We start from the raw sequence: 114,499 nt of genomic DNA, 5'->3' as shown, positions 1-114,499 counted from the left end.
CGTAGCACCAAGAGCGATGAACTTGCGCTGGTCATCTTCAACATAGATCCGGTCACCGCCACGCATGGCGATATTGAGACGAGGTTCCTTCAAAAGCCGCTCAAACGGCACACCGAAGGTTTTGCCATCCCGTACCAAACGTACCTGCGGCGAATTCAGTTCCGGGCTTGGCCCACCTGCCTGCGAGAACAGGTCAAGGATCTTAAAATTGCGATCCGGTAATGGGTAAAGGCCGGGTGCCGCGATACCAGAAGCAACATTCGCGGTGTTTGACCGCCCCGGTTCGACCGCCAACTGCACTTGGGCCGAAGGCACGGTGCGCACAAGCTCTTCCTCGATCCGGGCACGCGCTGTTGCAGGCGACATGCCCGCAATGCGCAGCTCGCCAATATAGGGCACAAAGATGCGACCATCCGAACTTACCGAGGTAGGTTGCAAAGGTGTGACGCCCGTGGCCCCAAAGATGGAATTCTCTTCAGCGTCCCAGATTGTCAGCTGTACAATATCGCCCGTCGCGATCTGCAGTGACGCTGGCTGTTCGCGCGCAACAAGCCACGGCTGCGTTTCTTCGCCCGTCACCGGCCAGCCCTGCAAAACCGGCAATGTGTCGCGGTTCACCTCATAGACGGCAAAGTCATAAACGGGTGCTTCGCCCTCTTCGGCGGTATTTGCATTGGACGCAGCCAATACCTCGGACTGAAATCCAGCACCGCGTGGCAATCCACAACTGGCAAGCGCAAAACACGCGACAGCGGCAGCAAATCTTTGAACGAGCAAACGTGATTCCTTTCGAGCAGCCCTGACAACCTACACTGCGAAATCACAAGGCAACAGCACGCACCGCTCAAAAGTCGATAGCAAGGCCCTTTTTCTCCCAATCGCCATAGCGCACAGGCTCTGGTCCATCCCGGCCACCTAACTCGATCGGCAAGTCCTTGCCGTTAGCCGCCTTGCGGCGTTCTTCGGCCTCGGCCAATGCGCGTTGGGCGGCAGGCGGCAGCTCTTTGGGCTGATCGGTCACGGGTGGCATCTCCTTGTCGGCATCATATGATTGATATACGCCGCCCCCACAGCGCTTCAAGTGAGACATCCATGAACCAAACAGGTCTGCCTGCCCGCCGCACCGCCCATCATCTGCTGATGCAGATCACCGGCGAAGGTCGTTTGATGGCAGAACTGATTGCCGGTGGCGCGTTGGCCCGGCTTGAAAACGATGACCGCGCGCGCGCCCAGCGCCTTGCGACTGCGGCCTTGCGTGGGCTGGATCGGGCTGATCGGATGTTGAAACCTTATCTGAAAAAGACCCCGCCTGATCACGTGATGAACGCGCTGCGCTTGGGCGTGATCGAGTTGTGCAGCGGTGAGGCAGCACATGGCGTGGTCAACGCTTATGTTGAAATCGTCGCCCGCAACAAGCGCACGCAATCCATGAAAGGTCTGACCAACGCCGTACTCCGCAAGATCGCGGCTGAGGGTCCCGAGGGTTGGGTAAAACGCGCCATACCGCTGACGCCGGGATGGTTGCGGCAGCCTTTAGTCGCAGCGTGGGGACGCGACGCGGTGGCGGACATGGAAGCTGCGCATTTCGCAGGCGCGCCTCTGGATTTGTCTGTGAAGGGTGATGCCGCTGTGATTGCAGAAACACTTGGCGGGCAAGTTCTGCCCACCGGCTCAGTGCGGTTAGCGATCGCGGGCCAAGTCTCCGCCTTGCCCGGCTATACGCAAGGGGATTGGTGGGTACAAGACGCTGCGGCTGCACTCCCGGTGAAGCTGTTGGGTGATGTGAAAGGCCTGAAAGTACTTGATCTTTGCGCGGCTCCGGGTGGCAAAGCCATGCAGTTGGCGGCCCTAGGTGCAGAGGTGACCGCCGTCGATATCTCGGACAAGCGCATGGAACGGGTCGGCGAAAACCTGACGCGCGTTGGGCTGAAAGCGACCTGCGTAGTCAGTGACGCCTTCGCGTTTGAGGAAGGCGGTTTCGAGGCCGTCCTGCTGGACGCACCGTGTTCGGCCACTGGCACAATCCGGCGACACCCTGACCTGCCCTACGCCAAAGACGGGTCAGAATTTGGCGCATTGATCGACCAGCAAGAGGCGATGATTGATCACGCACTGACCTTGCTCAAACCCGGCGGGCGGCTGGTCTTTTGCACATGCTCTCTCTTGCCCGACGAAGGCGAGGTGCAGGCCGAAGAGGCGCTTGCGCGGCACCCTGGCCTGACCATCGACGCAGAAGCCCTGAACATCGCCGGGATCGACCCCGCATGGATCACGCCTGAGGGCGGGTTGCGCCTGCGTCCCGACTATTGGGCGGATTTTGGCGGCATGGATGGGTTCTACATGGCGGTCCTGCGAAAGCCTGCGTGACTTAAGGGCAACCTTTTCCTATGGTCCGCTGAAAGCACCAAAAGGCGTGCAAACCGAGGCCGCAGGATTTGTCCCAAGCAAACACATGGCAACACCGCCGCTTGCGTTTCATGCACCGGGTTCACGCTCGTCGGGCGGGGCGTGCAAAGGTGGCGACCGCCTTTGTGTCCGCCCCTGAACCACGCACGATTGGCGTTGTGGAAAGGGGGCAGCAGCTGACCACCGGCGCTTTCCTGTTTTCAGGTCTGCTGGTTGAAGGGCGCAATTATTCAATCTGGGATATTGCCGAGAAACATCCCAAAGTCGCCGACGAAGTGCATGGCTGCGGATGGTTGGATGATCTGGCGGCCCTTGGTGACGAAAAGGCCCGCAACTGCGCGCAAACCTGGGTGTTTGAGTGGATTGATCGCTACGGCAACGGCAGCCACGCAGGCTGGACACCGGGGGTCACCGGGCGCCGCCTGATCCGCTGGATCAACCATGGTATGTTTCTGCTGCGCGGACAGGATCGGAGCACGGCCTATTATTTTCACCAAAGCCTTGCCCGTCAAACGCTGTTTTTGTCCCGGCGTTGGCCTATCACGGCACCGGGTCTGCGCCGGTTTGAAGCATTGGCTGGCATCATTTACGCGGGCCTGTCGCTTAAAGACATGGCGCATCATGTCCCCACAGCCGTCACAGCGCTAGAGCAGGATTGTGAGACCCAGATTGACCAAAGCGGCGCAATTGCGACTCGCAATCCACAAGAGCTTTTGGAGATTCTAAGCCTTCTGAATTGGACGGTGAAATCTCTTGCTGACGCTGGTCATGCGACCCCTCCCGCACTTGAAAGCGCGATCAAGCGTATTGTTCCGACCTTAAGGGCGCTGCGCCATGCCGACGGCGGGCTGGCGCGCTTTCATGGCGGCGGGCGTGGCCTTGACGGGCGATTGGACGCCGCATTGGCGGCATCCGGGGTCAAGGACATGCCGGGAACTGTCACCCATATGGGCTTTGCTCGTCTGGTCGCAGGCAGGTCAACGCTAATTGTCGATGCGGCGGCACCCCCAACCGGTCATCATTCGGCCGATGCCCACGCCAGCACGCTGGGACTTGAACTGACCTCTGGACGCAGGCCAATCATCGTGAATTGCGGTTCTGGCGCGCGGTTCGGCGAAGACTGGCGACGCGCCAGCCGCGCCACACCAAGCCATTCGACGATGATGATTGAAGGGGTGTCTTCCTCTCATCTGGCGCGGACCAAAAGGATCATCGGCGGCCCGGACCTGCTGACCGAAGTGCCAACGCGGGTGCAATGCAACATGACCGCGACCAGTACGGGGCGCGCGTTGGAGTTGTCGCAGAACGGTTATCAACCCTCGCACGGTTTGACACATGCGCGCATTCTGCTGCTGTCAATCGATGGGCGCACTTTGGAGGGTGAGGACCTTTTGACGACGCTGACCCCTGACGATGAAACGATCTGCGATCAGGCATTGGCCATCGCCGGCATCCCCTACGTCATCCGCTTCCACCTGCACCCGGATGTCGCGGCCAGCCTTGCCGCCGATGCGAAGTCGGTCGTACTGACCCTGAAATCCGGCGAGGTCTGGTTGTTTCAGCATGACAGCGCGGCCAACCTGAGCCTGACCGCATCAGTTTATCTGCAAAACGGACAGTTAAAGCCGATTGCAGCACAACAGGTGGTTTTATCCGGGCGCGCAATGGCCTATGCGACGCGTGTCCGCTGGTCTCTGGCCAAATCGCACGACACGCCCACCGCCGTGCGCGATCTGGCACAGGCCGACCCAACGGACACGATTGACTAGCCTTGGGGACCCTTGATGACTGACCTTGCACCACTGCGCCGCGCGCTGCTTTCTGTATCTGACAAAACCGGGTTGATTGACCTTGGCAAGGCGCTTGCCGCACGGGGCGTTGAGTTGTTGTCCACCGGAGGATCGGCCAAAGCACTCCGCGAAGCCGGGCTTGAGGTGCGTGATGTCGCGGATGTCACAGGCTTCCCCGAGATGATGGATGGACGTGTGAAAACGCTGCACCCCGTCGTGCACGGTGGCCTGCTGGCGCGTCGCGATCTGGAAGGGCACCGAGATGCGATGGTCGAGCATAACATCGGCCCTATCGACCTGTTGGTGGTGAACCTTTACCCGTTTGAAGAGACCGTCGCCAAGGGCGCGGATTTCGACACCTGCATAGAGAACATCGACATTGGCGGCCCTGCGATGATCCGCTCTGCGGCGAAGAACCATGCGTTCGTGAATGTCGTGACAGATGTGGAAGACTATGACGCCTTGCTCGCTGAACTTGATGCCAACGATGGTCAGACCACTTTGGCCCTGCGCCAACGCCTTGCCCAAACCGCTTACGCGCGCACGGCTGCTTATGACACCGCCGTCAGCACTTGGATGGCAGGTGCGATTAATGCGGACACACCGCGCCGCCGGTCCTTTACCGGAACCTACAAACAGACCATGCGCTACGGCGAAAACAGTCACCAGTCGGCTGCGTTCTACACCGATGGCACTGGGCGCCCCGGCGTTGCAACGGCGGTCGTCCATCAAGGCAAAGAACTGTCTTACAACAACATCAACGACACAGACGCAGCCTTTGAACTGGTCGCCGAATTCGACCCTGCTGACAGCCCCGCCGTTGCGATCATCAAACACGCCAACCCTTGTGGCGTGGCACGGGGTGGCACTTTGCTTGAAGCCTACCAAAACGCTTTTGACTGCGACCGCACAAGCGCGTTTGGTGGGATTGTCGCGCTGAACCAACCGCTTGATGAAGACACAGCAAAGGCGATTGTGGAAATCTTCACCGAAGTCGTTATCGCCCCCGGCGCATCTGATGCGGCGAAGGCTGTCTTTGCAGCGAAAAAGAACCTGCGCTTGCTGACGACCGATGGTCTGCCCGATGTGAAAGCCCCAATCACAACCTATCGCCAAGTGGCAGGGGGCATGTTGGTGCAGGACAAGGACACTGGCTTTGTTGGCATGGATGACCTGAAGGTTGTGACGAAAGTTGCCCCGACCGACGCGCAAATGTCAGACCTGCTGTTCGCATGGAAAGTCGCCAAACATGTCAAATCCAACGCGATCGTCTACGTCAAAGACAAAGCGACCGTCGGCGTCGGCGCAGGCCAGATGTCGCGCCTTGATAGTGCTTTGATTGCCGCCAAAAAGGCAGAGCGCATGGCCGAGGCGATGGGCCTGCCCGAACCACTCACCAAAGGCTCTGCCGTGGCGTCTGACGCGTTCTTCCCCTTTGCGGACGGCCTCATGGAAGCCGCCGCCGCTGGTGCAACCTGTGTCATCCAACCCGGTGGTTCCATGCGCGATGACGAAGTGATTGCCGCGGCTGATGAGGCCGGGATCGCCATGGTCTTTACCGGCATGCGCCACTTCCGGCACTAGGAGACCTGCAATGCGGCTGATGTTTTTGACGGCACTTTGGATTTTTCTGCTTGATCAAGTGATCAAGTTTCATGTGCTGTTCAACGTCTTTGGGATGACATGGGCGCAGGTCACCGTGCCCTCGGGCCAGTTGCCATCCGCGCAAACGGTCGAGGTTTATCCGCCTTTCCTTGTGCTGCGCATGGCGTGGAACCGCGGTGTGAACTTTGGGCTTTTTGCCGACTACGATATGCGCTGGGTTCTGATTGGGGTGGCGTTTGCGATCACCGCTGCTGTGATCTGGTGGCTGAACCGCACGGGTGGGACCAAGTGGGTCTATATCTCTGGCGGCCTGCTGATCGGCGGGGCAATGGGCAATGTCATTGATCGCTTCTTTTATGGCGCCGTTGCAGATTTTATCAATATGTCATGCTGCGGGATCAATAATCCCTACGCTTTCAACGTCGCGGACATCTGCATTTTCGTTGGTGCTATCGGTTTGGCCTTTCTTGCGGATGACGGCAAGAAAGCGGCGTGACCTTGCCCATGCCATAAGCTAAACAAAAGCGAACCGACCCCGAGGGATTTCTTATGCGCGCGCTTTCATTCTCTGTTCTGGCATTGGTCCTTGTGTCGGCTTGTGGCAACACGGACCGCCCCTTGCGCGATCTGCGCTCGGCAGGCGGCGGCCCGGACGAATTTGCCGTGATCCCACTGGAACCGCTTGAAATTCCACAGACGCGCACTCTGCCGACCCCTACGCCGGGTGGGGCAAATCGGACTGATCCGACACCCAATGCGAATGCGATCAACGCGTTGGGTGGATCAGCGGCAGCCCAAGTGGCCGGTAGCGTACCGACGGGCGACGCTGCCCTTTTAGCATATAGCGCACGGTACGGCGTTGATCCGAACATTCGCAGCACCTTGGCGGCCGAGGATGCAGCACTTCTTGAACGCGCGCGTCGCTCAAACCTGTTCAATCCACTTGGGCGCGACCGCTATTTTCCTGCCTATGCAGGTCAGGCGCTGAATGCGCCCGCAGAGCTGGAACGAATGCGCGCCCTTGGCGTTGCCGTACCCAACCCTGTCAGCGCGCAACCGCAACCGCGCCGACAGGTGGAGCCAGAGCAATCTGCAGCTGAGACCGAAGATGAACAACCACGGCTCTTGCAACGCGCACTTGATGATTTTATCGAACGGGTCTGGGATCCCGTAGAGCGATCCGATGGTGTGCCACAAAATTGTGTGTTCAAGACAGTCCCGCCAGACAATCAGCTGCGGCGGGTTTGCACGCCGATTACGGATGAAGACCAATAAACCGCACCTCACATCCGCGTATGGCACCTTGAACAAACGCCTATCTGGCGTAGGTATCCGGACAACAACTTAAAAAAGGGTGCCCATGACACGTTTGTTCGCAGGCTTGGTCCTGATGATGACGGCATTTGCCGCGCAGGCCGAAAACGTTACGACCTATGAACTCGACAACGGAATGGAGGTGGTCGTCATCGAAGACAACCGCGCGCCGGTTGTCGTCCATATGCTGTGGTACAAGGTGGGATCCGCAGACGAACCCGTCGGGGCATCTGGCGTCGCGCATTTTCTGGAGCATTTGCTGTTCAAAGCCACGGACGTTTTGGAATCGGGCGAGTTTTCTTCCATCGTCGCGGCCAACGGTGGCAGCGATAATGCCTTCACCAGCTATGACTATACCGCATATTTTCAGCGGGTTGCATCCGATCGGCTTGAACTGATGATGCAAATGGAAAGCAGCCGCATGAACAACCTGCGGATCACCGCAGACGACGTCGAAACAGAGCGCCAGGTGATCCTTGAAGAGCGTAACCAGCGCACCGAAAACAGCCCCAATGCTTTGGCCCGCGAACAGTTCCGCGCCGCGTTGTTCCAAAATCACCGCTACGGTGTGCCGGTCATCGGCTGGAAACACGAGATGGAGCAGCTTGATCTGCAAGACGCGCTGGACTTCTACGACCTTTATTATTCCCCCAACAACGCCATCTTGGTTGTGGCAGGCGACGTAAAGCCCGATGAGGTACTGGCCTTGGCTAAAACCTACTACGGTGTGATCCCCGCAGAAGAGCAACTGCCAGTGCGCGAACGCCCGCAGGAACCACCGCAGCGTGCCGAGCGTCGGATCACCTATGTCGATCCGCGCGTTAGCCAGCCGTATCTGGTGCGGTCTTACCTCGCGCCCGAACGTGACCCCGGCGCGCAAACCGAAGCGGCAGCACTTGTCTATTTGGCTGAACTTCTGGGCGGATCGCCCTTCACATCAGCACTGGGTCAAGCCCTGCAATTCGATACGCAAACCGCGATCTACACCAATGCATCCTACAGCGGATCATGGCTTGATGATGCGACCTTTACGTTCGCCGTTGTTCCGTCTGATGGCGTCAGCCTATCCGAGGCAGAAACAGCAATGGACGAGGTAATCAGCGCTTTCATGGAAGGCGAGATTGATCCAGAACGCATGGAAAGCATCCGCACTCAACTGCGGGCGTCCGAAATTTACGCGCTGGATAATGTGCAGGGGTTGGCGCAACGCTATGGCGCGGCACTCACACAAAGCCTGACAGTTGCGGATGTGCAAGCCTGGCCAGATGTCCTGCAAGCCGTCACTGCAGAAGACATCAAGGCGGTTGCGGCCAAAGTCTTTAACAAGGATCAGGCCGTCACCGGTTGGGTGGTCGCCAGCGAAGAGGAGGCACGCTAATGTTCCGTTTCATCATCGCCTTGTGCCTGACACTTGCTGCCACGACAGCGGTGGCAGAGACCGATATTAAGGAAGTGACCTCGCCCGGTGGGATCAATGCCTGGGTGGTCGAAGAACCGTCGATCCCTTTCGTGGCGCTTGAAATCCGCTTTCGCGGTGGCGCATCGCTCGACCTGCCCGGCAAACGGGGGGCGACAAACCTGATGACTGGTCTGCTTGAAGAAGGCTCTGGTGATATGTCAGCGCAAGCGTTTCAGTCCAGACTTGAAGACCTTGCCGCTAGTTTCAGCTTTCGGGCGTCGGACGATTCAATTGCCATATCAGCGCGCTTCCTGACCGAGAACAAGGAAGAGGCCGTCGCCCTTTTGCGGCAGGCTCTTGTCTCGCCGCGGTTTGACCAGACAGCTCTGGACCGGGTCCGCGCGCAGGTCATCTCGGGCATCGCCAGTGATGAGAAAAGCCCAAACGCGATTGCGAATGCTGCATTTTCCGCTGCGGCCTTTGGCGATCACCCTTATGGATCAGCCCTTGAAGGAACTGCGGACAGCGTCGCGGCATTGACAAGGGACGACATGATTACAGCGCATCGCAATGCGCTAACGCGCGACCGTCTTTTCGTATCAGCAGTTGGGGATACGACAGCGGAAACCATTGGCACGCTGCTTGATGACTTGCTGGGTGATCTGCCTGCGGAGGGTCCGACGCTGCCTGACGATGTGGCCTTTGGTCTTGCTGGCGGGATCACCGTTATCGATTATGACACACCGCAGTCTGTGGCGCTTTTTGGCCACAGCGGCCTGAAGCGTGATGATGAAGACTTCTTCGCCGCCTTCGTGATGAACCGTATTTTGGGGGCCGGTGGTTTTGAATCCCGGCTTATGACCGAAGTGCGCGAAAAGCGCGGGCTGACCTACGGCATTCGGTCATTTTTGGTGCCGAAATTCCACGCCGAAATGATGTTGGGATCCGTCGCATCATCGAATGAAACCATCGCAGAGGCGATTGAGGTTATCCGCAATGAATGGACGCGAATGGCCCAAGATGGGGTTACGCCCGAAGAGCTTGAAGTGGCCAAAACCTATCTGACGGGAGAATATCCGCTGCGTTTTGACGGCAACGCCGAGATTGCCAAGATCATGGCGGGCATGCAGATGATCGGGCTATCGCCTGACTACGTAGTGAACCGCAACGATTTCATCAATGAAGTGACGTTGGATGATGTGAACCGGGTTGCCGCTGAACTTCTGCAACCCGAAAACCTGCACTTTGTCGTCGTGGGTCAACCCGAAGGGCTGGAGTAGAGGCGAACAATTTTCCAGAAAATTGTTCTGACAGCAGGAAATTCTAGAATTTCCTGCGCTGTTTTCGCCCTCGTAGAATCGGCGCGGGTCATGCTACAATTTGTGCTATGGCCACTGCAGACCCCCAGATACAGCCACGCCCGGTGATCCGGCAGCTGGATGACGCCGCAATCAACCGGATTGCAGCGGGTGAGGTGCTGGAACGACCGGCCTCTGCTGTGAAAGAGCTGGTGGAAAACAGCATCGACGCCGGCGCTACCCGGATCGAGGTGGTCATCGCCGATGGCGGCAAGACCCTGATCCGTGTCACAGATGATGGCTGCGGTATGACGCCATCGGATTTGCCGATGGCGATGTCGCGCCATGCGACGTCCAAGATTGACGGTTCGGACCTGCTGAATATCCGCTCTTTCGGGTTTCGAGGTGAGGCTTTGCCCTCGCTGGGTGCCACGGGCCGCCTGACGATCACGTCGCGCGCAAACGGGGCTGAGGCTGCGATGATCGCCGTTGCAGGCGGCAAGGCGAAGGGGGTGAAACCAGCCGCGCTATCGTCCGGCACGGTCATCGAACTGCGCGACCTGTTCTATGCCACACCGGCCCGTCTGAAATTTCTCCGCACGGACAGGGCCGAGGCGCAAGCCGTGACTGATGTCGTCAAACGTTTGTCCATGGCCGAGCCGTTCGTGACCTTCATCCTGCGCGATACATCAAAAGGCGACAGCCGCACGGTGTTTCGCGCCGACGCAGAAACCGGCGATCTGTTTGATGCTTTGCACGGGCGGCTGCGCACCGTGCTGGGCAAAGACTTTGCCGAAAACGCACTGCGCATTGATACCTTGCGCGACGGATTTCACCTGACGGGCTATGCCGCTTTGCCGACGTATTCGCGGGGTGCTGCTGTGGCACAATATCTGTTCGTGAATGGGCGACCTGTGCGGGACAAGATGCTGTTGGGGGCCTTGCGCGCCGCCTATATGGATGTGCTGTCGCGCGACAGGCACCCGGTTGCAGCCCTTTTTGTGGACTGCGATCCAACGCTGGTGGACGTCAACGTCCACCCTGCCAAATCAGAGGTCCGTTTCCGCGATCCGGGCACCGTGCGTGGGTTGATCGTTTCAGGCCTGCGACACGCATTGGCAGATGCCGGGCATCGCGCTTCAACCACGGTCGCCAACGCCACTTTGGGCGCGATCACGCCCGAGCAGACAACACCCCGCGTTTATCAAATGGACCGGCCCAGTTTCAGCGCCCGCTCAATGACATTCCAAGCGCAAGCACCCGGTTTTGGCGAAGCACCATCGGCCCGGATCGACCCGGTTGTCGAGGATGAGCCCGATGATCTGCCACTCGGTGCGGCGCGGGCGCAGGTGCATGAGAATTACATCATCGCGCAGACCGAAAAAGGCATCGTGATCGTCGATCAACACGCCGCCCATGAAAGGCTCGTTTACGAAAAGCTCAAAGCGCAGATGGCCGAAAACGGCGTCGCAGCGCAGGCCTTGCTGATCCCCGAGGTCGTTGAGCTGTCGGACAACGAAGCAGCCCAACTGCTTGAAATTGCCGATGATCTGTCACGATTGGGGCTAACGATCGAACCCTTCGGCGGGGGCGCAGTTGCTGTGCGCGAAACACCCGCCATCTTGGGTGAGGTCAATGCCGCTGCCATGATCCGAGATATCCTCGATGAACTCACCGACCAAGGCGACAGCGCCTCGGTCCAAGCGCGGATTGAGGCGATCCTTAGCCGCGTGGCTTGTCACGGCTCCATCCGCTCTGGTCGCCGCATGCAGGCGGCTGAGATGAACGCGCTGTTGCGCGAGATGGAAGCAACGCCATTGTCAGGGCAATGCAACCACGGGCGACCCACCTATGTCGAACTCAAACTCGCCGATATTGAACGGCTGTTCGGACGCACATGATCCAGATTGGCGAAAACATATACGACCTCAACGACCCAATGGTGATCGCCACGGTCGCTGGTGGTGTCGTCGCCCTGCTGGTGCTGATCCTATTGATGATGAGCGTCCGACGCGCTGGCAAATCAACCGAGGCGGTGCAGTTTGTGGCGTCTCAAGTGGGCCGTTTGTCACAAGACGTGCAATCGCTTGGGCAAGGACAGCAACAGCTTGCCGGTAACATCCGCACGGTCAGCGATGCCCAAGCGACGGCGCAGGTACAAGTCGTGCAAACCATGGAAGCGCGGCTGGCCGAGGTTCAGGCACAAATGGCGGAACGTCTTTCCGACAATGCCATCAAATCAGCGCGTTCACTGGCCGAGATGCAAGAGCGCATGAAAGACACGCTGTCGGGATCGTCCGAGAAAACAACCAAAAGCCTGACTGAACTACAGGAACGGCTTGCGACCATCGACAAGGCACAGACAAATATCGAAAAGCTGTCAGGCGACGTGCTGTCGTTGCAGGATATCCTATCCAACAAACAACGACGTGGCATGTTTGGTGAAATCCAACTGACGGATATCGTCTCCAAGGCCCTGCCAGCAGACAGCTATGCGTTGCAGCATACCCTTTCGAACAGCAAACGCGCCGACTGTCTGGTGCATCTGCCAAATCCGCCCGGTCCGATCGTCATTGATGCGAAATTCCCGTTTGAATCCTACGAAGCACTGGCCGCCGCTGACACGCAAGAATTGCAGAAAACCGCGTTGCGCGATCTGGGCAACGCGGTGCGCAAACATATCAAGGACATTTCGGAGAAATACATCATTGAAGGCGAAACCGCTGACGGGGCGATCATGTTTTTGCCATCCGAGGCCGTTTATGCCGAACTACACGCCCGTCTGCCCGAAGTTGTGCGTGCTGGTTTCGACGCGCGCGTCTGGATCGTGTCGCCCACAACCTGCATGGCGACGCTGAACACAATGCGCGCGATCTTAAAGGATGCGCGGATGCGCGAGCAAACAGGCGAAATTCGCAAGGCGCTGCGGATGCTGCACCGTGATGTGGAGATCATTGGCGAAAAGGCGGGCAAGCTGGAAACCCATCTGCGGCAGGCAGGTGAAGATGTGTCCGGTGTGCTGACTGCTGCCACGCGGGCTGGTAAGCGGGCGGACCGGTTGGATAACTTTGATTTTGAAGAACTGGCGCCCGAGCCGGAACAGAATGTTGTGCCGCTCGCATCGCCAAAGAGCTGAAGTAAGAAAGAAGTATCATGGGTGCATGGGACGTTGGCCAATTTGGCAATGACACAGCCTTGGATTTTGCCACAGAAGTCAAAACCTTCGCCGATGTGCGCGCGGTCATTGATGATGACAGCATGTTTGCCCCTGATCTGGATGCGGATGATGCCTGCATCGCCCTGGCAGCCTGTGAAATACTGGCAGCGACGACTGGCCGTGCGGCTGAGGACTTGCCAGAGATCGTGACGTTGAGCGCTGATGATGTCACGCCCGCACTCCTGCAAACCGCTATGGGGCTGGTCACCCACATTCGTAGCAATTCAGAACTCGCCGAACTTTGGCAGGATTCCGGGGAGAACGACGCATGGCAAGCCTCGCTTGATGCGTTGTACGCGCGGCTTGACGAGACCAAGCCGTTTGAAGCGCCCGCAAAGAAACCCAAAAAGGAAAAACTGCCAGAGGATTTCATCGGGCATTGCTACATCTGCTACGGGGTAGTCACGGAACGTGACGGCCTATTGTTCGCATATGACGATCCAGAAGGCGGAACTTGTGAAAACTACCCGCATCGCAAGTGCATGGAAGACAAAATCGCGGAACCGGGTCCATATTGGAACGATGATGGATCACCCACGGAAGTCATGCGCAAAGAGTTGATGCGCGGTTTGGGCTACGACGTTTAACCAAAAATGCCCCGGCTTTCACCGAGGCATTTTAAGTGGGCTTGAGGTAATCCGTTTATATTCCGATAAACTTCTGCGCAATCCGGGGCACGAGGCCATTGAACAGCAAAGGTGCGTCTGTCGCCGCAAGACAAATGCAATCCACACCTTTTTCTGCGACGGGCGTGTGGTGCAAATCTTCGTTCGCAACCTCAACGTCACCAGCGCCAAACCGATCTTCTTCGTCGGTGAACGCGCCTTGCAGTACCAATGTCAGCTCAGTCCCACGGTGCCCGTGATCCGGAACAGCCGTTCCGGCGGGGATACGCAGCAAGCGGACACTCGCGTCCTTGGATGTTTTCAAAACAAGCTGGCTCACGCCGCCACCAACTTTGCGCCATTTAAGGCTGTCCAAGTCGCCATTTACGTAATCCTGTAGCGGGCCGGGGAATACCGTGTCTTTCGCGCGGGCAGGCATTGGTTTTTCTGCCGGCAAGCCGCCATCAATCATGGCGAGTGTCGCAGCAAGCGCGTCTTCGGCGACATCCACTGGTTCGCTGTCCAGCATGACCTCGCCGCCGACGGCGTCATACTCGGCTAAGGCAGCACGGCAGCTGTCACACATCGAAATGTGGGTCGCAACAACCAGATTGAAGGCTTCCGGCAAGGTGCCAGCGGCGTAACCCATCAACAGTGGCTCGGTCAGGTGGTGTTTGATCTGTTTCATATCGTTCATCATTTCATTGCGTGGCGCAGCCTATCCAGCGCCAACCTAATTCGTGATTTGATCGTACCCAGTGGCAATCCCGTCTCTGCGGCAATTTGACTATGGGTCAGTTCGCCAAAGTAGGCGCGCTCGATCAGTTTTCTTTGTTCGGCGGGCAATGTGGCCAAGGCCTGCCCGAGTTGTTCGGTTTCTTGTTGTAGACCCATCGCCTCAACCTGATCAGGTTCAGCTTCTGGGCCCCATGGCAGATCTTCTGGTTCAGGTCTGCGCTGTTTGCGCAGAATGTCGATCTTGCGATTTCGGGCGATTGTGAAAATCCATGTGGAGACACTCGCCTTTGTCGGATCGAACATATGGGCCTTGTTCCAAAGGGTCGCCATGACCTCCTGTGTGCATTCTTCTGCCAGATCCGGGCTGGCCCCCGATTTCATCAAAAACGACTTCACCCGCGGGGCGAAGTACCCAAAAAGCTCGGCAAAGGCTTTGCGGTCCTTATTGTCCCGCACGGCATAGACCTGAACGACCCAAGCCATACGTTTTGCTGTTGCTTCGGGGGTCACCTTCGTATTCCTCGTTTTGCGCACCGGCTGCGCCTTGTGATCACCATAAGTGACAGGTGGCGGCAGCGCATCCGCTTTTCTGAGGGCGTTAGGTTCCGTCAACATATATCTATTACGCCCCTCATCTTAGATTGGATCACACGCGGGATGCTTTTTGTTGTGATCCATGTAAGTAATGGACGCGTAACAAGAATAACAAACGATCAAGAGACACTGGAGCCCCCCTAAAATGCCATTCGAAACCGGGACAGCCGCGCCCAGAAAAATTGCGGTAATTGGTGCGGGGATTTCTGGTATGGGGGCGGCGCATGCGTTGGCCAACGACCATCGTGTCGTGTTGTTCGAGGCAGAGAGCCGTCTGGGTGGTCATGCACGCACACGCATGGCTGGCAAAAATCAAGATCAAGCCGTTGATACCGGATTTATCGTTTTCAACTATGCCAACTACCCTCACCTGACCAAGCTCTTCGCCGATCTTGATGTGCCCGTCACCAAAAGTAACATGAGCTTTGGTGCATCGTTCAGCGGTGGCCGCATGGAGTATGGTCTTGCCAGCATGAACGCGCTTTTTGCCCAACGCAGCAATATCGCCAGCCCCAGGTTCCTGCGCATGGTGCGCGATATCCTCAAGTTCAACGCCAAGGGTCTTGAGGCCAGCCGCGATGAGAGCATGACCATCGGAGAGTTGTTGAAAGAGCTGAAGCTCAGTGACTACTTTCGCGATCACTATCTGCTGCCCTTCTCTGGGGCGATCTGGTCTACACCGAAAGAGAAAATCCTCGATTTTCCTGCCTATGCGATGATGCGGTTTTTCGACAATCATGCCCTATTGGGGGCGACGGGTCAGCATCAGTGGTACACTGTTGATGGCGGGTCGCGCGAATATGTTACGCGGCTTGGCGCTGATATGATGAAGTGCGGTGTCGATATCCGGCTTGGCACCCCGATTGATGCGGTGCGCCGGACTGCTGCGGGTGCAGACATCAAAACACACGGCGCAGATTGGGAAGCGTTTGACGAGGTAATCTTTGCAACCCATTCCGACGACACGCTGCGTATGCTGTCGGACGCGACCGCGGTTGAGAAATCCGTGCTGGGCGCCGTACGCTATCAGCCCAACAAGATCGTGCTGCATTCTGACATCTCTATCATGCCCAAACGGCGTCAGGTCTGGTCATCGTGGATCTATTCCGAGGATGCGCAGAAGACCGACAAAGAAATCAACCTGACGTATTGGATGAACTCCCTGCAGCCCTGGCTGAAAAGCGAAGAGATGATGGTTACGCTGAACAGCAACCGCCCGATCCGCGAAGACCTGATCTGGGACGAGGTTACTTTGCGCCATCCGGTTTATGATCTTGCCGCCATTGCCGCGCAAGAGGCTGCGGTTGCGATGAACGGCTCAAACCGTACTTGGTTCTGTGGTGCCTGGATGAAAAACGGCTTTCACGAAGATGGGCTTTCAAGCGGTTTGGACGTTGTAAATGCGCTGAACGCCGTTGAACGCCTGGATATCGCGGCAGAGTGACCTCCGGCGTTCATCATATCGCAGCAGAAACCTATCATGGGCGGCGGGGGGCGACGAAGAACGCCTTTCGCTATTCCATCGACTATGTGCTGACAGACGCCGAGGCGAAGGTGCAAACCCCTGCTCTGTTTTCGCGGAACGGCGCAAACATGATGTCATTGCAAGACAGCGATCATGGCGGCGCACCAAAGCACGGCACAGGGGCCGTTTGGGTTCACGAGGTGCTTGCCGCTTACGACGTGACCGATGCGAAGCGGATTGAATTGCTCGCCCAGCCGCGTGTTTTGGGCCATGTCTTCAATCCTGTCTCATTCTGGCTGTGCTACAACGCAAATGACGCGCTAACGACTGTGATTGCCGAAGTGACGAATACCTTTGGCGACCGTCATTCATATTTATGCCGTCACGACGATGGGCGCGCGATCACCAAAGACGAAACGCTGTCAGCACAAAAGCTGATGCATGTATCGCCCTTCCAGCCCATTAAAGGCGGCTACACCTTCCGCTTTGATATTCAGCCTGACAGCATCGGCATCTGGATCGACTATTCGCGCGGCAACGGCGGGCTGATTGCCACGCTGACCGGCCCACGCAAGCCGATCACCAACGCATCCATCATCAAGGCGACGCTTCGCCGACCCTTCGGATCTCGGCGCGTTTTGACGCTGATCCATTGGCAGGCAATCAAGCTGTGGTGGAAAGGGGCGACCTTCCGGTCGCAACCCGAACCGCCGGCAGATGAGGTCAGCAGATGAAAGCCCTGTCAGAGCGGCTGCCCGCATACTCGGTCTTTGCGGCCGTGTTGGCAGGGGCTGGCCTGCCGATCTATATTTATGCACCCAAATACTACGCCGACACCTTTGGTGTAAGCCTTGCGGCACTCGGCGCCCTACTTTTTGCAATGCGCCTGTTCGATATGATCCAAGACCCGATCTTGGGTTGGATCAGTGAGCGGCTGACCTCATCCAAAAAGCTGGTCATCACGCTTACCGCCGTCATCATGGCGCTGTCGATGATCGGATTGTTCGCTATAGCACCTCCCATCGACCCACTGTGGTGGTTCGGGATCACGGTCACCGGGCTCTTCACGGCCTTCAGCTTTCTGTCGATCAACTTCTACGCGCAGGGTGTCAGCAAAGCAGGCCAAGACCCGCAAGGGCATGTGCGTCTGGCGGCCTGGCGGGAAAGCGGGGCACTGCTGGGCGTGTGCATCGCCGCGGTCATCCCGACCGTTTTGATCGGTGTCGTCGCCAGCCCTTTCGCCGCCTTTGCCTATGGGTTCGCTGCGCTGACCCTGATTGCAGCGTTCTTCATGTGGCCTGAATGGAAAGAGCGGGCCAGCCAAGAGCCATCGCAAATCGGCGAAATCATCCGCGACAATACCGCGCGCAAATTGCTTATTCTCGCCTTGGTTAACGCAACGCCACTGGCCGTGTCCTCCACACTTTTCCTGTTCTATGTCGAAAGCAAACTGGGCGCTGTCGGCTGGGAAGGTCCACTTTTGGTCCTGTTTTTCTTGGCCGCAGCGATATCATCGCCCATCTGGTCAGCCCTTGCGCGGCGCTATGGCCCTAAGCCCGTTTTGATCGCTGCCATGATCCTCGCGGTCGCCTCATTTGCCTACACCCTCACTTTATCGCCCGGCGATGTGATCCCTTTTGCAGTTATCTGCGTATTAAGTGGAGCGACCATCGGCGCAGACCTGACTTTGCTGCCTGCGATGTTTGCGAAACGTATGGCCGCCATCTCGCCCAATGGCGGACAAGGGTTTGGCCTTTGGAATTTGGTGAACAAGTTTACGCTTGCCTTCGCCGCGGTGGTTTTGCTGCCGTTACTGGAACGATCAGGCTTTACGGCTGGGGCAACCGATTTGCCCGCCGAAGCCATCACCATGCTGACGGTGCTTTACGCACTTGTGCCGTCGCTTTTGAAACTTTTGGCTATCGGCTTGCTGATCGCCACGAAACTTGAGGACTAAACGATGTCGTTTGTCACTTACATCATGATCGGCGCGGTACTTATGGCCGTCGCAGTATTTCTCAAGGAACGCTATGTGTCCTTCTGGGCGCAAAAGTCTGATGACTACGCTGATGGGCCAATCTTTGACATCCGCGAGCGGTTCAACGGGCCGATCGAATGCGAAGGCGTCATCTATGGCCCCACCGGCAAAGTGTCCTCGCGCTTCGTGGCGGACTTTGAAGCGTCGTGGAACGGTAACGTCGGCACGATGAAGGAAGTGTTCCACTATGACAGCGGTCAGGTGCAGCACCGTGAATGGACACTGACACTGGGCAACGACGGCAAGATCAAAGCCGAAGCACCTGATGTTGTGGGCGCCGGCACAGGGCAGCAGTCAGGCTCAGCAGTTTTGCTGAACTACCGCATCAAGCTGACCGAAGAAGCGGGCGGGCATGCACTTGATGTCACCGATTGGATGTATCTGATGTCTAACGGGAATATCATGAACCGCAGCCAGTTCCGCAAATTCGGGATCAAAGTGGCCGAGCTGGTCGCAACCATGCGCCCCAAAGACAAGGCCTACGCAGGAGAATAACCCGTGAAAAACTGGCAAGGAAAACGCTACTGGCTTGTTGGCGCAAGCGAGGGGTTGGGGCGTGAAGTGGCGTTCTGCCTATCGCGCGCGGGGGCCGAGGTGATTGTCTCTGCCAGATCAGAAGATCGGTTGAAGGCGCTGGTCGAGGAACTGCCCGGTAAGGCATCCTACATCACAGTCGACGTCGCTGACCGCGCCGCGGTTGAAGCGGCTGCCGCCGAAGCGGGCGAAATCGACGGTGTTATCTATTTGGCTGGCGTCTATTGGCCCATGAAAGCGCAAGAGTGGGATAACGAAAAAGCGGATATGATGGGCGAGGTGAACTTCCTTGGCGCATCACGAGTCGTTGGATCGGTGATCAAGAACATGGTTTCCAAGAATGCCGGACATATCGTGCTCGTCGGGTCATTGTCCGGTTTTCGGGGCTTGCCCGGTGCCATTGGCTACTGCTCATCCAAGGCGGGCATGATGTCACTGGCGGAATCCATGCAGGCCGATCTGCGCACCTCGCCCATCGAAGTGCAATTGATCAACCCGGGTTTCATCAAAACCCGGCTGACTGAAAAGAACGACTTCAACATGCCGTTCATCATGTCACCTGAGGACGCCGCGAAAGAAGTGTTTGATCACATGAACACTGACACCTTCAAGAAGAGCTTTCCCATGGTATTCTCTTGGGTATTCCGGCTTTCGCAGTTCATGCCAGACTGGATGTATTATCGTCTTTTCGGGGCGAAGTAGGTGGCATACGCCTGTTGATGGATGACGGCTTTGAGCCCAAAGTGACGAATGCTGCGCGTTGCGTGAATGTCGGCTCTTCTGAGGGCAGGACTAATTGGCCGAAGCCCGATACTCGTTTGCGAGTATTCCCATAATGATGTCATCGTACCAGACATCACCGATAAGAGCGCTTTCGCGCTCTCGTCCCTCCTCGACAAAACCGCAAGAACGATAGCACCGTATCGCCCGCTCATTGAATGCTAGAACCCGTAGATCGACCCGATGTAATCCAATTGCTCCGAAAGCATGCGACAAGACTAGCTTGATCATCTCACGCCCCAAACCCTTTCCTAGCTGTGAATCGTCATAGAGCCCCGTTGCCAAGCGCGCTCGACGGTCATGCAAATCAAGACCATCGAGACGCGCCTCTCCCAGCAAACGGCCACCTACTTCGACTGCCCAACAAAGAGGGTGTTCAATGTTCCGCTCTACCCATGAACGCGCATCACTCTCTTCGTAAGCGGGAAGGCCGTCTGGGTTACCTCCAAAGCTGCGCACTATCTCCGGGGAGCGTCCAAGTGCAAATCGCCCGGCAACATCCGAATGATGGAAGGGACGAAGGAGAACGCGAAGGCCGCTAAGCTCGGGAATATCTTGGTTCATACCGAAAAATGACATTCTTGCAGCTACAAGGCAATTCAAGACGAGACTTTGCGCAGCCGCCGCGAATTGGCGCTTCGTCCGCACTGCGGACCTCGCCGTTCCTCGCGACTTGCAGGCCCAAAAACGTGACAAAACCCCGTTCTATTTTGCCGTGGGTTTTTGTCCAATCTAAGAGATTAATCCGGCGTGATGCAGGGGAGGACAGCACAAACGACCGTTTTCGCCGCATGGGTTCCTGAAGGGAGACCACAGGCTGCGCCTTTCGCACCTCAAAGGTTACTGCTGCGAGCTATCTTCGTAGCAGAAGAACGCGATCTTGTTGCCATCGGGATCACGAAGGTAAGCCGCATAGAAAGTCTCGTGATATTGGGGGCGAAAGGAAGGACCGCCTTCGTCGGACCCGCCTTTGCTCATGGCGATCTCGTAGAGACGGTCGATCTTGGATTTGCCCTCGATCCGAAACGCGGTCATTACACCGTTGCCTACGGTCGCGGGCTCCTCGTTGAAGGGGTATCCGGTAAAAAACCTGGGCGCGGTCTGGTCCTGTTTGTCACCCCATGAAGCGACCTGATCGTCACTCCACGCCTTGTCGATCCCCATCTCCTCGAAAAGAGGGTCGTAGAAGCGAATTGCTCTCTCAAGGTCGCGCGTACCCACCATTGTATAACCAATCAAGACGTCATCCTTTCCTCACGGACCTTCCGATAATGCCGCGCCGCTTTGGCCCGGTTGCCGCAGGTCTCCATAAGACACCACGTTCGGCGACTATTTTTAGTCTCGTCGACAAACATCCAGCCACAGTTTTCGCCGGGACAGGTCTTGATCCTGCCAAGCTCACGAGGGTCGGCAATGATTGAGAAGGTCGACATGATGGCCAGCCCTGACAGCGATGGCCGGGCGATCCCCCCGTTTGCGGTCCAAGCGTCCATCTCACGTTGAAGCTTCAACAGGTGTGGCCGATCTTCAGATCGCAAGAACTGCCTGAGGTTGGCACGAAGGACTCGGAAGGACTCGGCCGTGGCCGGTAACCCAATATCCGGCAGTCCAAAGGCTTGCAGCCAAACATCCAAGTCTTCGAGGCTCTCGATCTTTTCATGCACAACCTGGCCGTCTTCCGACCAGTCCGCTGTGTTGACCAGATCGAGTGCCAAACGTCCGCCAACGAGCCTCACTGGATAATCATTCGCATAAGACATGCCAAATCCTAACCTGAGTACTGGTTGACTATCAAGAGTGCCCATGCCTAACCTAAGAAATGGTTATAGAAGATGCAGAAGATTCAGCACCCACTTACAAAGGTGTCGTCCTTACCCTGGCAGGCATACGGCTCGGAGGGCGAAGACTCCTCCCTTTCGCACTCTTCACGGTTCCCTTCGGTATCGCTTTCGGCGTTGCAGCCATCGAAAGCGGCTTGTCCAGCTTTCAAGCCATTCTGATGAGCCTGGCGACTTTCTCCGGGGCCGCACAGTTTGCGACACTCGACTTCTGGACGGAACCCCTCGCCTTTGGGTCCCTGGCAATGGTTGTGCTGGCGTTAAACGCCCGCCACACCATCATGGGGGCCGCTCTCGCTCCATGGATCAATCAGCTTCCTCTAAGCCGTCGCGCTCTGGTCCTAGGCTATCTAAGTGATCCCAACTTTGCCGACAGCCAGCCTGCCTTCCAAAACGGTGAGCGAGACATCGGGATACTGCTTGGAGGAGGATTGGTCCTCTGGGCTTGCTGGGTTGCAGGGACGGCCATTGGCGCTTTGGGCGGTGCCGAGCTCGGCGACCCTACCACCTTTGGTATCGATGTCGTCATGCCATGCTTCTTTGCGGCAGTGATTGCAGGTCAACCCAGGCAGGTGGAAATGATCGCGCCAATTCTTGTGGCAAGCGCTGTCGCCGTCCCAATGCTTGACGTCCTTCCGACCGGCTGGAACGTCGTCTTAGCCGCGCTGGTCGGTGGCATGGTCGGGACCCTTTACCATGCCAAGTGAGCTCTCAGCCGTCGCGGCAATAATCATGATCGCAGCGATAACCTTTGCGAGCCGCATCGCGGGCCCGCTTTTGATGACCAACATCATCATTTCGCCGCGTATCGAACGGTTTCTGAACGCCCTTTCAGTGTCCGTGATCGCCGCGCTTGTGGCATCAATCGTCGCGCAGAACGGGCTCCGCGAAGGGGCAGCTGTGGGGCTCGCTGCTTTCATCATGCTCGGTTCGAAGAGTGCCGTCTGGGCTATGGTCAGTGGCATGGCTCTTGCAGCGGCGTGGGCTCTGTTTTTTCACTGAACCAGGCGTTCGTTGATCCGTAAAAAGAGGGCATCAAGCCTTCGGGGCGAAACCAAACGTACGCTGAGGCAATAGCGTATCGCAAGGTGTTGCACAAACCAGCGGTTGCGCGCGACTGGAGCTGGCCAGAAGCCGTCCTGAAACTTGCCGCCTCTAGCGGATACTTCTGGCCGGGCGAATTGCACGACCCAATGCCGCGTTAATTGGTGCCTGTAGAACGGTTGCAACTCCCCCTAGAAGAACAACTGTCAACGCCACGGCAGGTATCTGCATGAATAGTTCCTTTGGTTTTTTAAAGTGTTGGATGTTCATCGCTGCAAACCGCATTGGGTCAATCGCTGAAATCCACCTGTCTTTGACGCCGCCTATCAACAGTAAGCCTCAAAACATCGGGCCGAGCATAGTGGCCCGCTTGATCAAGGTTCTGCCGTTCACCGCGTACGATTGCAGCGTCTATCGTGGCGACGATCAAAGCCTCTTCATTCAAGACAGGATCTATGAGAAAAGTGCCGTCTGGTGCGACTATAGTGGAACCACCGTTGGAAATGATATTATCGCCATCAGCCAGAATGAGATCGAGGTCGGGCGTGTCTTTGGGAAAATCTTGCGCACGCATCAACCCGGAGCAGGCGATAACGTAGCTTCTGCTTTCTTTTGCGATAAACACGGGCAGGTCTTGTGTGTTGTGTAAACCGCCTGGCCAGACAGAAACGTGCAGACTTTCACCTTGTGCGTACAAGGCCGAACGCGCGAGAGGGAGCCAGTTTTCGTAACAGTTGAGGCCTCCGACCCGAAAGGGCCCAAGGTCATGGACAACTAATCCATGCCCGTCACCTTGCGCCCATGCCAACCGTTCTTCGTATGTTGGATGTAGCTTACGATGAACTGATTGAACCGATCCGTTGGCGTCAATGTAGACCAGAGAGCAGTACAGGCTGTGACTGCCCCGATCCGGTGCGCGCTCCATAATTCCCAGATAGACCGAAATCTTGTGTTTTCTTGCAAGCTTGGCAACGCCCTCCAAATCACCCCGTTCTATGACAACGCCTTGATCCAGATAGCGGCTATAGTGATGTTTCTGGCGTTGGTCATTAAAGCGTGCGCCATCAGTTCGCTCGATCCAGAAGGGATACCCTGAGACCAATGCCTCGCCGAATGTTACAAGCTGACAACCTTCGGAAGCGGCTTGTTCAACCGCAATCTCGACCTTGCCAAGTGTTGCGTGGCGGTTCAACCAAATTGGTGCAACCTGTGCTATGCCAACCGTCAGGCTGTCACGGGCACTGACGTTCTCGGGTTGAGGCGTGCGTAAGTTCTTCATTTTTTGACTTCGTATCCTTTGATCGGTGGATGTTGGTAACTTGCAAAATCAGTCAGCAGGTCTGCCACATCAGCGGAATGAAACAGCATTTCTCTATGCGTTTTTGATAGGAAGCCAGCGCGCACCATTTGATCAAACATCGTCAAAAGCGGATCAAAGTAGCCATTCAAGTTGAGCAGCCCAATGGGTTTTTGATGATATCCAATCTGTGCCCAAGTCCATTGCTCAAAAAACTCTTCTAGCGTTCCACTGCCACCTGGAAGGGTCAAAAATGCATCGGATCGCTCCGCCATCACGGCTTTGCGTTCATGCATATCCTCTACAATAATGAGTTCTGTCAGTGCATGGTGAGCGATTTCCCGTTCAACTAGCGCACGCGGCATAACCCCAATAACATTTCCCCCAGCGTCTAAGCATCCATCCGCAACGGCACCCATTAAACCAACTTGCCCGCCTCCATACACGATCTGGCGACTGGCCTTTGCCAGTGATTGTCCAACATCGAAAGCCTCAGAACTATAGTCATAGTGCTGGCCCGAAGCTGATCCGCAGAACACCGCAATATGTCTGTGCCGAATTCCCATTATTTGTCATCTTTCATCGCTATGGATTGAAACTTGATCTTTGCGCCAATCCGACCAGCGTTGCGTTAGGCGCGCATATCGGCGTTGTTCTTCTCAACAAAGTTAGGAGATCGCGCGAGTTTCTTTCACAAACACCGCGGATGCGACCATCAACAACCCGAACGAAACAGCTGCAAGCACGGCCCAGCCGAACCCGGCGATGATTGCACCCGCTGCAAACGCACACAATGTTGACACCAGCGCGATCAGTGTATCGTTCGCGCCTTGCACCAACGCCTTTTCATCTTCCTTCACAGAATTTGCGAGCATCGTCGTCGCACTGATGAAACCAAAGTTCCATCCAATGCCCAATAGAACAAGCGATCCATAAAAGTGAAAAGACGTAAGACCACTTAGCGCCGCAATCGAAGACACAATCAGCAGTGCCAGTCCAATGAGAGCAATCGGATGCACATCAAATCTTTTGATCAAGAACCCGGTAAAGAAACTCGGAGCAAACATCGCCACAACGTGCCAACGGATCACGTCACCTGCCACGGTTTCGCTAAAGCCGCATCCGATCATAGCGAGCGGCGTAGGCACCATTAAGAACACCATGATGCCCTGAGAGACGGCCCCAAGCCCAACCGCAAGGCGGACGGGTTTACGTTTCAGTATCGACAGGGATGCAAACCGTTGCTTGAGACTTTGTGGAGTACCGTTCGTCGGGGCTGGTAGCTTCGTTAAAAGGAGTGGGATCAGGCCGATGATGGAAAGACCTGCGAGTGCTGCATACGCGCCCGCTAAGGGAATTGGCGCAAGCGCATCTTTCGCCGTGATGAATACCTGTGGACCGACAAAGGCTGCAATCAAGCCTGACGTTAGCATCAAAGAGATTGCAACAGGCTGCCATTCCGCGCTCACAGTCTCAGCAGCCGCGAACCTAAAATACTGGTAGCATGCAAGTGCTGCACCTAGAGCAAGATGTGCGATGCACAGAAGAATAAAACTGCCAATATGTAATGCCCAAACCCCAAGAAAAGCACCTACGACAGCACAGACAACGCCTGTAGCAAATCCAGTTTTTCGCCCACGTCTGCCCATCAATAGCGAAAACGGTGCGGCGGCCAGTAGCCCAGCGAGTGTTTGAAGTGACGCCGGTAGCGTTGCCAGTGCAGTTGAGGGGGCCAGCATCAAACCCGCCAGACCGCCCATAATTATCAGCATCGGCATAGCGGACCCAAGGATTGTGTTCGCCACAATCAAGCCCAAATAGTTGCCGTTCCGATATATGAACGAAGTGTACATAAAATATCCCAATTTGATTGTGCTAGGGACTTGGTAAACCACTTCGTATCTGTCTAATATGTCAATATGGCATCAAATATAGACAAAGCACATAAACCCCGCTCCATAGATGTCCTGCTCTTTGATGACGTCAATCTACTGGATATCTCTGGTCCGGTGCAGGCTTTCGATACCGCTATGGTGAACGGTAAAAAGCGATACCACATTCGGTATGTTTCCATTGATGGGCGTCCCGTCAGGGCCGGGTGCGGGTTACGTCTGGTGCCGGACGCGGCGCTGTCATCAGAAACATATGGCGACGATCTTTTGATACCGGGTGGCGCAGGTGTTAATGTGCTGATCCCTAATAAGGTTGTTTGTGAAGTCATTGCGAACCACCTCGACCGCAAGCCCAAGGGACGTGTCATCTCGATCTGTTCCGGCGCACTACTGCTTGCTGCGGCAGGTGTGTTGGATGGGCGGGCGGCAACAACGCATTGGTCACGATTAACGGATACCCAGAAGTATGACCGCGTGTTGTGGGATCTTGATCAGATATCCACAGCACAAGATCGTGTATTCACGTCAGCAGGTGTTACGACAGGAATCGACCTTGCCCTCTCCATCATTCGCACAGACTGCGGTGCGACTGTTGCGCTGGCAGTCGCACGAGAGTTGGTCGTACAATTGCGGCGAACAGGCGGGCAAAGCCAATACGCCATTCATCTGGCAGGCCAATTCACGAAAGACGATGCGCTAACGCAATTGATCGAGAAAGTCGTCGCCGAACCACATTTAGATTGGTCACTGGATGCATTGGCTCAAGCCGCAGGTATGAACCCCCGCACGTTATCGCGTCACTTCAAACGCGACTTGCATGAAAATCCTGCACAATTCGTGGAGCGAATACGCATTGATCATGCGCGAGGACTAATGTCTGAAAAACTACCCCTGAAGCAAGTTGCGCAGCTCAGCGGTTTTGGCGACCTCCAACGCATGCGCCGCGCCTTTCAGCGAAGGTTTGGCATCCATGTGAGTGACTATATTAACTCATTTGTGACGTAATATTTTGCCGAAAGCCGCCCTTTGCGCATCCGCAGCGAATTGGCGCTTTGTCCCGCAAACACACCATTGCTGCATCACCTCACCTAAGCTACCCTTACCCCATGAAACAAGTCCCCAAACCCACAACTGATGATGCTCTCATTCAGGAATTCCTGAACAAAGGCGGCAAGGTCAGTGTTGGCAAGACCAAACCCCCAGCGGCTGAGTTGGGCCTGTCCAACAATCAGTGGAACAATAAGCTAACCAAGGAAGAGAAAGCCGCGCGCGACAAGAAGTGACGCCCGCTTAATCCAACTTGCTTGCGCCAGATCAAGGCCGCATGTGCTACGATCCTTCATGGTCAAACCAAAGGAGGACGCAATATGCTCCCTATTTCAGCAGATAAAATCGCCGAGGTGATTATCCTCGCACGTGAACTTGACCGGGCCGAGAATGAGTTTGATGGCTTTGTCGATCAGCTTGCTGACGACGAAAAAGCCGGGCTTGTAGCCGTATTCTGGGTTGGGCGCGGCAGCTTTGAGCCAGAGGACTTTGCCGAGGCGCTTGAGACTGCAACGCGAGAGGCAACCGTGCCGACCGCCGAATATCTCAAAGGTTCCCCGCATTTGTCGGATCATCTTGAAGCCGGGATGGCAGCACTGGGCAGTGACCCGTCTGTGGCAGAGGACGATCTTTATCGGCCAGCCTAAGTCGCCCGGTCAAACCAGCCCTTTGCACGCCCCCAAACGCCTGCATTGATGGCATCCAGCGTCATCAGATGCGGCAGCAGTTGTTCGGCAAAATCTTCGCTGCTCTCGGCAGGTAACATCGACGGTAAGTTATCAATGGCGGTCACATCCAGCACCGGCTGATCATGGACCCGCAAAGCAGGTTCGTCCCAGGTCGTTGTGCGGTCATATACTTTGACAGGTGAAAAGTCGCTATCGGGGTCGCAGGCAATATCCCCAATCACTGACAGGGTCCTTGGCGCTACCTTTGCACCAGCGGGCACAAAAACCGGCGTGCCGGGGCGCGCAAGGATGCAGTTAAGAAAGATGTCATGGGCCAGCACCTGCGGGAAAGGCCCACCCGATGCGGTCTCGGCCAGATCCCATTTGGTTGTGGCCACGCCCATCGCCTGACAAAGGTCCGCAGCACCGGTTCCGACCCGGCCCAAAGCACCAATGATCAGCGCGGTCGGGCGTTCCGTCCCAAGGGCCATCAACGCCTCTTGCAGCTCCATCAGCAAATGGTTGGCACTGGCATAGGCTTTCACGGGTGCGGCAACCGCGCCATTCTGCTGCGCCAGCCAGCACATTAACGCTACTGCCGCCCCGGCATAACCCGCCCAATACCCAAAGGCGGCAACGCGGCGGCCCGCATCATCAGTCAGATATTCCAGATCATAAAGCGTGCCACCTCCGGCCTGAAACCGATCCAACAGGATTTTGCCTGATGGCTGCCCCTTATAGGCATGTCCGAACATGATATGGCGATGCCGCAACGGGCTGCCATCTTCGGGCAGTTCTTTCAGACCAAAGATGATTGCATTGTCAGGCGCATCCACCCACGAAAACTCAGGCGCGATTGCGCAACCAACTGCGGCATAGTCCGCAATGGATAGAATACGCTGGGTACTTTCCTCGACGGTCACCTGATATCCTGCGGCAATCAGCTTGGCCGCACCCTGCGGCGTGACACCGACACGTTCTTCATGTGATCGGCTTTCAGAACGGACCCAGAGATGGGTCATCACAGCATCCCTTTTTCATAAACCGCCTGCACCGATCGACGCGTGTTCATCTGGTGCTGGAATGCCGCAAGGCCAGGGTAATGCGAAATGTCGACGCCATCACCGGGCAACCAGGTCAGCACAACATAGAGATAGGCATCCGACAAAACCTCCAATGTTCCGACATTGAACGGCATAGATGGCAGTTCACTTTCTAGATGAGCGGAACAATCTGCGATCCGCTCGGGCACCTTGCGTTTCATGTCCGCGAAAGAGCTTTCCTCATCCGCCCAGCGCTCACCGCGGATACCGTGGGCATGGTGCGGATGCATGGTTCCATTCAGATAAGACATCAACTCGCGCATCTTTGCAGCTGCATATGCATCATCAGGCACCAGTTCAGGTGCGACGTATTCCAGAATCGCAGGGGTTTCGGTGATGATGCCATCAGGTGTTTCCAGCGCAGGCACCCGGCCTTTGGGATTGATCTGCCGATAGTCATATTTGGTTTGCTCAAAGCTTCCAAAATCGACGCGGACAGCCTCATACGGCATCCCCCTCTCTTCCAGAACAATCGCGACAGCAACAGAAATCGTGCGCGGCGCATAATGCAGTTTCAGCATGGGGTCAGTCCTTTAGTAGTGTGTTTGCGCATACATTCGGTCGTCCTGATCCAAATGCGGCACTGCGTTAAAGCTGGCAAGGATCGGCCCTTGCGGGATCACACGCACCCGGTGGAGCGAGCTGTTCATGATCGGCAATAACACATGCGCCATGCGGGTCGGGTCAAGGTTCAGCAAATGGCGAATGATCATCCCGATAACGCCGCCCGAGGTGACGCATAAAACACGCGACCCCGGCTTGGCGGCTTCCTGTAGTACAGAGGTGACGCGGTCTTCAAAAGACGCGAAGGTTTCGACGCCCATGATCTCGGCTTTGTGCCAGGCTTCCATGACCTGCGGAACGTGGGCTGCAAATTGGTCGGGGCCCGGGAACGGCACGCCATGCACGTCTTCCAGCGCCTGACCCAGATTGAAGTAATCCATCTCATTCAGGCGGGCATCAATCTGCGGGCCATCATAGCCAATACCAGCGGCGGTCTCTTTGTGGCGGCGCAAACTGCCCGAGATAACCTTGTCAAACGGTCCTTCGCGATCACGCAGGTAATCCCCAAGCCATCTGGCCTGCTGGTGCCCCAGATCCGACAGTCGATCATAGCTTTCTTCATCGGTCGCACCTGAATTGGCCTGCCCGTGCCGGACTAAAATGATTTCACCCATCAAGTTCCTCCTGAGCCAACAGAGTTACGAGGTGTGAAACGGCTTTGCAACGTTCCCAGCCCATGACTTGGTCGGCCTTTTGCATTTTGCCGCATGACACCCTCTTGTGCACGAATTCTTAGCGTGGGATTGTCATCATCAAGAGCAGCAAATTGCATGAACAGGGTCCTGATTTGTCCACGACAACGCTTTTGAGTGATGTTTTCGGCTTTGATGCTTTCCGGCCGGGGCAACAAGAGATCGTGGAAGCCGTCATCGCCGGTGAAAACGCGCTGGCAATCATGCCGACCGGCGGTGGTAAGTCGCTTTGTTTTCAGCTTCCTGCCTTGGTGCGAAATGGTGTGACTGTCGTCATTTCGCCCCTCATCGCCTTGATGCGCGATCAGGTGCGTGGGCTGCGTGAAGCGGGGGTCGAGGCTGGTGCGCTGACATCAGGCAACACACCTGAGGAAACCGATGCCGTCTGGGAAGCGCTGGAGGCCGGCACCCTCAAGCTGCTTTATATGGCGCCGGAACGGCTCGCCTCGGGTGGAACTATCAACATGCTGCGCCGGGCTGGCGTCAGTTTGATCGCGGTGGATGAGGCCCATTGCGTCAGCCAATGGGGCCATGATTTCCGCCCGGATTACTTGCGGATTGGTGAACTCAAGCGCACGCTGGATGTTCCTCTTGCCGCCTTCACTGCAACCGCCGACGCCGAAACCCGCGAAGAGATCGTGCAAAAGCTGTTTGGTGGCCAGCAACCAGCGACCTTCCTACGCGGCTTTGACCGCCCCAACATTCATCTGGCCTTTGCCGTCAAAGACGGGCCACGAAATCAGATCCTGAACTTCGCCGTCGCCCGCAAGGGGCAGTCGGGCATCGTCTATTGCGGGACCCGCGCCAAAACCGAAACACTCTCCAAAGCACTGTCGGATGCTGGCCACAACACGTGCCACTACCACGGCGGGATGGAAGCCGAGGACCGGCGCATCGTGGAACGGCGTTTTCAGCAGGAAGACGGGCTGATCGTCTGTGCAACCGTCGCCTTTGGCATGGGTATCGACAAACCTGATATCCGCTGGGTCGCGCATGCCGATCTGCCCAAGTCGATTGAGGCGTATTATCAGGAAATCGGACGCGCCGGCCGGGATGGCGCGCCTGCCGAAACGTTGACGCTTTTTGGCCCCGATGACATCCGCTATCGCCGTCAGCAGATTGATGAGGGGCTTGCCCCACCCGAACGGCGTGCGGCGGATCACGGGCGGTTGAATGCGCTATTGGGTCTGGCTGAGGCCCTGCGTTGCAGGCGACAGAATTTGCTGGAGTATTTTGGCGAAACCCCCGGCCCCTGCGGGCACTGCGATTTGTGCGACAAACCGGCCGAGGTGTTTGATGGGACGACGGCTGTGCGCATGGCCCTTTCTGCCGCACTACGCACGGAAGAGTGGTTCGGTGCGGGTCATCTGATCGACATCTTGTTGGGCAACGCAACCGACAAAATCCAGCAACGCGGCCATGACAGTCTACCAACCTACGGGGTTGGCAAGGACTATGACAAACGCCAATGGCAGGCGATTTTCCGGCAGATGATGGGGCATGACCTGCTGCGCCCTGATCGCGAACGGCACGGCGCGCTGCGGATGACCGAACATGCACGGCCCATTCTGCGGGGTGAGGCGACCATTGAGTTGCGCAAAGATACGATCAAGGCCGCACGCGGGTCCGGCCCGAAGGTCCGCATGCTGGTCAGCGAAGAAGATGCACCGCTGCTGTCCGCGCTGAAGGCCAAGCGGCGTTATCTGGCTGAACAGGCCAATGCGCCTGCCTATATCATTTTCAATGACCGCACGCTGATTGAGATGGCCGAAAAGCGGCCCATGACCTTGGATGAAATGGCGCATATTGGCGGGGTCGGGGCCAAGAAACTGGAAAACTACGGGCGCGATTTTCTGGAGGTCATCGCCGGGGCCGTCGAAGAGGTGCATCCAATGCGCCGCAAGCTGGCAGGACGCGATGAGGGTGCGGTTTATGACCGGCTGATGCAGGTGCAGGCGTCACTTAATCGCGGCCCGCATGGCGCTGACAAACCGATGAGCTGCTCAGCGTCTTTGCTGGCGAAAGTGGCCCAGTTACGCAGCACAGACATGGATCACCTGACGCGTGTTATTGGTGACAAATATGCGGAACGATTTGGCGAGGCGTTCTTGGAGGTGCTGGAGAACACGTCATAGGGCGGATCTCAATCAATCCGCCCCTTGCTCAACAATCTGGAATTTATTGAACGACAATCTGTGCGGTCATGTTCGGGTGAACCGAGCAGAAGTAATCAAATGTGCCGGCGGCAGAGAACGTCAGTTTGCTTTGGTCACCACGTCCCAGATTCCCGGTATCGAATGCGCCGTTGTTGGCGGTGGCCGTATGGGGCGCGCCATCCTCGTTCACGAATGTCACGCTGTCGCCTGCTGCGATGGTCAGGACGGCGGGTTCGAACGCGAACCCCTTGATCGTGACAACGTGATCGGCGGCGTTGGCCACAGTTGCGGAAACAAGAAGTGCGCCTGCGATAAGAAGTGATTTAATAGTCATGTCGAAGTCCTTTGATAGATGCGCCAATACTGCGCTGATTGCTAAAACATGTGCGTCGATCGCATGTCTCGATGGGTTTACGTTCCACCGATCAGATTTATTCCCGTCTTTCTGAAATTATTTGCGCAGAGGCGGAAAGTATCTGGCCAGACTGGCATGCTTTGTCCGTTTTTGACAGGTACGTATATCACCTGCCCGTGCTTGACCCTTGATCTGTACAGGATTAGCAGCCCGGTAAGCAACAAAGGGTCTGACATGGCACGCAAACGCAAGGGTCGCGATATTTCGGGGTGGCTGGTGGTGGATAAACCTACGGGCATTACCTCGACCTCGGTGGTCAACAAGGTCCGTTGGGCGATGGAGGCCAAGAAGGCGGGACATGCAGGCACGCTGGACCCGGAGGCGACCGGCGTTCTGGCTGTTGCGCTGGGTGAGGCAACCAAGACCGTGCCGTACATCACTGATGCGTTGAAGGCCTATGTTTTCACAATCCGTTTGGGTCAGGCCACCAACACCGATGACGCCGAAGGCGAAGTAATCGCGACGTCTGATCTGCGCCCTGATGATAAGGCGATTAAAGCGGCTTTGGGTCCTTTCATCGGTGACGTCATGCAGGTCCCGCCGCAGTTTTCAGCCGTGAAGGTGGATGGCGAACGTGCGTACAAGAAAGCCCGCGATGGTGAGGAAATGGAACTTGCTGCCCGGCCGTTGTGGGTGGAAGAGCTGTTGCTGATCGACCGCCCCGACGCTGACCATGTTGTCCTTGAAATGACCTGTGGCAAGGGCGGCTATGTCCGCTCCATCGCGCGCGACTTGGGGGATGCTTTGGGCTGTAAAGCCCACGTCAAATCCCTGCGCCGCATATGGTCGGGGCCGTTTCAGGCCACGGACGGTGTGACACTTGAGCAAGTGGATGCGATGGCCAAGACACCTGACCTGGACGCATACCTGCAACCACTCGAAGTTGGGCTTGCCGACCTGCCAGAGGTCCGCTGCCTTGCCGAAAGCGTTGCCAAACTGCGCAACGGCAACCCGGCCTCGGTGATTGCAACGGATGTGGAGTACGGTGAGGAAGTGTGGGCCTCTTATGAAGGCAAAGCCATCGCCGTCGGGACCTATCGCGGCGGTGAATTGCAGCCGTCACGCGTTTTCGTGGTCTAGGTGATCACGCGCACGCATATCAAAGACGACGCGCCGTCCACCGCGACTTACTCAGACTGCGAGCGCTATCGTTATGCCTTGACCCGAACATGGAATGAGGGTGGCAAGCGCGTGCTTTTTGTGATGCTGAACCCGTCCAAGGCGACCGAGGTGCAAAACGACCCCACAGTCGAACGCTGCGAACGGCGGGCGCGGGCGTTGGGGTTTGGTGCGTTTCGAGTGACGAATATCTTTGCGTGGCGGGACACCGATCCGTTCCAAATGCGCAAGGCAGCAGAGCCCATTGGGCCAGACAACGACGCAACACTGTGCGATGGCGCCGCTTGGGCGGATCAGATCATCGCTGCCTGGGGCACACATGGCGCCCATCTGGGGCGTGGCCCTGCGGTTGAGGGGTTGTTGCGCGACACAGGCAAACCACTCTTCAGTTTAGGGATCAGCAAGCATGGTCATCCAAAACATCCGCTATACATCAGTTACAGCCAACAACCGATCCGGTGGGACGGGCGTTAACCATTTGCGCAGTTTGCGGGCCACGCAGCGCTGCACGCATGCTATCAACGAAGTACGGGGTCAGGGGTGACTCGGTTACTTACAGGTATGGCTTATGCTCGCTATCTTTGGATTGATGGGGGTCGCTTTGACGGCTTTTGTGATCTCGGAATCTGATGAAGAGGCCGTGACCGAACCGGATGTACCGGAAGAGGATGATGACCCCAGCGTGGACATCACCCCGGTCGACGAACTGTTTGATCCCAGTGACGAAGACACCGTGATCTTTTCAGGCGATCTTGATGATCTGGTTCTGACTGGCGCTGGAGATGACTATCTGGATGGCGAAGACGGGAACGACCACCTCGCCTCTGGTGCCGGGGACGACATATTGCACGGTGGGCGCGGCGATGATGTGCTGGATGCCGGGGCCGGGGATGATCTGCTGAATGGACATGTGGGCGATGATATCCTGAGCGGGGGCGACGGGGATGACGCGCTGAACGGTGGTGGCGGCAATGACATCCTGATGGGCAACGCTGGTGACGATGCCTTGCTTGGATCACTTGGCGATGATGTGCTGGTTGGCGGCAGCGGCGCGGATACGCTGCATGGCGGTTCCGGGAATGACATCCTGTATGACCGGGACGACGATGACGCCGACTATATCAACGGCGGCGCGGGCGATGACATATTGATGGGCGGGGCTGGCGATAACCTGCACGGTGGCACCGGAGCGGACACTTTTGCGGTGCTGGCGGACAATGATCTGATTGTTGAAGACTACGACGCTGATGAGGACGTGATCGAGCTTACTTATGAAGGTGAGCCCCCCACCTTGACCACCGTCGATAGCGTAGACGGGTTGGTCCTGCTGGCGGATGATACCATCGTCGCGACCTTCCCTGATCTGGACGATCTGGACGTGACCCGCATCACGTTGATCGCGGCGTAACAAAACCCTTTCCTTTTATACAGAATCCTCCTATTGCGACGCATCTGCGCAGGGTTTGCCCTGCACGGACCCTCCACGGGCCTTTCTGGACGACATCCCGGATCGCGCCATCAACCCTTTAGATAAGGAGACCCCGATGTCGATTACTGCTGAAGAAAAAACACGGATCATGAAGGAATTTGCAACCAAAGAGGGCGACACCGGCTCCCCCGAGGTGCAAGTCGCGATCCTGTCCAGCCGCATCGCGACACTGACAGAGCACTTCAAGACCCACAAAAAAGACAACCACGGTCGCCGTGGCCTGCTGAAAATGGTAGCTCTGCGTCGTAAGCTTTTGGATTACACCAAAGGCAAAGACGAAGCACGTTACCAAGACCTGATCAAGCGTCTGGGTCTGCGTCGCTAAGCACGAACGCTTTCGGAATGACAAAACGCCCACCGAATGGTGGGCGTTTTCATTTTTGCGGCAAGATTTGCGTGGCATTGCCTTAGGGTCAGGACCCTAGAACGAAACGGCTGCGCCCAACACTAGACCATCAAAACCGAATGAGCCGTCGGAGCTATCTTCGATACCAATCCATTCCTGTGCTTCATAGCCGATTTTCAATGTTGTTGCCGTCGCGCCAACCGCGAATGTGTGCTCGTAACCAAAGCCAATAGCCATCTGCGACAGATTTGATTGCGGATCATCATTCCCGTTATCGTCCAAGTCGCCAAACAGGGCTGCAGTCTCAAAGCTACCGTAAACCCCACCATTTCGGAACACAGCTTGCGTCGCTTTCACGCCGAAGACAGCACCAATACCCTCAAAGCTGTGCTCATTGGTGATACCGGCATCAGCAAAATTCAGGTCATCAAATTCAAGGCTTCGGACGCCAGCGGAAAGTTCAAGATCAAGGCCGGGCGTCACCTCAAATTCGCGGAAACCTATCAGATCAATTTGTTGCACCTGAATTTCCGTAGGGTTGCCGGCTTGTCCTTCATCATAGTCCACATCCATGTCCCAGTACTGCAACCGCACACCTGCGCCATTGGCGAATGTATATCCGGCTTTTGCACGTACGGATGTTTCCGCGCCAAGGTTATCATCATCTCCGAACCCATCACTCACTGACGGGGTGAGGCTCAAGGCATCGACCTCTAAGCTGAATTCTTGCGCGCTCGCAAAGGATGCTGTGGCGGCTAATACAAGTGCCGTCAGTGTTGTTGATGTAAATGTTGTCATTGGAATACTCTCTTTTTATTTGTTGTGCTGTCAGGGTCTTCACAACGGTTACGCACCCGTGCCGCGGTTTATTCTGTGGTTTTCGGAAAATTTCTTTGGGTCGTGCCGAGTGACCAGTTATTTTCTGCAAAACAGTTACGCTACCGGTCCAGTAATGGCTGCGTGCAAGGCGCTGGAGCCAATCTCTTGCGTGTCGTAGAAACGTCCAAAAGAAAGCAGTTGCCACTTGCAATTTCATGATGCCAAGCTTGAAATGATAAAGAAGACGGCAGTGCACCTGATTTTCTGAACCCTGATAGGATTACTCTGATGAAACTTCTTGCTCTCCTCGCCACGTCCACAATCGCTGCAACATCTGTTTTGGCCGAAGACACCCGGCAACTTGATGCCCATGAGCACGGCGTCGGACAGTTAAATATCGCCTTTGACGGCCAACAGATCGCGCTGGAATTTCACGCGCCCGGCGCTGATATCGTGGGTTTTGAATATGCAGCGGAAAGTGCGCAGGATCGCGCGGCGGTCGATACTGCCGTTGCGACATTGGCCAGACCATTGGATTTGTTCGCTCTACCGGATGCCGCGGGCTGTAGCGTTGTTCAGGCCGCAGCAGCATTGGAGAGCGAAGATGGGCATGATGATCACGACCATGAAGAACATGCACATGACGACCACAACCATGCCGAGCACGCACATGATGATCACGCCGACGAAGCGGGTCATACAGAGTTTCATGCCGAATATCTGCTGACCTGCGCCGATCCTTCTGCGGTTACCAAGATTACATTTGCCTACTTCGACACTTTTCCAAACGCGTTGGAGGTTGAAGTGCAGGTGATCTCGGACGTGGGTGCCACATCGTTTGAGGTGGAACGCGACGCGCCCACACTTGATCTGCGCGGTATGTTCTAGGCTCTTGTCTGACCCCGCCTCAATCCTGCGACTTGAAGACGTCCGATACCGCTGGCCGGGTCGGGCATCATTTGGGCTGAACGTCCCCGCTCTTCACTTGGCAGCTTCCGAAACGGTGTTGTTGCTGGGCGAAAGCGGGTCGGGCAAGTCAACGCTGCTGTCCCTGATCTGCGGCACGATTACCGCTGATGCGGGGCGCGTGGTGGTTGCGGGCACGGATATCGCATCGCTTTCGGCTGGCCACCGTGATCGGTTCCGGGCCGAACAGATTGGTTTGATTTTTCAGCAGTTCAATCTGCTGCCCTTCGCCAGCGTATGCGACAATATCCTGCTGCCTTTGAAATTTGCACCCCAACGGCGCAAGCGGGTGTCAGATCTAAACGCTGAGGCTGCACGGCTTTGTCGCGATCTGGGGCTGCCTGACGGTATGATGACGGTGAAGGCAGGCGCGCTCAGTGTTGGGCAGCAACAGCGGGTCGCCGCCGCACGTGCGTTGATCGGCACGCCACCGTTGATCATCGCAGACGAGCCGACGTCGTCTTTGGATGCAGCGACACAAGCGACGTTTCTCGAACTGTTGTTCGCCCAGTCCCGCACCCATGACACAGCACTGTTGATGGTCAGCCACGACGCGCGCCTGTCCAATCAGTTTGACCGCGTCATCCAGATGGATGAGATCGCCCAAACTGAACGCGCCGCCGCATGATCCTGCGTCTTGCCATTGGATCACTGCTTGCGCGGGCTTTGACAGTCGGGATGACCATCCTTGCAATTGCTTTGTCCGTCGCGCTTTTTCTGGGTGTTGAGAAGGTCCGCACCGGCGCCAAGGCAAGCTTTGCCGACACGATATCAGGCACCGACCTGATCGTTGGGGCGCGTTCGGGATCAGTGCAATTGCTGCTTTATTCGGTCTTTCGGATCGGGAATGCCACCAACAATCTGACGTGGGAAAGCTATCAGGATATCGCCGTCCGCGCGGAGGTCGATTGGATCGTGCCGATTTCGCTTGGCGACAGCCACCGCCAATTCCGTGTCATGGGCACGACGACCGCGTTCTTTGACCGCTACAAGTATCGGTCAGGCCAGTTGCTTGCCGTGCGGGGCGGGGCGATCATGGACGACCTTTTTGACGCGGTTGTCGGGGCGGATGTCGCCGCAACCCTTGGCTACAGTGTTGGTGATCCAATCGTGGTCGCGCATGGTCTGGCGTCCTTCACCGAACACGAAGATCAGCCGTTCCGCATTTCCGGCATTCTTGAAAAGACAGGCACGCCTGTTGATCGCACGGTCATTGTCAGCCTTGAAGCGATCGAGGCGATCCATGTCGATTGGCAAAGCGGCGCACAGATACCCGGTCAATCCACCTCGCCTGACGTCATTCGGCAAATGGACCTACAGCCGCAAGCCATCACCGCAGCGTTGATCGGTGTCAAAAGCCGCCTTCAGGTGTTTGGTTTGCAGCGCGCCATCAACGAATATCCGCAAGAACCTCTGCTTGCGATCCTGCCGGGGGTGGCGCTGCAAGAACTGTGGCAAATCGTCGGTATCGCAGAAACGGCCTTGATCGGGGTATCAGCGATGGTGGTGGTAACCGCATTGATCGGGATGATGGCCACGATCTTTTCCAGCCTCAATGAACGCCGCCGAGAGATGGCGATTTTCAGGGCGATGGGCGCGCGGCCAAGGGTGATCTTGGGGTTGCTGGTGCTGGAGGCGATTTTGATGGCTGCACTCGGCGCGGTCTTGGGGCTGGCATTGCTTTATGTCGGGCTGTTCGTCGGACAGCCACTGATTGACAGCGCTTTCGGGCTTTGGCTGCCGATTGAACCTCTGACATTGCGCGAAGCATGGGTCCTGCTTGGCGTGGTCGCCGCTGGCGCAATTGTGAGCATGGTGCCTGCATGGCGTGCCTACCGCATGTCACTTGCGGATGGTATGATGGTGCGAATTTAGGATGAAAGGGCAGCGGTTTTGTACCTATCACGTCGCCAATTGATCATGGCAGGTTTGGCCAGCGCGGCCTTGCCGCAGGCTGCTTTCGCCAACACGGCGACAGAAATCACGTGGGATGATCTGATCCCGCCCGGCGTGCCCTATTCAGAGATTATTGGCGAAGGCGAAATGGATTGGCACAATGATATCTGGCGGCCTATTTTCGATGCCAATGCAACAAAGCTGAACCCAGCGCTTGATGGTGCCTACATCAAGATGCCGGGCTTTATCATTCCCATAGAGCTGTCCACGGATGGCGTGACCAGCTTTGTATTGGTCCCCTATGTCGGGGCGTGTCTGCACACGCCACCGCCGCCGCCAAACCAGCTTGTCTTCGTGACGACCCGAACCCCTTGGCCCAGCCAAGACCTGTGGGAGGCCGTATGGGTAACCGGCCAGATGCAGCATGAAATCCAGACAACGGATGTGGCAGAAACGGGCTATACTCTGAATGCAGAGCAGATGGAGGTGTATGTATGGTGAAGACGCAGTTGAACCGGCGGCTTGTCTTGGCAAGCCTGGCGGCATCGGGACTGATACCGCAACTGGCATGGGCCGAGGAATACGTTGACATCAAGTGGAAAGACCTGCTGCCAGAAGGGCAAGTTGCGATCCCGCCCGTGCTGCAAGGCATCATTGACCACGGCCAAGCACCTTTGGTCAGCCAACAGCCCCAAATGAACGGTGTGCGCACTGATTGGAACGGCCAGATTGTCCGCTTGCCCGGATTTATCGTGCCGATTGATTATTCAGGAACGGGCGTTACTGCCTTTATCCTCGTGCCGTTTGTGGGGGCCTGCGTGCATGTCCCACCACCACCCGCGAACCAGCTAGTATTCGTCACCACGGGTGAACCCTATGAGAGCTCGGGCCTGTTTGAACCGGTGAACGTTATCGGCATGTTCGGCGTTTCGTCCCTGTCGACAGAACTGGCAGACATCGCCTATGCGCTATCGGCTGACCGGATCGAACCGTATAGGTCCTAGCGCATCCCCGATGACCAATGCCAAGCCAGCGATCAATCTGACTGTTTCCGGCCAGTTTATCGCCGACTGGCTGGCCGCATTGCGACCCTTGTGCACGGAGGCGCAGTTTCAATCACTTTTGAAACGCTCTGATCTGGCGACGGACCAGCGCCACGCCCATGGTCGAGTAACGCTGGATCAAATCGTCGGCCTCTATCAACTGGCCGCCGTGGAAACCGGTGATGAGATGATGGGCCTTTGGAGCCGCCCGATCAGGCCACGCGCCTTGCAACATCTGCTGACCTCCGTGCGCGAGGCGACCTCGCTTCCTTCGGCCCTTTATCGGTTTTCGACGTTCTGGAACCTCTTGCTGGATGAGTATCAATTCGACCTGATGGAAACCGATGCGGCTTTGGTGCTTCGTCTGAAACCACAGGGCGACGTCGCCGTGCAGCGGTTTGGGCACATGCTGATCCTCAAGCTGGCCCATGGTTTGATATCCTGGCTTGCCCGGCATGAAGTGCCCATAAAAGGGGTGGCATTTGCCTTCCCGCGTCCGGCTTTTGGGGAAGATTATGCCGTCATCTTCCCCACCCTTGTGCAGTTCGATAGCCCCGAGACGTCCATCGCTTTTGATCCCGGCGCATTGGGCATCGTTGAGGCGCGCAGCACCGCAGATCTTGACCTCTTTCTAGAGAACGCGCCGCGCGACTGGATTTTCACCAGTTCGCGCGAACACACGCAGTCTTTGCGGGTGCGCAAGCATCTGAGCCAAGCAGGGTGGGACCGGGCAAACCTGACCCGGACCGCGAAAGCCATGCACATGACGCCGCGCACTTTGATCCGCAGACTTGAGGCTGACGGCACATCGTTTCAGGCGATCAAGGATGCCCTGCGCCGCGACATTGCGATCCGCGATCTGCAGGCGGGACGCAAAAGCGTTGAGGCCATCGCCCATGATGTTGGGTTTTCGTCAGCGGCGAATTTCCATCGGGCCTTTCAAAGATGGACCGGCAATACGCCAAGCTCTTATCGGCGCAAACAAGCGCCCGACATGTGATTTTGTCACTTTCGGACAATAACCTGTCATCGCATGAGATCGCACCTGATGTCTCTGATGGGTACATTTACCCCATAATTTTGATCTCAACCTGATTTTCATGCGCAATGCATTTTTGCCGTCGGTCGGTCGCCGATGGCACAATACGACAGTGCGCGCCTTCGAAAGGACCTATCCTATGTCTGACAAGCTTGCCAAAATCCTCGCCGCTGCCCACGACCATGCGACAACTGTCATCGCGCCCAATGTCGATGCTTGGAACACTACAAGGAAATGGCCGCGCGATGCGTCTGACAAGGCTGGTGCTGTGGGTCTAACCGGTCTCTATGCCCCCGAAAACTGGGGCGGTCAGGGCCTGCCACTGGCCGAGGGTATTCAGGTGTACGAACAACTCGGGCTTGGCGACGGCGCTTACGCGTTCGCCTTGTCCATGCATAACATCTGTACGTTTGCGGGTTGTGGCTATGGCACCGAAGCGTTCAAGGAAAAATGGGCGCATGATCTGACCTCGGGGCGCAAACTGGCGAATTTTGCTCTGACTGAACCGCAGTCAGGGTCCGATCCAATGCAGATGTACACGCGCGCCACGATGAACGATGACGGCACATGGACGATCAGCGGATCAAAGGCCTGGGTCAGCCTTGCCGGTGAAGCAGATGTCTATTTCACTGTCGTCAAGACAAGCGATGCGCCCGGCCACAAAGACATGGCAATGATCGCCATTCCCGCCGATGCGCCGGGCATCAGCTTTGGCCCACTTTATGAAACACCGTCCTACAACTTCCTGCCTATGTCAGAGATGTATCTCGATAATGTGGTCGTCAGCGAAGACAACATCATCTTGCCCGTTGGCCAAGGCCTGCAAGGCTCGCTCATGGCGATTGATATTGCCCGCGTGTCCATTGCGTCTGGCTGCTGCGGCCTGATGCAATCCGCACTTGATACAGCACTTTCCTATGCCAAGAACCGTAAGATGTTTGGCGGCAAGAACCTTGATCTGGATGGCATCCAATGGATGCTGGGTGAGGTCGCGACCGATCTGGAAGCGTCCAAACTGCTCTATCGCAAGGCCGCAGAGGCGCTTGGCACGCCTGAGGGTCCGTTGATGGCCGCCCATGCGAAGCGTTTCGTGCCGGACGCGGCTGTGAAGGCGGCTAACACCTGCACACAGGTCTTGGGCGGCATGGGCCTGTTGCAGCCTTACGGCTTAGACCGTTTGTCCCGCCTCGCACAGATGCTGCGGATCGTTGACGGCACAACCGAAATCAGCCGGGTCGTGATCGGACGTGCGTTGCAAAAACGCGCAGCGGCGCTGCCGGATTTGCCAGTGCCACAAGGTTTTGGTGAAGCGGATGCGAAGGCCGCCCCATTCGCGGCACAGTGAATGGCCCACTGGACCTATGACGCTTCAGTGATGGGTTGAAACCGGCCCTTCGCTGCCAAGCGCCATGCTACAAACCCTTTCCAAGACTGAACATCAAACAGCTTAGCCCAACGACCCCTTCCCAAACACCGCAAAACCCGCTAAGCCCCGCAAATCTTGAAGAAGCAGGCGCCCGCATTCCAGCGCCATAGCAAGATACCGGAATGAGGGGGAATACGCCCCCTACGCAAAAAAGGCCGCAAATCGGCCAACTAGGAAAACATCATGTTTAATGAAGTGAAGAAATCAATTCAGTGGGGCGAAGAAACGCTGACACTGGAAACGGGCAAGGTTGCCCGCCAGGCCGATGGCTCTGTCATCGCGACATTGGGTGAAACCAGCGTTATGGCGAACGTGACATATGCACGTAAGCAAAAGCCGGGGCAGGACTTTTTCCCGCTGACCGTCCACTACCAAGAGAAATACTATGCCGCCGGTAAAGTGCCAGGCGGCTTTTTCAAGCGCGAAGCGCGTCCAACCGAAAAAGAGACGCTGACATCCCGCCTGATCGACCGTCCTATTCGCCCATTGTTCGTCCCCGGCTTCAAAAACGAAGTTCTGGTGATGTGTACTGTGCTGTCTCACGACATGGTCAACGACCCCGACATGGTCGCGATGATCGCGGCTTCTGCCGCGCTGACCATCTCTGGTGCGCCGTTCCGTGGCCCGATTGCTGCGTGTCGCGTTGGCTTTGAGGATGGCGAATACATCCTGAACCCGGAAATCGACGACATGCACAACCTGCGCATGAACCCAGAGCAGCGTTTGGACCTTGTTGTTGCCGGCACCAAAGACGCCGTGATGATGGTTGAATCCGAGGCTTATGAGCTGACAGAAGAAGAAATGCTGGGTGCGGTGACGTTTGCACACGAGTCCATCCAGCCTGTCATCGACCTGATCATTGATCTGGCCGAAGATTGCGCGAAAGAGCCGTTTGACTTCCAGCCAGAGGATTATTCAGAATTGTCCGCTGCCGTGAAGGCCGCTGGCGAAGATCAGATGCGTGCTGCTTATGCGATCACAGACAAGCAGGAACGCACTGCTGCTGTAACTGCGGCGAAAGCTGCGATTGTTGAAGCCTTGACCGAAGAGCAGCAAGAAGACGGCAACCTTGGTTCCGCCCTGAAAGGTCTGGAATCAGCCGTGCTGCGTGGCGACGTTGTGAAGAACGGCAAGCGTATCGATGGTCGTGCCCTCGACACCATCCGCCCGATCGTGTCCGAGACTGGCATCTTGCCACGAACACACGGGTCTGCCTTGTTCACACGTGGTGAAACCCAAGGTCTTGTTGTCACAACACTCGGCACTGGCGACGACGAACAGATGATCGACGCGCTGACTGGCATGTATAAATCCAACTTCATGCTGCACTACAACTTCCCACCATACTCTGTTGGTGAAGTTGGTCGTGTGGGTGGCCCGGGCCGTCGTGAAATTGGTCACGGTAAGCTGGCATGGCGCGCGTTGCAGGCGGTTCTGCCTGCGGCGACTGATTTCCCATATACCATCCGTCTGGTATCAGAGATCACGGAATCAAACGGTTCGTCCTCTATGGCGTCTGTTTGTGGTGGCTCTTTGTCCATGATGGACGCAGGTGTTCCCTTGAAAGCGCCGGTTGCTGGTGTGGCCATGGGTCTGGTCATGGAAGACGATGGCGACTACGCTATTCTGTCCGACATTCTGGGTGACGAAGACCACCTTGGCGACATGGACTTTAAGGTTGCTGGTACCGAAAACGGCATCACATCCTTGCAGATGGACATCAAGATCGCAGGCATCACGCCAGAGATCATGTCAAAAGCGCTCGCTCAGGCGAAAGCTGGCCGTCTGCACATTCTTGGCGAGATGAGCAAAGCTCTGACCGGCGCGCAGGAATTTTCTGTGCACGCACCAAAGATCGAAACCATGCAGATCCCAACCGACAAGATCCGTGAAGTGATCGGATCCGGCGGTAAGGTCATCCGCGAGATCGTGGAAGTATCTGGTGCCAAGGTTGATATCAATGACGAAGGTATCATCAAGCTGGCGTCCAACGATGCCGAGGCCATCAAGAAAGCCTACGACATGATCCACTCGATCGTGGCCGAGCCCGAAGAAGGTGTGATCTACAAAGGTACAGTCGTGAAGCTCGTCGACTTTGGCGCCTTCGTGAACTTCTTTGGCAAGCGCGACGGTCTGGTGCACGTCTCCCAGATCGAAAACAAGCGTCTGAACCATCCTTCCGATGTTCTGAAAGAAGGTCAGGAAGTTTGGGTCAAGCTGCTGGGCTTTGATGATCGCGGTAAAGTCCGTCTGGCCATGAAGATGGTTGATCAGGAAACCGGCGAAGAGATCAAGAAAGAGGACGCGGCAGAATAATCTATCCGATTAGCCGCATTCTTGAATGTTATCTGATAACACCCGGTCAATCGATCGGGTGTTATTGGTTAACAACTCAAAATTGTAGAAGAAATGCCTTATTCTGGACCAACTGCATCAGGCATAGGTTCACGGATTGGCAAGCAACATTTTGAACCACCGCTTTGCCACAAATCGGAAAATTTTAAGAAAGAAAGCACATGATCCCTAAGACACTTCTGGCTGCCGCAGCCCTCACAACAATTGGTGCTATGGCGACAGCACAAGAAGCCGGCGACGTAACCGTTGGCACCGGCCTTTCCACATTTGGTCTGAACCTTGAAGGTGCCTATCAGATTGATCCCCAATGGCGCGCACGTGGCGCATTGATGGGTGGCATCAGCGCCAGCTATGACGAAACTGAAGATGGCGACACAGCCGAAGGCGATTTTGACCTTGGTGGTCTGGCCCTGCTGGCAGACTATTATCCGACGCAAAGCGGCTGGCGCGTGTCCGGCGGGTTGTTCCTGTCAAACACTGAGCTGAGCGCGAGCGGCACATCTGCAGGCCAAGACGCTGAACTCAGCGCTGAGTTTGCAAACCAAGTCGCACCGATGGTGACAACAGGTTACGACTGGCGCTTTGGCGATGGGTGGTCCTTCAACTCAGAAGTTGGTGTTGTCTTCACTGGCGGCATTGATCTGGAAGTGAACGCAACCGGCTCTGGCAACCAGGCCATCATTGATGCCGACCCAGATGTCCAGGATGCGATCAGCGATGCAGAGGACGTAGTTGCGCTGCCATATCTTTCGTTCGGTGTTTCGTACACATTCTAAAGATAGCACCAATTAAAAATCAGAAGGCCGCCTGCATTCACAGGCGGCCTTTTGTCATTAGTCTTTCAGTTTTGTCGTGCGCAGGTAAGGCAACACCTTGGTGAAATCACCAAACTTTGCCTTCGCGTCCTCATCGCTTACTGTCGCCGGAATGATAACGTCGTCACCCACATTCCAGTTCGCAGGTGTCGCAACACCACGGCCAGTGGATGTCTGCAACCCATCCAGCGCACGCAGGACTTCGGCAAAGTTGCGTCCAACAGTCATAGGGTAGGTCATCGACAGTTTCAGTTGCTTGTCGGGCCCGATAATAAAGACTGACCGCACAGTAGCACTGTCCGCAGGTGTGCGCCCATCAGGCAGATAAGCTTCGGCAGGCAGCATGTCGAAGGCCTTGGAAACTTCCAGCCCCGCATCCGCAATGATCGGGAACCCGGCAGGCGCACCGCCAACCGTCTCGATATCGCCTTTCCATTTCTTGTGGTCCTCAACCCCGTCAACACTGACGCCAATGACCTTAGTGCCGCGCTTGGCCCATTCGTCAGCCAGTTGCGCAACAGCGCCAAATTCAGTGGTGCACACAGGCGTGAAATCCTTGGGGTGCGAAAACAGGATAGCCCAGCTATCGCCAATCCAGTCATGCAGTGAAAAAGTGCCCTGATCGGTTTCGACCGTCAAATCAGGGATCGTATCGTTGATGCGCAGGCCCATTTTGGTGCTCCTTAACGTGTGAATTCAATTCTCAATATAGGTATGATGACAGACCAACACCACATCCGCTTGCGGAAGATCAAATGCGATGCCACATAATACCCAAAGCATGGGAGAGCCGCGATGATTGAGAGCCGCAATTTCTATATCAACGGAACATGGGTACCGCCTGTAAAGGCGAACGATTATCACGTGATTGATCCTTCGACCGAGGACCCCTGCGCGGTCATTTCCTTGGGTGATCAGGCGGATACGGACGCTGCGGTTGCGGCGGCGAAGGCTGCGTTTCCTGCGTGGGCCGCGACTGATCCTGAAACGCGCGCGGGCTATGTGCGTGGCATCCTTGAGCAGTACGAAGCGCGGGTCGAGGAAATGGCCGAAGCGATCAGTATGGAAATGGGTGCGCCCATTGATATGGCCCGCAGCAGTCAGGCCCCATGTTTGCCATGGCATCTGAATAATTCGCTGAAAGCTATGGAACACATGGAGTGGATCAGGCCCCTTGGCCCTCACGCCCCTAACGATCGCATCGCGATGGAGCCCATTGGCGTTGTTGGTCTGATCACGCCATGGAATTGGCCGATGAACCAAGTGACGCTCAAGGTCATTCCCGCTTTGCTTGCTGGATGCACAATGGTGCTGAAACCTTCTGAGGAATCGCCGCTTTCATCGCTGCTGTTCGCCGAGTTTGTCCATGACGCAGGCATCCCTGCCGGTGTCTTCAACCTTGTGAACGGTGACGGTGCTGGTGTCGGCAGCCAGCTGTCGCGCCATGAAGACGTTGCGATGATCAGCTTCACGGGATCAACCCGCGCTGGTAAGGCAATTTCTGTTGCTGCTGCCGAAACGCTCAAGCGTGTGACGCTGGAACTGGGCGGCAAGGGTGCCAATGTGATCTTTGCGGATGCCGACGAAAAAGCGGTCAAGCGCGGCGTGATCCATTGCATGAATAACTCGGGTCAATCCTGTAACGCACCGACACGGATGTTGGTGGAACGGTCGATCTATGATCAGACGGTCGAAGCAGCGGCCGAGATTGCCAGCAAGATCAGCGTTGGCCCCGCCTCTGAACCCGGTCGCCATATTGGCCCCGTGGTGAATAAAACGCAGTGGACCAAAATTCAGGACATGATCGAGGTCGGCATCAACGAAGGTGCGCGTCTGGTCGCCGGTGGTCCCGGCCTGCCAGAGGGGGTGAACCGTGGGTACTATGTGCGTCCGACGGTCTTTGCTGACGTGAGCAATGATATGCGGATCGCACAGGAAGAGATTTTCGGCCCCGTTCTTTCGATCATCCCATTCGAGGATGAAGCAGACGCGGTGAAGATCGCCAATGACACACCCTACGGCCTGACCAACTACGTCCAAAGCGAAGATGGTGCCAAACGCAACCGCATGGCCCGCGCGCTGCGCTCTGGCATGGTTGAGATGAATGGTCAGGGTCGCGGTGCTGGATCGCCCTTTGGTGGCGTCAAGATGTCAGGCCGCGCCCGCGAAGGCGGCGTTTGGGGGATTGAGGAGTTTCTTGAAGTGAAGGCCATCTCTGGGTGGGCTGCCGAATAACGTCATGTGCATGAGCGCACCAAATAGGTGCGTCTATTGGCCTTTCGTGCAGAAGCTGTGTCGCTATCTATCCCTGCAAAGGAATAGGAGAGAGATATGATCACCCAGATCAAAGGACTACACCACGTCACCTCGCTGGCCAGTGATGCCCGCGAAAACAATGCCTTCTTCACAAACGTACTCGGCCTGCGCCGGGTGAAGAAGACGGTGAACTTCGACGCACCCGACGTTTATCACCTGTACTATGGCGACGAGGCCGGGTCGCCCGGCACAGTCATGACCTACTTTCCCTTCCCCAATGCGGGGCGCGGTGGAAAAGGTGTGGGCGAAGTTGGGCGAACTGCGTTCAGCATCCCGACCGGGTCCTCAAAGGCATGGCTGGACAGGTTCGCGACATTCGAAGTCGGCGGCGTTGCCCAGGACACCCGCTTTGGCGAAAAACGTGTGCTGTTTGATGGCCCCGATGGCGATCAGTTCGCGCTTGTTGAGCGCGATGACAACCGCGCCGCCTGGACCCGCAATGGCGTGAGCGAAGCGATGGGTATCCGTGGCTTCCACTCTGCCGATATGCGCTTGAAGGATGCGGGCGTCAGTGGCGAGTTGTTGCAATTCATGGGCTACGAAAAGCTGGACACCCAAGACAACGTGACCCGTTTCATCGTGCCCGGCGGCAATGACGCCAACACGATTGATATCGAAGAGTTGCCCAATGCGGGCCATGCGTCGCAAGGGGCAGGATCGGTGCATCACATCGCGTTTGCCGTGGAAAACCGCGCGCGTCAGTTGGAAGTACGCGAGGCGTTGTTGGACACGGGCTATCAGGTGACCCCGGTCATCGACCGCGATTATTTCTATGCGATCTATTTCCGCACGCCCGGCGGTGTGCTGTTTGAGGTCGCCACGAATGAGCCCGGTTTTGACCGTGATGAAGACACGGCACATCTGGGTGAAGCCCTGAAGCTGCCCAGCCAGCACGAGCATTTGCGTGCCCGTCTGGAAAGCTTATTGCAGCCGCTGGGTGACTGACATGGCCTATGTTGCGAAACGCACGAAGGGAACAGCGGGTGCACCGCTGTTCCTGACCTTTCATGGCACCGGCGGGAATGAGGACCAATTTCACGGCTTTGCCGAACAACTGATCCCGGGTGCCCATGTGACATCGCCGCGCGGCGATGTATCAGAGCATGGCGCGCTGCGTTATTTCCGCCGTACAGGCGAAGGCGTCTATGACATGGATGATCTTGCGCAGCGGACGACGGCGATGGCCGCGTTCATAGAGGCTGAGAAAGACTCAGTCATGCCGTCACAGACGGTTGGTTTGGGTTATTCTAACGGGGCAAACATTCTGGCAGCAGTTGCGCTTGAACGCCCCGCACTGGTGGATGACCTGATCCTTATGCACCCGCTGATCCCTTGGTCGCCCGACCCGCAACCCGGTTTAGCGGGGCGGCGCATCCTGATCACCGCAGGCGAGCGTGATCCGATTTGTCCTGCGCCGATGACGCAGTCCTTCGCTGACTATCTGTCAGCGCAGGGGGCAAAGGTTTCGGTGCATTGGCATCCGGGCGGACATGAAATTGCGCAGTCCGAAGTCGAAGCCATTACGCAGTTTACCACTGCTTAGAACGGACACTTTGCAGTGATGCGCATCCCTTGCCCACCGTCAGGGTGGCGGAACTGCAAGGTCTCGGAATGCAGCATGAGGCGCGGGTGATCTCGTGCCTCACCTGTCGCATAAAACGGATCGCCCAAGATCGGATGCCCCAGCGCCAGCATATGCACCCGCAACTGATGCGACCGGCCAGTGCGCGGCATCAGCCGCACCCGGCTCTCGCCGTCCTTCACGCGCATGACCCGCCAATCAGTTACGGCCTGTTTGCCGTTCTCATGATCGACAATCTGCAAGGGTCGGTTCGGCCAATCCACAATCAACGGCAGATCGACGGTACCGGTCTTTTCAGCCATCTCGCCCCACACGCGGGCAACATAGGTTTTTCTGGTCTGGCGTTTCTCAAACTGCAAACCAAGGTGGCGTTGGGCATGCGGGGTCAGGGCAAAGATCATCACGCCGGATGTGTCGCGATCAAGACGATGCACTAACAGCGCCATCGGAAAAACGGCTTGTACCCGCGCCAACAAACAATCCGCCAAATGCGGGCCTTTGCCGGGAACCGATAAAAGGCCGCTTGGTTTCTCAACCAGCAGAACCTGATGATCGTCATGCAGGATTGTCAGCGGGTCTTGTGGAGGATCGTAGTCGTCGCTCACCCGTAGACACGCTCGCCAAAGATGGCGGAACCAACGCGGATGTGGGTGGCACCCAAAGCAATCGCACTTTCAAAGTCACTGCTCATCCCCATCGAGAGCCCCGACAGGTCATTGCGGGCCGCGATCTTGGCCAGCAAGGCGAAGTGCAAGGATGGCTCTTCATCCACCGGCGGGATACACATCAATCCCTTGAGTGGCAGATCAAGCGCACGGACTTGCGCCACAAAATCATCCGCCTCGGCAGGCAGGACGCCTGACTTCTGCGGCTCTTCCCCGGTGTTCACCTGTATATAAAGATCGGGGCACTGCCCTAAATCTTGTGCGTGCCGCGCAATGGTTGTGGCAAGTTTAGGGCGGTCAATCGTGTGGATCGCCTGCGCAAGCTGCATGGCCTGCTTGACCTTGTTGGATTGCAACGGACCAATCAGGTGCAATTCAATCCCATCATAGCGTTCGCGAAAATCGGGCCACTTTCCTGCGGCCTCTTGGACCTTGTTTTCACCAAAAATGCGGTGACCTTCCGCAAGCACCGCATCAACACGGGCGTTTGGTTGTACTTTGGAAACTGCAATCAGCTTCACATCTTTTGCATTTCGACCCGCAGCATCACAAGCGGCAGCGATACGGGCCTGAATTTCGGCGAGGGGCATGGCAGGCTCCGGAAAATAAGGATCACGATAAGTTTCGAGGTGAAATAGTGCGATTTTGACCGGATGTCATGGCCGAAAAAATTGTGTGTCATTGATGCACCATTCAGGCCAAAGACAAGTTTTAAACCCCTATTTCACTTGAGTGTTCACGTTGAAGGGCGCAGGTAATCGCCAATGCTAGGAAAACTGGCATTCTTGGGAATGCAAAAACACGAGGGAAAATATCCATGAAAAGCATCCTTCTTACAACAACAGCTATCGTCGCATTTGCCGGCGCTGCTGCTGCTGATGGACACTCAGGTATCAGCTTTGCTGGTAACGCTGAGCTTGGCTTCAACGACGACAGCGACTTTGGTGAAGACGGCTTCTATTGGGACGCTGACATTGACGTAACAATGTCCGCCGCTCTGGACAACGGCCTGACAGCAACTGCTGCTTTCGAAATCGACGTATTGGACGACGCAAACGAAGGCGCTTTCACAGCCGACGAGTACGTCTTGTCTTTGGAAAGCGACACAGCTGGCCTGTTCTTTGGCGACACAGCATTTGCTGCTGAAACACGCTGGCAGTCAGCCGGTGACATGGAATCTGACGGCTTCTCCGAAGCTGACGGCGAAAACGTCATCCGCGGCGACGTATCTCTGGGCGGCTTTGATGCTTCTGTGTCTTACAACGTCACACACGCTGCAGGCACAGACGCCGATAACGGTGGCTTTGTAAACGGCGATATCGACGACGCTCTTGGTCTTGATGACCTGGAAAACGATGAATTCGTAGATCAGCTCTCCGTTGGTGTTGCAGGCGACGTCGGCATGTTCTCAATGTCGGTCGCATATCAGGAAGAGTCAGTATCTGTTGACGCAGCAGCCGCTGCCGCTGCAGCAATCGCAGCACTGCCTGATCCAACCGATGCTGACGCAGTTGATGCGCTGGTTGATACTCTTGTTTCAGGCGGTGTCTATGCACCAAGTGTTGCAAACGGCGATTTCTCAAATGATGAAATCTTCGGTATCTCTGCTGGCGTAAGCGTTGCAGGCGCTGACATCACTCTGGCATATGCTTCCAATGAATCCGCTGACACATCGTCAACTGGTATTCAGGTTGCTTACCCAATTGGTCCAGTTACAGCGACTGTGTACTACGTCTCTGAAGATGACGACACCGACGAAGACAACTTCGGCGCGACACTTGCTTACTCTGACGGCCCAATCGCAGTCACACTTGACTACGACAACGACCAAGGCCTTGAGAAAGTTAACCTCGACGGTTCTTTTGATGTTGGTAACGGCCTGACAGTTGTTGCTGGTGCACAGAACGAAAACGAAGGTGACGACACTGACTACTACGTCGGTGGTACATTCGATCTGGGTGGTGGTGCTGAATTCCTCGCTGTTTATGCAAACGACGAAGATGGCGACCAGGAAGACGAAATTGGTGATCCAGAGTACCTGCCAGGTACAACTCTTGAGATCTCATTCTCCTTCTAATTGAAGTAGAACGATCCAAAATTGTCAGAGCGGCCCCATCTTGGGGTCGCTCTTTCTTTTTGTGTGATGATAACCGCTTGTGACCCTGCCCCCCCTTCGCTACATATTTCGCCAATGTAGTTCACCCGACCAAAGGGGAAATGGTTTGACTGTCCTATCCAGTATTTGGCGCAAAACGCTCGCGATCATCGCCCTTGGCGCACTCGTGGCCTGTGGCAGTGGGACACCCCCAACGCCCCGCGGTGCCGAAAACGTTGCCGTGAACCGCTACCTCTGGGCGGCATCACTGGACGTGCTCAGCTTTCTGCCCGTGCAATCCGCCGACCCATTCACCGGTGTGATCACAACCGGTTTCGGCACCCCACCCGGCAGTGGCCGCGCCTACCGTGCCACCGTGCAGGTGACAGACCCTGCGATGGATGCCCGCTCGCTGAACCTCAGCTTGCTGACCCGCAACGGCCCTGTCGCCGTTGAAACCCAGCGCGCGGTTGAGGATGCGATCCTTGCGCGGGCCCGCCAGTTACGGATTGCTGACGGCGCCCTATAGCCATCGGCCCTCAGCCCGATTATGAATAGCGCCGGGCCCATTGCCCGGCGTTTTGCTTTTTTGAAAGACCAATAAGATGACCACCTACTCCCCCGCCACGATCGAGGCGAAATGGCAGGATGCCTGGGCCACCGCCCAGACCTTTAAGGCTGAGCGCAGCGCCGATAAGCCTAAGTATTACGTGCTGGAAATGTTCCCCTATCCATCGGGCCGCATCCACATGGGCCACGTGCGCAACTACACCATGGGCGATGTGATTGCCCGGTATAAGCTGGCAACCGGTCATAACATTCTGCACCCGATGGGCTGGGACGCCTTTGGGATGCCTGCCGAAAATGCGGCGATGGCCACAGGCATCCATCCCAAGGATTACACCTACGGCAATATCACCGACATGAAGGCTCAGATGAAGCCGCTGGGCCTGTCGATTGACTGGTCGCGCGAGTTTGCGACTTGCGATCCCGAATACTACGGCCAGCAGCAGGCGTTGTTCATTGATTTCCTGTCCAAGGGTTTGATTTACCGTAAGAAAGCCGTGGTTAACTGGGACCCGGTCGATATGACCGTGCTGGCCAATGAACAGGTGATCGACGGCAAAGGCTGGCGCTCTGGTGCCGAGGTTGAACGCCGCGAACTGGTGCAATGGTTCTTCAAGATCAGTGACTATTCCGAAGAATTGCTGGAGGCGTTGGACACGCTGGATAACTGGCCTGCCAAGGTGAAACTGATGCAGGCAAACTGGATCGGCAAGTCGCGTGGCATTGAAATTCCTTTCCATCGGACGGACGGCGAAGCACCAATAGTCTGCTATTCGACCCGTCCCGACACCATGCGTGGCGCGAGCTTCCTTGCCATTTCAGCAGAACACCCGGTGTCTCGTGCGCTTGCTGACACTGACGAAAACCTTGCTGCCTTCATTGCGGAAACCCGCAAGATGGACACAACCGAAGCGGCTATGGAAAAGGCGGAAAAGAAAGGGATTGATACCGGCATCACCGTGCGTCACCCGGTTTATCCGGATATGGAACTGCCTGTCTGGGTCGGCAACTTCGTGTTGATGGACTACGGGACCGGAGCGGTCTTTGGCTGCCCGGCCCACGACCAGCGCGATCTGGATTTTGCACGCAAATATGACCTGCCCGTCAGGAATGCCTTCCATATGCCCGATGATCCGGTTGAGGTCGAAAACACGGCACTTGTCCCGGCAAAGTCTGAAGCCGTCGTATACATCGACCATTTTGCCGGCATTGAAAAAGCCACCAGCCAAGAGGGTATCGACACCACAATTGACTACTTTGAAGCCAATAACTTGGGCAAAGGTGTCACCAAATTCCGCCTGCGTGATTGGGGCCTGAGCCGCCAGCGCTATTGGGGTTGCCCGATCCCGGTTGTCCATTGCGATGACTGCGGTGTGGTGCCTGAAAAGAAGGAAAACCTGCCGGTCGAATTGCCATATGACGTCACTTTTGACGTGCCCGGCAACCCGCTGGACCGCCATCCGACGTGGCGCGACTGCGCCTGCCCGTCTTGTGGGAAACCTGCGCAGCGCGAAACTGACACGATGGACACCTTCGTGGACTCCTCGTGGTATTTCGCACGCTTCACCGCACCGGATGCAGAAACGCCGACCAACATCGAAGATGCCGCATATTGGATGAATGTTGACCAGTACATCGGCGGGATTGAACATGCGATCTTGCACCTACTGTACAGCCGCTTTTTTGCCCGTGCGATGAACATGACAGGGCATCTGCCCCAAGGCACGTCAGAGCCTTTTGACGCGCTGTTCACGCAAGGCATGGTCACACACGAGATCTATGTGACGCGGGATGAAAAGGACCGTCCGGTCTATCATCTGCCCGAGGACATCGAATGGACGGAAAGTGGCGCGCGCTTGGGTGCGACGGGACAGGACGTTGATGTGATCCCATCCGCAAAGATGTCGAAGTCCAAAAAGAACGTCGTCGATCCAGATAACATCTTGGCAAAATACGGCGCCGACACCGCCCGCTGGTTTGTGCTGTCCGACAGCCCACCTGAGCGGGATGTGGAGTGGACCGCCTCTGGCGCGGAAGCAACCTTTAAGCACCTGAACCGTGTACACCGCGTGGCGACCGATATCGCCGCGATGGATGAGGGCACCGGTGCGGGTGATGAAGACCTGCTGCGCGCCATGCACAAAGCGATCCATGACGTGACCATGGGGGTTGAAACCTTTGGATTTAACGCAGCCATTGCAAAGCTTTACGCGTTCACCAATGTGCTGGCCAAGTCCAAGGCTGGCGGTGCTGCTAAGCGTCAGGCGGCAAAGGTATTGGCGCAACTGATGTCGCCCATGACCCCGCATTTGTCCGAAGAAATCTGGTCGATGCTGGGCGGTGAGGGCTTGATCGCAAACGCGCCTTGGCCGGTTGCAGATGAGGCCATGCTTGTCGAAGACACGGTCACCATGCCCATCCAGATCAACGGCAAACGCCGCGCTGAAATCCAGGTCGCGGCCGATGCCTCAAAGGAAGCGGTGCAAGAGATCGCGCTGGCGCTGGAGGTCGTGCAGACCGCCCTTGCCGGGGCTGCGCCGAAGAAACTGATCGTTGTGCCGGGGCGGATTGTGAACATTGTCGTCTAACCCGATCACCCGCCGCGCCACACTGATCAGCTTGCTTGGGTTGATGGGCTGCGGCTTTGCTCCGATCTATGGGGCGGGTAACGGCCTGCGCGACCGGGTCCGCATTGAGGCCGACGACAGTGTGGCCGGCTTCAAGCTTCAGGAACGGCTTGAGGCGCGTCTGGGGCGCAGCAGTGCACCGCAGTACGTGCTGAAGACCACGGTACGGTCCAGCGAACGTGCGGCTGCGATTACGGCAGATGGCGACACGTCGCGGCTGAATATCATTGGCACGGCCACCTGGTCGCTTGTGGACATCGCGCGCGACGAAACCATTGAGAGCGGCGCAGTAGATGCATTTACCAGCTACTCCGCCACCGGTTCTACAATCGCCACCCAGGCAACCCGCGATGATGCCGAAGCACGCCTGTCGGTTATCCTTGCTGATATGATCGTCAGCCGCGTGCTGGTTATCACCGCCGAGTTGCCCCAATGAAGCTGACGGGTGGTGCAGCGCAAAACTATTTTCGCAAACCGGATTCTGGCCATACCGCCCTGCTGATCTTTGGGGCTGATCCCATGCGCGTCGCTGACAAGCGCCAGCAGGTGATCCATGCACTTGTTGGTCCGCAGGGCGAGGAAGAGATGCGCCTGACCCGTCTCAGCGCCGCTGACCTGCGCAAGGACCCGGCCCTGCTGGATGACGCGATCAAGGCGCAAGGGTTCTTTCCCGGCCATCGCGTCGCCTTTGTGGAGGACGCGACCGACGGGCTGTCCAAACTGATCGCTGCCGCTTTGGCAGATTGGCAGGCGGGTGATGCACAGGTCGTGATCACTGCGGGCCAGCTGACGGCCAAATCAGCGCTGCGCAAGGTCGTCGAAGGACATCGTAATGCGGTCGCGATTGGCCTTTACGATGATCCACCCACGATGGCCGATGTCGAACAAGCGCTCAAAGATGCAGGCATCCGGCAGCCCGATCGTGACGTGATGGACACGTTGATGTCCTTGGCCAATGCACTTGAACCCGGTGATTTCCGGCAGACCATCGAAAAGGTCAGCCTTTACAAACGCGGCGATAACAGCCCGCTGAGCATTGATGACGTCATGGCCAATGCGCCGCAGTCGGCTGAGGTGGATGTTGACGATGTGCTGGAGGTCGTGGCGACCGGTCAGGCCGACCGTCTGGGGCCGCTCTTGCGGAACCTGTATGCGCAAGGCGTGGCACCCGTGACGCTGTGTATCGGTGCGATGCGCCATTTCCGCCGTCTGCATGTTGTCGCCTCTGACCCCGGTGGGCCGGCGGCAGGGGTAGGACGGCTGCGTCCACCGGTGTTTGGGCCACGTCGCGACAAAATCGTGCGCCAAGCCAGCGGATGGGGACGGGACCGGTTAGAGCGGGCTTTGACTGCGCTGACGGACGTTGATCTACAACTACGCTCGGCCAATACCGCGCCGCAAAATGCGCTCATGGAACGCACATTGATCCGCCTGGCAATGATGGCGCGACGCTAAAACGAAAAAAGGCAGGCCAAAGCCTGCCTTTCAATCAAAGCAAAAGCTTTGATTAGCTTTCGTTGACAGCCGCAGCGATCAACAGTGCAGCAAGCACACCGAGGATCACATATGTTGGGCTGACAGAAGAAGCTGCTGGTGCTGGTGCTGGATCAACCATCACAACAGGGGCTTCCATGACTTCGTCGCTCATACCGCCAGCTGTGGCGGCAACGCCAGAAACTGCGATAGCAGCTGCGGCAGCAAGTGTTGTTGTAAAGCGCATATTAAATACTCCATTCATGCACGGGGCGGGAAGGCCAAAGCGTGACCTGTCCACATCAATACATTGAATCAGGCATTGGACGCGAATTCTAGGCATATTTTTAAGGGCGATTCTTCGCCGAGTGCATTTCAGTTTGTCGCGCAGCCACCAAGGCCACATCAATGAGACGCCAAATAGTCAATGAATCTTGAGGATTCTGTGCATTTGATCCGATAATTTTTCAATGATCCGGGCAGTTTGCGTGATTTATCCAGCAAACACGAATCGTAAGATCACTTCAAAACGATGCTGCGGTGCAACACTTTATGACTAAATTAAGGCAAATAGAATCGCCAACGGAGTGCGGATCGCGCGTAAGAATGGCCATATCTGCATTTCTCGGATGAGAGTCGCCCAAATCACCCCGCTCCAATTCCCATCTCTTTAGGCGAATTTGAGCGACCCATGTTTCTCGTTTTATTGCAATGACACGCCTCAGCCACCCGCATGTAACGCCGCCGCGCGACCTGCTGCGCGCCCTGTGGCCAAGCAAGCGGTAATCAAATAACCGCCCGTTGGTGCCTCCCAATCCAGCATCTCGCCTGCGCAAAATGTCCCTGGCCGGTCCTTCAGCATCAGATCACCCGTCAACGCATCAAACCGCACACCACCCGCCGTCGAAATCGCCTCATCCATCGGTCTGGGTCCGGCGTGTTGAATGGGAAGTGCTTTGATCATTGGCGCGAGGTCATCTGGGAACGGTCGCCCAAATTCGGACAGCAGTGCCATTTGGACCGGGTTGAACCGCAGGACCTTGCGTAGGTGGTTTGTCATACTCGCCTTGCCACGCGGTTTACCCAGCGCATTGCGCAGTTTTTCCAACGACCAGTCTGGCAACAAATCAACGTAGAGCGCCGCACCCTCACGCATCGCCCGCGACACCGTATAGACACCGCCACCTTCAATCCCGCGCTGCGATATTACCAACTCGCCGCGCGTTGTTGTATCGCCCGCAGTCAATGCGACTGATTTAAGCGGCGATCCCATATGGGGTGCCATATGCGCCGACCAGTTGACGACGAACCCCATGTTGGCAGGCGCGAAGGGTGCAACATGATCGGCCAAATGCCTGGCCCACTGCCCGTTTGCACCAAGCCGAGCCCAACTGGCACCGCCCAGCGCAAGGACGGTGACCTTGGGGCGCAATGAAACCGGACCAGTCGGGGTGCTGAACGCCAGTGCATCATCCTGCCAACCATCCCAGTGCCAACGGGTTTGCAGGGCCATGCCCAGACTGTCCAGGCGCACCAACCATGCTCGCAGTAAAGGCGACGCTTTCATGGCTTTGGGAAACACCCGCCCGGTAGAACCCGTGAACAAAGGTTGGCCCAGCCCTTCGGCCCACGCCATCACATCGTCCGGGCGGAAGGCGTCAAGCGCAGTCGCCAAAGCTTGCGGCACTTGCTTGCCGTAGGCCACCAAGAAAGCCGCTTTTGGCTCTGCCTTGGTGATGTTCAGACCTGACTTGCCCGCCATCAGGAACTTGCGCCCCACCGACGGCATCGCGTCGGCGACCAAAACCGAAAGGCCCGCTTTGCCCAGCTCTTCGGCGGCCATCAAACCAGCAGGACCCGCACCGATGACAACTGCATCGGTCACGTCGGCATGGGCCCTTTCATTTCGATCACGCGGTGTGGGTATGGAATTTCGATGTCATTCTCTTTCAACGCGTTCCAGATCAGAAACAGCACATCGGAGGCATATTTGTTCTTGCCGTCATCAATGCCTTCGACCCAAAACTCGACGCCAAAGTCAACGCCGCTGTCACCGAAGCCCCGTAGCTCGCAATCTGGGCCCTCAGGTTCTTGCAGCACGCCGGGGTGTTTGGCGACCGCTGCCTCGATGATGGCGGGCACAAGATTGATGTCAGTATCGTAACTGACAGAAAACGCCACTTCCAACCGGTTCGCAGACCCGGAGTCAGAGTAATTGACCACCCGTGTCGTGATGAAGTCTTCGTTCGGCACCACAATCCAGCGCCCATCGAAGGTTTCAAGGATTGTCGCACGCGCCGTCATCTTGATGATCGTGCCCGCCTCGCCACCATCCAGTTCCACATAATCCCCGACAGTCGCTTGCCCTTCGACCATGAGGATCACACCAGAGATGAAGTTGGATGCAATCTTTTGCAGTCCAAAACCAAGGCCCACACCAACTGCACCCCCAATGATCGCAAGCGAACTGAGGCTAATGCCCATGACGTTCATCAGCACAAGGAACGCGATGCCAAAGATCAAAAACTCGGATGACTTGATCGCCAGCTGCCGGATGGCGGGGCGCATCGGTTGTTGTTCGATGTAGGATGATGACTGCGAATTGGACCATTGGCCCAGCCAGAACAGGATACTGCCCGCAACAACGCCCCGCACGATGGCCAGTGCGGAAAAGCTGATATTGCCAAGGTTCACCTGTGCCGCATCCAGGGCTGTTACCACTTCATCCAAAAAGCCCACGGCATAGAGCGCTGCGGCCGGGACCAGCACATATTTGGCCAGTGTCCGCAGGAACGGATCGGTAATGATGTGTTTGGCAAGCGCGCGCGCAGCAAGGAAAAGGAAGACCCGTTTGCCAAAGGCGATGACAGCGCCCGACCCGAACAGGGATCGCGTCACCACCTCGCCGATCGCCGTGAAACCATAGGCCAAGAGCGGCAACAACAAAGGCAGGAAAATCAGGATGAATCGCCGGGACTTGGCGATGATCGACTGATTTTCAGGGTCCGGTGTGAGCAGGCCTTTGATGCGCGGTGCGGCGATCCGATTGACCAAACGCGCCAACAGATAGGCCCCGATCAACAGCGCGAACTGCGACCAAGCGGCAGGCGACAAGAGCCATTCTTGCGCAAGGACCAAAGCCTGATCAAACGCATCACGCGCCTGATCCATCAATGTCGTCGGTTCCATTACAGCCTAGCCCCCTGCCGTTTAATTTGTTGTGCCGTGCGTCAGCCCAAGAAACAAGCCTAGGTCGTCAGACGCTTGATACCCGCGATATGACCCGGCTCAGCGACAAGCACGTCGGTGCCAAGGGCATGTGCGGCTTTAATCAACGCTTCAGCCTCAACAATCTCGTCCAACAAACCCCATTCCAGTGCACGCGCGGCCTCTACCTTTTGCCCGGCCATCAGGATAAGTTTCGCGCGCGCAGGTCCGACCAATGCCACCAAACGCGGTGGATCAGAGGGCTGGGGCAGGAAACCAAGCTTCATCACAGGGTAGAAGAATTTCGCCTTGGGCACGGCGATCCGCAGATCACAGGCGAGCACCATGCCAAACGCTCCACCCGCAACGGTGCCGTTTAAGGCGGCGATACTCAGCCCCGGCAAGGCGGCGATGCCCGCCGATAGCCTTTCCCACACTGGATCAGTCGCAAGCCCGGCACGTGCTGCATCCAGATCAGCACCGGCGCTGAAAACGCCGCCAGTCCCTGTCAGGATAAACAGCTTGGCCGCCTGTGCCGCCTCGGCAATATCGGCCAGTTCGGCCAGCATTGCTTTTGTCAGCGCACCCGCCTTGTCAGGTCGGTCGATGGTGACGGTCCAGATATCCCCATCCTTGTCGCAACGGATCATGTAAGGCCGACCTGTTTGCGAATGTCATCATCACGCAGGCTGACATCATCACCCAAAAACGGATCCGCCTCAGGTGTGCACATCCATAAAAGTGCCTTTGCGGGCCACTCAGGCGGGATGTGATCTGACCAGTCCAACTGGCTGACCGGGTTGATGCCCGACGCCTTAATCTCGCGCTGCATTTGCGTGGCGACTGTGCCGGGGGACAGGCCCATGATGCGCAGACCCTTGTCGCGGGATTCCTTATCGGCCGCCCGCGTCAGCATATAAACGCCTGCTTTTGAGCTGCAATACGCCGTCCACCCCTCGACCGGGCCATGCGCGGCACCTGATGAGATATTGATAATCGTCCCGTGCCCTTGCGCAATCATACCCGGCATGGCTGCATGTAGCCCATGCATCACCCCCTTGAGGTTGATATCAATGGTGCGCGCCCATGCCTCTGGATCGGTGTCTTGCAGGTGACCAATGGGGTCCACGATGCCTGCGTTGTTGATCAACACATCCAATCCGCCAAAGGTCTGTGCCGTCGCAGATACGGCCATGGCCACATCAGAGTATCGCGACACATCGCAAGGGATAGCCAGCGCCTTTTCCCCGATTTTCCCTGCAATTTCAGCAATTTCATCGGTACTACGCGCCACAAGGGCCACATTGGCTCCGGCTTCGGCAAATACATAGGCCGCAGCTTCGCCAATCCCCCGGCTTGCCCCTGTGATCAGTACGGTTTTCCCGACCATGTCGATGTTTTTCACACCTGCTCCCTTTCAGTCTGTGTTTGGGATAGCTACTTAGTGAATCGATAGTAGCGCCCTTTGGTTCTATAGTAGAAAGCCAAAGACCGTTCTGAAAGAGAGATAACGAAAGGGATCATTGATGACCAATTTAACTGGAATGCGCAGCGCTGTTTGCCTCGCCGCGTTGATTGCTGGCAGTGCAGCACAGGCGGATGTCACCGCAGCGCAGGTCTGGGAGGACTGGAAATCGCAGATGGCCCTTTACGGGGAAGACGGCATTTCCATCGGCGCAGAGGAAACTTCCAGCGGCACTGTGACCGTCCGCGATCTGGCAGTGAACTATGCTGACGATGACGTCGCATTCGAAATGAACATCGGCGATATCATTTTCAATGAACAATCCGACGGCACAGTGCGCGTCACGATGGCGGACAGCTATCCGTTTGTGATCACTGCCGAAGATGGCACCGTCATTAATATCGAGGTCAGTCAGACCAATGTCGATATGATCGTCAGCGGCGATCCTGATGCAATGAATTACGATGTAACCGCTGATCAGTATAAGATCGCCTTCGTTGACGCTGTAAATGGCGATGTCACGTTTGGCGGTGATGCTACACTCACCGCGAACAATGTCACGGCAAGCTCTACCAGCACGATCGGCGAAACGCGCGAAACGTCATATAGCGCGACAGTTGATGTTATTGATATGCTGGTTGACTTCCAAATACCGGGGTCTGGTGGCGAATACGTCGCTGCGGCAGCCAAATACAACGACCTGTCGGTGCAGGGTGAGGTATCCATGCCGGTTGACGTCGAACAGATTGCGCCCGGACAGTTGGTTGCTGCGGGTATGACGACTGCCGGCGGCTATATCATTGAAAGCTCTGACTTCGTGGTGGACGTGAATGCCGAGGATAATCAATTCGCCGCGTCCGGCAGCACCGGACAAGCAACATTCACCGTCGCAATGAGCGACGCAGCAGTAGCCTATGACACCGCGGTCGATGATCTGGACCTTTCAATGCAAAGCTCTGAGCTTCCGCTCCCTATTGATATCAACATGGCAAGATATGGTCTTAGTTTTGAAGTCCCGATTGCGGAAACAGAAGAACCAGCCCCGATGGGCATCAGTTTTGACCTGATTGATCTGACAATGAGCGATGGTCTGTGGAACCTCTTTGATCCGGGAAGCATTCTGCCCCGTAATCCGGCAACCATCCAACTATCGTTGCAAGGCACAGTAAGGGCGATGCTTAATGTGATGGATCCGGAAGATCAGATGGCTATGGCTATGGGTGGTGGCGCGCCTTTTGAGCCTGAAACGCTGGTGCTTGAAACTCTCAACATCGACGCAGCCGGCGCATTGGTAACAGGTGAAGGTGCATTTACATTCGACAACACGGACATGCAAAGCTTTGCCCCATTGCCCCGTCCGGAAGGCGAAGCAAAGGTTGAGATTACAGGCTTTAACACCTTGCTCGACAACCTTGTCGCCATGGGCGTTGTGCCTGAACAGGACGTGATGGGCGCACGGATGATGATGGGTATGTTTGCCCGTTCGACCGGCGAGGACAGCATGGAAACCGCCGTTGAAATCCTGCCCAACGGTCAGGTTAACGTGAACGGCAACCGCGTTCGCTAATCATAGATGATCCAGATTGGGCGCGGGTGCTGGCATCCGCGCCTTTTTCTTTTGGGGCAACCATAACCTTGCGGGTCATGGCCCAGCGCACTAGGTCTTTGGCCAGCACAAGGATAGAAAATGACCAAATCGCTCTCCGACCTTTCCGACCAGATTTTGCAATCCGCCAAGCGGGCCGGTGCGGATGCCGCTGATGCGATTGCGGTGGATGGCACATCGCTGTCGATTACCGTGCGTGAAGGTGCTTTGGAACAAGCGGAACGCTCTGAAGGGATCGACATTGGATTGCGGGTCTTTGTGGGCCAGCGGCAGGCCTGTGTGTCATCCTCCGACGCCAAGCCGGATACCCTGACCCAGATGGCGGAACGCGCCGTGGCGATGGCCAGGGAAGCCCCCGAAGACCCCTATGCGGGCCTTGCTGATCCGTCACAATTGGCAACTGATATCGCGACGGAAGCGTTGCAGCTTTATGATCCCAGTGCAGAACCTGATCCTGCCGCCCTTCAAGATGACGCGACCCGCGCGGAAGCTGCCGCTTTGCGCAACGCGGGTGTCAGCCAAGTCCAATCCGCCTCAGCCGGGTATGGCCGTAGGCAAATCCACCTTGCCGCCAGCAATGGTTTCTCTGCTGGATATGCCCGCAGTGACCGCGGCCTTTCATGTGTCGCGATCAGTGGGACCGGAACGGACATGGAACGCGACTATGACTATGACAGCCGCGTGTTTCAGGCAGACCTGCGCGACGCCGAAGAGATCGGGCGTATCGCCGCAGAACGCGCGGTGGAGCGTGCAGGAGCCAAGAAGCCGCAGACCGGCACTTTCCCGGTGCTGTTCGATGAGCGCATCGCAAGTTCACTGATCGGTAGCCTCCTGCAAGCCACCAACGGTATGATGATCGCACGCGGATCAAGTTGGCTGCGCAATGCGGTGGGCGAACAGGTCTTGCCGAACGGGTTGTCGGTGATCGAAGACCCGCATCGTCCGCGCGTGACCGGATCGCGACTGTTTGATGCCGAAGGTCTGGCCACATCCAAACGCGCGATTGTTGACGATGGGGTTCTGACCGGTTGGACGCTAGACCTTGCCACCGGACGCAAGCTGGGAATGGAAAGCACCGCGAATGCGGCGCGTGGTACTGGCAGCCCGCCTTCTCCAAGCTTGACGAATGTCGCGCTGACCCAAGGTGACAAATCGCGCGATGATCTGATCAAGGACATGGGCACCGGCCTGCTGGTGACATCCATGATCGGCTCAACCATCAACCCGAACACCGGTGACTATTCCCGTGGGGCCGCAGGGTTCTGGGTTGAAAATGGTGAGATCACCTATCCGGTGAACGAATGCACTGTTGCAGGCAACTTGCGCGATATGCTGATGACGATTGTGCCCGCCAATGACGCGCGCATGCATCTGTCGCGGGTGGTGCCATCGCTGCTGGTCGAAGGGCTGACCGTTGCAGGCGACTGATCTGGCGCTGCTGGTCGACGCAGCACGCCACGCTGGCGACATCGCAAAGCACTATTTTCGGCAAGACCCCGATATCACCGAAAAGCCAGACGGTGCAGGGCCCGTCACTGCCGCAGACCTTGCCGTGAATGCGATGCTGGAAAGCAATCTGCAATCGGCACGGCCCGACTATGGCTGGCTGTCTGAGGAAACCGAAGATAACGCCGCGCGCCTCAGCACCACCCGTCAATTCATCATTGACCCCATCGACGGCACACGCGCCTTTATTGAGGGCAGTAAAGACTGGGCGCATTCGCTTGCGATTGTTGAAAACGGGCAGCCCGTCGCCGCCGCTGTCTATCTGCCTATGCGCGATATGATGTTTGCCGCCAGTGCAGGTGGCGGCGCAACATTGAACGGAGATCCAATCCACACGACCGATGCGGCGTTGGACGGGGCGACCATTCTGGGCGCAAAACCCAACTTTGACGGACGTTTCTGGAAACAGGGCGTCCTGCCTCCGATCAAGCGCAAGTTCCGCTCGTCGCTGGCCTATCGCATGTGCCTTGTGGCGCAGGGCGCATATGATGGCATGATCACGTTCTGGCCCAGTTGGGAATGGGACATTGCGGCGGGCGCGTTGATTATCACCGAGGCCAGCGGCACAGTGACGGATCAACATGGGGATAACTTGCGCTTCAACAATGCCCATCCTCAGGTGCCCGGTGTGCTGGCTGCGGGCCAGCCTTTGCACGCTGACTTGCTGGCGCGGCTTGAGCCGCAGCAACCAAACCCCTAGACTGCGCGCAACAGTCGTTTTCACAAAGGTTTTCCCATGACACAGCGCCTACACCTCGTCTTTGGCGGCGAACTTGTTGATCCAAGCAAGAACGCATTCAAAGACGTCGATGCCATCGACATCGTCGGCATGTTTCCCAACTACGAGGCCGCCTACAACGCGTGGAAAGGGGCGGCCCAGCGCACGGTTGATAACGCGCATATGCGGTACTTCATTGCCCATATTCACCGCTTGCGCGACGAAGAAACCGAAGCGTCACCAACCGAAGAGCTTGATCACTAAGGCAACCACCGAGGACCAAAAGAATGGCAAGATCCCTCGCTATTGCTGCCTATCTGGCCGGGCTGGGATCACCCGACCGCCCCAGAGACCCGACAGAACAGCCGCCGCGCCCGGAAGGGACAATCATCTGGGCCCGATGCAGCCACCCCGATCAGTTGATGGCCGTCGAAACGCTGGCCCGAAAGCTGGCTGAAGACGGCGATCCATTGCACATCATCGCAACGATGCTGGACTGGAACCCGGTTTATGCCAAACGTGCTTTGCCGGAACCGATGGGCAAGCAGAACATTCAGAATTTCATCGCTCACTGGCAACCTGCGATGTGTGTCTGGATGAAAGGCGACCTTGACCCCATTCTACTGACCGAGATGCGCGCAGCCGGTATCGTCGCCATGCTTGTCGATGCCACGGCAGAGGGGCTTGATGATATTGCAGGCACATGGGTGCCCGGTGCGATGCGGTCATTGCTGTCACAGTTTGAGGCCGTACTTGCGCTGGACCAGCATGCCGCAGCTGGCCTGATCCGCGCAGGTACTCCGGAAGACACGGTTTTGGTCACCGGCCCGATGGAAGATGCGGCCCCGACCCTGCCCTGCGACGAAACCGACAGGAGCGAAGTGGCGGCCGCTATTGGCACCCGCCCGGTCTGGCTGGCGGCAGCCGCACAACTCGATGAGAGTGACCACCTTGCCAAAGCGCATCAATTTGCCAGCAGACGCGCGCACCGGCTGCTGCTGATCATCGTGCCAAGGCATCCTGTCATGGCCATCCCGATGGCTGACAACATGCGGCGTCATGGGTTCAATGTGGCGATGCAATCCAAACAACCGAACCCGTCGGACATTACCCAAGTCTACATCGCCGACACAGAGGATGAACTGGGGCTTTGGTATCGCATCGCTCCGATCACCTATCTGGGCGGCACGTTGGATGGTGGCGGTTGCCGTGACCCGTTTGAGGCTGCGGCATTGGGGTCGGCGGTGCTTTATGGCCCGCAAGTATCCCCGTTTCAGCGGCACGCGGCCCGGCTCAATGCCGCTGATGCATCGCGGCTCATCCGGTCTGCGGCTGATCTGGGGCCCACTGTGGAAAGCCTTTTGGCCACCGATAAGACAGCTCAGCTTGCCCATGCCGCTTGGGATGTCACGTCGCGCGGGGCGACGGTGACGAATAGGATCGCCGCTTTTATTCAACTGCGTCTGGAAGAGATGGTGCAATAGATGCGCGCGCCGTCTTTCTGGTTCACGCCACCTGATCGACCGGCATGGGCCGCGCGATTGCTGGCACCATTGGCGGCAATATATGGTGCCGCAACCCGCCGCAGGGTCGCAAAACCTGCCAAGATCACCGCCAATGTGCCCGTTATTTGCGTTGGCAACATCAACGCAGGCGGCACCGGAAAGACACCCACAACGATTGCGCTGATTGAGCGCTTGATCACGCGCGGACGCGCGCCGCATGTTGTCTCGCGCGGGTATGGCGGCAGCCTTGAAGGGCCCATTCGTGTCGATGAGCGTACGCACAAAGCCGATCAGACCGGGGACGAGCCGCTATTGCTCGCAGCATTTGCGCCGACTTGGGTTGCCAAGGACCGTTCCGCTGGTGTGCGGGCCGCGCAAGAGGCCGGTGCAGATGTGATCCTGCTGGACGATGGGTTTCAAAATCCGGATGTCACCAAGGACCTTTCAATTGTTGTGGTGGATGCCCTGCGCGGCTTTGGCAACGGGCGCGTCATTCCGGCAGGTCCGTTGCGCGAAACCGTTGCGGCAGGGTTGAACCGGGCTGATCTGCTCCTCTCAATTGGTCCGCCGCGCGATCAGGATCGGTTCAGCGGACAATGGACGTCGGTTATTCCGCACCTTGTTGGACATCTGGCCCCTCTGCCCACGGGGATGCCGTGGCGCGACCTCAAGCTTTTGGCCTTTGCGGGGATTGGGCATCCGGAAAAGTTCTTTGTCACGCTGCGCGATATGGGGGCCAATTTGGTCCGGACCGAGGCGCTGGGCGATCACCAGCCGCTGACTGACGCCCTGATGAAACGGCTTGAGATCGAGGCCGAGGCGCGCAAGGCGCAATTGGTCACAACCGAAAAGGACGCGGTGCGCCTGCCCGACAGCTTTCGTATGAAGGTGCTGACATTACCAGTGCGATTGCAGTTGGTCGATTGGGGGCCTGTTGACGCAGCCTTTGATCGGCTGGGGCTTTAGTCCAGCAGGTCCTGATCGGCACCCAGCTTAGGTGATGCTGTTTTCGGGCTGACGTCAGCATCAGAAAACGTGATGGGCAAACGGACCGAGGGGATACCATCCAGGTCAACACGCATACCGCGGTGGATCACTTGGGGGTCGGCAAATGCCTCTTGCATGTCATTGATCGGACCGGCCGGCACGCCACCCGCTTCGCAAGCAGCAAGCAGGTCTATCTTTGACCATTCAAGCGTCTTTGCTGTCAAAAGTGCTGCCAGCTTGTCGCGGTTCGATAGCCGGGCGGCATTGGTTGCATAGTCGGGGTGGTCCGCCAGTTCCGGCACGCCCAGCAACGCGCAAAAATGACGATACTGGCCATCATTGCCGCTGGCGACGATGATGTGACCATCGGCGCAGCCAAAGACCTGATACGGCACGATATTGGGGTGCGCATTGCCCATGCGTATCGGTGCATTGCCGGTCGCCAGATAATTCATGCCCTGATTGGTCATCACCGCAGTCGCCACATCCAACAGGGCCATATCAATATGCTGACCTTTGCCAGTTGTGTGGCGCTGATTGACCGCCGCAAGAATACCGGTGCAGGCATAGATCCCGGTAAAGATATCGGTGACGGCCACACCCACCTTCTGCGGCTGACCATCAGGGTCCCCTGTCACGGACATCAGGCCGGACATCCCTTGGATGATATAGTCATAACCGGCGCGTTTGGCGTAGGGGCCGTCCTGTCCAAAACCCGTGATTGAGCAATAGATCAAACGCGAGTTGAGCGCAGCAAGGCTGTCATAATCCAACCCGTATTTTGCCAAGCCGCCAACTTTGAAATTCTCAATCAGGATATCCGCGTCAGCAACCAAATGCTTGACCTGCGCTTGGCCTTCGGGCGTGCGAAAGTCGATAACCACCGATTTCTTGCCCCGATTGCAGCAATGAAAATAGGCGGCACTTTCTTCGCCATCATGATCCACAAAGGGCGGACCCCATTGGCGGGTATCATCGCCTTGCGGGCTTTCGATCTTGATCACCTCGGCCCCAAGATCAGCAAGTGTCTGACCGGCAAGCGGGCCCGCAAGGACCCGCGCCAATTCCACAACTTTCAGGCCCGCAAGAGGCTGCATCGCATATGCTTTCAGTTCACGCGCAGGCCGACTTAGCCCAGCTTCCCATCCAGAATTTCAGCGAATTCATCATAGGTCATATTTGAATGCTGGCGACCATCAATCATGAATGTCGGGGTTGAGCTGATGCCATCACGTTCCGCATTCTCTTGATACCAAGTGAACAGGGCCTCAGCTTTTGGTCCGTCGCTGAGACATGCATCAAGCGTTTCATTATCCAACCCGGCTGTTTTGGCCAAGGTCCGCAGGTCTTCGATAATGCCAGCCGGATCGCCCGAGGCCAGCCATGCGCGTTGCTCAGAGTAAAGCAGCTCAGAGAAGGCAAAGAAGAACTCAGAATCATCGTTGCAACGCGCGATCATCGACGCCCACAGGCCCGGACGATCAAAATAGACTTCGCGATACACGAACTTGATCCGCCCAGTGTCGATATAGTTCGCCTTCAGCGCCTGATACTGGTTGGCATGAAAAGTCGCGCAATGCGGACAGGTGAAAGACGCGTACTCGATCACTTCGACAGCGGCATTTGGATCGCCTTGCACCATTTCAATAACTTCAGGCAGTTCGCCATCTGCGCTTTGCGCCATAGCCGCGCCGGGCAAAAGTCCTGATTGTGGATCAGGCCGTGTGAGTGTCCAACCGGCACCCAAAGCCACCAAAGCGCCGCCACCTGCGGTCAAAAGAGTTCTACGTTTCATATCTACCTCTGATTAGAGTTTTGTTTTGTTAGGACGTTCGCGCCCAGCGCCGTCAGCGCCGCGCGGAGTTTTTCGTTTTCCACGTTCTTAGATAGGTCATATGCCACAGATTGCATCGCTGCATCCGGTGTTTTCTGAACTTTGGGGGCGGGTGTAAAGGCCACGCGCCCATCCGCAAAACCCGTTGGTGCCGTCTGCGTGACCCGCACGCGTGAAATCGCGCGATACCCGTAACAGGCATTCACTTTTTCGCGTATTTGTTCTTTTTGCATCTCTAGCATCGGGGCCTGCGCGCCGGTCGTCAGCACCGTCAGCGTGGCCCCCATCCCGCCTTTGCCGTAGCTGACGTTCACAGGCGTTGCGATTTTTGCCGTCGCTTCACCAACGACCTCGGCCCAATGCGTCAATAGCCGTGTCACCGCAAAACCGCGATCTTCGCTGGCTTTGCGAATGTTGCTTTGCATCAACGTCGCCGCGCGGGAAAATCCGCGCGTGGTGCTGGTGTGGCGTGGCCGTTTCATATCTAAGCCCTACTCTAAGATGATGAATGCGCCAAGTCTGTGTCGCAGGATGAAACGGGTAATAAACATTGCGTGACCTCAGTTCAGAGCTTTTGGCATGGTATGACGTGCACGCGCGCGAGATGCCGTGGCGGGTGTCGCCCGCTGATCGAAAAGCGGGCGTTTTGCCAGACCCCTACGCCGTCTGGATGTCCGAGGTGATGTTGCAGCAAACGACTGTTGCGGCCGTGCGCGACTACCATCGCAAATTTCTGGAAATTTGGCCGACCGTCATTGATCTGGCTGCCGCAGAGGATGCTGATGTCATGGCTGCATGGGCGGGTCTGGGGTATTATGCCCGCGCCCGCAACTTGCTGAAATGCGCACGCGCTGTGGTCGCCGACTATGGCGGGGCTTTCCCTGATACATATGAGGCATTGCTCAAGCTTCCGGGCATAGGACCTTATACTGCTGCCGCAATTTCGGCCATCGCCTTTGACCGCCCGGAAACGGTGGTGGATGGAAACGTAGAGCGCGTCATGGCGCGTTTGTATGATATCCACGAACCATTGCCCGGATCGAAGGCCGCACTGACGCAAAAGGCGCAGGCACTGACCCCGCAAGAACGCCCCGGGGATTATGCGCAAGCCGTGATGGACCTTGGGGCGACAATCTGCACTCCGCGCAGCCCGGCCTGCGGCATCTGCCCATGGCGCGACCCGTGTGCAGCCCGCGTCGCGGGAACGGCGGCGGAATTGCCAAAAAAGACACCAAAGAAGAAAACGCCGACGCGATTTGGCATCGTCTATGTCGCGCGTCGACCTGATGGTGCGTGGCTGCTGGAAACCCGCCCTGAAAAAGGCTTGCTTGGCGGCATGCTCGGCTGGCCCGGATCAGACTGGTGCGATCAGCCAGAGGAAAACCCACCGTTTGAGGCTGATTGGCAGCCTCTGGATGCCGAAGCGCGCCACACATTCACGCATTTTCATCTGCGGCTGAGAATCATGACCGTCCATGCCGAAAGCGACACACAGCCTTTGCGCGGACAGTTCCTGTCCCCACAGGACTTCAGCCCCACGGCACTGCCAACCGCGATGCGTAAGGTCTTTGATCTGGCGCATGTGACGTTACGCGATATTTGATAAATGCGAGATACTCAGTAGGCTGAGGCCAAACCAAAACGCGAGAGCTCACGATGACCGCAGTCCCCGGCACACCCAAATTCGCCCGTCTCAGCACCGCATTGCCATTCTGGCTGTCGCTGGGTCTGGTGCCCTTGGCGATCATTGCCGCTATGTACGGGGGATGGACCATCGCGCTTTTGCCATTGTCTACATGGTATCTGTTTACCGGGCTGGACTATGTCGTTGGGCAGAACACGCAAAACCCCGACCTTGAAACGCCAGAGGATCAACTTTTCTGGTATCAGTTGATCACCTTGCTTTGGACACCAGTCCAGTTGTTCACGATCTTCGGGATTATGCTCTATGTCGTGCAGACTGATCATCTGAGCGGGGTTGAAGAATGGCTCTTGTTCGCCGCCCTTGGCATTCTGTCCGGCACCATCGGGATCACCTATTCCCATGAACTGATGCACCAAAAGCCCAAGCTGGAACGCTGGATGGCGGATATCCTGCTGGCGTCGGTCTTGTATTCACACTTTCGGTCCGAGCATCTGCTGGTCCATCACCGTTACATCGGGACGCCGCGCGACCCTGTGACCGCGCGCTATGGTGAAAGCTTTTACCGCTTCTTCCCGCGTGTGCTTTACCAATCGTTGGTTTCATCCTTCAAAGCCGAAAAAGGGATGCTCGCCCGCAAATCCCTGCCGTGGTTCCATCGGTCCAACCCGTTCTGGCTCTATCTTGGATTACAGGCTGGTTTCGTCCTGCTGGCGTGGATCATCGGCGGCGGCTGGGGTGTATTCCTGTTCACGGTGCAAGCGTTTTGGGCGATCTTCCAGCTTGAGTTGGTCGACTACGTCGAACACTACGGTCTGACACGCAAGCACCTTGGTGATGGCAAATACGAACACGTCCTGCCACGGCATTCATGGAACGCGACGCAACAGGCGTCGAACTGGTTGCTGATCAATCTGCAGCGACACTCAGACCACCACTACAAACCAAACCGGCGGTTTCCACTGTTGCAGACTTATGATGACGATGAGGCCCCGCAACTTCCCTTTGGCTATCCTCTTATGACGATGATGGCCTTGGTGCCGATACTGTGGCGCAAGACGATGAACCCGCGGGTCAAGGCTTGGCGCAAGCAGTATTATCCCGAGATAAAGGATTGGGAGCCTTACAAGCGGGCAACAAATCCGATGCCACGTTAGGGCACCATCCACCGCGATTTCACGAAACTGTGCTGTGCCATTGTGGCCTTTGTCTTATCTCCAGCTATGTAAAAGCGTTAATGATAACGCCATTGGAGGACGAACAATGACACATTTTTCACGACGCAAGCTTCTCACCGCAGGGGCAGCGCTGCCGATGGCCGGACTTGCCGCCGGTGCCGCGCAGGCTGAAGCGCCCATGAAAGGGCCAAGCATGGCCAACCATCGCCGCTTTGCGATCGGCGATTTTGAAGTCACGACAATTCTTGGCGGGACAGCGCCCCGCGAGAACCCACAAGGCATCTTTGGCATGAACGTGTCTGAGGCTGAGTTCGCCGAGGTCAGTCAGCAAAACTTTCTTTCGACAGAAAGCTCTAACTTTTTCTTCACACCAACACTGATCAATACCGGTGCTGAACTGGTACTGTTTGACACTGGCCTGAATGCTGAGGCGACCACCGCCGCAATCGAAAGCGCAGGCTACACAGCCGATCAGGTCGATATCGTTGTGTTGACCCATATGCATGGCGACCACATCGGTGGCCTGATGAGCAATGGTACGGCGACCTTTGCCAACGCCCGCTACGTGACCGGGCAGGTCGAATATGATCACTGGGCGGCCGCTGGCAATGAAGGCTTTGACGCCAACGTGCGCCCGATGGCCGATATGATGACCTTCCTTGGCGATGGTGATGATGTTGTTTCCGGGATCACAGGGATGGCTGCGTTTGGCCACACACCCGGCCACATGGTCTACCGCATCGAAAGCGCAGGCAGCGGGCTTGTCATTTTTGCCGATCTGGCAAACCACCCGGTATGGTCATTGGCACGCCCCGATTGGGAAGTACGCTTTGACGCGGATAAAGAGGCCGCAGCAGCCAGCCGCCGCAATGTGCTTGGTATGATCGCTGCTGACCGTGTGCCTGCAATCGGCTATCACATGCCCTTCCCTGCGGTGGGCTATGTCGATACGGGCACAGATGGGGCAGAATTCCGCTGGGTGCCTGAGGCCGGGCAATTGGTAGGTTAGGCCGCCAAAGAAAAAACCCCCGCCATTACATTGGATGGCGGGGAACGTTTAACGCAGCTGGGATTTGAAAGCAGCTTTGTGGAACCAAGTTGCCATTACCCCCCATCTGCACCATTCTCGACTTCACGGAGGAGTTCTGAGATTTCCGCCAGTTCTTCTGAGGCTAAAACCGCCTGTGACAGATCATTCTCAAGCTCCATCAGAGCGTGATAGTCCCCTCGGTTCATAATCTTGCGTGAATTTAACGCCTTTTTGGCCATTTCTCGGAGAAGACCCGCTTCGGCATAGAAATCAAACCCTACCTCTCTTGGGAAGTGTTCAAGAAACTGCTTCGCATCAGTGACACATGCTTCATTGCCAGAATTCATCATATGGAACAGGTCGCTAGCTGTATGAGAGTACTACTGTCGAACCTCTCTGATTATCGCTGCACTGCCGCTGCCTTTTGTTTCGTCAAAGACCTGAAGGAAGAAGGAACTCGGCATGACGACCTGATTTAGGTCATCTTCGGTGACTAAACCTTTATCGCGTTCTATGCATGAAATCTTCCATGAGCGATAGCACTCCAAACCCTCCAGAAGTCGGACTAACTCGCGTCTGGCAGCATCTCTGTTGCTTCCTGAAGCCATGCACCACAAGTATTTAAATTTGCGCAAAGTGACAAACACAAACGCGCTCAATCAGGGTCCAAACCTGCCCTCCACGAAAAAACCCCGCCATCACTAGGGATGGCGGGGGAAAAGTTAGTGCTTACGGGCCCTTCCACCATTGAAAGGGCTTGCCGCAGGCACCGGCGGTATCAACTTTGGTGAAGCCGTCATTTGATCTTTAAGGGAACCCATGTTTCGCTGCCTCTTGTCAGGCTTCGCCTGCCTGCGAACGCGACAATGGATGCATATCCTTTTCTGTAAGATCAAACGCCGTTAATGCTTCGCCATCTCTGAGCGGATCTGCTGGCGTAGCAGATCAATGGGCACCTTTTGCCCGTCGCGTTTAAACTGCCAATAGGTCCAGCCGTTACAGCTTGGCGCACCTTCCAGATGCGCCCCGACCTGATGGATTGATCCTTTGATGTCGTCACCGATCAACGTGCCATCCGCACGGACCTTTGCTTTGTGCCGGCCATTCATGCTCCACAATTCCTCACCGGGGCGCAGCATGCCGCGCTCGATCAGGACACCGAACGCAACGCGTGGTTCAGCGCGTTTGGAAGTGGACACCTACAGCGCTTCGTTGTCGAACTTGCGGGTGTTCTTGATGCGCTTTTCGGCCACCTTGCGGTACGCCTCTTCACGCTCAATCCCGTTGAAATCGCGGCCCAGCATCTTTGCAACTGCGCCGGTTGTTTACCGGCAACTCCATGGCTCCGACAATTTGACTGTCCGAAAATTAAAGAACTTTCGAATGAAAGGATGATGCAATCGCGCATCGATGTCTGCTTGCAAGTCAGTGCTACTGACGTCTTCATATGTTTGACCATTCATCGTAAAGCTAACGCGAAGATCCGGATTGTCTGCAAGTCTTGCCAGCAAATCATAGTATACTACTCCAACTTCTGGTTTATCATTTGGCAGCATCACTTCTGTAGTTCCCTCTGCTGTGATACTCGCCACATCATCAAGATATCCGAAGAGACTGGGTGGTTCCGAAAAGACAATGTGATTGCTAACACCACCTTCAATCCTAAGGTTAGCAAACATATTGACAGCTTGCGCGGTCTTTAGCCCGGCGTAGGGCATCGCCCCATTCGCGAAGTAAAGGACTGTGATAAACGCACCAATCAGGTAAGCTACTTTACTATGAACTAATGTGCGATCTCCATCGATCGCACGGCCATGTCGGAAGATAAGAAAGCAAACAACAAAGACGGCCGGCAAGAAACACAAACTTGCCAAATCATAACGCCTTAGAAGCATACAAAAGACGCCAACGACCAAAAGAATTAGAAGCGCGAGCTTGTTGGTCCACTGCCCAGCACGCTCTTCCAACCAGGCCATGTCCTTGGTCATATTGATATTGTCGAGCTGTTGTCGACTGAGGAACAGCATATGCAACGAAATCGCCAATGTCGTGAAACCGATATAGGCTGAATAGCTACTTAAGGCCAGCAAAGTGTGGAAAAGGATTCCACCGATCATACCAATGTGGCGGGTCTTGGGATTCAGTAGCGCCAGAACTAACAAACCTTCGGCAACAAAGGTGCCGTAGATCGCTGCGTAGTCGATGTAAACCGACTGCACCCAACTAATGGGAGGCAGCATCTTGTCCCAAAGAGCTATTGCACAGCTGTATTCAGGGTCAAGGAAGCCGGTGTTGAGCTTATGAAAAATGCCAAAGAAATACATCACCAACAGAGCGCCGCGCCCTGCCAAAGTAAAATTGGCAAAGATATCACCTACCGGTCTGCTTGCGATCATTGCGTAAAGAAAAGACAGCCAATACCCAATCAACATCATAGTCCTGAGCATTGTGTGGTTTGATTGCGAGGGGGCTTGCAGGACTGTGCTGATAGTACTGAACAGGACGAGTACAAACAAAAGTCTGGCTGAGCTCGGCCGAGACAGCAACAAAAGCGCTGCGATGAATATTGCGATGATATCCGGGCCGCCGGGCCATCGTCCGGGTTCTAACAAGAAGATAATAACGTGGAAAACAGAGAAGAGTGCAAAGATCAAACCAAAGATCTTTTGCCGTTCTTCGGCTCTGCCATCCGCATCGTTGATCGTGCGTCGCCCCATTAGGAATAACGTGAACCAGCGGCCACTGCGTAAGAACGGATAGATGAACGCAGACAGCCAGCGGACGCTAAAGATCGCTCTGTTCAGACGATTGAACCAACCTGATGATGTAGAAAGTGTCGCCAATAGATGTGTCGCCTCAGCGCCACCAACACGCTTGCCGTCGATGTCGACGACCATGCCTTGGTCAAGGTCATAGCCTTCTTGCGTCAGCTCCTCACGCATGGCGACGTGCTCACGCAGGTTGATCAGGTCCACTTGCCCGACTGCTTCACGCAAATGGACCAAGCCCACGTAGCTGGTACAAAACGGGCATTCGCCGTCATAGTAAATTTTGGCTGCCATGCTCTGCAGTGCCTCATGTCACGTCTTTGGTGCGTTAAGCTCTAGTCTTTAATCTGAATTTGCCGAGAGAATATGACGATTTTAGGGATGATCTGCCCGATTTCGACACAACGATAAAAAACCCCGCCATCACATATGGATGGCGGGGGAAAAGTTAGTGCTCGCGGACCTTTCCACCATTGAAAAGGCTTGCCGTGAGCACCGGCGGTATCAACTTTGGTGAAACTTAGTGCTTCGCCATCTCGGAGCGGATCTGCTGGCGCAGCAGATCAATGGGCACCTTTTGCCCGTCGCGTTTAAACTGCCAATAGGTCCAGCCGTTACAGCTTGGCGCACCTTCCAGATGCGCCCCGACCTGATGGATTGATCCTTTGATGTCGTCACCGATCAACGTGCCATCCGCACGGACCTTGGCTTTGTGACGACCGTTCATGCTCCACAATTCTTCGCCGGGGCGCAGCATGCCGCGCTCTACCAGCACACCGAACGCAACGCGGGGTTCGGCACGTTTGGAGGTAGAGACCTCCAACGCCTCTTTGTCGAACTTGCGGGTGTTCTTGATGCGCTTTTCGGCCACCTTGCGGTAGGCTTCTTCGCGCTCGATCCCGATGAAATCGCGGCCCAGCATTTTTGCAACCGCGCCCGTGGTGCCAGTCCCGAAGAAGGGGTCAAGGACCACATCGCCGGGGTTCGTGGTGGCAACCAGGACGCGGTGCAAGAGGGATTGCGGTTTTTGAGTGGGGTGGGCTTTGTCTCCGGCTTCATTCTTCAGCCGCTCGTGTCCGGTGCAGATGGGCAGAACCCAGTCCGACCGCATCTGAACACCCTCGTTGAGGGCCTTGAGCGCTTCGTAATTGAAGGTGTATTTGCTGGCCTCTTCTTTCGAAGCCCAGATTAGCGTTTCATGGGCATTGGTCAGACGCTTGCCCCGAAAATTCGGCATCGGGTTCGATTTGCGCCACACGACATCGTTGAGGATCCAGAACCCCTGGTTCTGCAACTCAGCACCCATGCGGAAAACGTTGTGATAGCTGCCAATGACCCAGATCGCGCCATTTGGTTTCAGTAGACGGCGGGCGGCAGCCAACCATTCGCGGGTGAACTTGTCATAGACTTTGAAGCTGTCGAACTGGTCCCATGCGTCATCAACCGCATCAACCTTGGAATTGTCGGGGCGGTGCAGATCACCCTTCAGTTGCAGGTTATAGGGCGGATCAGCAAAGATCAGGTCGACAGAACCCGCAGGCAGGCTGTTCATCACTTCGATGCAGTCGCCGTCCACAATAGTGTTCAGGGGAAGCGCTTGCGCCTCCTGTGCTTTCGTCTTGGTCTTCATAACTTGCCTCTAAGCCCCGGCGGGTGTCCCGCTCTGTTGGTTGAGCCCAATGTGAGTCAGAGGCGATTCCAAGTCAAAAACATTATTGATTCAATCGCTTAGGTTTTCATCTTGATACAAGATGTTGTGTATCGGCTTGAACGACCGCCTATGATGTTCAGTGACTCCGAACTGCTCAAGCCCCAATTTATGTTGGGCTGTAGGATAACCTGCGTTCTTATCCCAGCCGTAGTGGGGGTGCTGTTGCGCCAATGTCACCATGTGTCTGTCACGCCACACCTTCGCCACGATAGAGGCCGCAGCGATGCTCAGACTGCGACCGTCACCCTTGATAAGCGTCTCTGACGAAACGGCCAAATCACGCGGGATCATGTTGCCGTCGATCAAAGCGTGATCCACCACTTGCGACAGGCCCGCAATCGCCCGCACCATCGCGATGTGTGACGCGCGCAGGATGTTATGTGCGTCAATCTCGGCAACGGTCGCTTCGGCGATGGATACATCTGCTGCTATCAGCAACGCGTCATAAAGCGCGTCGCGCCGCTTGGCCGTCAGTTTCTTGCTGTCGTTCAGCCCGTCGGGGATGTTCGCGGGATCAAGGATCACGGCAGCAGCCACAACCGGCCCCGCCAGCGGCCCGCGCCCGACCTCATCAACACCTGCGATATGCCTAAAGCCACGCTTTTGCGCGGCCTTCTCAAAACTGAAATCGGGTTTGGTCATAAGATCAGTCACCAGATGCGACGGGCAACTTCAAGGAAAAAGGGGCAGAGAGCCATGTCCAACCTCTCTGCCCCGTGATGGGCGCTTGGTCCGTTACGCATTACTCTGCGCACTCGTTATCAGACCAAGCCCCCAAGGTGGCGCGGTGACCGGGGCAGGAAACCGCGCTTTGGTACAGCGTCTTAGTGACGCCGATCTGTACGGAAGCCCTGCTCGCGCAGGCACAGCGGATCAAAGCCACGGCGTGGGCCATCATTGGTATAGATGCGGACGGCACAGCGATCAGGCAGACTGTTCACGTGGCGATAGTTGCGTTCCAGGCAGCGTTTGCCGAACATCCGTTGATTGCCAAAACGCGTCTCGACCGTGCGCAAGCAACCATGAGGCAGCGCGCGATGACGGTCGCGGTTACTGGAATGCTGACGGTTCAGATCAGACCAGTCGTTATTACGATTGATTCCGTTCCAGTCATGGCGATCATGCACAGGTGTGCTGCGGTCGCGGTTCCGATCACGGTTTTCCTCAATGGCGGCGCCGATGACAGCGACGGCGGCCAGGCCGATCAACAGCTTGCCAACATCTTCGCGGTTCATCCCCTGGGCCTGTGCAGGTACTGCGGCGGCGAGGGTCAGTGAAAGTGCGGTTATCCCGGCAATCAATGGTTTCAACATGTGTTCGTCCTTTCGGTATCGGTGCCTTCGTGGTGGCGATGAACCGAAAATGGGGCAGACCCTGCTTGCCAAACAATAACGGGGGATGGTTATGCGATTGCCATCGCGATAACATAAGGCGTTATTGAATATCAGGACGGCTTTGGATCAGGATGAGCATATGAAACAACTTTCTTTCTCATTCATGGCTCTGATGTTGAGCGCGACCGTCGCACAAGCGGCATGCTATGCCGACTATAAGGCAAAGCAAGACGACCCGCTGCGGCTTCACTATGGGGTTGCAGAGGTCCGCGGCGACTGTTCTGTCGGTTCAGCCGAAGGACAACTGCGCGACCGGTTGGCTGGTAACGGGTGGCAGCTATTGAATGTGCTTGGCGTCTTTGATGACGCGGGCCTTGATGAAAGAAAGGACAGCGCAGGTGACTTCTTCCTCCGCTACTGAGGCACGTGAAATCGGGAACCGGATTGTCGTCGCTGGGATTGCGGCGATCGTTCTGATTTTGGCGATTGCGGCCGTTTTGTTGTTTATCAATCTGCCTGATGCCAACGCATTCAACATGCGGGTTGAACGGTTGTTTGTGGAAAATGACAATCTTACCAGCAATGCCGAGATCAAACTGCTTGAAATCCTCGCGGGGTCCGGCACCGCGTTTTCCGACACGCTTGCATCTTACCGTTTTGTTATCTTCGTGCTGCTGATCTTTGCCACGGCCCTTTTGGTCGCCGCTGTCGCCTTCCTTGTCATGCTGATCGCGCTTAACCGCCGTATGGGCCGGATTGAGCGTCAGGGGATTGAAGTGAACTCGCTAACCATCAGTCGCGATCAAAAGGCAGTTTATCTCAACGACTTTGAATTCAAGCTGACGGATGCGGCGATTGAAACGCTGTCTGTTCTGGCCGAGGCCCGGATGGATGATGAAGTCATGACAGGTGCCGAAATCGAAGGGGTCATCTCGGGCCGCAATGCCGCCGACTGTGATGAGGCAGCTGGCGCTACCCGAATCAAGCGATTGCGTGATACACTCGGAAATCAGATGATGAGTGAACTTTTGGTCAAGAATATCGCCCGAAAGGGCTATGTACTGGCGATTGATAAAGACGTCATACGCATGATCTAGTTGAATTTGCTGGTAAATTTTGATTGCGTCAGCTTTTGCACAAACAAGTGCAACCCAGAATTAGTGTGGCTGGGATTAGTTAACTATATGTCCCATTTGTCAGCATTTGCCCTCAGTTTGGAAAAAATTTGCCTAACTTTGCGCACATTTGCCACGCCTTATAGCCGCTAGGAATTATTTTTTGAGGCAGCGCAGATGCTTTTGAATTTCTCAAAGCGCGCAGTAATCTCGCAGGAGTGGATAAATGACGAAAAAGTGGAATAGCACGGCGTTAGGCATGCTGACACTGGTAGGGAGCTTGTCGCTTTCGAACTTTGCATTCGCGCAAGAGGTCACGCTGACATCAAGCGACGGCACAGTGAACATGACTGGCGACTTTGTAGATTTTCGCGATAACGCATATATTATTGCAACCGCGCTAGGCGAACTTCGCGTCTCCGCAAGCCGGGTAAACTGCGAAGGTGCTGCATGTCCCGAACTTGGTGGTGGCGAAGTTGACATCACGATTGCAGGGTCAGACACCGTCGGTCTGGGTCTGATGCCACTTCTACTGGAAGGCTATGCAGGTTCAATCGACGCAGCCGCCGATCTTGTGAACACCGGCAATGGCGACGACATCGTTGCAGAACTGATCGGTGATCAGGGCTTTGGTGAAGATCTTGCCTCGATCCTGGTCACATCGTCAGGTTCATCCGACGGTTTTGCAAAACTACTGGAGCGCCAGACAGATATTAGCATGTCATCGCGCCGTATCCAGCCAGCCGAAGCGCGTGCATTGCGCAACGACGGTGCCGGCAACATGGTGAACCCGGCCCAAGAACACATTATTGCGGTCGACAGCCTTGTGCTGGTGACAAACCCTGCAAACCCAATCGACTCTTTGACAACCCAGCAGGTCCAGCAGATCTATAACGGCCAAATCACGAACTGGTCACAAGTGGGTGGTCCTGACCTTGCAATCACCGTGGTAAGCCGTCCCGAAGGCTCTGGTACACGCGATGTCTTTGAAGACCGTATCTTTGGGGATGCCAACACATCTGACGCGCCTGGAACTATTGTGGCAGAATCTAACGGCGACGTTTCGCAGATCGTTAACCAAACAGAAGGCGCTGTCGGCTACGTCGGTTATGCTTTCCAACGTGGTGCAAATGCGCTGAGCATTGTCAACGAATGCGGAATCTCAATGCAGCCCAATGCGTTCTCGGCACGTACAGAAGAATATGCGCTTCAGCGTCGCCTTTATCTTTACACACGTGAAGACACCGCAAGTGATAAAACACGTGATTTCGTCACGTATGCTACATCTGACGAAGCAGACAGCCTGATTGGTAAGGCGGGCTTTATCGGTTTTGCTGTTGACCGTCGCGAGCAACCGCTCGACGGTGACCGTGCACGTGCTCTTCTGAACCAAGACGTCGACGCTTATGAGGGTGGCTTCATGCGTCAGATGCTGGCCCAGATGGCTGACTTTGATCGCCTGTCGACAACATTCCGCTTTCGTACGGGTTCTGCCCAGTTGGATGAACGTGGTCTGATCGACAAACAGCGTCTGATTGAATATCTTGAAACCCAGCCAGCGGGAACAGAGTTGTTGATGGTGGGCTTTACCGATGACGTCGGCCAATTCGATGGCAACCTGGCCTTGTCACAGCAACGTGCAGCGCAAGTTGCAAATGAGCTGCGCAATTCAGGTGGAGACCGTGTAGCAGACATTACGGTTTCCTCAGTCGGCTTCGGTGAGATCGCACCTTCTGGTTGCAACACCAGCGACGAAGGTCGCCGCATCAACCGCCGCGTTGAAGTTTGGATCAAGTCACCTGCGTAACTTGATCGTCTAACGCTAATGTGCCCGCCGTTCGTATTTCAGGCGGGCACAGCCCAACACCAGGGACGGGCGTGCAAACGGTTCGACGGTATTGAGAATATCCGAACGCGTTTGTGCTATGCCATCCTATTGTATTCAATATCTGAGTATTAGTAGCACCTGTTGCAGGTAATCCATTGATAAAAATAGGACATCGCAATGTCGCAATATACAGTCACGACACCCAAGACGCGCACCGCCACAAGACTTGTCGCCACCACATGCACCGCTCTGCTGGCGCTGGGCACAGCGGTCGGTGCGAACGTCACCTCTGCCGCTGCCGATGAACAATTTGTAGACTCGGCGCTTTATGACGGTGGTAAGGCCCGGGTTAACCGATCCGCCGAACTGCGCACGCTGGCTGAGGCCAATGCATCTGCAAGTTGTCGTTTAGACGCCGACATTGGCCCGGACACAGCAAAATCTGATTTGTTATTGGCCCGTGACAACTTTGATGCGATCATCGCCGGGCTTCGGAACGGCGATCCCGCATTGGGTATGCCAACGCCTGAAACGCGCGCACGCACGCTACGGCAAATCAGTGCCACCGCAGATATCTGGATGCCGATGGAAGACGCGGCAAACCGGATGTTGAACGGGACCGGCTCTGCACAAGACGCCGCTTTGATCAACCAATCCTACAGCGACCTTTCTGAGCAAACGACAGTCCTAGCTGCTGAAGTGTCTGGACAATACTCCAACCCAATTGAGCTGCTGCAAAGCGATGCGACAGTGTTGAACTTTGCCGTGCGCCAACGCGAACTGGCATTCCGGATGACACGCGCCTTATGCGAATTGGCGACTGGCACAGGAGATGACGAAACATTCGAAGAGTTGAAGGGCAGTGTTGAGCTGTTTGAGCTGTCTTTGGTCGCGTTACGGGATGGGTTTCCTGAAGTGGGAATTCAGCCACCACCAAATGACGCCGTCAAAAATAGCCTGATACAGACTTATGACGTCTGGCAGTCAGGTCAGAGCATCTTTGACGACACACTGGCAGGGCAGACCCCGGATGCAGAAGATGTGATCGCATCAGTTGCTTTGGCCAAAGACCTTTCGGTTGAAATGCAAAACGCAATCACACTTTACCTGATCGCGACACCAGGTCAGGAAGGTGTCTACCGTGTCCCGCTTGAGGCCTATGCCGACAGCGAACTGTCGACATGGCTCGACAATCCTGAACTGATCGCAGCCATTAAAGCGCAAAATGCACGTCACGCCGGCCTGTCAGAGGACGAAGTGATCGCCCTTGATCAGCAGTGGCGGGCAGAGGCCGGAGACGGCGGTGGCCCTCTGATATCAGAGCTTCTGGAGCACCCTGTTTCCGCATGGTTGCGCGGGCAGCAGAACGCCACGGCCGGCTTTGTCACCGAAGTGTTTATCATGGATGACAAGGGCCTGAATGTCGCGCAAAGCGTCGAAACATCTGACTACTGGCAAGGCGATGAGGCCAAATGGCAAGAGACCTATCTTGTCGGTCCAGATGCATTGCACATCAGCGAAGTCGAATTTGATGACAGCACAGGCTTTTACCAATCACAGGCATCCATATCCATCAAAGACCCCGCAACGGGCGAAGTGATTGGCGCTGTCACATTTGGTGTGAACGTTCAAAACTTGATGTAATCGAGCAGAAACAAGAAAGGCGCCTGTCTTTGGCACAGGCGCCTTTTTCATGTCTTGGAGCCTATCAGCGACGCAGTGTATCGCCCGCAGCCAATGTCGGATCAAGCGCTACAATAGGGCCGTCAGGCACAGCATCGCCCGCATTCAGCGCCGCAATAATCTGTGCAGCTTTCACACCAATATCACGCCGACATGCATCCATCGTTGCCAATTGGCGCGGCAGACCATCAAGCAGTTCAACGCCATTGAACCCAGCCAGACCAACCTTGCCCGGCACGTCAATGCCCTGCTCAAGTAAATAAAGCAGACCACCGGCTCCAATCATGTCGTTTGAGTAGTAAAGAAAATCCAGATCAGGGGTGCGTTCCAACATCTTCGCGGTCATTTCGCGGCCTTTGGCAAGGGCGGATCCACCCGAATAGAATTCCTGATCCGCAATCTCGATCCCGGCTTTGGCAAGAGTACGGGTAAACCCTTCGAACCGCTTGCGGGCGCGGTGATCCAAAGGCATCTTGGTGCCCATAAACCCGATACGCTTGTAACCAGCCGCGATAATCTCTTCCGCCATTTTGCGCCCCGCGCGGCGATGCGAAATCCCGACGCAGTGGTCAATCGGCTCACCATCGGTATCCATAATCTCAACCACCGGAATGCCGGCCTGCTGCAACATCGCCTGTGAAGCTTCGGAATGCTCTAAGCCTGCAATGATCACCCCAGATGGGCGCCATGACAGCATCTCAAACAGGACCTTCTCTTCTTTCTCAGGCAAGTAATCCGTCACGCCAACAACCGGCTGCAATCCGGTGTCCTCCAGCGTCTCAGAAATCCCCGAAAGCACCTCGGGAAACACCATATTCCCCAACGATGGAATGATGACCGCGACCAGATTGACCCGTTGCGACGCCAAAGCACCCGCGATTTTATTTGGCACATAGCCCAGGCGTTTCGCCGCATCTTGGACCTTTTGGCGGGTCGCCGCACTGACATCGCCTTTGTTACGCAACACGCGGCTGACAGTCATTTCGCTGACCCCGGATGCCTCAGAGACATCACGCAGGGTCAAAGGGCGCTTGGGTGTATTGGTCAAAGGAAGGGTCCCGTCCGTCGTTTTCTTATTGTTAGCGGGGCTTTGCCACAAAAGCCAGTTCCGCATGACCGTTGACCGCAAAGGCAAACACAGGCATTCCGTCTTGGCAAACGGCCCCGTGGCTCAACTGGATAGAGCAGCCCCCTCCTAAGGGGCAGGTTATTGGTTCGAATCCAATCGGGGTCACCAAACTTCGCTTGTTGAGCGTCGCTGTTAGAAGGCGCTACCTGTGCCTGTTATGTACCGACCCATGTAATTCTATGCCGCAGCTGAAAGCCCATCGCGTTGCAGCAAGGGTTGCTCGAAGACTTGCAGCTTTCTCAGCGCTGGCAGGAACCGATTGTGCCGCTCGACCACGCCAAGTGCGGCCATTCCCATGCAGAACTTTGAACACTGCTTGGTGGGATGCATCTGCTGACCGCGCAGAATACTATCCGCCAAGCCGTTGCCCCGTGCCGATTTCGTTTCAAGAATGAAGTGGTCGGGTGCGGCGTGACGTTCCAGCGCTTTCGTGCGGAAGCTAAGATTGGTGTCAATCGTCATGCGTTCGCCACCATCCTTGGCGACAAGCGTGATCCGTGCGTAGCGCATCTTTAGCACAGGCTGCAAATTGCGACCAAGGGGTGTGCCGTACATTTCAGTGTGACAATCATCAATAAATGCCAATGCTTCGGGCGATAGACCAGCAGAGGTTTGATCCAGCTTGAGCCGTTTCTTCACTGTGACATTCCGCAGGTCCTTAAGCTTGACCTCAAGGTAACTGAATCCAGCGTCGACATAGTTTCGCACCCGTACTTTGCAGCGTTTGCGCCGGCCCTGATGATGGTCAAAGTAGGATTGTGCAGCCGCATCGTCATGATACTCGGTCGCGTAGATGAACGACTTTTTGCCGTCGATCTCAAGAACATCGAAATGATCGGCAAAGGCATTGAACGCAGGAAGAAGGCGATCCGCAGGTACAATGTATTTGTTATCCAGCCGCTCCAGCATTGCCGCTTTTGCGTTCAGGCCCTCTAATGTGATCGTGTCAAATGTCGACAGGCTTTGAGCGATACGATGGTCCATGATGCTTACCTCAGCTTGCGTGATTATTTGCGATAGAAGACGTTGATCTGCGCCATGTCGGTGATGTAGTTCAGCGCGATAATCTGATAGGTCATGACCTCAACACCCAGCCTTTCGGACAGGTCTGTGCGCATCTTTGCGGGGTCGGACAGGGCGTCGGGGTCGATCTTATCGAGAGTGATCTTGATGCCATCGACAGACTTCAGAATGCGCGGATGGTCGAAAACATAGGCTCCGATCAAAACAAACCCGACAACGACGATCACAAACGGCATTGTGGTGCCTTGCACGGAACAAACCACTGCGATGGCGATAGAACCAAAGAAGTAGGTGATCTCGATTTTACTGATCTGTTCTGAGCGTAGAGTGAAAAGGGCAAGGATCGCGAACAGGCCGAAACCGGCGGCCAGCGAAAACTCAACCGAGCCAAGGATCGTCAGAACCCCGAAAGCAAAAATGTTGAAGAGCGACGCTGCGGTGACAAGTTCCTTGTCGCGATACCGACTATAGAAAAGGCCAAAAATCAGGCACGTCATCGCGATGACGTTCAGTAAGAAACGTTCAATTACTCCGCTTGTAAAAAGATCTTCCAGCATTGCTCCATCCATTCCAATCTTCGCTGCCACGATGGCCAGCATTTGATGAAAGGGATGGCAGGAAGAAATGGCAGCGGCCTGCATGGCCGGTGAAGGGCGCGTAACACTTTTATGAACAAAAGATGACAGTTTGACTTGCGCGCGACATGCACGCCCCGGATCACGCCCTCACTATATCTCTGGATCAGCCTTGTTGTATCAGCGGTGCCCCGATCTGCGCCGCGCCATCAGCCTTGGGTCATGCAGAACCTTCGCGTTCATCTGATGTTCATTTCTATGACAGGACAGCTGTCATCTATGACCGCTAGTTTCACCCTTCGAACAAAAAGATTTTAGACCGTTTATCAATTGCCCAAAGTAAGGAGGGAGTAGATTGCAGAACTGGTTCCTCCCTTCTGTTCCGATAAAGGCTGGGTCGCGCAAGCCGGTCTTTCGGTTTGCAATCGTGAGTGCATTTTTGTGTTGTGTGCTGTCGCCAGCCGCTGCCCAAACAGCCAGTTTTCGGTCTGTGGATACAAACTCTGACAATGTGCTGAGCTTTGATGAGCTGTTTGAGGCGTTTGGCCGAGACGGAGCTTTTCAAATACTGGAGCAGTCCGACCACAACAATGATGGTCGCGTGACAATTCATGAGTTGCGCCAAAATCCAGAACAAGCCCGTAACTCTGACGACGATGGAGATGATCGGGACGATAGTAATGATCGCGACGATGATGACGATGACGATGACGATGACGATGACGATGACGATGACGATGACGATGACGATGACTGAGGTGCCTTTGCGGCAATGGCAATCACGAAAAGCAGATACTTATGCGTTCATGTGACATTCATTCATCCGTCCAAAAGACGTTCATCAGTCTGCCGGAAAACAGTCAGGTGCAGCTGTCAAAAGGGGGTCATCACAATTGTCTGAACCAGGAGTAGACCAATGACCACGATGACCCCGCTGAGCGCCACACTTTGCACAACTGCCAAGTGGGCCTTTACAACCCGTCGCGTTGATCGTTGCGATGTCCGCGATCTATCTACAAACTATGATGCCGCAAAAGCCGGTGACCTGATCCTGTGCCAAATCGCCGAGATCGGACAACATAAGAAAATTCAACTCGCCGAGCGCCGTGCCTCAGAAAGCTACCCCGGCGACTTGGTCGTTCTATGCATTGGCGACCGATATGCCCCTGACCAGTTCCTCGCCAGCGCTGTGATTGACGATGATCTGATCGACCTCGTCGCAGGCGGCGGTATAGCGGGTCGCATTGATGCATCGCATGTCCGCATTTCCGAGCCGACCCGACTGAAGCCAATCGGCCTTTTGGTCGGTGAACATGGCAAGATCATGAACATAGCAGATTATGTTTTGCCGCAGCTTCCCGCAAATGACCACGTGACCGTGATCGGGGTCTTTGGGGCCTCTATGAATTCGGGCAAAACGACAGCGGCCTCCAGTCTTGCGCACGGGCTGATCCGCGCCGGTTATTCAGTTGCAGGCGTCAAGGCGACAGGCACCGGTGCATTTGGTGACTTTAACAGCTTTGAAGATGGCGGCGCGCCGGCACTGGATTTCACCGACGTCGGTATGCCGACAACATACCGGATGCCGATGGAGCAGATCGAGGCAGGCTTTGACACGCTTGTGGCAACAGCCGCCGTACGAGGCGCCGAAATTGTCGTGGTCGAAATTGCTGACGGGGTGTTCCAGCAGGAAACCCGCGCGATCCTCAGGTCATCAACCATCCGCGACCGGCTGGACGGCATCCTTTTTGCAGCACCAGATGCGCTCAGCGCTTTGGGCGGCAAGTTGGTGCTTGAGCAGGTCGGTCTGTCACCCTTCGCGATCTCTGGCATGGTCAGCTGCTCGCCGCTTGCGGCAGCCGAAGCTGCCGAAGCGACCGATTTGCCAATCGTATCGCGCGAAGACCTTCGATCCCCTGACACCATCATGCAGCATGTTGCACCGCTGATGCGTCGGGAAACCAACGACGTAGCCGCATGAGTACTTCCCCAACTCTGGCTACAAGGGACCGCGTCATTGACGCGGTCCTCGTCGTGTCGTGTGGCATCGCGCAGGCAGCAGCTCTTGCTGTCTGTGCGTTTGCCACACGAGATGCGTTCGCGGCACTGCATACTGGCGGCGGGCTTGCGATACACACGATGCTTGCACTGGCAGCGGCAGGCATTGTCGCCGCGATCTGCTTGCTGCTATCGCGACGGCGCGCTGAAAGCCTTGGACAAAGCTATGCAATAGCCTTGCGCCATGCGTTATATAAGCAGATTGCAAGGCTGCCAAAATCGCGCCACGATGAACGTCGTGTCGGGGCATTGTCTTTGCGATTTGTCGGTGATCTGTCCGCTGCCCGGTTATGGTTCGGGCGTGGTTTGCCAGACGTGCTGTCTGCGTCAGTGGTCCTGCCCGCTGCTGTTGCGATCCTGTTTGCCCTTGATCCTACCCTTGCGACCGCAGGCCTGATACCACTAGGCGCTGCCCTTGTGGTCATGGTGCTGGCCGCCTGGCATTTGGAGCGTCGTCACCGCAAATTGCGCCACCGCCGCGCCAGTATCGCGATTGCAATGATCGAACGTATCGCCATCGCCCCCGATCTTGATCTGATGGGCCGGACGAGCCGGGAATTGCGCGCATTGGACGGACAAGGCGCGTCGCTCCGTGATGATGCCGTCGCCCGCCGGGGCCGGACCGCAGGGCTTCAAGCGATTTTGCAAATTGGGGTAGCGCTCTCGGGTCTGACAATGCTGTGGCTGGCCAGCCGTAATGGCATTGCACCGGCCACGGTCGCTGCGAGCCTGTCTGTTTTGGCGCTTATCGCCATGCCGATGCAGGACCTTGGGTCTGCATGGGACAAGTATTGCGCATGGCGTGTTGCGCGCGAAAAGGCCCAACGGCTTTTGAACGAACCGGTCATGAGGCGGCGGTCGCGGTCAAAGGCTGGACCCGTTTCGGTGACGCTCACCGGGATGTATCGAGGCAAGCCAGTAAAGGTCGACGCAAACCGTGGTGAAGTCACCAAACTGACCGGCGCTTCAAGCCACACGCTTGCCCGACTTATCGCGGGGCTTGATGCAAGCAACAGCGTCGATGTCCGCTTTGATGGCCAGGCACAGCGACCAAGGATCGCCCATATCGGTGACGATCATCTGGGTCTGCAAGGCAGTTTACGGCGGTCTGCAACCTTGATGAGCCGGAAACGCCCAACTGACAAACGCATCGCCCAGACCTTGACCGCATTCGGTCTTGAAACACTGCTAAGCGCACCACAGGGCCTGGACCAACGGATGTCAGAGAACGGCAAAGGCCTGACGGCCGCTCAATCGCTGCGGCTTGAGCTTGCACGTGTCGTGTTAGGCAAATGCGATGTGATCGTGATTGCATCGTCGCGCTGGTCGGCAGAGCCTGATCAAAACAGCTTAATCGAAACCCTGCGCGGGATGACTCCGGCAACAATCATCATAGCGCAAACGGCAGTTTCCTCTACTATTGCACTAGACAACGAAAAGGCTCTCTAACATGCGTTCTACAACCCTTTTTGGCATCTATGCGGTGGTTATTGTTGGCTTGATCGGCGGCTTTGCCGGGATGACCCTTTATAGTCTCGACAAAGCACGCTGGTGGGATGCCCGGACGCAACTGGCACAAGAATCCTTCAGCCTCCACCAGCGATTGGAATCGAACCTGTATCGTCTGTTCAAGCAGCGCGGCGATGCCTTGCTGATCGGTGACCGTGATGGGGGGGCATTGGAAAGCGAATTACGTGACGCGATCGCACAGAACCTTGCCGATATTCGCAATGTCATCGGTCGCGAAATCCTGATGGTCGGTGAAGAAGAAATTGAAGAGCTCGAACTGCTTGATACAATCGAAGCTGACATCAGGTTTGTCGATGACGCCATCGCGACATTGACGGCATCAGGCGACCCGATTGATACCTTCATTCAGATCGAGCGTTTGGCGGCACTTCTTGATGGCGATATCGACGAAGAGCTTGACCGCAAAATCGCAGCCGCACTTGCCGAAGAGCGCGAGGAAACCGAAGAAGTACTCGCCGAGGCATCAGCTTTTCGCGCCTGGAACGAACAACTGGTTTACATGATCTTGCTGGGTGCAGGGGCAACGGTGATTGTGGGTGGTGTGTCTTTCAACGAGCAGATACGCAAGCCGATCATCCAGTTGCAACAAGGCTTTCACCGGCTGCGCGATGCAGATTACTCTGAAGCTGTCCACCTTGGTGGCAGTCGGGAATTCCGCGAACTCGGCACCGTGCTGAACAGTATGAGCGAGGGCCTTGCTGCCCGTGAAGCCACCCGTGCGGAGCAGAAGAAACACCTTGAGGACACGGTTGAAGCGCGCACCAATGAGCTTCAGCAACTGGTCTACAAGCTTGAAAACGGCGAAGAGAACCGCAAACAACTGATGGCCGACATCAGCCATGAGTTGCGCACACCGCTTGCAATTATCCTGGGTGAGGCAGAAGTCACGCTGCGCACCTCGACAAACCTCAGCGAGGACGTGTCGGATGCTTTCGCGCGAATCCGCGATTCAGCCAAGCATACGAACCAAATCGTTGACGATATGTTGACTGTCGCGCGTTACGAAGCCGGCCAGCTGCGGCTTGACCGCAAAGACATTGATCTACGCAAAGTCATACGTGACGCTGCATCAATGTTTCCAAGCTCGGTCATTATTTATGAACCCGACGAACCGGTGACCGCCAGCATAGACGAAGTACGCCTGCGGCAGTCCGTTCTGGCGCTTTTGCAAAATGCCCGGCGCTATGGCGGACCGATGATAACTGCCTCGGTGCAGCAAAATACGACATCTTACATCATCGCGGTCGAAGACAATGGGCCCGGCCTGAACGACGCCGAAAAATCGCAAGCGTTTGAGCGCTTTTTTCGCGGCTCGAATGCATCGGGTCAGGGCATCGAGGGTAATGGACTTGGTCTTCCGGTCGTCAAATCAATCGTCGAAGCGCATGGCGGCACAGTCGCATTAGAGGATAGGAGCGAAAGCGGACTGCGGGCGATCATTACCATCCCAAGCGAGCCGCACGTTAAGATGGTCGCACCAGCAAAATAGCAAGAAACTGTCAGAAACTCTGGTTTGTAAAGCCAACGTAAACTCAAGAAAAGTGTCTTACCTGATAAATCGGGGCTAAGATCCCTTCCTGACTTAGCAATGGGAGCCGTCGCAAATGAATATCTTACTCGTCGAAGACGAGACGCGCGTGGCCGATTTTATCCGCCGTGGATTGGCGGCAGAAGGTTGGTCCGTGGATCATGTCGGCGACGGCGAAGATGCACTCGAACACGCGGCAGTCAATAGCTACGATGTGATCTTACTTGATCTGATGTTGCCCGGCATTCAGGGTCAGGATGTGTGCCGGAAACTGCGTGCGCGCAAGTCAACGACACCCATCCTGATGCTGACTGCCCTCGATAGTCCCGAAGAAAAGGTCAGCGGCCTCAAGATGGGTGCTGATGATTATCTGACGAAACCGTTCGACTTTGATGAATTGATTGCGCGCGTCGAGGCGCTCCACCGACGCGCAAAAGGGTACGAAACAGACGTCAGTGAGACACTCATCACCAGCGGCGCGCTCACCTTCGACCGTGCGTCCCTACAGGTTTCCGTGGAGGACCAAGAGATCGAACTGTCAAAAAAAGAGCGTGATTTGCTTTTACTATTCCTGACAAACAACGGGCGCGTCCTGTCTCGCGAACGTATCCTAAACGTCGTTTGGGGCCTCAACGCTGATCCGTTAACCAATGTTGTGGACGTCTATGTTGGCCGCCTTCGCCGCAAGATCGGCCCCGAAGGAGCAAGGATCGTAACGTTGCGAAATGTGGGCTACCGGATGTCCTAGGGTCCTGACCCTAGTCGTTGTCTGTAAGACCCGCACCTGCCCCGGCGATCCGCGACGCATCGGTTTCGGGGACATAAGTCTTTGCAGCCAAATCCAGCCAGATTTGCCAGTCATGGCCGGGTATTGTCACCGGGCCGCAGGCCGCTTTCAGGACGGTCGTATCGCTGCGTGTCACAACGGGTCCGTCCCATTTTTGCGCAACACCGTTCTCTGCCAGAAACGCACCGACTAAAGGTGCATGCCTGATATCGGTCAGCACAGCAGTTGTGCAGCCCATCGCAAAAGCGTCCCGGATGATGGGGCCGATCAAGGCGGCAGGTCCCTGCTGGACTTCGACACAGCCCTCGGCCCATCTGACATCAACTTGGCTCAACCGTTCCTGCAAGGCCATCGTAATTGGCTGCACGGACGCGCCGGTGCCTGCCAGATAGGCCGCAACGCGCCCAAGGTCTTCGGCTTGGCCTGTCGGAAAGCCTGCCCCACGCGCGGCCTTTTTCACCAACCCTTCAACTTCATTCAGCGCCCACATCAGATGCTGGCCACTGGCAGCCACCAATCGTCCGCGTTGTCCAATTCATCAAAAAGTGGCGCACCTTGGGCCAAGGTGATCCGGGTCCAGCGGTCTGACTTTGGGTCAAACTTCGCAGCCCCAAAGAACGCGAGCTTGCAGCGCAGAATGTCGATGGGCAGGCAGGTTTCACTGATCAGGTTATCGCGGATTTCGGCGTAAGGGTGCCTTTGCATGGTTTGCACCCGCCGGGTCGCGGCCCGGTGCTGGGGATGCTGAGCAAGGAATTGGCCGATCGGTGTGATATCATCGGGCACGTCAAGGGACAGCGCTTTGACCTGCCGCCCGATATCCAATGGTGATTCACGATCAGCCCCCGGCTCTGCGTGCCTGTTGCCAAGGCGGGGTTCGAGTTTTTCCTCGGATACGTACCAAAACTGCGCGCATTCCTCTGGCGCGTCGTAATCCACATCGCAAGCCCACGCCCAATCAGTGCTAATCAACGCCTTCAGGTCGCAGCAAGCCATCGTCGGGTCGAGTTCGGGCACAAAGGGCGTGGCCATACAATCCGTCAGCCCGTCAACCAGATCGCCAAACGGTTCCAGCATCAGTGCTGCGATCAGCTCTTGTGTGTCGATGGACCAGCGGATGCTACCTTCAATAATCTGATCAATCGGGCGCTGCGTGCTCATCGCTTCTGGTGTCAGGGTTCCGGCAAATTCGGGCCATTCGCGGCGTAGTGTTGCGATGCGCGATGCGGCGATTTCATCCGGGACCTCCCATTCGGCAATGTGCTGGGCTGCGCGGATCACCAGATCATAAATCCGGCTGATCTGATCGGCATCTAGGCTGGGGATCGCGCGCACCCGCGCGATGGCGGTTTCGCGGACCTGCATCCAAGCATCCAGCAACAGCGGGTGGTTGACCAAGAACGGTGCCATACCAAGCCCGGTGGAATTGCCGATCCCGAGGTGGCGTTTGGCGTCGCGCGCGAGGGTGCCGCCGCCCACATGTTCGGCCAGATCATGGGTGAAACCACGGATCAGCCAGACGGTCAGCATTTCGGCCATGAAGGGCCCGCCCATGCCGGGGCGGCCTGCGATATGCCCCCGGTCTGCAATCCCGAATTTGCCGTTGCCGTAGACCGCTGTGGTGCGCATCAGATACCCGGTATCGCGGATTTTCTGCGGGTCAGGTTGCTGGCCTGCCTTCAGCGCATCAGTGACATGATCAAACAGCCGGACAGATTTGTTCGCCCGACTCAACACCAGATCGCGCGCCGTGAAACGTGCGGCTTCTTGCAAAGGAGCACTGGCAACGATGCGGTCGATCTCAGACTGTTCGGGGATGCCGTCGTAAAGGACATATGCCGTGTCCCAAGCGGTCGCGATCACCCGGTCTGTGCGCATCTCGGGTGGTAGGTCCGTGGACACTGCCACCAACGCATAATCGTATCCGCCAAACCGCAGCGTATAGACGGCATGCCCGTAACCTTCGGCGGACATCTCCCACACAGGCCGTTTGACCGTGACATCATCGGATGCGAGCGCCCGCATCAGCGTTCGCAGAAATGACAGTCGCGTTGGAAAAGCCGCGCCCATGCGGCGCAGTCGCATGACGGTATCTGGCGGGCGCAGCGGCAGCTGATCTGGAAGGGCAATATCTTTCATGACCCCCAATCTAGCGCCCGAGACGGGCGTGACCTAGCACAAAAACGACGCATCTGGGCGAAGTGATTGGCAAATCTATGGCGGCTTGGATACACGGGCGGAACAAAACCTGTGTGATTGCGTTGGATAGGGTGAAGGGGGCAGTTTCGATATGATCAAACGGTTAAGCGCCGCTTTGCTTATTTGCGCCACACCTGTCACTGCGCAAGAGGTCCGACTGGTGTCCCCAGCCGCACGCGATGCGCTGAACGAAGCGTCGCTTTTGCGCGCCCTGGATGAAACAGCAGCCCCACAAGACTATGTCGCGGCGGCCCGTGCCGATTATCGGCGCTTGCTGACTGCCCTTTATAGCGAAGGCTATTATGCTGGCGAAATCTCAATCACGGTGAATGGAACCGAAGCTGCGAACATTTCGCCCTTGGCTGCGGCCAATGCGATTGATGAGGTGGTGATCACCGTCACACCCGGTCGCAGGTTTACCTTTGGGAACGTTCAAGTGGCACCTTTGCCACCGCTAACCACGATTCCCGAGGATCTGGGACCCAGACGCACAGCAAGGTCCGCGCGCATTCAATCCGCCGTTTCGGCCAGTATCAGCAGTTGGCGCGAAATCGGATACGCCAAGGTCCGCATCGCAAGTCAGTCGATCGTCGCCCGCCACAGTGATGCGAAACTGGATGTCGATATCGCCGTCGATCCCGGTCCGCGCCTGCGCTTTGGCCCTTTGCAAGTGTCGGGCAATGAAACTGTCAGCGATGATCGCATCAGGCAGATCGCGGGTCTGCCCACCGGTGACACCTACGACCCAGACGATATTGCTGCCGCAGAACGTCGTCTGCGCCGGACAGGGACCTTTGAAAGCGTCGCGCTGACCGAGGCAGATGAAATTGGTGCCGGTGACACCCTGCCCATCAACGCGCAATTGTCCGAAGGGAAACCGCGCCGTTTTGGCTTTGGTCTGGAGCTTTCGACGATTGAGGGGCTGACCGTTTCAAGCTTCTGGCTGCATCGCAATTTTCTGGGTGGGGCAGAGCGGTTCCGCGTTGATGCAGAAGTGTCAGGTATCACGGGCGAAACCGGAGGCACCGATTACAGCCTTGGTGGCACTTTCACGCGGCCCGCCACCTTTGGTCCGGATACGGAGTACTTCCTCAGCGGTGAGATTTCGCGCGAGGATGAGCCGGAGTTTTTGCTGGATAAAGTTGCGGTGGAAACCGGGTTTTCGCGTATCCTGAGCGATGATCTGACAGTAAGGGCAGGTGTCGGCCTGCTGCGCGCCCGAGAGGAAACCGATATCGAGACCCGCGAATATACGCTGTTGACGCTCCCGCTTGATGCGACTTTGGATCGGCGCGACAATCCGTCTGACGCGCGGGACGGGTATTACATTGATCTGGACGCGACCCCGTTTATCAGCACTGATGGCGAAATCAGTGGCGCACGCCTTTATGGCGATGCGCGTGTTTACTACACTTTCAGCGCGGGGACCGGCCTGATCTTTGCTGCCCGTGCGCAGGTGGGCAGTGTTCTGGGCGCCGGTGTGTCAGAGGCACCAGCGGACTTTCTGTTCTATTCTGGCGGTGGTGGCACCGTGCGGGGGCAACCCTATCAGTCGCTTGGTATTGATAGCATTGAGGATGGTGAGAGCGTGACGACAGGCGGGACGTCATTTGTCGGCGCGCAGCTTGAGACGCGGTTCGAGGTGCTGGAAAATATCTCGCTTGTTGGGTTCTACGATTTTGGTCATGTGGGTGTGACGACAACACCTGGTGATGACGGCGAGTGGCATGCGGGTGCTGGCATTGGTCTGCGATATGACACTGGTATCGGACCCATCCGTCTTGATTTGGGCACGCAGGCCAGCGGCGACAATATGGGCGAGAATTTGCAGGTCTATATCGGGATTGGGCAGTCGTTTTGATGCGGTTTATCGCCATATGTGCTTTGGTTTTCTTGCCCTGCACCGTGTTTGCGCAGACCCAAGAGGATGAAGATAAGGGTTATCTGACCGAACTGATCGAGGAAAACCTTTCCGGTGTCAGTCGTTCGGTGAATATCCAAGGGTTCAATGGCGCGCTCAGTTCTGAGGCCACCATTGATCTTTTGACCATCGCAGATGCCGAAGGGGTCTGGCTGACGCTGGAAGATATCGTGCTCAGTTGGAGCCGCGCCGCACTTTTGCGCGGTGCGATTGATGTGGACGAACTGAGCGCTGCACGCATTATCGTGTCCCGCCCACCTGTTGCCGAGGATGCTGGGCCGTCGCCCGAGGCGCAGCCGTTTTCTCTGCCTGAGTTGCCTGTGAGTGTCGCACTCGACCAGTTGCGCATCGACCGGGTGGAACTGGGCGAGGCGTTCTTGGGTGAACCGATCGCCGTGACGCTAAGCGGTTCGGCACAACTGGCGGACGGCGAAGGGGCGGCCAATGTGATCGCCGAGCGCTTGGGCGACAAGGCCGGCGTGTTTGAGATTAACGGCAGCTATGTGAACGCCACACGTGTGCTGGATTTGCTCTTGAACCTTGAAGAAGGACCCGACGGGATTGCCGCGCGTCTCCTCGATCTACCGGGGCGTCCTGCGGTGCAGTTAGAGGTCGCAGGCAACGACCCTTTGGATGATTATGAGGCGACAGTGTCGGTTGCCACAGATGGGCAAGACCGCTTGGCGGGGACGATTGGCCTGACCAGCGACGCAGATGCGCAGCAGATCACGGTTGATCTGGACGGTGATATCTCACCTTTGTTTGCGCCTGAATATCAAGGGTTCTTTGGAAATGATGCGCGCCTTGCGGCACAAGTGGTGCAGACAGCCGACGGTCGCGTTGATGTCCGTGGGCTGACACTGGATGCCGGGCGCGTCTCGCTGAGTGGGGCTGCGAAACTGGACGCACAGGGCTGGCCGGAACTGATTGATCTGACCGGCGGTATCACCCCGCTGGGCAATGAACCGGTGCTGTTGCCGCTGACCGGGCCCAAGACATTCGTGGACGGCATGGATTTGGCGATCAGTTTTGATGCTGACCTTTCGGACGAATGGCGTGCCGATATTGCCGTTGAGGGGTTTGATCGGCCCGGTCTGGGGATTGAAACGCTTAGCCTCGAAGGTGGCGGTATCTTGCGGTCTGGCGAAGGGGCGCAAGCGGGCCTTTTTACTGCGGACCTGCAATATGGTGCCGCGGGTTTGCAGCTCAGCGAGGCAGGTGCTGCCGAAGCCTTTGGCGATGAAATTGGCGGCGTGTTTGTGGCCTCGCGCGGCGAAGGTGCGCGGACTGAGATTTCGCGGTTTACGCTTACCGGTGCCGGGCTGAACGCACAGGCCGATGCGACGATTGCGGGGCCTGATGCGGGCTTTCAGACGAGCGCGAATATCAGCGCTGAGATTGCGGGGATTGAGCGGTTCGCGATCCTGATCGGCCAAGATATCGGCGGTGGTGCGGCTTTGGCCGTGCAGGCGACGCTGACGCCCCTTGATGGGTTGTTTGATATCGTCTTATCGGGTGAAACGACTGACCTTTCCGTTGGTATCCCCGAGGCCGACCGCGTTTTGACAGGCAGCGGGATTATCGCCGCGCAAGCCGTGCGGGATACGGAAGGCACACGTCTGGAAAACCTGCGCATTCAGACAGATGCGGCCAATCTGCGTGCCGACGCTGATCTGACCAGCGAAGGTGCCGATGCGCGGATCAACGCAAGCCTGAGCGATGTCAGTTTGGTTCTGCCACAGCTTTCAGGACCAGTGGGTCTCTCGGGCGATGTCAGCCAGCGCAGCGACGGTGTGATCGCCTTTGCGCTCAGCGGTACAGGCCCTGCCGCTACGTTTGAGACAAGCGGCACTGTCAATCCGGCAGAGGCCGGTCAAACCGTCAACACGACCCTGCGCGCGCAGGTCCGCGATCTGACGCGCTATGCGGCGTTGGCAGGCCGACCTTTGTCGGGGGCAGTGGCCTTGGACGCTAGTGGGGTGTTACTGAGCGATGGTTTGCGGTTTGACGGCAATATCAGCGGGACCACGCAAGATCTGGTGACAGGGATCGACAGAATTGATCCTTTGCTGACCGGGGACGGGACATTCACTGCGCAAATCGCGCGACCCACCGCGCAGGGCATTGCGCTGAGCGATCTGCTTGTCGCAACGCCTGCCATGTCGTTGCGCGGTGCTGCTGATGTGTCTTTGGATGGGTCAAACACCGCTGACCTGCGGTTTGTGATCAACGATGCCGCCCTTCTTGACCGCAGCCTCAGCGGTCCAATTACGATGTCGCTGGATGCGGTCCCCGCGCCGGATGAGGCGACAGACGTGGCGTTGCGCGTGCGCGGGCCGGGCACCAATGTTGTGCTGGATGCTGTCGTTGCGTCACCCGCCAATGATCGCGAGGTGACAGGCGAAATCACAGCGCAGGTCGAAAGCCTTGCCACCTACGCCACACTGATTGGGCAGCCCGTGGCAGGCAGCATCGACCTGACCGCGTCGGGGACAGTCTTGCCTGATCTAACCCGGTTTGAAACGCGGGTGAACCTGCGCAGCGAAGACTTGGCGATTGGAAATCCAACACTCGATCCGCTTTTGGCAGGCACCGGCCGCATCAACGCAACGATTGGGTTGGACGACGCTGTTCTGGGCGTGCGCACGCTTGAAGTTTCAACGCGTGAGGTGTCGCTGGTCGGCGCGTTGAACGGGGCTGCCGGTTTTGGCCAAGGCCGGTTCAACGCCAGTTTACGCGATGTCGGTGTGCTGACGGATCAGATCAGCGGACCGGTCCGGGCGACCGGTGCCGCGTCACTGGATGAAGATGGCAACTGGGGGATTGATGCCACCGGGACAGGGCCGGGCGGTCTTGCTGCGCAGATCATTGGCGAGGTCAGTCAGGAGGGTAACTTGGCGATTGACGTTGACGGCAGCGCGCCACTGGCGCTGGCCAATGCCGCACTTGATCCGCGCCGCCTGAGCGGTCTTGCGAACTTTGATCTGAGTGTGAATGGGCCTCCAGCGGTGTCGTCTTTGAGCGGGCAGGTGACTTTTTCAAACGGACGACTGGCCGCGCCCAACTTGGGTGAGGCGCTGACAGATATTGCCGGTGACATCCGGCTGGTCAGTGGCACGGCACAGATTGATCTGCGCACCCGGGTGGAAAGCGGTGGCGGCGTGAATGTCAGCGGGCCGATCGCTTTGGAAGGACCCAATCAGGCGGATGTGACAGTGACACTGGAGGAGGTCGTGTTGCAGGACCCTGAGCTTTATTCATCCAGTATATCGGGTCAGATCAATCTTGATGGCCCCTTGCAAGGCGGGGCGCGGATTTCGGGCCGGTTGGAACTGGGCCAGACGGATGTGCAGGTGCCGTCATCGTCAATCAGCAGTCTGGGCGCGCTGCCGGACGTGACGCATGTGGGGGCATCTGCGGCGGTCCGTCAGACGTTGCGCCGTGCCGGGCTTTTAGAGGAAAACGGCGGGAATGGTGGCCGTGGCGGCGGCGGAGGTCGCGCGTTTCCGCTGGATATCGTGATCAATGCACCTTCACGCATTTTTATCCGTGGGCGTGGCCTGGATGCGGAATTGGGTGGCCGCCTGACGATTGGCGGCACCACCGACAATGTGATCCCGGTGGGTCGCTTTGCGCTGGTGCGGGGGCGCATTGATATCCTGCAACAGCGGTTTGAACTGACCGAAGGGGTTGCGACCTTGCAAGGTGACTTTGCACCCTTCATCCGGTTGGTGGCCCGCACTGAAACGGACAATGGCACCGTGATCAGCATCATCGTCGAAGGCCCGGCGGGCGAGCCTGAGGTGAGCTTTGTGTCCGTCCCGGAACTGCCGCAGGATGAGGTCCTGTCGCAGTTGATCTTTGGTCGTGATCTGGAAAGTATCAGTCCCTTGCAGGCGGTACAGCTCGCCTCGGCGATCAATACCTTGGCAGGTCGGGGCGGTGGGGCGCTCAGCGACTTTCGCGAAAGCATCGGTCTGGATGATCTTGACGTGACAACCGATGACGAAGGCAACGCGGCAGTGCGTGCCGGCGCCTACGTTTCTGAAAACATCTATACGGATGTGACCGTGACAAGCGAAGGCGAAACAGAGATCAACCTCAACCTCGACATCACCAATGAGATCACAGCCAAAGGCAGCGTTGATCAGGATGGTGAGACAGGCGTTGGTGTGTTCTTTGAGCGGGATTACTAGGCGCGCAACAATGCTTGGGTCACGTTCAATTCCGCAATCCTGATCAAGCGTGGTCGGGTCAGACGGTTACAACTCCTCGTCATGAACGCTATGTGGAGACCGCGATGTCACTGACTGACAAGCTGATTTGGCAGATGGAGATGCACTTGCATCAGACAGTGACGCTAGAGGCGCTGGCCGATGCTTGCGCTGTCAGTCCTTACCATATGGCCCGCAGCTTTCGGCAGGCGACGGGTCTATCACCCATGACTTATCTGCGTGCGCGCAGGCTGTCGGTGGCGGCGGTCAATCTGGCGACTGGCAATCGCGACATCCTGACCATCGCATTGGATGCGCAATACAACTCTCATGCGGCGTTCACCCGCGCTTTTGCCAGCTATTTCAGGGTGCCACCCAATAGCGTGCGCAAGGCGCGGTCATTGCAAAACCTGAACCTGATGGAGCCTTTGAAAATGGAACAAGAGTTGATTGTGGATGTCCCCGCACCTGAAATGAAAAAGCGTGACGCTTTCCGTGTGATTGGTCTGAGCACCAAGTGCAGCTTTGGCAACAACAGCGCGATCCCACCTTTATGGGAGGCCTTTAACGGGCGCATTGATGAACTGGATGCCGATACGGACGGTCCATTCTACGGCGTCTGCTGCGATGTGACCCCGAATGAAGATTTTCGCTATGTCGCCGGTGTGGAGGGCAATGCGTCAAGCAAGATCCCCAAGGGCATGGATGATGTGACAATCCCGGCAGGCAAATACGCGGTTTTCACCCATAAGGGGCACATCGCGGACTTTCCCAAAACGGTCTACACCGTCTGGAACAAGGCCTTGCCCGATGCCGGTTTGACCCCGCGCGAAGCGCCAGAGTTTGAGCTCTATGACCAGCGGTTTGATATCGCGACCGGACGCGGCGTTGTTGAGCTTTGGATCCCTGTCGCATAGCTAAGCGGCGAGCTTTGTGAATTTGTCGGTAGGCCCTGTCGCGCGATATTGGTCCAAACGTCAGGCATTTCTGACCCAGACCGGACATTCACCGCGACTGGTGGCAAGATCAGCGTTGAAAGACATTCCTGCCATTGGTTTAGGGCTCAAACAGCCTTTGTGTTCAACTCACTCAGATCGCACCCATAGATATGATGTCTTCAATAGTGTGTGCCGCAAGAAGGGTTCCCGCTCCGACTGAGGCGCACAATTGAGGAAGTATAAGCCACTCTAACGTCCAGGCACGACCCGATCGAAAGCCTTCGTGACGGGCTGATCGGTTCAGATTTGTAGCCAGCACTGTGGCGAAATCTGCCAAGGCGACCAAGGCTTCGGCTTTCACCGGGTTGTTCTTATGCGGCATCGCGGATGACCCACCGCCCGTGAAGGTGATGTTTTCTGCACCGGCCAAAGCAAAGACACAGACATCCTCGCCGATTTTCCCTGTTGCAATTGAGATGCGCGATAAAAGATACGCGACATCCAGAACAACGCTGCGGTCTGTGTGCCAGGCCTGTCCGGGATCCCGCAGGCCAAGGTTTTCGGCGAAGGCCGCCCCGATGGCCTGCGCCTGTGCATGATCGCGCGCACCGATGGGTCCACCCCATTGCACAATCCTGACCTTGTTTGTCAGATCGCGTGCATCATTCATCAGGCGTTCGAACGGATTTCGCCAACGGCCAATAACGTCATGAACAGTGGTCTGTAAGGCGGGCTGCATCCGCGTGTAGGCCGGCATCGTCCGTCCTTTAAAAGCGGCCTGCATGTCTAACAGTTGTTGATCGAGTGCGGACATGCGGTTTTCCATGACTGACAAAACGTCGCCCAGGGCGAGCATAAGGCTGGTGTCCATCACGTCTTGCGAGGTCATGCCTGTGTGAACCAAAGCTGCGTGATCAGGACCCACATGGTCGCGCAACAAACGCACCAGCGCCGGGATTGGCACGCCGTCTTGCGTAGTGCCAGCTTTCAGCGTGCTTGGGTCTATCGGCGCATTCTCGATGGCTACAGCGACACGGTCGGCTGTACCGTCCGCCGCCACACTACCTATCGCCCGTGTCCAGGCCGCTTCGACCTTTAGCAGGCGTCTGAGTTCTGCATCCGGCTGAAAGATCGCGGCGATTTGCGTGTCGCCCAGCAAATCGCCAAGCCAAGGGTGGGTGGCTGTATCGATCATGCCGAGCGCAGCCCCAGCATGGCGCGGGCTTGTGAAGGGGTGGCAACTGGGCGGTCATATTTGGCGCAAAGGTCGGCCGCCCGTGCGATCAAGGCGGCGTTGGACGGTGCGAGCGTTGTTTTGTCAGAGCGTATATTGTCCTCAAGCCCCGTGCGCGTATGTCCCCCTGCCGCAATGGCCCATTCATTCACAATAATTTGGTTAGCGCCGATGCCCGCAGCGCACCACTGTGCATCCGGCGCGCGCGCCTGCATCAGCTGCGCATAGAAATCAAAGATCTCTTTATCGGCAGGCATGGCGTTTTTTACACCCATTACAAACTGCACGTAGAGCTTGCCGTATAGGTCCCCACGCTCATGCATCGCCAGCGCTTGCAAGATGTGGCTCAGGTCGAACGCTTCGACCTCGGGTGTGATGGCGTGTTGCTTCATCTGTGATGCGAGCCAAGCGACCAAATCAGGCGGATTTTCGTAGACCCGGGATGGAAAATTGTTTGAACCGACCGATAGCGACGCCATATCAGGCCCAAGTGGTAACATACCACCGCGCTCCTGACCTGCCCCTGACCGTCCGCCGGTTGAGAATTGAATGATCACACCGGGGCAGTGCTTTTTAAGGCCCTCTTGCAAGGCTGCAAACTTGTCAGGGTCGCTCGATGGGGTCTCATCGGCATTCCTGACATGGGCATGTATGATGCTTGCGCCTGCTTCCACGGCCGCATGGCTGCTTTCGATTTGTTCGGTAACGCTGATGGGAACGGCAGGGTTATCCAACTTTCGCGGCAAAGATCCGGTGATGGCGCAACACAGTATGCAGGGTTTTCCAGCAACATCAGACATCGAAAAATACCGTTTCGTTCGCACCTTGAAGGCGGATGGTATGCGCATAACCCGTATCGGTCTTGGTCGCGATAAGGGTTTCGGCGCGTGCACCAGCAAGGCCTAGAACAGGATCACCGCCATTGTCTTCGTCAGGAAAATAGAGGCGGGTCGTCAGGCCAAGGTTGATCCCGCGCGCAACAATCCACGCAAGGATATGCGGCGCGTGCTCACCATTGCGTCCGGGCTTCAGTGTTTTGAAAAGGGCAACACCGGTGGATAGATCAGAGCCTTGACGACCCCAGTTCTGAAACGCAGGCGTCGGGGTATAGTTCCCGTCTGGCCCGGCTTGCCAAATCTCGATCAATGCGTCTTTGACGGGCGCATCTTCACCATCCAGGACCGTGATGGCGAGGGTCAGCGCATCGGTGCCTTCTGGCACCATCAAGCCACCCAGTTGTTTGCCCATGCGACGCTGTTCCAAGCCTGCGGTCTGCGGGGCGCATCCAATATGCACATAGGGTCCGGCCGTTTGTGAGGGGCTTTCCTTTAAGGTCATCAGGTCCCCTCCAGCTGGTTTTCAAAGACTGTCGCATCACGCCCGCGCAACACAATATCAAAGCGGTAAGCGCGGATATCCATTGGTTTCGTCCGCTTCATATCCAATCGGGCGACCAGCCGGTCAATCGCGTCGTCAGACGGAATAGACTGTACGATGGGGCACAGGGCGATGTGGGGGTCGCCTTCAAAGTACATTTGCGTGATCAGCCTTTGCGCAAAGCCGTCGCCAAAGACAGAAAAGTGGATATGCGCGGGGCGCCAGTCGTTGCCGCCGTTGGGCCAAGGGTACGGTCCGGGCAGGATTGTGCGAAAGCTATAGCGGCCTTCCGTATCGGTCAGACATCGCCCGCAGCCGCCGAAGTTATCATCAAGTGGCGCAAGATATCCGTCATTCACATGGCGATACCGGCCCCCGGCGTTGGCCTGCCAGACCTCGATCAGCTTGCCGGGTACGGGGCGGCCATCTTCATCGCGCAAAGTCCCGTGCACGATGATCCGCGATCCCTGCGCTGTTTGGCCAGTGGCGGCGTAATTCGTGATCAAATCATCATCCAGCGGCCCCAGATCACCCTGCCCAAAGACAGGTCCTGTCAGCTCTGTCACTGTTTGTGGTATCTGCAAAAGCGGCTGTTGCGGCGCGCGCAGATGGGTAGAGCGATAGCCCTGATAGAACGCCGGCGGATGCCATGACAAATCGCGCGGTTTGAATGGCGCGTCAGTCATTTTCGGCCATCTCTGCAAGGGTCTGTTTGGCCAGCTTTAACGCGTGATTGGCACGCGGGACGCCTGCATAAACGGCAACATGCTGAAAGGCCTCTGCTATATCGCGTTCGGTGGCACCAGTGCGCACTGTGGCACGAATATGCATCGGGATTTCTTCAAAGTTCCCGGTTGCAGCCAGCAGCGCCAGCGTCAGCATCGACCGTTCGCGCGCCGGGATCGCAGGGCTTGACCAGACTTGCCCCCAGGCGCCGGTTGTAATCAGCGATTGAAACGCCTTGTCCAATGAACCTGTGCAGGCCAAGGCGCGATCTACATGCGCATCACCCAGAACGGCCCGGCGGGTGGCCATGCCTGCCTTTGCTGTGTCGTCGCCAATCGGATCGAAAGCAGCGATCAAATGGGCCAGCTGTTCTGGCGCTTCCAGACAGGGCAATTGGCCAATACCCTGCATGGTATGCAGCTTTGCATCCGGAATCGTGTCTGACAGTGACGCGACCTTCTCTGGCGGCACAGATTGGTCCTGATCGCCACCTATACAAAGCACAGGTACCGCGATGTCAGCCGCGTTCTGCCGCAGATCGGCTGCTGCAATAGCCCGGCACGCCGCGATATAGCCTGCATCATCTGTGCGGGCGACCATGTTGCGATGCAATGCGATCCGGTCGCTTTGGGCGGCATAGCCCGCCCCAAACCATGTCCCGACGATTGTGTCGGCAATACCAGCCACGCCATTAGCCTCGACCGCGCTGATCCGCGTTTGCCATTTTTCGGCCGTGCCAATCTGACAAGCGGTGTTGCACAAAACTGCGCCCTTCACCACATCGGCGCGGTCAGAGGTCAGAACCTGCCCAATCATCCCGCCAATTGATACGCCGACAAAAAGAACATCCGTGATCGCAAGCAGGTCAATAAGCTGGCTCAGGTCATCAGCCAAGTCGGCTATGCTGTCTGCCTTACCCCCGCTTTGCCCATGCCCGCGCAGATCATAGGTGAGCGTGCCATAACCGCGGGGTAGAGCGCCGATGACCTTGTCCCAAATGCTTTGATCACTGCCCAGAGAATTTGCAAACACCACCGTGCGCCCCAACCCTGGACGGTGTCGATAGGCGATCGGAGCGCCGTTGATCTGTGCAACATCCATTCAGCTTTATTCCAGCGGGAGGCCAACATAGTTTTCCGCAATTGCCTTCGAGGCTGCCTCAGATGACGCGATGTAGTCAAACTCTGCGCGCTGCATCTTTTTCTCAAAAGGTGTGTTTTCGGGAAACTGGTGCATCAGTGTTGAAAGCTGCCAGGAAAAACGCTCGACCTTCCAGACCCTGCGCAACACTGTTTCGGAATAACTATCAAGATAGTCATCGTTTCCAGTCTGGTAGTGTGCGGTCAACGCACGCGACAGCAGCCGGATATCTGCAACGGCGAGGTTTAGGCCCTTAGCACCTGTCGGAGGGACAATATGGGCGGCATCGCCCGCCAGAAACAAATTGCCGTAGCGCATTGGTTCAGCAACGAAAGACCGCAGTGGCGCAATTGACTTCTCGAATGACGGACCTGTTTGAAGATTGGCCGCAGTATCGGGTCCAAGACGGGTCGCAAACTCTTCCCAAAACCGGTCGTCGGGCCAGTCGGCCACGTTATCGCTAAGGTCACATTGGATATAGTGGCGGCTGCGCGTCTCGGACCGCATTGAGGCGAGAGCGAACCCACGTGTGTGATTGGCGTAGATCAATTCATGACTGACGGGCGGCTGTTCGACCAGAATGCCAAGCCAGCCAAAGGGATACACCCGCTCGAACGTTCGCAGGACGTGGGAAGGGATCGCGGCGCGCGAAACACCCCGAAAGCCATCACAGCCTGCTACAAAGTCGCAGGTGATGACGTGATCTTCACCATTCTTGCGGAACCGCACAGTGGGCTGGTCTGTCTTCAGATCGGTTGGCACGACATCCTCAACATCAAAGAAGAAAGATTGATCGCCAGCGGTGCGAGCGTTGAAAAGGTCCCTCGTGACCTCTGTCTGCCCATAGACCATCACAGATGTCCCCGTCAGCGCTGCAAGATCAATGCGGTGACGGGTGCCATCAAATGCCAGATCGAACCCATCATGAAGCAAGCCCTCGGCATGAAGCCGGTCGGCAACCCCAGCTTCTTCCAATGCGGTGATTGTGCCTTGCTCCAGCACACCGGCGCGAATGCGGCCTTCGATATAGGCACGGTCCCTGCGATCCAGCACGATTGTGTCTATGCCGGCCTGCGCCAAAAGCTGTGCAAGTAGAAGGCCGCTAGGTCCCGAACCGATAATACAAACTTGTGTTGTGTGGGCATACGTCACCGAATTCAGCTCCTACAGCATGCGCGGCAAATACAGAGAAAGCACCGGCAATGCCAGCAAGACACCAACCCGAATGATCTCGATTGCGAAGAACGGTGCGACACCGCGAAAAATCACGCCAAGCGGGGTATTGGGCGAGAATGACTTTATCACAAAGACATTTAGGCCGACCGGCGGTGTGATCAGACCCAGTTCCACCACAATGAGTGCGAGGATGCCAAACCAGATCCGCAGCTCATCGGTTGTCATACCAAATGCCGCGTCCTCGGCGCTGACCCAATCCCCACCGTTCAGCTGGATCAGAACGGGCCAGAAGAAGGGGACAACGACCAGTATCATCGACAGGCTTTCCATGAAACATCCCAAGATGATCAGGATCACCAACATCACCAGCAGGATCATATAGGGGTCCATCGTTGATGCCGCTGCCCAATCGCTGAGCGACGCTGGCAATCCGGTTCGGGCAAAAAACCCTTTCAGGATATCTGCGGAAAACAGGATGAAATAGATCATCGAGGCTGTTTTGGCGGTGGCAAGAAGTGCTGATTTCAGGCGTGCAATGGTGAGCCCGTCATCAGACACAAAGCGCAGGATCAGCCCATAGACGAGGATCAGAAACACGCCGACACCCGCCGCTGGTGTTGGTGTAAAGAACCCCATCCCAAGCCCAAGGATGATCGACCCAAAGATCAGGCCTACGGGTATCAACCGGCGAATTGCGCGCCGCGTCGCCTCGGCGCTCATCGGTTCCGGATTGGGTGCAAGGTCAGGGTTTCGTTTCAAGCGGATGTGGATCACGATCAGAAAGAATAGCACCGCCAGTATGCCTGGGATGATCGCCGCCTGAAACATTTCGATGATCGGGGCTTCAACCACGATGGCATAGATCACCAGCGCGACCGACGGGGGGATCAGAATACCCAACGTGCCGCCAGCAGCCAGCACACCGGTTGAAAGCCCCTCGTTATAATTCAGGCGGCGCAGTTCGGGCAGGGCCACGCGGCTCATGGTTGAGGCCGTTGCGATGGATGATCCGCTTACCGCGCCAAAGCCCGCACAGGCCAGGATCGTGGCCATGGCCACACCACCCCGAATTTTCCGGGTCAGCGCGCTTAATCCTTGAAACAGATCCCGGCTTAGGCCCGTTTCTGCGGCCAGAAATCCCATCAGCACGAACAATGGCACAACGGACAGGTCGTAGTTCGCGACCGAATTCCAAAGTGCGGTTTTGAACTGCAACATATACGGGCCGAACTTAATGAACGGAGTGACCAAGCTCAACACCCAAGTGCCAATGATCCCGGTCAATAGCATGGCGAGGGCAACGGGGATGCGCAGCATGATCAAGAAGAACAGCGCAACAAGACCGTAGACCCCGATAAGTTCACGCTCCATCAGGTGTCTCCTGTGGGCTGAAAATGTCCAAAACAGACGCCGCGGCCCATAACAGGCACGAGATCACCGCGACGGGCATGAACATCCAAACCGGCCAACCAAGAACCGTTGTTTCAATACGGTCTGCACGGACTTGCAGTGTTCCTTGCAGCAACATCCACGACATCCAGACCAGAAGCAGCGCAAGGACAATGCCTGAAACCAGCACAACAAGGCGATTGGCCCAGTCGGGCGCATATTGCATGACGACGTCAACAGATGCGTGGGCGCGGTAAAGCTGAGCGTAGGGGAACATCATCAAGCCGGCCATGCCGACAATCATTTGAACGGCATCTTCGTATCCCGGCAGACCAGAGACATTTCCACCCCACGTCCGTGCGATTGTGTTTGCTGTAAAACCCGCAGCGTTAATCGCGGTAACAATAACGATCAAAAGTAACAACACTCCGCCAAGCAAGGCCCATCCATGAATGATGCGGATTAAGAGAAGTCTTATTGACACTTCGATTGCCTCGTTGCGTATGCAATGGTGTTTCGCGGCGGGATCAAAACCCGGTTTGAACAGGCGTGTCTGATGAATACGGACAAAAAATACCCTATCCGATCAGATGTACGCCTTTTGAGTGTTGTTCCAAAAGTGGTACCGGCGGGTCCATCCTCTTGCAGAGGAGTGGCGTGGGCCCGCTGGTAGCGTGTCAGCGCAATTTATTGCTGACGGGTATATTCAGCGATGGTTGTGCGGGCGCTGCCCAGCAATGCCTCTGCGTCGATACCGACGACAGCCGCCTCATCGACCCAACGTTGTACTGTTGCATCGAATGGCGCCGCAAATTCTGCTGTTGCTTCCGCCGTCAGTTGAGTGACGTCATTGCCAGCATCAACTGCCCTTTGGATGCCAATTGGCTCGATGCTGTTCCACGCTTCACCCATTGCGGCGGCAATTGCTGCTCCGGAATTGTCGTCGATGATTTTCTGTAAGTCAGGCGGCAAAGAGTCATAGCTGTCTTGATTCATCGCAAAAAGGAACGTGGAGGTACCAAAGCGTGCACCTTCTGCCATTTCCACTGATGCAGACGTCAGATCAGCAAGACCAAGGGGAATGGCAACTTCGAAAGGCACCAACCCGGCGTCCACTGTGCCCCTCGACAAGGCTTGGGGCAGGGCAGGGACGGGCATACCAACCGGCTCTGCGCCCAACTCTTCCAGCATCCACGCCCCGGTGCGAGAGGGGCTACGGATTTTCAACCCTTCGAAATCGGCAAGTTCTTCGACTGTTCCATTGCTGAAATGGAGTGCATTGCCAGAATGGACATGCACAAGCAGCGGGTGGATGCCAACATAGTCAGGCAAAAGGATTTCCATCAAATCCTGAATGGCCAGGTTTGTCGCGCGCGCATCGCTGAGGTGAATGCCCGGAAGCTCAAACACCTCTGTGCGGGGGAAGGTGCCGGGTGTATAACCGGGCAACGTCCAGACGATGTCAGCAACACCGTCGCGGACTTGGCTGTAAAGCTCTGGTGGCGCGCCACCAAGCGACATCGCGGGGAAGATTTCAAAGGCAATACGACCGCCAGATGCCTCTTCGATAGACCGCGCCCAAGGCTCAATCAATTGGGTCTGCGCAGGTGCTTTCGGGCTTAGGAAATGGTGGATCGAGAACGTGAACTCCTGTGCCGCGGCGGCCGTCGAGAAGGCGAGAGAGGTCATAGCCACACCCGAATATAAAACCAAGCTCTTCAACGTTTTCATCATTTTCTCCATGATATCATTGCCTAAGTCGCATCGCGACGGTGTTTCAGGTGTGTTGCGGCAGAACCGCAAAACAAGTCATAGGTCAGACCAGTGTCTCGGGACAGGCGCAGTAGGCGCTTCAGGGGCATGCCTCACCGCGACAGTCAAATGTATTTGCGTCAACCCGCAATGTGCCAAGTTGATCTACTTCGATGAGATAGGCGCCGTCCTCTAAGCCCAAAAGTTTACCCTCAATGGATGTCGTTCCGTTTACGAGAAAAACCTCTTGACTGACAGGTTCTTCGTTTGCGGGTGCGCTGCTGGGAACACATCCCTCACCCTCGCAGACAATCAGGCTGGCATCGATCCGAAACTCGCCGATCTCAGTCGCCAAAACGTATTCTCCATCAACGAATTCGATTACGTCTCCTGCTATGCGCAAGTTACCATCAAGACTGGTCAGAACGACTGGCGCCGCCGCAACTTGCAGCTCTGTACCCTCTGGACAGACAGCGCCGATGCAAGATACGTCCTGCGCCGGGATCGCAATCAATCCAACCGAAGCTTGAATACGAAAAATGCCATCGTCGAACCCGACGAGTTCGCCAGACACACCAGTCCCGTCATCATACTTCAATGTAACCTGACTGGCGCTTTGCGCTATACTGGCCGAGGCCAGAAGTATCAGACCAATACTTAGTTTCCGCATCTTTGAGCCCTTGAATGAACCGCCGGGGATTTGACATACGTCGTTTTTGGACGTGTCAGACATCAACGACTGCATGCCTGACACTATATGAGAAAAAGCGACCATTAACCGTTGCTGTTGCGGAATTCAGACATATGGCGGCGAACAGTTTGGAACCAAAGACCGGACTCTTTGATGGATTTCAGCCCGCTGTTCACAGATGCCAGTATGTCGTCTCGGCGCGGGTTATCGTTTGACACCGTCGCATGGAAGAAGTCGATATATGACAGATCATCGTGCAGCTGGATGCTGTTCTGCGCATTCAGTTCCTTGATCCGGGCATCTGCAATCTCAACAGCAACAAGCGCGACATCGGCGTCACCTGCCATCACGAAATCAATGCAGCTGGCCTCATCAGGCGCCCTAACGATTTCAACATCCGATGGACCCAGATTGACCGCCTCGATTGGAACCAGCGTGTAGTCAGTGGCGCGGCAGATTGTTTTGCCCGCAAGCTCTTGGTGATCCCTATACTCGGGATCGCTGGCGGCAGAGTAGTATCCAAAGATTTCTTCATACATTGGATCGCTGAATGCGAAGTTGTCGCACAGGAACGTGGACTCTTCACCCAAGCCAGAGCCCGCGTCGCATGCAGGCTGCAATTGACCGATGCTGACATCATATGCTTGCTTTGTAATCAACGGGTCAAGATGCGCGCCGATATCATTGATGAAATCAATCTCGTAGTCTGGGCCGCCCTCCGCATTCACAAGTGCCAATTCGATGATCTCGGTAAGCAAACCGCCTTGGGGATCGCTCTCATCAAGAAATGGTTGCCAGCCCGAAGCCGTTACAACCCGGATCGGTGCGTCTGTCGCCGAAAGGCTATCGGTGGACGGCTCAGCGTTAGCTGTGGCGCTCGTTTGCGTCGCTGCGTCGTTAAGGCAAGGGATAAAGAGCTTCTGACCGATGCGGATGATCCCTGGGTTAGGACCAATGACATCTCGGTTAGCGTCATAAATCACCGTAAACCGATTTAAGCTGCCATAGGCGCGTTGCGCTATGCCTGAAAGAAAGTCACCTGATTCCACAGTATATTCTGCATTACAGCTAATGCTTTGCGCACTTGCCGTTGAAGCAAGCAAACTTACTGCTGATCCGGTCAACAGTAGTGTCAAAATTCGCATTGGTCGTACCTCATGACGTTCATTAAACTTACCTTGTTGTTTTGGTTTGTTGCTTCGAAAGGGCAAAAGGCGTGTGTCTTATGGCTGATCTCAATAGAGAAGCACCTTTTAGGTTACAAAGGACGTCAGCCTTTAAGTCGTTGGAAGGCGGCATCATCGACGACCGCCAAGCGAGAATACTATATGTTTTCGTACACTAACTGCGCCATGCCGTGGCATTGCAAACACTGACCAAGGACGTTCATAAGCAACCTTAAAACTCTTCTTGAAAAGAGACAATTCATTCGGTGTTATGCATTATTCGATCATTTTGGACAATTGCTTAGGCGCTTAGGAGAACGGCCATATGCCTCAAGGCATCTTAGAATACGATCTTTACGGTGATTTACTTGCGGGAAATGCGCCAGACCCAATTCATCTGGAGCCGATTAAGGAAAGAAGCAGTCAGCACGATTGGACGATCCGCGTTCATAAACACCGGCGGCTTGCGCAGGTTTTCTTGTTTCGTTCGGCAGGAGTTCGTTTCACCTTGGGTGAGATTGAGCACCTGACATTCCACCCAACGATCCTTGTCGCCCATCCTGATACACCGCATGGTTTCCGCTTTGCAGAAGATGTTATCGGCGATGTCTTGAGCGTCAGAATAGAAAATGTACCTGACGCTTTGCGCGGGCGCTTTGTGACGTTCAAGAACCCAACAAATGCCGTCTTCACAAAACCGGAAACAGCCTGTTTTGATGCAGTTGCAGCGCTGTTTGATCAGCTAGGCCATGCCTGTCGCAGACTAGATGAACAGCGCTTCAGTATCACGGCGGCACTGGTGGATCTCATCATGCTGTATCTGGTTGCAGAGAAGCCAAGTCACCCGTCCCTTGTTGTTACAGCGCCGAAGAACCGTCTTGGCCGGCAGGACGTCCAAGTAGAAGCCTTTTGCGCGATGGTCGAAGAGAGTTTTCGCAATCCTTGGCCCGTTTCGGCCTATGCGTCGCGCATAGGGCTATCGACGTCGCACCTTACACGTATCTGCCGCGCCGCATTGGGTGCGCCGCCCAATGCCATTGTCCGGCAGAGGCGCATATTAGAAGCGAAGCGACTGTTAGAATATACTGGATTGTCACTATCAGAAATCGCTCACCGAAGTGGATTTCGCGATACCGCATTCTTTAGCCGCACCTTCAAATCTTTGGCTGGTGTCTCTCCGAATGCGTATCGTTCAAAAGTTAACTGAAAACGATCAGTGCCCACATCAATCTGCACGCCGATCTCAGTTAAAAACTGAAGTGAAGGCCATCCACAAAAGAAGCGACGAAGGCAGGCCATGTCCAGATCGCGTCAGTTGCGCTTATGATCTTGCCCAGATCAGAATGAATGGCCGCTTTTCGCGATTTTGGGTCAACCTTGTGATGTGAAAATCAAAGCGACCTGACGTTCAACTACTCACCCACCGCCAGCACATGCTCTGCCTCGTGGAAGGGGCACGCGACAAGGTGGTTGCCGCCGATATCCTCCAGCATGGGCCGGGCTTGCGCGCAAGAGGCCTGTGCTTTGGGGCAGCGGGTGCGAAACACGCAGCCGGATGGCGGTGCCAGTGGTGACGGGAGCTCCCCTTCGAGGATAGGCCGCACGCGGGCCCGTTCCAGCACCGGGTCGGGGATCGGCACGGATGCGATCAGTGCTTGGCTATAAGGGTGTTCAGGCAGCGTTGTCAGTTTG

112 protein-coding genes, 1 tRNA gene and 2 pseudogenes (2 of these 115 only partly in view) are annotated in these 114,499 nt (G+C 56.3%); 65 read left to right on the top strand and 50 right to left on the bottom strand.

The genetic code is table 11. The features are described from left to right. On the bottom strand, positions 1-777 hold the 5' portion of the coding sequence (locus MWU60_RS15795; RefSeq protein ID WP_247228342.1) for a polysaccharide biosynthesis/export family protein. Its footprint begins 336 nt before the window's first position; the window shows 777 of its 1,113 coding nt (coding positions 1-777); the start codon lies at positions 775-777; its stop codon lies off the left edge, out of view. Between the two features lie 67 nt (positions 778-844). Next, a complete protein-coding gene (locus MWU60_RS15790) occupies positions 845-1,021 on the bottom strand; it encodes a DUF1674 domain-containing protein (protein WP_247228341.1) in 177 nt (58 codons plus the stop codon). A 71-nt stretch (positions 1,022-1,092) separates the two neighbouring features. On the opposite strand from MWU60_RS15790, the gene MWU60_RS15785 reads away from it, so the two are divergent. The 10 genes from MWU60_RS15785 (at position 1,093) to MWU60_RS15740 (ending at position 13,616) form a co-directional block, all read left to right on the top strand. Further along, entirely contained in the window at positions 1,093-2,367 is a 1,275-nt protein-coding gene (locus MWU60_RS15785) for an RsmB/NOP family class I SAM-dependent RNA methyltransferase (RefSeq protein WP_247228340.1), read from the top strand. A gap of 110 nt (positions 2,368-2,477) precedes the next feature. Then, on the top strand, positions 2,478-4,175 hold the full coding sequence (locus tag MWU60_RS15780) for a heparinase II/III family protein (protein ID WP_247228339.1): 1,698 nt from the start codon (positions 2,478-2,480) through the stop codon (positions 4,173-4,175). Between the two features lie 15 nt (positions 4,176-4,190). Beyond that, the gene (purH, locus tag MWU60_RS15775; protein WP_247228338.1) at positions 4,191-5,780 is read left to right on the top strand and encodes a bifunctional phosphoribosylaminoimidazolecarboxamide formyltransferase/IMP cyclohydrolase; all 1,590 of its coding nucleotides are present in this window, start codon (positions 4,191-4,193) and stop codon (positions 5,778-5,780) included. A gap of 10 nt (positions 5,781-5,790) precedes the next feature. Continuing rightward, positions 5,791-6,297, top strand: coding sequence for a signal peptidase II (locus tag MWU60_RS15770; protein WP_247228337.1), 507 nt, complete (start codon positions 5,791-5,793; stop codon positions 6,295-6,297). A gap of 53 nt (positions 6,298-6,350) precedes the next feature. Continuing rightward, the gene (locus MWU60_RS15765; RefSeq protein ID WP_247228336.1) at positions 6,351-7,076 is read left to right on the top strand and encodes a DUF3035 domain-containing protein; all 726 of its coding nucleotides are present in this window, start codon (positions 6,351-6,353) and stop codon (positions 7,074-7,076) included. A gap of 85 nt (positions 7,077-7,161) precedes the next feature. Beyond that, the gene (locus tag MWU60_RS15760; RefSeq protein ID WP_247228335.1) at positions 7,162-8,493 is read left to right on the top strand and encodes a pitrilysin family protein; all 1,332 of its coding nucleotides are present in this window, start codon (positions 7,162-7,164) and stop codon (positions 8,491-8,493) included. Continuing rightward, the gene (locus MWU60_RS15755; protein WP_247228334.1) at positions 8,493-9,794 is read left to right on the top strand and encodes a pitrilysin family protein; all 1,302 of its coding nucleotides are present in this window, start codon (positions 8,493-8,495) and stop codon (positions 9,792-9,794) included. Before MWU60_RS15760 ends, MWU60_RS15755 begins: the two co-directional genes overlap by 1 nt. A 107-nt stretch (positions 9,795-9,901) precedes the next feature. Beyond that, positions 9,902-11,713 (top strand): DNA mismatch repair endonuclease MutL, encoded by a 1,812-nt coding sequence (gene mutL / locus MWU60_RS15750; protein WP_247228333.1) that lies wholly within the window; start codon positions 9,902-9,904, stop codon positions 11,711-11,713. After that, a complete protein-coding gene (gene rmuC, locus MWU60_RS15745) occupies positions 11,710-12,948 on the top strand; it encodes a DNA recombination protein RmuC (RefSeq protein ID WP_247228332.1) in 1,239 nt (412 codons plus the stop codon). The genes mutL and rmuC overlap by 4 nt, the downstream gene beginning before the upstream one ends. A gap of 17 nt (positions 12,949-12,965) precedes the next feature. Beyond that, a complete protein-coding gene (locus tag MWU60_RS15740; RefSeq protein WP_247228331.1) occupies positions 12,966-13,616 on the top strand; it encodes a DUF4259 domain-containing protein in 651 nt (216 codons plus the stop codon). Between the two features lie 55 nt (positions 13,617-13,671). Here MWU60_RS15740 and MWU60_RS15735 read toward each other — a convergent pair whose 3' ends face one another. Together MWU60_RS15735 and MWU60_RS15730 are read right to left on the bottom strand one after the other, a co-directional pair. Further along, positions 13,672-14,334, bottom strand: a complete 663-nt coding sequence (locus MWU60_RS15735; RefSeq protein WP_281493319.1) for a ChrR family anti-sigma-E factor — start codon at positions 14,332-14,334, stop codon at positions 13,672-13,674. Further along, positions 14,331-14,987, bottom strand: coding sequence for a sigma-70 family RNA polymerase sigma factor (locus MWU60_RS15730; protein WP_281493318.1), 657 nt, complete (start codon positions 14,985-14,987; stop codon positions 14,331-14,333). Before MWU60_RS15730 ends, MWU60_RS15735 begins: the two co-directional genes overlap by 4 nt. 124 nt (positions 14,988-15,111) lie before the next feature. Here MWU60_RS15730 and MWU60_RS15725 point away from each other — a divergent pair, with 124 nt between their 5' ends. From MWU60_RS15725 to MWU60_RS15705, 5 genes are read left to right on the top strand one after another with little or no spacing between them, the layout of a single operon-like run. Further along, positions 15,112-16,410, top strand: a complete 1,299-nt coding sequence (locus MWU60_RS15725; RefSeq protein ID WP_247228330.1) for an FAD-dependent oxidoreductase — start codon at positions 15,112-15,114, stop codon at positions 16,408-16,410. Beyond that, positions 16,407-17,165 carry a DUF1365 domain-containing protein gene (locus MWU60_RS15720; protein ID WP_247228329.1) on the top strand — a complete coding sequence of 253 codons (759 nt, stop codon included), beginning with the start codon at positions 16,407-16,409 and terminating at the stop codon, positions 17,163-17,165. Before MWU60_RS15725 ends, MWU60_RS15720 begins: the two co-directional genes overlap by 4 nt. After that, positions 17,162-18,388 (top strand): MFS transporter, encoded by a 1,227-nt coding sequence (locus tag MWU60_RS15715; protein ID WP_247228328.1) that lies wholly within the window; start codon positions 17,162-17,164, stop codon positions 18,386-18,388. Before MWU60_RS15720 ends, MWU60_RS15715 begins: the two co-directional genes overlap by 4 nt. Before the next feature lie 3 nt (positions 18,389-18,391). Next, the gene (locus tag MWU60_RS15710; protein ID WP_247228327.1) at positions 18,392-18,964 is read left to right on the top strand and encodes a DUF3833 family protein; all 573 of its coding nucleotides are present in this window, start codon (positions 18,392-18,394) and stop codon (positions 18,962-18,964) included. Between the two features lie 3 nt (positions 18,965-18,967). Beyond that, complete coding sequence (locus MWU60_RS15705; RefSeq protein ID WP_247228326.1) at positions 18,968-19,705, top strand: SDR family NAD(P)-dependent oxidoreductase; 738 nt, start codon at positions 18,968-18,970, stop codon at positions 19,703-19,705. 90 nt (positions 19,706-19,795) lie between these two features. Here the strand turns inward: MWU60_RS15705 and MWU60_RS15700 are convergent, their stop codons facing one another. The 3 genes from MWU60_RS15700 to MWU60_RS15690 form a co-directional block, all read right to left on the bottom strand. Beyond that, positions 19,796-20,347 (bottom strand): GNAT family protein, encoded by a 552-nt coding sequence (locus MWU60_RS15700; protein WP_247228325.1) that lies wholly within the window; start codon positions 20,345-20,347, stop codon positions 19,796-19,798. 276 nt (positions 20,348-20,623) lie between these two features. Next, complete coding sequence (locus MWU60_RS15695) at positions 20,624-21,022, bottom strand: VOC family protein (protein ID WP_247228324.1); 399 nt, start codon at positions 21,020-21,022, stop codon at positions 20,624-20,626. Continuing rightward, positions 21,019-21,543, bottom strand: a complete 525-nt coding sequence (locus MWU60_RS15690) for a CGNR zinc finger domain-containing protein (RefSeq protein ID WP_247228323.1) — start codon at positions 21,541-21,543, stop codon at positions 21,019-21,021. Before MWU60_RS15690 ends, MWU60_RS15695 begins: the two co-directional genes overlap by 4 nt. Before the next feature lie 59 nt (positions 21,544-21,602). On the opposite strand from MWU60_RS15690, the gene MWU60_RS15685 reads away from it, so the two are divergent. Together MWU60_RS15685 and MWU60_RS15680 are read left to right on the top strand one after the other, a co-directional pair. Beyond that, entirely contained in the window at positions 21,603-22,328 is a 726-nt protein-coding gene (locus MWU60_RS15685; protein WP_247228322.1) for an AzlC family ABC transporter permease, read from the top strand. Further along, positions 22,318-22,623, top strand: coding sequence for an AzlD domain-containing protein (locus MWU60_RS15680; RefSeq protein WP_281493317.1), 306 nt, complete (start codon positions 22,318-22,320; stop codon positions 22,621-22,623). Before MWU60_RS15685 ends, MWU60_RS15680 begins: the two co-directional genes overlap by 11 nt. A gap of 331 nt (positions 22,624-22,954) precedes the next feature. On the opposite strand, the gene MWU60_RS15675 is transcribed toward MWU60_RS15680, so the two are convergent. From MWU60_RS15675 to MWU60_RS15665, 3 genes are all read right to left on the bottom strand, one after another. Next, the gene (locus MWU60_RS15675; RefSeq protein ID WP_247228320.1) at positions 22,955-23,944 is read right to left on the bottom strand and encodes a carbon-nitrogen hydrolase family protein; all 990 of its coding nucleotides are present in this window, start codon (positions 23,942-23,944) and stop codon (positions 22,955-22,957) included. Then, positions 23,941-24,528, bottom strand: a complete 588-nt coding sequence (locus MWU60_RS15670; RefSeq protein WP_247228319.1) for a TIGR00730 family Rossman fold protein — start codon at positions 24,526-24,528, stop codon at positions 23,941-23,943. The genes MWU60_RS15675 and MWU60_RS15670 overlap by 4 nt, the downstream gene beginning before the upstream one ends. Positions 24,529-24,630: 102 nt before the next feature. Next, complete coding sequence (locus MWU60_RS15665; protein ID WP_247228318.1) at positions 24,631-25,740, bottom strand: MFS transporter; 1,110 nt, start codon at positions 25,738-25,740, stop codon at positions 24,631-24,633. A gap of 141 nt (positions 25,741-25,881) precedes the next feature. Between MWU60_RS15665 and MWU60_RS15660 the strand changes: the two genes are divergently transcribed. The 3 genes from MWU60_RS15660 to MWU60_RS15650 all read left to right on the top strand — a co-directional run bounded on the left by MWU60_RS15660 (position 25,882) and on the right by MWU60_RS15650 (position 27,548). Beyond that, positions 25,882-26,859, top strand: a complete 978-nt coding sequence (locus MWU60_RS15660) for a helix-turn-helix domain-containing protein (RefSeq protein WP_247228317.1) — start codon at positions 25,882-25,884, stop codon at positions 26,857-26,859. Positions 26,860-26,960: 101 nt separating this feature from the next. Continuing rightward, positions 26,961-27,137 carry a hypothetical protein gene (locus MWU60_RS15655; RefSeq protein ID WP_247228316.1) on the top strand — a complete coding sequence of 59 codons (177 nt, stop codon included), beginning with the start codon at positions 26,961-26,963 and terminating at the stop codon, positions 27,135-27,137. Between the two features lie 84 nt (positions 27,138-27,221). Then, on the top strand, positions 27,222-27,548 hold the full coding sequence (locus MWU60_RS15650) for a DUF3775 domain-containing protein (RefSeq protein WP_247228315.1): 327 nt from the start codon (positions 27,222-27,224) through the stop codon (positions 27,546-27,548). Here MWU60_RS15650 and MWU60_RS15645 read toward each other — a convergent pair. The 3 genes from MWU60_RS15645 to MWU60_RS15635 are packed head-to-tail and all read right to left on the bottom strand — an operon-like array spanning position 27,545 to position 29,850. Continuing rightward, positions 27,545-28,591: a saccharopine dehydrogenase gene (locus MWU60_RS15645; protein ID WP_247228314.1), complete on the bottom strand. Its 1,047-nt coding sequence runs from the start codon at positions 28,589-28,591 to the stop codon at positions 27,545-27,547. The two genes, MWU60_RS15650 and MWU60_RS15645, sit on opposite strands and share 4 nt — an antisense overlap. Next, positions 28,591-29,193 (bottom strand): glutathione S-transferase family protein, encoded by a 603-nt coding sequence (locus tag MWU60_RS15640; RefSeq protein ID WP_247228313.1) that lies wholly within the window; start codon positions 29,191-29,193, stop codon positions 28,591-28,593. Before MWU60_RS15640 ends, MWU60_RS15645 begins: the two co-directional genes overlap by 1 nt. A gap of 12 nt (positions 29,194-29,205) precedes the next feature. After that, positions 29,206-29,850 carry a histidine phosphatase family protein gene (locus MWU60_RS15635; RefSeq protein WP_247228312.1) on the bottom strand — a complete coding sequence of 215 codons (645 nt, stop codon included), beginning with the start codon at positions 29,848-29,850 and terminating at the stop codon, positions 29,206-29,208. A 173-nt stretch (positions 29,851-30,023) separates the two neighbouring features. Here MWU60_RS15635 and recQ point away from each other — a divergent pair, with 173 nt between their 5' ends. Further along, positions 30,024-32,063 carry a DNA helicase RecQ gene (gene recQ, locus MWU60_RS15630; RefSeq protein WP_247228311.1) on the top strand — a complete coding sequence of 680 codons (2,040 nt, stop codon included), beginning with the start codon at positions 30,024-30,026 and terminating at the stop codon, positions 32,061-32,063. A gap of 43 nt (positions 32,064-32,106) precedes the next feature. On the opposite strand, the gene MWU60_RS15625 is transcribed toward recQ, so the two are convergent. Beyond that, on the bottom strand, positions 32,107-32,418 hold the full coding sequence (locus tag MWU60_RS15625; protein WP_247228310.1) for a cupredoxin family copper-binding protein: 312 nt from the start codon (positions 32,416-32,418) through the stop codon (positions 32,107-32,109). A gap of 255 nt (positions 32,419-32,673) precedes the next feature. Between MWU60_RS15625 and truB the strand changes: the two genes are divergently transcribed. The 4 genes from truB (at position 32,674) to rpsO (ending at position 35,432) form a co-directional block, all read left to right on the top strand. Continuing rightward, the gene (truB, locus tag MWU60_RS15620) at positions 32,674-33,579 is read left to right on the top strand and encodes a tRNA pseudouridine(55) synthase TruB (protein ID WP_247228309.1); all 906 of its coding nucleotides are present in this window, start codon (positions 32,674-32,676) and stop codon (positions 33,577-33,579) included. Next, positions 33,580-34,092, top strand: a complete 513-nt coding sequence (locus MWU60_RS15615) for a DUF1643 domain-containing protein (RefSeq protein ID WP_247228308.1) — start codon at positions 33,580-33,582, stop codon at positions 34,090-34,092. A 94-nt stretch (positions 34,093-34,186) separates the two neighbouring features. After that, entirely contained in the window at positions 34,187-35,026 is an 840-nt protein-coding gene (locus MWU60_RS15610) for a calcium-binding protein (protein WP_247228307.1), read from the top strand. Positions 35,027-35,162: 136 nt separating this feature from the next. Next, entirely contained in the window at positions 35,163-35,432 is a 270-nt protein-coding gene (rpsO, locus tag MWU60_RS15605) for a 30S ribosomal protein S15 (protein ID WP_247228306.1), read from the top strand. Between the two features lie 96 nt (positions 35,433-35,528). Here rpsO and MWU60_RS15600 read toward each other — a convergent pair whose 3' ends face one another. Beyond that, the gene (locus tag MWU60_RS15600; protein ID WP_247228305.1) at positions 35,529-36,251 is read right to left on the bottom strand and encodes a hypothetical protein; all 723 of its coding nucleotides are present in this window, start codon (positions 36,249-36,251) and stop codon (positions 35,529-35,531) included. Positions 36,252-36,560: 309 nt separating this feature from the next. On the opposite strand from MWU60_RS15600, the gene MWU60_RS15595 reads away from it, so the two are divergent. The 9 genes from MWU60_RS15595 to MWU60_RS15555 all read left to right on the top strand — a co-directional run bounded on the left by MWU60_RS15595 (position 36,561) and on the right by MWU60_RS15555 (position 45,773). After that, positions 36,561-37,160, top strand: coding sequence for a DUF2796 domain-containing protein (locus tag MWU60_RS15595; protein ID WP_247228304.1), 600 nt, complete (start codon positions 36,561-36,563; stop codon positions 37,158-37,160). A 4-nt stretch (positions 37,161-37,164) separates the two neighbouring features. After that, positions 37,165-37,866, top strand: a complete 702-nt coding sequence (locus MWU60_RS15590; protein ID WP_247228303.1) for an ABC transporter ATP-binding protein — start codon at positions 37,165-37,167, stop codon at positions 37,864-37,866. Then, positions 37,863-39,113, top strand: coding sequence for an ABC transporter permease (locus MWU60_RS15585; protein WP_247228302.1), 1,251 nt, complete (start codon positions 37,863-37,865; stop codon positions 39,111-39,113). Before MWU60_RS15590 ends, MWU60_RS15585 begins: the two co-directional genes overlap by 4 nt. Before the next feature lie 45 nt (positions 39,114-39,158). After that, positions 39,159-39,635 carry a DUF3299 domain-containing protein gene (locus MWU60_RS15580; RefSeq protein WP_247228301.1) on the top strand — a complete coding sequence of 159 codons (477 nt, stop codon included), beginning with the start codon at positions 39,159-39,161 and terminating at the stop codon, positions 39,633-39,635. Further along, positions 39,629-40,138 carry a DUF3299 domain-containing protein gene (locus MWU60_RS15575; RefSeq protein WP_247228300.1) on the top strand — a complete coding sequence of 170 codons (510 nt, stop codon included), beginning with the start codon at positions 39,629-39,631 and terminating at the stop codon, positions 40,136-40,138. Before MWU60_RS15580 ends, MWU60_RS15575 begins: the two co-directional genes overlap by 7 nt. 10 nt (positions 40,139-40,148) lie before the next feature. After that, positions 40,149-41,177 carry an AraC family transcriptional regulator gene (locus MWU60_RS15570; RefSeq protein ID WP_247228299.1) on the top strand — a complete coding sequence of 343 codons (1,029 nt, stop codon included), beginning with the start codon at positions 40,149-40,151 and terminating at the stop codon, positions 41,175-41,177. 178 nt (positions 41,178-41,355) lie between these two features. Then, positions 41,356-42,561 (top strand): acyl-CoA dehydrogenase family protein, encoded by a 1,206-nt coding sequence (locus MWU60_RS15565; RefSeq protein ID WP_247228298.1) that lies wholly within the window; start codon positions 41,356-41,358, stop codon positions 42,559-42,561. Positions 42,562-42,825: 264 nt separating this feature from the next. After that, positions 42,826-44,958: a polyribonucleotide nucleotidyltransferase gene (gene pnp / locus MWU60_RS15560; RefSeq protein ID WP_247228297.1), complete on the top strand. Its 2,133-nt coding sequence runs from the start codon at positions 42,826-42,828 to the stop codon at positions 44,956-44,958. A 200-nt stretch (positions 44,959-45,158) separates the two neighbouring features. Next, a complete protein-coding gene (locus tag MWU60_RS15555) occupies positions 45,159-45,773 on the top strand; it encodes a hypothetical protein (RefSeq protein ID WP_247228296.1) in 615 nt (204 codons plus the stop codon). Positions 45,774-45,830: 57 nt separating this feature from the next. Here MWU60_RS15555 and MWU60_RS15550 read toward each other — a convergent pair whose 3' ends face one another. Continuing rightward, on the bottom strand, positions 45,831-46,484 hold the full coding sequence (locus MWU60_RS15550; protein ID WP_247228295.1) for a peroxiredoxin: 654 nt from the start codon (positions 46,482-46,484) through the stop codon (positions 45,831-45,833). 123 nt (positions 46,485-46,607) lie between these two features. Here MWU60_RS15550 and MWU60_RS15545 point away from each other — a divergent pair, with 123 nt between their 5' ends. The 3 genes from MWU60_RS15545 (at position 46,608) to MWU60_RS15535 (ending at position 49,671) form a co-directional block, all read left to right on the top strand. Then, a complete protein-coding gene (locus MWU60_RS15545) occupies positions 46,608-48,047 on the top strand; it encodes an aldehyde dehydrogenase family protein (RefSeq protein ID WP_247228294.1) in 1,440 nt (479 codons plus the stop codon). Between the two features lie 96 nt (positions 48,048-48,143). Continuing rightward, positions 48,144-49,073 carry a VOC family protein gene (locus MWU60_RS15540; protein ID WP_247228293.1) on the top strand — a complete coding sequence of 310 codons (930 nt, stop codon included), beginning with the start codon at positions 48,144-48,146 and terminating at the stop codon, positions 49,071-49,073. A 1-nt stretch (position 49,074) separates the two neighbouring features. After that, complete coding sequence (locus MWU60_RS15535; RefSeq protein ID WP_247228292.1) at positions 49,075-49,671, top strand: alpha/beta hydrolase; 597 nt, start codon at positions 49,075-49,077, stop codon at positions 49,669-49,671. Here MWU60_RS15535 and MWU60_RS15530 read toward each other — a convergent pair. Together MWU60_RS15530 and MWU60_RS15525 are read right to left on the bottom strand one after the other, a co-directional pair. Next, positions 49,668-50,315, bottom strand: a complete 648-nt coding sequence (locus tag MWU60_RS15530) for an RluA family pseudouridine synthase (RefSeq protein WP_247228291.1) — start codon at positions 50,313-50,315, stop codon at positions 49,668-49,670. The genes MWU60_RS15535 and MWU60_RS15530 overlap by 4 nt on opposite strands. Continuing rightward, entirely contained in the window at positions 50,312-50,965 is a 654-nt protein-coding gene (locus tag MWU60_RS15525; protein WP_247228290.1) for a YggS family pyridoxal phosphate-dependent enzyme, read from the bottom strand. Before MWU60_RS15525 ends, MWU60_RS15530 begins: the two co-directional genes overlap by 4 nt. A 227-nt stretch (positions 50,966-51,192) precedes the next feature. Between MWU60_RS15525 and MWU60_RS15520 the strand changes: the two genes are divergently transcribed. The 5 genes from MWU60_RS15520 (at position 51,193) to holA (ending at position 57,119) form a co-directional block, all read left to right on the top strand. Then, complete coding sequence (locus MWU60_RS15520) at positions 51,193-52,452, top strand: porin (protein ID WP_247228289.1); 1,260 nt, start codon at positions 51,193-51,195, stop codon at positions 52,450-52,452. Between the two features lie 205 nt (positions 52,453-52,657). Then, positions 52,658-52,999 (top strand): DUF3576 domain-containing protein, encoded by a 342-nt coding sequence (locus tag MWU60_RS15515; RefSeq protein ID WP_247228596.1) that lies wholly within the window; start codon positions 52,658-52,660, stop codon positions 52,997-52,999. A 76-nt stretch (positions 53,000-53,075) separates the two neighbouring features. Further along, a complete protein-coding gene (gene leuS, locus MWU60_RS15510) occupies positions 53,076-55,625 on the top strand; it encodes a leucine--tRNA ligase (RefSeq protein WP_247228288.1) in 2,550 nt (849 codons plus the stop codon). After that, positions 55,615-56,100 carry an LPS assembly lipoprotein LptE gene (gene lptE, locus MWU60_RS15505; RefSeq protein WP_247228287.1) on the top strand — a complete coding sequence of 162 codons (486 nt, stop codon included), beginning with the start codon at positions 55,615-55,617 and terminating at the stop codon, positions 56,098-56,100. Before leuS ends, lptE begins: the two co-directional genes overlap by 11 nt. After that, positions 56,097-57,119, top strand: coding sequence for a DNA polymerase III subunit delta (gene holA / locus MWU60_RS15500; RefSeq protein WP_247228286.1), 1,023 nt, complete (start codon positions 56,097-56,099; stop codon positions 57,117-57,119). The genes lptE and holA overlap by 4 nt, the downstream gene beginning before the upstream one ends. A gap of 52 nt (positions 57,120-57,171) precedes the next feature. Here holA and MWU60_RS15495 read toward each other — a convergent pair whose 3' ends face one another. From MWU60_RS15495 to MWU60_RS15475, 5 genes are all read right to left on the bottom strand, one after another. Further along, positions 57,172-57,384, bottom strand: a complete 213-nt coding sequence (locus tag MWU60_RS15495) for a hypothetical protein (RefSeq protein ID WP_247228285.1) — start codon at positions 57,382-57,384, stop codon at positions 57,172-57,174. Positions 57,385-57,858: 474 nt separating this feature from the next. Beyond that, on the bottom strand, positions 57,859-59,022 hold the full coding sequence (locus MWU60_RS15490) for a TIGR03862 family flavoprotein (protein WP_247228284.1): 1,164 nt from the start codon (positions 59,020-59,022) through the stop codon (positions 57,859-57,861). Then, positions 59,019-60,326 carry a mechanosensitive ion channel domain-containing protein gene (locus tag MWU60_RS15485; RefSeq protein WP_247228283.1) on the bottom strand — a complete coding sequence of 436 codons (1,308 nt, stop codon included), beginning with the start codon at positions 60,324-60,326 and terminating at the stop codon, positions 59,019-59,021. Before MWU60_RS15485 ends, MWU60_RS15490 begins: the two co-directional genes overlap by 4 nt. 59 nt (positions 60,327-60,385) lie before the next feature. After that, positions 60,386-60,994, bottom strand: a complete 609-nt coding sequence (locus MWU60_RS15480) for an enoyl-CoA hydratase/isomerase family protein (RefSeq protein WP_247228282.1) — start codon at positions 60,992-60,994, stop codon at positions 60,386-60,388. Continuing rightward, positions 60,991-61,740: an SDR family oxidoreductase gene (locus tag MWU60_RS15475; RefSeq protein ID WP_247228595.1), complete on the bottom strand. Its 750-nt coding sequence runs from the start codon at positions 61,738-61,740 to the stop codon at positions 60,991-60,993. Before MWU60_RS15475 ends, MWU60_RS15480 begins: the two co-directional genes overlap by 4 nt. A 130-nt stretch (positions 61,741-61,870) precedes the next feature. On the opposite strand from MWU60_RS15475, the gene MWU60_RS15470 reads away from it, so the two are divergent. The 6 genes from MWU60_RS15470 (at position 61,871) to lpxK (ending at position 68,110) form a co-directional block, all read left to right on the top strand. Beyond that, complete coding sequence (locus MWU60_RS15470; RefSeq protein ID WP_247228281.1) at positions 61,871-63,376, top strand: DUF2125 domain-containing protein; 1,506 nt, start codon at positions 61,871-61,873, stop codon at positions 63,374-63,376. A gap of 120 nt (positions 63,377-63,496) precedes the next feature. Continuing rightward, the gene (locus tag MWU60_RS15465) at positions 63,497-64,843 is read left to right on the top strand and encodes a TldD/PmbA family protein (protein ID WP_247228280.1); all 1,347 of its coding nucleotides are present in this window, start codon (positions 63,497-63,499) and stop codon (positions 64,841-64,843) included. Next, positions 64,830-65,621, top strand: coding sequence for a 3'(2'),5'-bisphosphate nucleotidase CysQ (locus MWU60_RS15460; RefSeq protein ID WP_247228279.1), 792 nt, complete (start codon positions 64,830-64,832; stop codon positions 65,619-65,621). Before MWU60_RS15465 ends, MWU60_RS15460 begins: the two co-directional genes overlap by 14 nt. 36 nt (positions 65,622-65,657) lie before the next feature. Then, complete coding sequence (locus MWU60_RS15455; RefSeq protein ID WP_247228278.1) at positions 65,658-65,903, top strand: DUF4170 domain-containing protein; 246 nt, start codon at positions 65,658-65,660, stop codon at positions 65,901-65,903. A gap of 23 nt (positions 65,904-65,926) precedes the next feature. After that, positions 65,927-67,123: a glycosyltransferase N-terminal domain-containing protein gene (locus MWU60_RS15450; protein ID WP_247228277.1), complete on the top strand. Its 1,197-nt coding sequence runs from the start codon at positions 65,927-65,929 to the stop codon at positions 67,121-67,123. Then, on the top strand, positions 67,124-68,110 hold the full coding sequence (gene lpxK / locus MWU60_RS15445; RefSeq protein WP_247228276.1) for a tetraacyldisaccharide 4'-kinase: 987 nt from the start codon (positions 67,124-67,126) through the stop codon (positions 68,108-68,110). On the opposite strand, the gene MWU60_RS15440 is transcribed toward lpxK, so the two are convergent. Genes MWU60_RS15440 through MWU60_RS15430 form a run of 3 tightly spaced genes read right to left on the bottom strand, consistent with a single transcriptional unit; the run spans position 68,107 to position 70,447 of the window. Further along, positions 68,107-69,228, bottom strand: a complete 1,122-nt coding sequence (locus MWU60_RS15440) for a CaiB/BaiF CoA-transferase family protein (protein WP_247228275.1) — start codon at positions 69,226-69,228, stop codon at positions 68,107-68,109. The genes lpxK and MWU60_RS15440 overlap by 4 nt on opposite strands. 32 nt (positions 69,229-69,260) lie before the next feature. Beyond that, a complete protein-coding gene (locus tag MWU60_RS15435) occupies positions 69,261-69,926 on the bottom strand; it encodes a DsbA family protein (protein ID WP_247228274.1) in 666 nt (221 codons plus the stop codon). 2 nt (positions 69,927-69,928) lie between these two features. Next, on the bottom strand, positions 69,929-70,447 hold the full coding sequence (locus MWU60_RS15430) for a DUF721 domain-containing protein (RefSeq protein ID WP_247228273.1): 519 nt from the start codon (positions 70,445-70,447) through the stop codon (positions 69,929-69,931). A gap of 68 nt (positions 70,448-70,515) precedes the next feature. On the opposite strand from MWU60_RS15430, the gene mutY reads away from it, so the two are divergent. From mutY to MWU60_RS15415, 3 genes are all read left to right on the top strand, one after another. After that, positions 70,516-71,568, top strand: coding sequence for an A/G-specific adenine glycosylase (mutY, locus tag MWU60_RS15425; protein WP_281493315.1), 1,053 nt, complete (start codon positions 70,516-70,518; stop codon positions 71,566-71,568). A gap of 53 nt (positions 71,569-71,621) precedes the next feature. Continuing rightward, positions 71,622-72,764 (top strand): alkane 1-monooxygenase, encoded by a 1,143-nt coding sequence (locus tag MWU60_RS15420; RefSeq protein WP_247228272.1) that lies wholly within the window; start codon positions 71,622-71,624, stop codon positions 72,762-72,764. 106 nt (positions 72,765-72,870) lie between these two features. Beyond that, a complete protein-coding gene (locus tag MWU60_RS15415) occupies positions 72,871-73,794 on the top strand; it encodes an MBL fold metallo-hydrolase (RefSeq protein WP_247228271.1) in 924 nt (307 codons plus the stop codon). Positions 73,795-73,889: 95 nt separating this feature from the next. Here the strand turns inward: MWU60_RS15415 and MWU60_RS15410 are convergent, their stop codons facing one another. The 6 genes and pseudogenes from MWU60_RS15410 to MWU60_RS15385 all read right to left on the bottom strand — a co-directional run bounded on the left by MWU60_RS15410 (position 73,890) and on the right by MWU60_RS15385 (position 79,607). After that, positions 73,890-74,165 carry a hypothetical protein gene (locus MWU60_RS15410; protein WP_247228270.1) on the bottom strand — a complete coding sequence of 92 codons (276 nt, stop codon included), beginning with the start codon at positions 74,163-74,165 and terminating at the stop codon, positions 73,890-73,892. Positions 74,166-74,717: 552 nt separating this feature from the next. Further along, positions 74,718-75,140: pseudogene (locus tag MWU60_RS15405) on the bottom strand (site-specific DNA-methyltransferase); the annotation flags it as partial. Then, positions 75,141-76,877: a DCC1-like thiol-disulfide oxidoreductase family protein gene (locus MWU60_RS15400; protein ID WP_247228269.1), complete on the bottom strand. Its 1,737-nt coding sequence runs from the start codon at positions 76,875-76,877 to the stop codon at positions 75,141-75,143. A 226-nt stretch (positions 76,878-77,103) separates the two neighbouring features. Beyond that, positions 77,104-78,213: a site-specific DNA-methyltransferase gene (locus MWU60_RS15395; protein ID WP_247228268.1), complete on the bottom strand. Its 1,110-nt coding sequence runs from the start codon at positions 78,211-78,213 to the stop codon at positions 77,104-77,106. A 90-nt stretch (positions 78,214-78,303) separates the two neighbouring features. Continuing rightward, the gene (locus MWU60_RS15390; RefSeq protein ID WP_247228267.1) at positions 78,304-78,936 is read right to left on the bottom strand and encodes a ribonuclease HII; all 633 of its coding nucleotides are present in this window, start codon (positions 78,934-78,936) and stop codon (positions 78,304-78,306) included. A 182-nt stretch (positions 78,937-79,118) separates the two neighbouring features. Further along, positions 79,119-79,607, bottom strand: coding sequence for a hypothetical protein (locus MWU60_RS15385; RefSeq protein WP_247228266.1), 489 nt, complete (start codon positions 79,605-79,607; stop codon positions 79,119-79,121). A gap of 160 nt (positions 79,608-79,767) precedes the next feature. On the opposite strand from MWU60_RS15385, the gene MWU60_RS15380 reads away from it, so the two are divergent. The 4 genes from MWU60_RS15380 to MWU60_RS15365 all read left to right on the top strand — a co-directional run bounded on the left by MWU60_RS15380 (position 79,768) and on the right by MWU60_RS15365 (position 84,215). Then, the gene (locus tag MWU60_RS15380) at positions 79,768-80,049 is read left to right on the top strand and encodes a hypothetical protein (protein WP_247228265.1); all 282 of its coding nucleotides are present in this window, start codon (positions 79,768-79,770) and stop codon (positions 80,047-80,049) included. Beyond that, entirely contained in the window at positions 80,006-80,725 is a 720-nt protein-coding gene (locus MWU60_RS15375) for a hypothetical protein (RefSeq protein WP_247228264.1), read from the top strand. Before MWU60_RS15380 ends, MWU60_RS15375 begins: the two co-directional genes overlap by 44 nt. Positions 80,726-80,969: 244 nt before the next feature. Continuing rightward, entirely contained in the window at positions 80,970-82,550 is a 1,581-nt protein-coding gene (locus MWU60_RS15370; protein ID WP_247228263.1) for a phosphate ABC transporter substrate-binding/OmpA family protein, read from the top strand. A gap of 198 nt (positions 82,551-82,748) precedes the next feature. Beyond that, entirely contained in the window at positions 82,749-84,215 is a 1,467-nt protein-coding gene (locus MWU60_RS15365) for a type IV pili methyl-accepting chemotaxis transducer N-terminal domain-containing protein (RefSeq protein WP_247228262.1), read from the top strand. Between the two features lie 64 nt (positions 84,216-84,279). Here MWU60_RS15365 and MWU60_RS15360 read toward each other — a convergent pair whose 3' ends face one another. After that, a complete protein-coding gene (locus MWU60_RS15360; RefSeq protein WP_247228261.1) occupies positions 84,280-85,302 on the bottom strand; it encodes a LacI family DNA-binding transcriptional regulator in 1,023 nt (340 codons plus the stop codon). A gap of 112 nt (positions 85,303-85,414) precedes the next feature. Between MWU60_RS15360 and MWU60_RS15355 the strand changes: the two genes are divergently transcribed. Then, positions 85,415-85,491: transfer RNA gene (locus tag MWU60_RS15355), tRNA-Arg, on the top strand. 69 nt (positions 85,492-85,560) lie between these two features. Here MWU60_RS15355 and MWU60_RS15350 read toward each other — a convergent pair. After that, complete coding sequence (locus tag MWU60_RS15350; protein WP_247228260.1) at positions 85,561-86,367, bottom strand: polyphosphate polymerase domain-containing protein; 807 nt, start codon at positions 86,365-86,367, stop codon at positions 85,561-85,563. Between the two features lie 23 nt (positions 86,368-86,390). Then, entirely contained in the window at positions 86,391-86,963 is a 573-nt protein-coding gene (locus MWU60_RS15345) for a DUF4956 domain-containing protein (RefSeq protein WP_247228259.1), read from the bottom strand. 466 nt (positions 86,964-87,429) lie between these two features. On the opposite strand from MWU60_RS15345, the gene MWU60_RS15340 reads away from it, so the two are divergent. From MWU60_RS15340 to MWU60_RS15320, 5 genes are all read left to right on the top strand, one after another. Further along, a complete protein-coding gene (locus MWU60_RS15340) occupies positions 87,430-87,738 on the top strand; it encodes a hypothetical protein (RefSeq protein ID WP_247228258.1) in 309 nt (102 codons plus the stop codon). 159 nt (positions 87,739-87,897) lie between these two features. Next, entirely contained in the window at positions 87,898-88,962 is a 1,065-nt protein-coding gene (locus tag MWU60_RS15335) for a hypothetical protein (protein ID WP_247228257.1), read from the top strand. Continuing rightward, the gene (locus MWU60_RS15330) at positions 88,959-90,488 is read left to right on the top strand and encodes an ABC transporter ATP-binding protein (RefSeq protein ID WP_247228256.1); all 1,530 of its coding nucleotides are present in this window, start codon (positions 88,959-88,961) and stop codon (positions 90,486-90,488) included. The genes MWU60_RS15335 and MWU60_RS15330 overlap by 4 nt, the downstream gene beginning before the upstream one ends. Before the next feature lies 1 nt (position 90,489). Then, positions 90,490-92,058, top strand: a complete 1,569-nt coding sequence (locus MWU60_RS15325) for a HAMP domain-containing sensor histidine kinase (protein ID WP_247228255.1) — start codon at positions 90,490-90,492, stop codon at positions 92,056-92,058. A gap of 115 nt (positions 92,059-92,173) precedes the next feature. Continuing rightward, complete coding sequence (locus MWU60_RS15320) at positions 92,174-92,845, top strand: response regulator transcription factor (RefSeq protein ID WP_247228254.1); 672 nt, start codon at positions 92,174-92,176, stop codon at positions 92,843-92,845. A 10-nt stretch (positions 92,846-92,855) separates the two neighbouring features. Here MWU60_RS15320 and MWU60_RS15315 read toward each other — a convergent pair whose 3' ends face one another. After that, the gene (locus MWU60_RS15315) at positions 92,856-93,398 is read right to left on the bottom strand and encodes a DUF3726 domain-containing protein (RefSeq protein ID WP_247228253.1); all 543 of its coding nucleotides are present in this window, start codon (positions 93,396-93,398) and stop codon (positions 92,856-92,858) included. Then, on the bottom strand, positions 93,374-95,023 hold the full coding sequence (locus MWU60_RS15310; protein WP_247228252.1) for a hypothetical protein: 1,650 nt from the start codon (positions 95,021-95,023) through the stop codon (positions 93,374-93,376). Before MWU60_RS15310 ends, MWU60_RS15315 begins: the two co-directional genes overlap by 25 nt. Before the next feature lie 151 nt (positions 95,024-95,174). Between MWU60_RS15310 and MWU60_RS15305 the strand changes: the two genes are divergently transcribed. The 3 genes from MWU60_RS15305 to MWU60_RS15295 all read left to right on the top strand — a co-directional run bounded on the left by MWU60_RS15305 (position 95,175) and on the right by MWU60_RS15295 (position 102,135). Next, on the top strand, positions 95,175-96,944 hold the full coding sequence (locus MWU60_RS15305) for an autotransporter assembly complex family protein (RefSeq protein WP_247228251.1): 1,770 nt from the start codon (positions 95,175-95,177) through the stop codon (positions 96,942-96,944). Then, complete coding sequence (locus MWU60_RS15300; RefSeq protein WP_247228250.1) at positions 96,944-101,200, top strand: translocation/assembly module TamB domain-containing protein; 4,257 nt, start codon at positions 96,944-96,946, stop codon at positions 101,198-101,200. Before MWU60_RS15305 ends, MWU60_RS15300 begins: the two co-directional genes overlap by 1 nt. 104 nt (positions 101,201-101,304) lie before the next feature. Then, complete coding sequence (locus MWU60_RS15295) at positions 101,305-102,135, top strand: AraC family transcriptional regulator (protein WP_247228249.1); 831 nt, start codon at positions 101,305-101,307, stop codon at positions 102,133-102,135. Between the two features lie 172 nt (positions 102,136-102,307). Here the strand turns inward: MWU60_RS15295 and MWU60_RS15290 are convergent, their stop codons facing one another. From MWU60_RS15290 to MWU60_RS15235, 12 genes and pseudogenes are all read right to left on the bottom strand, one after another. Next, entirely contained in the window at positions 102,308-103,351 is a 1,044-nt protein-coding gene (locus MWU60_RS15290; protein ID WP_247228248.1) for a lyase family protein, read from the bottom strand. Further along, positions 103,348-104,190: a 3-keto-5-aminohexanoate cleavage protein gene (locus MWU60_RS15285; protein ID WP_247228247.1), complete on the bottom strand. Its 843-nt coding sequence runs from the start codon at positions 104,188-104,190 to the stop codon at positions 103,348-103,350. Before MWU60_RS15285 ends, MWU60_RS15290 begins: the two co-directional genes overlap by 4 nt. Then, positions 104,183-104,728 carry a protocatechuate 3,4-dioxygenase subunit alpha gene (pcaG, locus tag MWU60_RS15280; protein WP_247228246.1) on the bottom strand — a complete coding sequence of 182 codons (546 nt, stop codon included), beginning with the start codon at positions 104,726-104,728 and terminating at the stop codon, positions 104,183-104,185. The genes MWU60_RS15285 and pcaG overlap by 8 nt, the downstream gene beginning before the upstream one ends. Continuing rightward, positions 104,728-105,453: a protocatechuate 3,4-dioxygenase subunit beta gene (gene pcaH, locus MWU60_RS15275; RefSeq protein WP_247228245.1), complete on the bottom strand. Its 726-nt coding sequence runs from the start codon at positions 105,451-105,453 to the stop codon at positions 104,728-104,730. The genes pcaG and pcaH overlap by 1 nt, the downstream gene beginning before the upstream one ends. Then, positions 105,446-105,802 carry a 4-carboxymuconolactone decarboxylase gene (gene pcaC, locus MWU60_RS15270; protein WP_247228593.1) on the bottom strand — a complete coding sequence of 119 codons (357 nt, stop codon included), beginning with the start codon at positions 105,800-105,802 and terminating at the stop codon, positions 105,446-105,448. The genes pcaH and pcaC overlap by 8 nt, the downstream gene beginning before the upstream one ends. A 45-nt stretch (positions 105,803-105,847) precedes the next feature. Next, positions 105,848-106,594, bottom strand: a pseudogene (gene pcaD / locus MWU60_RS15265) (3-oxoadipate enol-lactonase); the annotation flags it as partial. Positions 106,595-106,600: 6 nt separating this feature from the next. After that, positions 106,601-107,785, bottom strand: a complete 1,185-nt coding sequence (gene pobA / locus MWU60_RS15260; protein ID WP_247228244.1) for a 4-hydroxybenzoate 3-monooxygenase — start codon at positions 107,783-107,785, stop codon at positions 106,601-106,603. Positions 107,786-107,797: 12 nt separating this feature from the next. Beyond that, positions 107,798-109,180, bottom strand: a complete 1,383-nt coding sequence (locus MWU60_RS15255) for a TRAP transporter large permease (RefSeq protein WP_247228243.1) — start codon at positions 109,178-109,180, stop codon at positions 107,798-107,800. Beyond that, positions 109,170-109,613: a TRAP transporter small permease subunit gene (locus MWU60_RS15250; RefSeq protein WP_247228242.1), complete on the bottom strand. Its 444-nt coding sequence runs from the start codon at positions 109,611-109,613 to the stop codon at positions 109,170-109,172. The genes MWU60_RS15255 and MWU60_RS15250 overlap by 11 nt, the downstream gene beginning before the upstream one ends. A gap of 272 nt (positions 109,614-109,885) precedes the next feature. Further along, on the bottom strand, positions 109,886-110,929 hold the full coding sequence (locus MWU60_RS15245; protein WP_247228241.1) for a TRAP transporter substrate-binding protein: 1,044 nt from the start codon (positions 110,927-110,929) through the stop codon (positions 109,886-109,888). 121 nt (positions 110,930-111,050) lie between these two features. Beyond that, entirely contained in the window at positions 111,051-111,620 is a 570-nt protein-coding gene (locus tag MWU60_RS15240) for a hypothetical protein (protein WP_247228240.1), read from the bottom strand. 104 nt (positions 111,621-111,724) lie between these two features. Then, positions 111,725-112,690 carry a transporter substrate-binding domain-containing protein gene (locus tag MWU60_RS15235; protein WP_247228239.1) on the bottom strand — a complete coding sequence of 322 codons (966 nt, stop codon included), beginning with the start codon at positions 112,688-112,690 and terminating at the stop codon, positions 111,725-111,727. Positions 112,691-113,132: 442 nt separating this feature from the next. Here MWU60_RS15235 and MWU60_RS15230 point away from each other — a divergent pair, with 442 nt between their 5' ends. Next, positions 113,133-114,014 (top strand): helix-turn-helix domain-containing protein, encoded by an 882-nt coding sequence (locus MWU60_RS15230; protein ID WP_247228238.1) that lies wholly within the window; start codon positions 113,133-113,135, stop codon positions 114,012-114,014. 205 nt (positions 114,015-114,219) lie between these two features. Here MWU60_RS15230 and MWU60_RS15225 read toward each other — a convergent pair whose 3' ends face one another. Next, positions 114,220-114,499, bottom strand: the final stretch of a protein-coding gene (locus MWU60_RS15225; RefSeq protein WP_247228237.1) for an oligopeptide/dipeptide ABC transporter ATP-binding protein. It continues 728 nt past the right edge of the window; the window shows 280 of its 1,008 coding nt (coding positions 729-1,008); its start codon lies off the right edge, out of view — the gene reads right to left on this strand; it ends in the stop codon at positions 114,220-114,222.

Origin of the sequence: Yoonia sp. F2084L, from assembly GCF_023015625.1 — a bacterium.
Classification (GTDB): Bacteria; Pseudomonadota; Alphaproteobacteria; order Rhodobacterales; family Rhodobacteraceae; genus Yoonia.
The sequence above is the reverse complement of the archived record's forward strand: the minus strand, read 5'-3'. Positions and strand labels throughout refer to the sequence as shown.

Excerpts from the sequence above, each read along its gene's own strand:
- MWU60_RS15485 (WP_247228283.1), bottom strand. The coding sequence starts at position 60,326 with ATGGAACCGACGACATTGATGGATCAGGCGCGTGATGCGTTTGATCAG.
- rmuC (WP_247228332.1), top strand. The coding sequence starts at position 11,710 with ATGATCCAGATTGGCGAAAACATATACGACCTCAACGACCCAATGGTG.
- MWU60_RS15525 (WP_247228290.1), bottom strand. The coding sequence starts at position 50,965 with ATGCCCCTCGCCGAAATTCAGGCCCGTATCGCTGCCGCTTGTGATGCT.
- MWU60_RS15375 (WP_247228264.1), top strand. The coding sequence starts at position 80,006 with ATGAAAGAAAGGACAGCGCAGGTGACTTCTTCCTCCGCTACTGAGGCA.
- MWU60_RS15700 (WP_247228325.1), bottom strand. The coding sequence starts at position 20,347 with ATGAACCAAGATATTCCCGAGCTTAGCGGCCTTCGCGTTCTCCTTCGT.
- MWU60_RS15465 (WP_247228280.1), top strand. The coding sequence starts at position 63,497 with ATGACCAAATCGCTCTCCGACCTTTCCGACCAGATTTTGCAATCCGCC.
- MWU60_RS15680 (WP_281493317.1), top strand. The coding sequence starts at position 22,318 with ATGCCAAGTGAGCTCTCAGCCGTCGCGGCAATAATCATGATCGCAGCG.
- MWU60_RS15295 (WP_247228249.1), top strand. The coding sequence starts at position 101,305 with ATGTCACTGACTGACAAGCTGATTTGGCAGATGGAGATGCACTTGCAT.
- MWU60_RS15565 (WP_247228298.1), top strand. The coding sequence starts at position 41,356 with ATGTCTGACAAGCTTGCCAAAATCCTCGCCGCTGCCCACGACCATGCG.
- holA (WP_247228286.1), top strand. The coding sequence starts at position 56,097 with ATGAAGCTGACGGGTGGTGCAGCGCAAAACTATTTTCGCAAACCGGAT.
- MWU60_RS15420 (WP_247228272.1), top strand. The coding sequence starts at position 71,622 with ATGACCGCAGTCCCCGGCACACCCAAATTCGCCCGTCTCAGCACCGCA.
- purH (WP_247228338.1), top strand. The coding sequence starts at position 4,191 with ATGACTGACCTTGCACCACTGCGCCGCGCGCTGCTTTCTGTATCTGAC.
- MWU60_RS15735 (WP_281493319.1), bottom strand. The coding sequence starts at position 14,334 with ATGATGAACGATATGAAACAGATCAAACACCACCTGACCGAGCCACTG.
- MWU60_RS15650 (WP_247228315.1), top strand. The coding sequence starts at position 27,222 with ATGCTCCCTATTTCAGCAGATAAAATCGCCGAGGTGATTATCCTCGCA.
- MWU60_RS15310 (WP_247228252.1), bottom strand. The coding sequence starts at position 95,023 with ATGAAAGATATTGCCCTTCCAGATCAGCTGCCGCTGCGCCCGCCAGAT.
- MWU60_RS15570 (WP_247228299.1), top strand. The coding sequence starts at position 40,149 with ATGACCAATGCCAAGCCAGCGATCAATCTGACTGTTTCCGGCCAGTTT.
- MWU60_RS15710 (WP_247228327.1), top strand. The coding sequence starts at position 18,392 with ATGTCGTTTGTCACTTACATCATGATCGGCGCGGTACTTATGGCCGTC.
- MWU60_RS15365 (WP_247228262.1), top strand. The coding sequence starts at position 82,749 with ATGTCGCAATATACAGTCACGACACCCAAGACGCGCACCGCCACAAGA.
- MWU60_RS15470 (WP_247228281.1), top strand. The coding sequence starts at position 61,871 with ATGACCAATTTAACTGGAATGCGCAGCGCTGTTTGCCTCGCCGCGTTG.
- MWU60_RS15540 (WP_247228293.1), top strand. The coding sequence starts at position 48,144 with ATGATCACCCAGATCAAAGGACTACACCACGTCACCTCGCTGGCCAGT.
- MWU60_RS15245 (WP_247228241.1), bottom strand. The coding sequence starts at position 110,929 with ATGAAAACGTTGAAGAGCTTGGTTTTATATTCGGGTGTGGCTATGACC.
- MWU60_RS15685 (WP_247228322.1), top strand. The coding sequence starts at position 21,603 with ATGGTTATAGAAGATGCAGAAGATTCAGCACCCACTTACAAAGGTGTC.
- pcaC (WP_247228593.1), bottom strand. The coding sequence starts at position 105,802 with ATGGCCACCCGCCGGGCCGTTCTGGGTGATGCGCATGTAGATCGCGCC.
- MWU60_RS15585 (WP_247228302.1), top strand. The coding sequence starts at position 37,863 with ATGATCCTGCGTCTTGCCATTGGATCACTGCTTGCGCGGGCTTTGACA.
- MWU60_RS15305 (WP_247228251.1), top strand. The coding sequence starts at position 95,175 with ATGATCAAACGGTTAAGCGCCGCTTTGCTTATTTGCGCCACACCTGTC.
- MWU60_RS15400 (WP_247228269.1), bottom strand. The coding sequence starts at position 76,877 with ATGGCAGCCAAAATTTACTATGACGGCGAATGCCCGTTTTGTACCAGC.
- MWU60_RS15600 (WP_247228305.1), bottom strand. The coding sequence starts at position 36,251 with ATGACAACATTTACATCAACAACACTGACGGCACTTGTATTAGCCGCC.
- truB (WP_247228309.1), top strand. The coding sequence starts at position 32,674 with ATGGCACGCAAACGCAAGGGTCGCGATATTTCGGGGTGGCTGGTGGTG.
- MWU60_RS15255 (WP_247228243.1), bottom strand. The coding sequence starts at position 109,180 with ATGGAGCGTGAACTTATCGGGGTCTACGGTCTTGTTGCGCTGTTCTTC.
- MWU60_RS15595 (WP_247228304.1), top strand. The coding sequence starts at position 36,561 with ATGAAACTTCTTGCTCTCCTCGCCACGTCCACAATCGCTGCAACATCT.
- MWU60_RS15675 (WP_247228320.1), bottom strand. The coding sequence starts at position 23,944 with ATGAAGAACTTACGCACGCCTCAACCCGAGAACGTCAGTGCCCGTGAC.
- MWU60_RS15480 (WP_247228282.1), bottom strand. The coding sequence starts at position 60,994 with ATGATCCGTTGCGACAAGGATGGGGATATCTGGACCGTCACCATCGAC.
- MWU60_RS15625 (WP_247228310.1), bottom strand. The coding sequence starts at position 32,418 with ATGACTATTAAATCACTTCTTATCGCAGGCGCACTTCTTGTTTCCGCA.
- MWU60_RS15690 (WP_247228323.1), bottom strand. The coding sequence starts at position 21,543 with ATGTCTTATGCGAATGATTATCCAGTGAGGCTCGTTGGCGGACGTTTG.
- MWU60_RS15550 (WP_247228295.1), bottom strand. The coding sequence starts at position 46,484 with ATGGGCCTGCGCATCAACGATACGATCCCTGATTTGACGGTCGAAACC.
- MWU60_RS15390 (WP_247228267.1), bottom strand. The coding sequence starts at position 78,936 with ATGACCAAACCCGATTTCAGTTTTGAGAAGGCCGCGCAAAAGCGTGGC.
- MWU60_RS15410 (WP_247228270.1), bottom strand. The coding sequence starts at position 74,165 with ATGATGAATTCTGGCAATGAAGCATGTGTCACTGATGCGAAGCAGTTT.
- MWU60_RS15715 (WP_247228328.1), top strand. The coding sequence starts at position 17,162 with ATGAAAGCCCTGTCAGAGCGGCTGCCCGCATACTCGGTCTTTGCGGCC.
- MWU60_RS15230 (WP_247228238.1), top strand. The coding sequence starts at position 113,133 with ATGCCTCAAGGCATCTTAGAATACGATCTTTACGGTGATTTACTTGCG.
- lpxK (WP_247228276.1), top strand. The coding sequence starts at position 67,124 with ATGCGCGCGCCGTCTTTCTGGTTCACGCCACCTGATCGACCGGCATGG.
- MWU60_RS15415 (WP_247228271.1), top strand. The coding sequence starts at position 72,871 with ATGACACATTTTTCACGACGCAAGCTTCTCACCGCAGGGGCAGCGCTG.
- MWU60_RS15575 (WP_247228300.1), top strand. The coding sequence starts at position 39,629 with ATGGTGAAGACGCAGTTGAACCGGCGGCTTGTCTTGGCAAGCCTGGCG.
- MWU60_RS15725 (WP_247228330.1), top strand. The coding sequence starts at position 15,112 with ATGCCATTCGAAACCGGGACAGCCGCGCCCAGAAAAATTGCGGTAATT.
- MWU60_RS15300 (WP_247228250.1), top strand. The coding sequence starts at position 96,944 with ATGCGGTTTATCGCCATATGTGCTTTGGTTTTCTTGCCCTGCACCGTG.
- MWU60_RS15320 (WP_247228254.1), top strand. The coding sequence starts at position 92,174 with ATGAATATCTTACTCGTCGAAGACGAGACGCGCGTGGCCGATTTTATC.
- MWU60_RS15665 (WP_247228318.1), bottom strand. The coding sequence starts at position 25,740 with ATGCCGATGCTGATAATTATGGGCGGTCTGGCGGGTTTGATGCTGGCC.
- pcaH (WP_247228245.1), bottom strand. The coding sequence starts at position 105,453 with ATGACTGACGCGCCATTCAAACCGCGCGATTTGTCATGGCATCCGCCG.
- MWU60_RS15455 (WP_247228278.1), top strand. The coding sequence starts at position 65,658 with ATGACACAGCGCCTACACCTCGTCTTTGGCGGCGAACTTGTTGATCCA.
- MWU60_RS15285 (WP_247228247.1), bottom strand. The coding sequence starts at position 104,190 with ATGTCTGATGTTGCTGGAAAACCCTGCATACTGTGTTGCGCCATCACC.
- MWU60_RS15635 (WP_247228312.1), bottom strand. The coding sequence starts at position 29,850 with ATGGGTGAAATCATTTTAGTCCGGCACGGGCAGGCCAATTCAGGTGCG.
- MWU60_RS15555 (WP_247228296.1), top strand. The coding sequence starts at position 45,159 with ATGATCCCTAAGACACTTCTGGCTGCCGCAGCCCTCACAACAATTGGT.
- MWU60_RS15535 (WP_247228292.1), top strand. The coding sequence starts at position 49,075 with ATGGCCTATGTTGCGAAACGCACGAAGGGAACAGCGGGTGCACCGCTG.
- MWU60_RS15670 (WP_247228319.1), bottom strand. The coding sequence starts at position 24,528 with ATGGGAATTCGGCACAGACATATTGCGGTGTTCTGCGGATCAGCTTCG.
- MWU60_RS15760 (WP_247228335.1), top strand. The coding sequence starts at position 7,162 with ATGACACGTTTGTTCGCAGGCTTGGTCCTGATGATGACGGCATTTGCC.
- MWU60_RS15350 (WP_247228260.1), bottom strand. The coding sequence starts at position 86,367 with ATGGACCATCGTATCGCTCAAAGCCTGTCGACATTTGACACGATCACA.
- pnp (WP_247228297.1), top strand. The coding sequence starts at position 42,826 with ATGTTTAATGAAGTGAAGAAATCAATTCAGTGGGGCGAAGAAACGCTG.
- MWU60_RS15645 (WP_247228314.1), bottom strand. The coding sequence starts at position 28,591 with ATGACCCATCTCTGGGTCCGTTCTGAAAGCCGATCACATGAAGAACGT.
- MWU60_RS15240 (WP_247228240.1), bottom strand. The coding sequence starts at position 111,620 with ATGCGGAAACTAAGTATTGGTCTGATACTTCTGGCCTCGGCCAGTATA.
- MWU60_RS15780 (WP_247228339.1), top strand. The coding sequence starts at position 2,478 with ATGCACCGGGTTCACGCTCGTCGGGCGGGGCGTGCAAAGGTGGCGACC.
- rpsO (WP_247228306.1), top strand. The coding sequence starts at position 35,163 with ATGTCGATTACTGCTGAAGAAAAAACACGGATCATGAAGGAATTTGCA.
- MWU60_RS15325 (WP_247228255.1), top strand. The coding sequence starts at position 90,490 with ATGCGTTCTACAACCCTTTTTGGCATCTATGCGGTGGTTATTGTTGGC.
- MWU60_RS15785 (WP_247228340.1), top strand. The coding sequence starts at position 1,093 with ATGAACCAAACAGGTCTGCCTGCCCGCCGCACCGCCCATCATCTGCTG.
- MWU60_RS15330 (WP_247228256.1), top strand. The coding sequence starts at position 88,959 with ATGAGTACTTCCCCAACTCTGGCTACAAGGGACCGCGTCATTGACGCG.
- MWU60_RS15770 (WP_247228337.1), top strand. The coding sequence starts at position 5,791 with ATGCGGCTGATGTTTTTGACGGCACTTTGGATTTTTCTGCTTGATCAA.
- MWU60_RS15495 (WP_247228285.1), bottom strand. The coding sequence starts at position 57,384 with ATGCGCTTTACAACAACACTTGCTGCCGCAGCTGCTATCGCAGTTTCT.
- MWU60_RS15640 (WP_247228313.1), bottom strand. The coding sequence starts at position 29,193 with ATGCTGAAACTGCATTATGCGCCGCGCACGATTTCTGTTGCTGTCGCG.
- mutL (WP_247228333.1), top strand. The coding sequence starts at position 9,902 with ATGGCCACTGCAGACCCCCAGATACAGCCACGCCCGGTGATCCGGCAG.
- MWU60_RS15430 (WP_247228273.1), bottom strand. The coding sequence starts at position 70,447 with ATGAAACGGCCACGCCACACCAGCACCACGCGCGGATTTTCCCGCGCG.
- MWU60_RS15450 (WP_247228277.1), top strand. The coding sequence starts at position 65,927 with ATGGCAAGATCCCTCGCTATTGCTGCCTATCTGGCCGGGCTGGGATCA.
- leuS (WP_247228288.1), top strand. The coding sequence starts at position 53,076 with ATGACCACCTACTCCCCCGCCACGATCGAGGCGAAATGGCAGGATGCC.
- MWU60_RS15730 (WP_281493318.1), bottom strand. The coding sequence starts at position 14,987 with ATGTTGACGGAACCTAACGCCCTCAGAAAAGCGGATGCGCTGCCGCCA.
- MWU60_RS15385 (WP_247228266.1), bottom strand. The coding sequence starts at position 79,607 with ATGTTGAAACCATTGATTGCCGGGATAACCGCACTTTCACTGACCCTC.
- MWU60_RS15755 (WP_247228334.1), top strand. The coding sequence starts at position 8,493 with ATGTTCCGTTTCATCATCGCCTTGTGCCTGACACTTGCTGCCACGACA.
- MWU60_RS15290 (WP_247228248.1), bottom strand. The coding sequence starts at position 103,351 with ATGATCGATACAGCCACCCACCCTTGGCTTGGCGATTTGCTGGGCGAC.
- MWU60_RS15335 (WP_247228257.1), top strand. The coding sequence starts at position 87,898 with ATGACCACGATGACCCCGCTGAGCGCCACACTTTGCACAACTGCCAAG.
- MWU60_RS15610 (WP_247228307.1), top strand. The coding sequence starts at position 34,187 with ATGCTCGCTATCTTTGGATTGATGGGGGTCGCTTTGACGGCTTTTGTG.
- MWU60_RS15655 (WP_247228316.1), top strand. The coding sequence starts at position 26,961 with ATGAAACAAGTCCCCAAACCCACAACTGATGATGCTCTCATTCAGGAA.
- MWU60_RS15380 (WP_247228265.1), top strand. The coding sequence starts at position 79,768 with ATGAAACAACTTTCTTTCTCATTCATGGCTCTGATGTTGAGCGCGACC.
- MWU60_RS15765 (WP_247228336.1), top strand. The coding sequence starts at position 6,351 with ATGCGCGCGCTTTCATTCTCTGTTCTGGCATTGGTCCTTGTGTCGGCT.
- MWU60_RS15660 (WP_247228317.1), top strand. The coding sequence starts at position 25,882 with ATGGCATCAAATATAGACAAAGCACATAAACCCCGCTCCATAGATGTC.
- MWU60_RS15740 (WP_247228331.1), top strand. The coding sequence starts at position 12,966 with ATGGGTGCATGGGACGTTGGCCAATTTGGCAATGACACAGCCTTGGAT.
- MWU60_RS15395 (WP_247228268.1), bottom strand. The coding sequence starts at position 78,213 with ATGAAGACCAAGACGAAAGCACAGGAGGCGCAAGCGCTTCCCCTGAAC.
- MWU60_RS15520 (WP_247228289.1), top strand. The coding sequence starts at position 51,193 with ATGAAAAGCATCCTTCTTACAACAACAGCTATCGTCGCATTTGCCGGC.
- MWU60_RS15345 (WP_247228259.1), bottom strand. The coding sequence starts at position 86,963 with ATGCTGGAAGATCTTTTTACAAGCGGAGTAATTGAACGTTTCTTACTG.
- pcaG (WP_247228246.1), bottom strand. The coding sequence starts at position 104,728 with ATGACCTTAAAGGAAAGCCCCTCACAAACGGCCGGACCCTATGTGCAT.
- MWU60_RS15545 (WP_247228294.1), top strand. The coding sequence starts at position 46,608 with ATGATTGAGAGCCGCAATTTCTATATCAACGGAACATGGGTACCGCCT.
- MWU60_RS15370 (WP_247228263.1), top strand. The coding sequence starts at position 80,970 with ATGACGAAAAAGTGGAATAGCACGGCGTTAGGCATGCTGACACTGGTA.
- MWU60_RS15580 (WP_247228301.1), top strand. The coding sequence starts at position 39,159 with ATGGCAGGTTTGGCCAGCGCGGCCTTGCCGCAGGCTGCTTTCGCCAAC.
- MWU60_RS15440 (WP_247228275.1), bottom strand. The coding sequence starts at position 69,228 with ATGCAGCCTCTTGCGGGCCTGAAAGTTGTGGAATTGGCGCGGGTCCTT.
- MWU60_RS15435 (WP_247228274.1), bottom strand. The coding sequence starts at position 69,926 with ATGAAACGTAGAACTCTTTTGACCGCAGGTGGCGGCGCTTTGGTGGCT.